The 113,443-nt window shown below is 70.9% G+C and carries 104 protein-coding genes, 2 tRNA genes and 1 pseudogene (1 of these 107 cut by a window edge); 56 read left to right on the forward strand and 51 right to left on the reverse strand.

Annotated features, from left to right (window positions below; genetic code table 11):
* On the forward strand, nt 1-215 hold a 215-nt coding region (locus ABZT06_RS28275), incomplete at its 5' end, for a shikimate kinase (protein ID WP_355746711.1).
* On the opposite strand, the gene ABZT06_RS28280 is transcribed toward ABZT06_RS28275, so the two are convergent.
* On the reverse strand, nt 193-1,797 hold the full coding sequence (locus ABZT06_RS28280; RefSeq protein WP_355746714.1) for a helix-turn-helix domain-containing protein: 1,605 nt from the start codon (nt 1,795-1,797) through the stop codon (nt 193-195). The genes ABZT06_RS28275 and ABZT06_RS28280 overlap by 23 nt on opposite strands.
* A 113-nt stretch (nt 1,798-1,910) precedes the next feature.
* Nucleotides 1,911-3,188, reverse strand: a complete 1,278-nt coding sequence (locus tag ABZT06_RS28285; protein WP_355746716.1) for a M6 family metalloprotease domain-containing protein — start codon at nt 3,186-3,188, stop codon at nt 1,911-1,913.
* A 246-nt stretch (nt 3,189-3,434) separates the two neighbouring features.
* Between ABZT06_RS28285 and ABZT06_RS28290 the strand changes: the two genes are divergently transcribed.
* Complete coding sequence (locus ABZT06_RS28290) at nt 3,435-4,073, forward strand: TetR/AcrR family transcriptional regulator (RefSeq protein ID WP_355746720.1); 639 nt, start codon at nt 3,435-3,437, stop codon at nt 4,071-4,073.
* 160 nt (nt 4,074-4,233) lie between these two features.
* Complete coding sequence (locus tag ABZT06_RS28295) at nt 4,234-5,775, forward strand: MFS transporter (RefSeq protein ID WP_355746723.1); 1,542 nt, start codon at nt 4,234-4,236, stop codon at nt 5,773-5,775.
* Nucleotides 5,776-5,880: 105 nt separating this feature from the next.
* Here ABZT06_RS28295 and ABZT06_RS28300 read toward each other — a convergent pair whose 3' ends face one another.
* On the reverse strand, nt 5,881-6,390 hold the full coding sequence (locus tag ABZT06_RS28300; RefSeq protein ID WP_355746726.1) for a MarR family transcriptional regulator: 510 nt from the start codon (nt 6,388-6,390) through the stop codon (nt 5,881-5,883).
* 119 nt (nt 6,391-6,509) lie between these two features.
* On the opposite strand from ABZT06_RS28300, the gene ABZT06_RS28305 reads away from it, so the two are divergent.
* On the forward strand, nt 6,510-7,301 hold the full coding sequence (locus tag ABZT06_RS28305; protein WP_355746729.1) for a class III extradiol ring-cleavage dioxygenase: 792 nt from the start codon (nt 6,510-6,512) through the stop codon (nt 7,299-7,301).
* A 32-nt stretch (nt 7,302-7,333) separates the two neighbouring features.
* On the opposite strand, the gene ABZT06_RS28310 is transcribed toward ABZT06_RS28305, so the two are convergent.
* A complete protein-coding gene (locus ABZT06_RS28310) occupies nt 7,334-7,864 on the reverse strand; it encodes an N-acetyltransferase family protein (RefSeq protein ID WP_355746732.1) in 531 nt (176 codons plus the stop codon).
* Between the two features lie 192 nt (nt 7,865-8,056).
* Between ABZT06_RS28310 and ABZT06_RS28315 the strand changes: the two genes are divergently transcribed.
* A complete protein-coding gene (locus ABZT06_RS28315) occupies nt 8,057-9,055 on the forward strand; it encodes a sigma-70 family RNA polymerase sigma factor (protein WP_355746735.1) in 999 nt (332 codons plus the stop codon).
* Nucleotides 9,056-9,476: 421 nt separating this feature from the next.
* Here the strand turns inward: ABZT06_RS28315 and ABZT06_RS28320 are convergent, their stop codons facing one another.
* A complete protein-coding gene (locus ABZT06_RS28320; protein ID WP_355747308.1) occupies nt 9,477-10,448 on the reverse strand; it encodes a YafY family protein in 972 nt (323 codons plus the stop codon).
* A 62-nt stretch (nt 10,449-10,510) separates the two neighbouring features.
* On the opposite strand from ABZT06_RS28320, the gene ABZT06_RS28325 reads away from it, so the two are divergent.
* The 5 genes from ABZT06_RS28325 (at nt 10,511) to ABZT06_RS28345 (ending at nt 16,524) form a co-directional block, all read left to right on the forward strand.
* Nucleotides 10,511-12,040 (forward strand): MFS transporter, encoded by a 1,530-nt coding sequence (locus tag ABZT06_RS28325; protein WP_355746738.1) that lies wholly within the window; start codon nt 10,511-10,513, stop codon nt 12,038-12,040.
* A gap of 200 nt (nt 12,041-12,240) precedes the next feature.
* Complete coding sequence (locus ABZT06_RS28330) at nt 12,241-13,002, forward strand: DeoR/GlpR family DNA-binding transcription regulator (RefSeq protein WP_355746741.1); 762 nt, start codon at nt 12,241-12,243, stop codon at nt 13,000-13,002.
* Nucleotides 12,999-13,946 (forward strand): 1-phosphofructokinase, encoded by a 948-nt coding sequence (gene pfkB / locus ABZT06_RS28335; RefSeq protein WP_355746744.1) that lies wholly within the window; start codon nt 12,999-13,001, stop codon nt 13,944-13,946. Before ABZT06_RS28330 ends, pfkB begins: the two co-directional genes overlap by 4 nt.
* 178 nt (nt 13,947-14,124) lie before the next feature.
* The gene (locus tag ABZT06_RS28340; protein ID WP_355746747.1) at nt 14,125-16,170 is read left to right on the forward strand and encodes a fructose-specific PTS transporter subunit EIIC; all 2,046 of its coding nucleotides are present in this window, start codon (nt 14,125-14,127) and stop codon (nt 16,168-16,170) included.
* A 99-nt stretch (nt 16,171-16,269) separates the two neighbouring features.
* Nucleotides 16,270-16,524 carry a hypothetical protein gene (locus ABZT06_RS28345; protein WP_355746750.1) on the forward strand — a complete coding sequence of 85 codons (255 nt, stop codon included), beginning with the start codon at nt 16,270-16,272 and terminating at the stop codon, nt 16,522-16,524.
* Nucleotides 16,525-16,541: 17 nt separating this feature from the next.
* Here the strand turns inward: ABZT06_RS28345 and ABZT06_RS28350 are convergent, their stop codons facing one another.
* The 4 genes from ABZT06_RS28350 to ABZT06_RS28365 all read right to left on the reverse strand — a co-directional run bounded on the left by ABZT06_RS28350 (nt 16,542) and on the right by ABZT06_RS28365 (nt 21,308).
* On the reverse strand, nt 16,542-17,288 hold the full coding sequence (locus ABZT06_RS28350) for a DUF6227 family protein (protein WP_355746753.1): 747 nt from the start codon (nt 17,286-17,288) through the stop codon (nt 16,542-16,544).
* Nucleotides 17,289-17,465: 177 nt separating this feature from the next.
* Nucleotides 17,466-18,692, reverse strand: a complete 1,227-nt coding sequence (locus tag ABZT06_RS28355; protein ID WP_355746755.1) for an Ig-like domain-containing protein — start codon at nt 18,690-18,692, stop codon at nt 17,466-17,468.
* A gap of 344 nt (nt 18,693-19,036) precedes the next feature.
* Entirely contained in the window at nt 19,037-20,068 is a 1,032-nt protein-coding gene (locus ABZT06_RS28360) for a P1 family peptidase (protein ID WP_355746758.1), read from the reverse strand.
* A gap of 40 nt (nt 20,069-20,108) precedes the next feature.
* Nucleotides 20,109-21,308 carry a low temperature requirement protein A gene (locus ABZT06_RS28365; protein WP_355746761.1) on the reverse strand — a complete coding sequence of 400 codons (1,200 nt, stop codon included), beginning with the start codon at nt 21,306-21,308 and terminating at the stop codon, nt 20,109-20,111.
* Between the two features lie 140 nt (nt 21,309-21,448).
* Here ABZT06_RS28365 and ABZT06_RS28370 point away from each other — a divergent pair, with 140 nt between their 5' ends.
* Nucleotides 21,449-21,631 carry a hypothetical protein gene (locus tag ABZT06_RS28370; protein ID WP_355746764.1) on the forward strand — a complete coding sequence of 61 codons (183 nt, stop codon included), beginning with the start codon at nt 21,449-21,451 and terminating at the stop codon, nt 21,629-21,631.
* A gap of 22 nt (nt 21,632-21,653) precedes the next feature.
* On the opposite strand, the gene mscL is transcribed toward ABZT06_RS28370, so the two are convergent.
* The 6 genes from mscL to ABZT06_RS28400 form a co-directional block, all read right to left on the reverse strand.
* Nucleotides 21,654-22,133 (reverse strand): large conductance mechanosensitive channel protein MscL, encoded by a 480-nt coding sequence (gene mscL, locus ABZT06_RS28375; RefSeq protein WP_355746767.1) that lies wholly within the window; start codon nt 22,131-22,133, stop codon nt 21,654-21,656.
* Between the two features lie 138 nt (nt 22,134-22,271).
* Nucleotides 22,272-22,835 carry a hypothetical protein gene (locus ABZT06_RS28380; protein ID WP_355747311.1) on the reverse strand — a complete coding sequence of 188 codons (564 nt, stop codon included), beginning with the start codon at nt 22,833-22,835 and terminating at the stop codon, nt 22,272-22,274.
* 133 nt (nt 22,836-22,968) lie between these two features.
* Nucleotides 22,969-23,802, reverse strand: a complete 834-nt coding sequence (locus tag ABZT06_RS28385) for an S-methyl-5'-thioadenosine phosphorylase (RefSeq protein WP_355746770.1) — start codon at nt 23,800-23,802, stop codon at nt 22,969-22,971.
* A gap of 99 nt (nt 23,803-23,901) precedes the next feature.
* The gene (locus tag ABZT06_RS28390; RefSeq protein ID WP_355746773.1) at nt 23,902-24,231 is read right to left on the reverse strand and encodes an FmdB family zinc ribbon protein; all 330 of its coding nucleotides are present in this window, start codon (nt 24,229-24,231) and stop codon (nt 23,902-23,904) included.
* Between the two features lie 67 nt (nt 24,232-24,298).
* Complete coding sequence (locus tag ABZT06_RS28395; protein ID WP_355746776.1) at nt 24,299-25,567, reverse strand: MFS transporter; 1,269 nt, start codon at nt 25,565-25,567, stop codon at nt 24,299-24,301.
* A 208-nt stretch (nt 25,568-25,775) separates the two neighbouring features.
* The gene (locus tag ABZT06_RS28400) at nt 25,776-27,335 is read right to left on the reverse strand and encodes a potassium/proton antiporter (RefSeq protein ID WP_355746779.1); all 1,560 of its coding nucleotides are present in this window, start codon (nt 27,333-27,335) and stop codon (nt 25,776-25,778) included.
* A 217-nt stretch (nt 27,336-27,552) separates the two neighbouring features.
* On the opposite strand from ABZT06_RS28400, the gene ABZT06_RS28405 reads away from it, so the two are divergent.
* On the forward strand, nt 27,553-30,381 hold the full coding sequence (locus ABZT06_RS28405; RefSeq protein ID WP_355746782.1) for a penicillin acylase family protein: 2,829 nt from the start codon (nt 27,553-27,555) through the stop codon (nt 30,379-30,381).
* Nucleotides 30,382-30,427: 46 nt separating this feature from the next.
* Here ABZT06_RS28405 and ABZT06_RS28410 read toward each other — a convergent pair whose 3' ends face one another.
* The gene (locus ABZT06_RS28410) at nt 30,428-31,051 is read right to left on the reverse strand and encodes a 5-formyltetrahydrofolate cyclo-ligase (RefSeq protein ID WP_355746785.1); all 624 of its coding nucleotides are present in this window, start codon (nt 31,049-31,051) and stop codon (nt 30,428-30,430) included.
* Between the two features lie 93 nt (nt 31,052-31,144).
* Between ABZT06_RS28410 and galU the strand changes: the two genes are divergently transcribed.
* The 7 genes from galU (at nt 31,145) to ABZT06_RS28445 (ending at nt 36,655) form a co-directional block, all read left to right on the forward strand.
* Nucleotides 31,145-32,047 (forward strand): UTP--glucose-1-phosphate uridylyltransferase GalU, encoded by a 903-nt coding sequence (galU, locus tag ABZT06_RS28415; RefSeq protein ID WP_355746788.1) that lies wholly within the window; start codon nt 31,145-31,147, stop codon nt 32,045-32,047.
* A 4-nt stretch (nt 32,048-32,051) separates the two neighbouring features.
* Nucleotides 32,052-33,374 (forward strand): gephyrin-like molybdotransferase Glp, encoded by a 1,323-nt coding sequence (glp, locus tag ABZT06_RS28420; RefSeq protein ID WP_355746791.1) that lies wholly within the window; start codon nt 32,052-32,054, stop codon nt 33,372-33,374.
* 62 nt (nt 33,375-33,436) lie between these two features.
* Nucleotides 33,437-33,916, forward strand: coding sequence for a cyclic pyranopterin monophosphate synthase MoaC (gene moaC / locus ABZT06_RS28425; protein ID WP_266518136.1), 480 nt, complete (start codon nt 33,437-33,439; stop codon nt 33,914-33,916).
* The gene (locus tag ABZT06_RS28430; RefSeq protein ID WP_355746795.1) at nt 33,913-34,419 is read left to right on the forward strand and encodes a MogA/MoaB family molybdenum cofactor biosynthesis protein; all 507 of its coding nucleotides are present in this window, start codon (nt 33,913-33,915) and stop codon (nt 34,417-34,419) included. The genes moaC and ABZT06_RS28430 overlap by 4 nt, the downstream gene beginning before the upstream one ends.
* Entirely contained in the window at nt 34,416-35,057 is a 642-nt protein-coding gene (locus ABZT06_RS28435) for a GNAT family protein (protein ID WP_355747314.1), read from the forward strand. Before ABZT06_RS28430 ends, ABZT06_RS28435 begins: the two co-directional genes overlap by 4 nt.
* A 172-nt stretch (nt 35,058-35,229) precedes the next feature.
* Nucleotides 35,230-36,492: a gephyrin-like molybdotransferase receptor GlpR gene (gene glpR, locus ABZT06_RS28440; RefSeq protein ID WP_355746798.1), complete on the forward strand. Its 1,263-nt coding sequence runs from the start codon at nt 35,230-35,232 to the stop codon at nt 36,490-36,492.
* An 89-nt stretch (nt 36,493-36,581) separates the two neighbouring features.
* Nucleotides 36,582-36,655: transfer RNA gene (locus ABZT06_RS28445), tRNA-Ala, on the forward strand.
* Nucleotides 36,656-36,715: 60 nt separating this feature from the next.
* Here ABZT06_RS28445 and ABZT06_RS28450 read toward each other — a convergent pair.
* The gene (locus ABZT06_RS28450) at nt 36,716-37,192 is read right to left on the reverse strand and encodes a GNAT family N-acetyltransferase (RefSeq protein WP_355746802.1); all 477 of its coding nucleotides are present in this window, start codon (nt 37,190-37,192) and stop codon (nt 36,716-36,718) included.
* Between the two features lie 29 nt (nt 37,193-37,221).
* On the opposite strand from ABZT06_RS28450, the gene ABZT06_RS28455 reads away from it, so the two are divergent.
* Nucleotides 37,222-38,025, forward strand: a complete 804-nt coding sequence (locus ABZT06_RS28455) for an exodeoxyribonuclease III (protein WP_355746805.1) — start codon at nt 37,222-37,224, stop codon at nt 38,023-38,025.
* A 215-nt stretch (nt 38,026-38,240) separates the two neighbouring features.
* Here ABZT06_RS28455 and ABZT06_RS28460 read toward each other — a convergent pair whose 3' ends face one another.
* Nucleotides 38,241-38,858, reverse strand: coding sequence for a MerR family transcriptional regulator (locus ABZT06_RS28460; protein ID WP_355747317.1), 618 nt, complete (start codon nt 38,856-38,858; stop codon nt 38,241-38,243).
* A 159-nt stretch (nt 38,859-39,017) separates the two neighbouring features.
* On the opposite strand from ABZT06_RS28460, the gene ABZT06_RS28465 reads away from it, so the two are divergent.
* The 4 genes from ABZT06_RS28465 (at nt 39,018) to ABZT06_RS28480 (ending at nt 42,706) form a co-directional block, all read left to right on the forward strand.
* A complete protein-coding gene (locus tag ABZT06_RS28465; protein ID WP_355746809.1) occupies nt 39,018-40,544 on the forward strand; it encodes an NAD(P)/FAD-dependent oxidoreductase in 1,527 nt (508 codons plus the stop codon).
* On the forward strand, nt 40,541-41,458 hold the full coding sequence (locus ABZT06_RS28470; protein WP_355746811.1) for an alpha/beta hydrolase: 918 nt from the start codon (nt 40,541-40,543) through the stop codon (nt 41,456-41,458). Before ABZT06_RS28465 ends, ABZT06_RS28470 begins: the two co-directional genes overlap by 4 nt.
* A complete protein-coding gene (locus ABZT06_RS28475) occupies nt 41,455-42,351 on the forward strand; it encodes an SDR family oxidoreductase (protein WP_355746814.1) in 897 nt (298 codons plus the stop codon). The genes ABZT06_RS28470 and ABZT06_RS28475 overlap by 4 nt, the downstream gene beginning before the upstream one ends.
* An 88-nt stretch (nt 42,352-42,439) precedes the next feature.
* The gene (locus ABZT06_RS28480) at nt 42,440-42,706 is read left to right on the forward strand and encodes a hypothetical protein (protein ID WP_355746817.1); all 267 of its coding nucleotides are present in this window, start codon (nt 42,440-42,442) and stop codon (nt 42,704-42,706) included.
* A 136-nt stretch (nt 42,707-42,842) separates the two neighbouring features.
* On the opposite strand, the gene ABZT06_RS28485 is transcribed toward ABZT06_RS28480, so the two are convergent.
* Entirely contained in the window at nt 42,843-46,121 is a 3,279-nt protein-coding gene (locus ABZT06_RS28485; protein WP_355746820.1) for a S41 family peptidase, read from the reverse strand.
* 184 nt (nt 46,122-46,305) lie between these two features.
* On the opposite strand from ABZT06_RS28485, the gene ABZT06_RS28490 reads away from it, so the two are divergent.
* Together ABZT06_RS28490 and ABZT06_RS28495 are read left to right on the forward strand one after the other, a co-directional pair.
* Complete coding sequence (locus ABZT06_RS28490; protein WP_355746824.1) at nt 46,306-46,911, forward strand: TetR/AcrR family transcriptional regulator; 606 nt, start codon at nt 46,306-46,308, stop codon at nt 46,909-46,911.
* Between the two features lie 118 nt (nt 46,912-47,029).
* Entirely contained in the window at nt 47,030-49,228 is a 2,199-nt protein-coding gene (locus tag ABZT06_RS28495) for an MMPL family transporter (protein WP_355746827.1), read from the forward strand.
* 40 nt (nt 49,229-49,268) lie between these two features.
* Here the strand turns inward: ABZT06_RS28495 and ABZT06_RS28500 are convergent, their stop codons facing one another.
* Nucleotides 49,269-49,898, reverse strand: coding sequence for a GNAT family N-acetyltransferase (locus tag ABZT06_RS28500; protein ID WP_355746830.1), 630 nt, complete (start codon nt 49,896-49,898; stop codon nt 49,269-49,271).
* 84 nt (nt 49,899-49,982) lie between these two features.
* Between ABZT06_RS28500 and ABZT06_RS28505 the strand changes: the two genes are divergently transcribed.
* Nucleotides 49,983-50,492, forward strand: coding sequence for a YbaK/EbsC family protein (locus ABZT06_RS28505; protein ID WP_355746833.1), 510 nt, complete (start codon nt 49,983-49,985; stop codon nt 50,490-50,492).
* The gene (locus ABZT06_RS28510) at nt 50,489-51,334 is read left to right on the forward strand and encodes an EamA family transporter (protein WP_355746836.1); all 846 of its coding nucleotides are present in this window, start codon (nt 50,489-50,491) and stop codon (nt 51,332-51,334) included. The genes ABZT06_RS28505 and ABZT06_RS28510 overlap by 4 nt, the downstream gene beginning before the upstream one ends.
* A 15-nt stretch (nt 51,335-51,349) precedes the next feature.
* On the opposite strand, the gene ABZT06_RS28515 is transcribed toward ABZT06_RS28510, so the two are convergent.
* Entirely contained in the window at nt 51,350-51,619 is a 270-nt protein-coding gene (locus ABZT06_RS28515; RefSeq protein ID WP_355746838.1) for a hypothetical protein, read from the reverse strand.
* A gap of 437 nt (nt 51,620-52,056) precedes the next feature.
* On the opposite strand from ABZT06_RS28515, the gene ABZT06_RS28520 reads away from it, so the two are divergent.
* The 4 genes from ABZT06_RS28520 to ABZT06_RS28535 all read left to right on the forward strand — a co-directional run bounded on the left by ABZT06_RS28520 (nt 52,057) and on the right by ABZT06_RS28535 (nt 57,441).
* Nucleotides 52,057-53,007: an ABC transporter ATP-binding protein gene (locus ABZT06_RS28520; RefSeq protein WP_355746841.1), complete on the forward strand. Its 951-nt coding sequence runs from the start codon at nt 52,057-52,059 to the stop codon at nt 53,005-53,007.
* Nucleotides 53,004-54,359, forward strand: a complete 1,356-nt coding sequence (locus ABZT06_RS28525; RefSeq protein ID WP_355746844.1) for an ABC transporter permease — start codon at nt 53,004-53,006, stop codon at nt 54,357-54,359. The genes ABZT06_RS28520 and ABZT06_RS28525 overlap by 4 nt, the downstream gene beginning before the upstream one ends.
* 4 nt (nt 54,360-54,363) lie before the next feature.
* Entirely contained in the window at nt 54,364-57,102 is a 2,739-nt protein-coding gene (locus ABZT06_RS28530) for a bifunctional YncE family protein/alkaline phosphatase family protein (RefSeq protein ID WP_355746848.1), read from the forward strand.
* Nucleotides 57,103-57,165: 63 nt separating this feature from the next.
* Nucleotides 57,166-57,441, forward strand: a complete 276-nt coding sequence (locus ABZT06_RS28535; RefSeq protein WP_355746851.1) for a DUF1876 domain-containing protein — start codon at nt 57,166-57,168, stop codon at nt 57,439-57,441.
* Nucleotides 57,442-57,454: 13 nt separating this feature from the next.
* On the opposite strand, the gene ABZT06_RS28540 is transcribed toward ABZT06_RS28535, so the two are convergent.
* The 6 genes from ABZT06_RS28540 to ABZT06_RS28565 form a co-directional block, all read right to left on the reverse strand.
* Nucleotides 57,455-58,615: a serine hydrolase domain-containing protein gene (locus ABZT06_RS28540; RefSeq protein ID WP_355746854.1), complete on the reverse strand. Its 1,161-nt coding sequence runs from the start codon at nt 58,613-58,615 to the stop codon at nt 57,455-57,457.
* Between the two features lie 34 nt (nt 58,616-58,649).
* Nucleotides 58,650-59,096, reverse strand: a complete 447-nt coding sequence (locus ABZT06_RS28545) for an organic hydroperoxide resistance protein (protein ID WP_355746857.1) — start codon at nt 59,094-59,096, stop codon at nt 58,650-58,652.
* A gap of 107 nt (nt 59,097-59,203) precedes the next feature.
* Nucleotides 59,204-59,665, reverse strand: a complete 462-nt coding sequence (locus tag ABZT06_RS28550; protein WP_355746859.1) for a MarR family transcriptional regulator — start codon at nt 59,663-59,665, stop codon at nt 59,204-59,206.
* On the reverse strand, nt 59,662-60,423 hold the full coding sequence (locus ABZT06_RS28555; protein ID WP_355746861.1) for an ABC transporter ATP-binding protein: 762 nt from the start codon (nt 60,421-60,423) through the stop codon (nt 59,662-59,664). The genes ABZT06_RS28550 and ABZT06_RS28555 overlap by 4 nt, the downstream gene beginning before the upstream one ends.
* Entirely contained in the window at nt 60,411-61,172 is a 762-nt protein-coding gene (cbiQ, locus tag ABZT06_RS28560) for a cobalt ECF transporter T component CbiQ (RefSeq protein ID WP_355746865.1), read from the reverse strand. The genes ABZT06_RS28555 and cbiQ overlap by 13 nt, the downstream gene beginning before the upstream one ends.
* A 1-nt stretch (nt 61,173) precedes the next feature.
* On the reverse strand, nt 61,174-62,220 hold the full coding sequence (locus tag ABZT06_RS28565) for an energy-coupling factor ABC transporter permease (RefSeq protein WP_355746868.1): 1,047 nt from the start codon (nt 62,218-62,220) through the stop codon (nt 61,174-61,176).
* A 168-nt stretch (nt 62,221-62,388) separates the two neighbouring features.
* On the opposite strand from ABZT06_RS28565, the gene ABZT06_RS28570 reads away from it, so the two are divergent.
* Nucleotides 62,389-62,739: an SsgA family sporulation/cell division regulator gene (locus tag ABZT06_RS28570; protein WP_355746871.1), complete on the forward strand. Its 351-nt coding sequence runs from the start codon at nt 62,389-62,391 to the stop codon at nt 62,737-62,739.
* Here ABZT06_RS28570 and ABZT06_RS28575 read toward each other — a convergent pair.
* The 3 genes from ABZT06_RS28575 to ABZT06_RS28585 form a co-directional block, all read right to left on the reverse strand.
* Nucleotides 62,736-64,406 carry a penicillin-binding transpeptidase domain-containing protein gene (locus tag ABZT06_RS28575; protein WP_355746874.1) on the reverse strand — a complete coding sequence of 557 codons (1,671 nt, stop codon included), beginning with the start codon at nt 64,404-64,406 and terminating at the stop codon, nt 62,736-62,738. The genes ABZT06_RS28570 and ABZT06_RS28575 overlap by 4 nt on opposite strands.
* Before the next feature lie 95 nt (nt 64,407-64,501).
* Complete coding sequence (locus ABZT06_RS28580; RefSeq protein WP_355746877.1) at nt 64,502-66,124, reverse strand: penicillin-binding transpeptidase domain-containing protein; 1,623 nt, start codon at nt 66,122-66,124, stop codon at nt 64,502-64,504.
* Between the two features lie 124 nt (nt 66,125-66,248).
* Nucleotides 66,249-67,988 carry a phospholipid carrier-dependent glycosyltransferase gene (locus tag ABZT06_RS28585; RefSeq protein ID WP_355746880.1) on the reverse strand — a complete coding sequence of 580 codons (1,740 nt, stop codon included), beginning with the start codon at nt 67,986-67,988 and terminating at the stop codon, nt 66,249-66,251.
* A gap of 85 nt (nt 67,989-68,073) precedes the next feature.
* Here ABZT06_RS28585 and rsmI point away from each other — a divergent pair, with 85 nt between their 5' ends.
* From rsmI to ABZT06_RS28625, 8 genes are all read left to right on the forward strand, one after another.
* A complete protein-coding gene (rsmI, locus tag ABZT06_RS28590) occupies nt 68,074-68,922 on the forward strand; it encodes a 16S rRNA (cytidine(1402)-2'-O)-methyltransferase (protein ID WP_355746883.1) in 849 nt (282 codons plus the stop codon).
* 247 nt (nt 68,923-69,169) lie between these two features.
* Nucleotides 69,170-69,568 (forward strand): hypothetical protein, encoded by a 399-nt coding sequence (locus tag ABZT06_RS28595; protein ID WP_355746886.1) that lies wholly within the window; start codon nt 69,170-69,172, stop codon nt 69,566-69,568.
* 46 nt (nt 69,569-69,614) lie between these two features.
* Nucleotides 69,615-70,499, forward strand: coding sequence for a TatD family hydrolase (locus ABZT06_RS28600; protein WP_355746889.1), 885 nt, complete (start codon nt 69,615-69,617; stop codon nt 70,497-70,499).
* Nucleotides 70,500-70,610: 111 nt separating this feature from the next.
* Nucleotides 70,611-71,987 (forward strand): ubiquitin-like domain-containing protein, encoded by a 1,377-nt coding sequence (locus tag ABZT06_RS28605; RefSeq protein WP_355746892.1) that lies wholly within the window; start codon nt 70,611-70,613, stop codon nt 71,985-71,987.
* Between the two features lie 101 nt (nt 71,988-72,088).
* On the forward strand, nt 72,089-72,961 hold the full coding sequence (gene rsmA, locus ABZT06_RS28610) for a 16S rRNA (adenine(1518)-N(6)/adenine(1519)-N(6))-dimethyltransferase RsmA (RefSeq protein WP_355746894.1): 873 nt from the start codon (nt 72,089-72,091) through the stop codon (nt 72,959-72,961).
* Nucleotides 72,958-73,857 carry a 4-(cytidine 5'-diphospho)-2-C-methyl-D-erythritol kinase gene (locus tag ABZT06_RS28615; protein WP_355746897.1) on the forward strand — a complete coding sequence of 300 codons (900 nt, stop codon included), beginning with the start codon at nt 72,958-72,960 and terminating at the stop codon, nt 73,855-73,857. The genes rsmA and ABZT06_RS28615 overlap by 4 nt, the downstream gene beginning before the upstream one ends.
* Nucleotides 73,858-73,906: 49 nt before the next feature.
* Entirely contained in the window at nt 73,907-75,709 is a 1,803-nt protein-coding gene (locus tag ABZT06_RS28620; protein ID WP_355746900.1) for an ABC-F family ATP-binding cassette domain-containing protein, read from the forward strand.
* 146 nt (nt 75,710-75,855) lie between these two features.
* Nucleotides 75,856-76,551: a response regulator transcription factor gene (locus tag ABZT06_RS28625; RefSeq protein WP_355746903.1), complete on the forward strand. Its 696-nt coding sequence runs from the start codon at nt 75,856-75,858 to the stop codon at nt 76,549-76,551.
* A 362-nt stretch (nt 76,552-76,913) separates the two neighbouring features.
* On the opposite strand, the gene ABZT06_RS28630 is transcribed toward ABZT06_RS28625, so the two are convergent.
* Entirely contained in the window at nt 76,914-77,201 is a 288-nt protein-coding gene (locus ABZT06_RS28630; RefSeq protein ID WP_355746906.1) for a hypothetical protein, read from the reverse strand.
* Nucleotides 77,202-77,221: 20 nt separating this feature from the next.
* Nucleotides 77,222-78,910, reverse strand: coding sequence for a sodium:solute symporter family protein (locus tag ABZT06_RS28635; RefSeq protein WP_355747320.1), 1,689 nt, complete (start codon nt 78,908-78,910; stop codon nt 77,222-77,224).
* 112 nt (nt 78,911-79,022) lie between these two features.
* On the opposite strand from ABZT06_RS28635, the gene galT reads away from it, so the two are divergent.
* From galT to ABZT06_RS28655, 4 genes are all read left to right on the forward strand, one after another.
* On the forward strand, nt 79,023-80,108 hold the full coding sequence (gene galT / locus ABZT06_RS28640) for a galactose-1-phosphate uridylyltransferase (protein ID WP_355746909.1): 1,086 nt from the start codon (nt 79,023-79,025) through the stop codon (nt 80,106-80,108).
* Complete coding sequence (galE, locus tag ABZT06_RS28645; protein WP_355746912.1) at nt 80,105-81,073, forward strand: UDP-glucose 4-epimerase GalE; 969 nt, start codon at nt 80,105-80,107, stop codon at nt 81,071-81,073. Before galT ends, galE begins: the two co-directional genes overlap by 4 nt.
* Nucleotides 81,073-82,230 (forward strand): galactokinase, encoded by a 1,158-nt coding sequence (gene galK / locus ABZT06_RS28650; RefSeq protein ID WP_355746915.1) that lies wholly within the window; start codon nt 81,073-81,075, stop codon nt 82,228-82,230. The genes galE and galK overlap by 1 nt, the downstream gene beginning before the upstream one ends.
* A gap of 88 nt (nt 82,231-82,318) precedes the next feature.
* Nucleotides 82,319-83,107 carry a hypothetical protein gene (locus ABZT06_RS28655; protein ID WP_355746918.1) on the forward strand — a complete coding sequence of 263 codons (789 nt, stop codon included), beginning with the start codon at nt 82,319-82,321 and terminating at the stop codon, nt 83,105-83,107.
* Here the strand turns inward: ABZT06_RS28655 and ABZT06_RS28660 are convergent.
* The gene (locus ABZT06_RS28660; RefSeq protein WP_355746921.1) at nt 83,097-83,555 is read right to left on the reverse strand and encodes an N-acetyltransferase; all 459 of its coding nucleotides are present in this window, start codon (nt 83,553-83,555) and stop codon (nt 83,097-83,099) included. The two genes, ABZT06_RS28655 and ABZT06_RS28660, sit on opposite strands and share 11 nt — an antisense overlap.
* A 273-nt stretch (nt 83,556-83,828) precedes the next feature.
* Here ABZT06_RS28660 and ABZT06_RS28665 point away from each other — a divergent pair, with 273 nt between their 5' ends.
* A complete protein-coding gene (locus ABZT06_RS28665; protein WP_355746924.1) occupies nt 83,829-84,596 on the forward strand; it encodes a response regulator transcription factor in 768 nt (255 codons plus the stop codon).
* Here the strand turns inward: ABZT06_RS28665 and ABZT06_RS28670 are convergent.
* A complete protein-coding gene (locus ABZT06_RS28670; RefSeq protein ID WP_355746927.1) occupies nt 84,555-85,052 on the reverse strand; it encodes a MarR family transcriptional regulator in 498 nt (165 codons plus the stop codon). The genes ABZT06_RS28665 and ABZT06_RS28670 overlap by 42 nt on opposite strands.
* An 89-nt stretch (nt 85,053-85,141) precedes the next feature.
* On the opposite strand from ABZT06_RS28670, the gene ABZT06_RS28675 reads away from it, so the two are divergent.
* The 3 genes from ABZT06_RS28675 to ABZT06_RS28685 all read left to right on the forward strand — a co-directional run bounded on the left by ABZT06_RS28675 (nt 85,142) and on the right by ABZT06_RS28685 (nt 86,527).
* On the forward strand, nt 85,142-85,936 hold the full coding sequence (locus ABZT06_RS28675; RefSeq protein WP_355746930.1) for a trans-aconitate 2-methyltransferase: 795 nt from the start codon (nt 85,142-85,144) through the stop codon (nt 85,934-85,936).
* Nucleotides 85,936-86,289 (forward strand): glyoxalase, encoded by a 354-nt coding sequence (locus tag ABZT06_RS28680; protein ID WP_355746933.1) that lies wholly within the window; start codon nt 85,936-85,938, stop codon nt 86,287-86,289. Before ABZT06_RS28675 ends, ABZT06_RS28680 begins: the two co-directional genes overlap by 1 nt.
* 64 nt (nt 86,290-86,353) lie before the next feature.
* Nucleotides 86,354-86,527, forward strand: coding sequence for a CsbD family protein (locus tag ABZT06_RS28685; protein WP_355746936.1), 174 nt, complete (start codon nt 86,354-86,356; stop codon nt 86,525-86,527).
* A 71-nt stretch (nt 86,528-86,598) separates the two neighbouring features.
* Here ABZT06_RS28685 and ABZT06_RS28690 read toward each other — a convergent pair whose 3' ends face one another.
* The 4 genes from ABZT06_RS28690 to ABZT06_RS28705 are packed head-to-tail and all read right to left on the reverse strand — an operon-like array spanning nt 86,599 to nt 88,884.
* Entirely contained in the window at nt 86,599-86,895 is a 297-nt protein-coding gene (locus ABZT06_RS28690; RefSeq protein ID WP_355746939.1) for a hypothetical protein, read from the reverse strand.
* A 29-nt stretch (nt 86,896-86,924) separates the two neighbouring features.
* Nucleotides 86,925-87,179 carry a hypothetical protein gene (locus ABZT06_RS28695; RefSeq protein WP_355746942.1) on the reverse strand — a complete coding sequence of 85 codons (255 nt, stop codon included), beginning with the start codon at nt 87,177-87,179 and terminating at the stop codon, nt 86,925-86,927.
* A gap of 17 nt (nt 87,180-87,196) precedes the next feature.
* Nucleotides 87,197-87,877 (reverse strand): TetR/AcrR family transcriptional regulator, encoded by a 681-nt coding sequence (locus ABZT06_RS28700; protein ID WP_355746945.1) that lies wholly within the window; start codon nt 87,875-87,877, stop codon nt 87,197-87,199.
* A complete protein-coding gene (locus ABZT06_RS28705) occupies nt 87,874-88,884 on the reverse strand; it encodes a fatty acid desaturase (RefSeq protein ID WP_355746948.1) in 1,011 nt (336 codons plus the stop codon). The genes ABZT06_RS28700 and ABZT06_RS28705 overlap by 4 nt, the downstream gene beginning before the upstream one ends.
* Nucleotides 88,885-89,194: 310 nt before the next feature.
* Here ABZT06_RS28705 and ppc point away from each other — a divergent pair, with 310 nt between their 5' ends.
* Nucleotides 89,195-91,936: a phosphoenolpyruvate carboxylase gene (ppc, locus tag ABZT06_RS28710; protein WP_355746952.1), complete on the forward strand. Its 2,742-nt coding sequence runs from the start codon at nt 89,195-89,197 to the stop codon at nt 91,934-91,936.
* 63 nt (nt 91,937-91,999) lie between these two features.
* Here ppc and ABZT06_RS28715 read toward each other — a convergent pair whose 3' ends face one another.
* From ABZT06_RS28715 to ABZT06_RS28750, 8 genes and pseudogenes are all read right to left on the reverse strand, one after another.
* Nucleotides 92,000-92,701 carry an LPXTG cell wall anchor domain-containing protein gene (locus ABZT06_RS28715; RefSeq protein WP_355746955.1) on the reverse strand — a complete coding sequence of 234 codons (702 nt, stop codon included), beginning with the start codon at nt 92,699-92,701 and terminating at the stop codon, nt 92,000-92,002.
* Nucleotides 92,702-92,839: 138 nt separating this feature from the next.
* Entirely contained in the window at nt 92,840-93,355 is a 516-nt protein-coding gene (locus ABZT06_RS28720) for a hypothetical protein (RefSeq protein ID WP_355746958.1), read from the reverse strand.
* Between the two features lie 52 nt (nt 93,356-93,407).
* Nucleotides 93,408-94,010, reverse strand: a complete 603-nt coding sequence (gene pth / locus ABZT06_RS28725; protein ID WP_355746961.1) for an aminoacyl-tRNA hydrolase — start codon at nt 94,008-94,010, stop codon at nt 93,408-93,410.
* A gap of 124 nt (nt 94,011-94,134) precedes the next feature.
* Nucleotides 94,135-94,728: a 50S ribosomal protein L25/general stress protein Ctc gene (locus ABZT06_RS28730; RefSeq protein WP_355746964.1), complete on the reverse strand. Its 594-nt coding sequence runs from the start codon at nt 94,726-94,728 to the stop codon at nt 94,135-94,137.
* A 208-nt stretch (nt 94,729-94,936) separates the two neighbouring features.
* Entirely contained in the window at nt 94,937-95,917 is a 981-nt protein-coding gene (locus tag ABZT06_RS28735) for a ribose-phosphate diphosphokinase (protein WP_355746967.1), read from the reverse strand.
* A gap of 133 nt (nt 95,918-96,050) precedes the next feature.
* Complete coding sequence (gene glmU / locus ABZT06_RS28740; protein ID WP_355746970.1) at nt 96,051-97,499, reverse strand: bifunctional UDP-N-acetylglucosamine diphosphorylase/glucosamine-1-phosphate N-acetyltransferase GlmU; 1,449 nt, start codon at nt 97,497-97,499, stop codon at nt 96,051-96,053.
* A gap of 112 nt (nt 97,500-97,611) precedes the next feature.
* Nucleotides 97,612-97,686 (reverse strand) — tRNA-Gln (locus ABZT06_RS28745).
* A gap of 23 nt (nt 97,687-97,709) precedes the next feature.
* Nucleotides 97,710-98,568: pseudogene (locus ABZT06_RS28750) on the reverse strand (hypothetical protein).
* Nucleotides 98,569-98,676: 108 nt separating this feature from the next.
* On the opposite strand from ABZT06_RS28750, the gene ABZT06_RS28755 reads away from it, so the two are divergent.
* The gene (locus ABZT06_RS28755; RefSeq protein ID WP_355746973.1) at nt 98,677-99,984 is read left to right on the forward strand and encodes a histidine kinase; all 1,308 of its coding nucleotides are present in this window, start codon (nt 98,677-98,679) and stop codon (nt 99,982-99,984) included.
* Between the two features lie 10 nt (nt 99,985-99,994).
* Here the strand turns inward: ABZT06_RS28755 and ABZT06_RS28760 are convergent, their stop codons facing one another.
* Both ABZT06_RS28760 and ABZT06_RS28765 read right to left on the reverse strand, forming a co-directional pair.
* Nucleotides 99,995-100,489 (reverse strand): SUKH-3 domain-containing protein, encoded by a 495-nt coding sequence (locus ABZT06_RS28760; protein ID WP_355746976.1) that lies wholly within the window; start codon nt 100,487-100,489, stop codon nt 99,995-99,997.
* Nucleotides 100,490-100,581: 92 nt separating this feature from the next.
* Nucleotides 100,582-101,166: a YwqJ-related putative deaminase gene (locus ABZT06_RS28765; RefSeq protein WP_355746979.1), complete on the reverse strand. Its 585-nt coding sequence runs from the start codon at nt 101,164-101,166 to the stop codon at nt 100,582-100,584.
* 325 nt (nt 101,167-101,491) lie between these two features.
* Here ABZT06_RS28765 and ABZT06_RS28770 point away from each other — a divergent pair, with 325 nt between their 5' ends.
* From ABZT06_RS28770 to ABZT06_RS28780, 3 genes are all read left to right on the forward strand, one after another.
* A complete protein-coding gene (locus tag ABZT06_RS28770; protein ID WP_355746982.1) occupies nt 101,492-102,487 on the forward strand; it encodes an SMI1/KNR4 family protein in 996 nt (331 codons plus the stop codon).
* Nucleotides 102,488-102,496: 9 nt separating this feature from the next.
* The gene (locus ABZT06_RS28775; RefSeq protein ID WP_355746985.1) at nt 102,497-105,628 is read left to right on the forward strand and encodes an SUKH-4 family immunity protein; all 3,132 of its coding nucleotides are present in this window, start codon (nt 102,497-102,499) and stop codon (nt 105,626-105,628) included.
* 231 nt (nt 105,629-105,859) lie between these two features.
* On the forward strand, nt 105,860-106,747 hold the full coding sequence (locus ABZT06_RS28780) for a cellulose-binding protein (RefSeq protein WP_355746988.1): 888 nt from the start codon (nt 105,860-105,862) through the stop codon (nt 106,745-106,747).
* Nucleotides 106,748-107,000: 253 nt separating this feature from the next.
* Here ABZT06_RS28780 and ABZT06_RS28785 read toward each other — a convergent pair whose 3' ends face one another.
* The 3 genes from ABZT06_RS28785 to ABZT06_RS28795 form a co-directional block, all read right to left on the reverse strand.
* Nucleotides 107,001-108,608 (reverse strand): cation acetate symporter, encoded by a 1,608-nt coding sequence (locus tag ABZT06_RS28785; RefSeq protein ID WP_355746991.1) that lies wholly within the window; start codon nt 108,606-108,608, stop codon nt 107,001-107,003.
* Complete coding sequence (locus ABZT06_RS28790; protein ID WP_355746994.1) at nt 108,605-109,012, reverse strand: DUF485 domain-containing protein; 408 nt, start codon at nt 109,010-109,012, stop codon at nt 108,605-108,607. Before ABZT06_RS28790 ends, ABZT06_RS28785 begins: the two co-directional genes overlap by 4 nt.
* 666 nt (nt 109,013-109,678) lie before the next feature.
* On the reverse strand, nt 109,679-111,199 hold the full coding sequence (locus ABZT06_RS28795; protein WP_355747323.1) for an MFS transporter: 1,521 nt from the start codon (nt 111,197-111,199) through the stop codon (nt 109,679-109,681).
* Between the two features lie 404 nt (nt 111,200-111,603).
* On the opposite strand from ABZT06_RS28795, the gene ABZT06_RS28800 reads away from it, so the two are divergent.
* Together ABZT06_RS28800 and ABZT06_RS28805 are read left to right on the forward strand one after the other, a co-directional pair.
* Nucleotides 111,604-112,392 (forward strand): ABC transporter ATP-binding protein, encoded by a 789-nt coding sequence (locus ABZT06_RS28800; RefSeq protein WP_355746996.1) that lies wholly within the window; start codon nt 111,604-111,606, stop codon nt 112,390-112,392.
* Nucleotides 112,389-113,443, forward strand: the start of a protein-coding gene (locus tag ABZT06_RS28805; protein ID WP_355746999.1) for an FtsX-like permease family protein. Its footprint extends 1,525 nt past the window's final position; 1,055 of the gene's 2,580 nt are visible here — the first part of the coding sequence; the start codon lies at nt 112,389-112,391; its stop codon lies off the right edge, out of view. The genes ABZT06_RS28800 and ABZT06_RS28805 overlap by 4 nt, the downstream gene beginning before the upstream one ends.

The raw sequence follows: 113,443 nt of genomic DNA on the forward strand, positions 1-113,443 counted from the left end.
AGGCGGTCAAGCGCACCGGCCTGAACGCCGCGCGCCCGCTGCTCGCGGTCAACCCGCGCAAGCAGTGGCGCGAGCTGATGGAGGCGCGCCGCCACTTGTACGAGTCGATCGCCACGGCGGTCGTGGCCACCGACGGCCGTACCCCTGAAGAAGTCACCGAGATCGCGCTGGACGCACTGGAGTTGAAGGAAGTCAGAGCAGCGGGACCCGGGTGAAGTGGCCGGCCGCGTGGAGTTCCCGTTCGATGCGGGTCGCCGTGAGGTGGAGTTCGGGGAGGATCTCCGTCACGCATTCCTCGGCCGTGCGGCCCGCCGCGTGCAGGGCCACGTTCACGGCGGCGACCGCCCGGCCCGTACGGTCGCGCAGGGGGACGGCGATGGTGCGGAGGCCGTCCTCCCAGTCCTCGTCCAGCAGGGCGTAGCCCGAGCCCGCCGTGTCCGCCAGCAGGACCCGGCCCAGGGAGGTCGCCGCGGCTGGCAGCCGGGTGCCCACTCTGATGTCCACGCCCATGATCCGCGGGGACACGGCCCTCGCCGTGTACTGGATCTCCGGGCGGGAGTCCGGCCCCGAGGACACCAGGACCGCCAGCGCCGTCGACTCGCCGACCCGCTCCGCCAGATCCGCCAGGTGCGGTGTCGCGATGCGCGGCAGGGACGTACGGGACAGGGGCGGGAAGCCCAGGGACAGCACCCTCGGGGTGAGGCTGAAGGTGCGGGACTCCGGCTGCCCCCGGACCAGGCCCAGGTGTTCGTAGGTGATCAGGGCCCGGCGGGCCGTCGCCCTCGCCAGGCCCGTCGCCCGTGCCACGTCCGTCAGGGTCAGCGCTGCCCTGCCCTCGCCGAACGCCGTCAGGACCGTCAGTCCGCGCGCGAGGGACTCCACGAACTCCCGGCCCAGTTCGCTCTTGGACGCGCCGATCCAGGCGGCCGATCCCGAGGGCGGTGGGCCCGGGGCCGGGTCCGGGGCGGCGGCCAGTTCGCGCTCCATCGCGGTCACCGTCGCCCGCAGCCGCGGCAGCAGGGTGTCGCGCAGGCCCGTCGCCGTGTGGCGGCTGGTGTGGCTCACGACGTTCGCCACGCAGGCGATCCGGGCGGTGCGCGGGTCCCGTACGGGGACGGAGACCGCCACCAGCCCCGGTTCGATCAACTGGTCGTCCAGCGCCCAGCCGTGCCGGCCCGCCTGTGCCGCCGTCGCCTCGAACTCGCTCTCCAGCAGCGGGAGTTCCCGAGGGGGTACGGCCGGGAAGCCCCGGTTCTCCGGATCCGCCGCCCGGCGTTCGCGCCAGACCCGCCAGTCGGCGTCCGTCCACTCGGACGCGAACAGGGGGCCCGGCGCGGTGCGTTCGGCCGGGAGCAGGTCGCCGATGCGGAAGCTGAGGGACATCGCGCGGCGGCGGGTGGCCTGGTGGATGAAGCGGATGCCGTCGCGGTCGGCGACTGCCAGCGACACCGACTCGTCCAGTTCGTCGGCGAGGGCGTCGGCCCGCGGGGAGAGCAGGGCGGGCAGGCGCAGGGCGGCGAGATAGGCGTTGCCGAGTTCCATGAGGCGGGGGGTCGTCACCGCGTCCCGGCCGTCCAGGCGGACGTATTCCATGCGGGCCAGCGTCGACGTGATGCGGTCGACCGTGGAACGCGCCAGGCCCGTCGCCCGCTCCAGGCCGCTCAGGCTCAGCGTCCCGCCCGCCTCGGTCAGCTCCCGCAGCACCCTGACCCCCCGGATCAGCGGCGCGACCGCCTCGGCCGGCACGGCCGACTCGGGCACCGGCACCGGCGGGGGAGTGGTGGTCTCAGCGGGCATCGGCTCTCCGGTACGGCGGTCGCGGCAGCCCTACGGTAATCCGAACGGCGCTCGCGGCACGCCCACGGTCACCCGACTCGGCACCTCCGCCTCTACCCCGACGTGCCCCACCCCTACCCCCGCGTCACCGACACCCGATAGTCACCGTCCCCCTCCACCGCCAGCACCCGCACCCGGATCCCCTTGGCCGGGTCCTGGAACTCCTCGCCGGACGCGAACGGCGCGTCGGAGAGTTCCGCGTGGACGTTGGGGCTGCGGGTGCAGCCCCCGCTGTTCGGCCGAGAGTCGTACACGCGCACCGGGCCCCTCCCGGTGTCCACGTCCGCTTCGACCTTGTAGACGAGGACGCCGGGCCGGCACACCGTCTCGTCGTTGCCCTCGTGGGTGCGCAGCTCGACCGCGTAGCCGGTGCGGCGGCCGACGGGGACGAAGAGGAGTTTGGTGCCGGTGCCGGACCGGGCCAGCGGGGTCAGTGTGTACTCCGAACTCCCGGGCGCGGTGACGCAGTTGACCTGCGTGGCGTCAAGCCAGCCGAGTTTCCACTTGTGCCAGCCGAGGAGGTCGTCGTTGGCGCCCCAGTCCTCGCTCATGATGTCCCAGTGGCCGACCGCGCCCGCGCCGTTCTGGGTGTAGAGGTCGGGCAGGCCGAAGACGTGGCCGTTCTCGTGGGCCAGGACCCGGTATCCGGTCTGCGGGTAGGAGCCGGAGCCGTCGTCCTGGCGGGAGTACACGAAGGAGGCGTTGGCGACGGGGACGCCGTCGGCGATCGGGGCGTCGGGGTTGCCGGCGAAGGTCACCGACAGGACCGTGTCCAGGGCGGAGGGGCCGGCGTTCGGGGTCACCAGGACGTTCAGGAAGTCGTACGACCGGAAGTCCACCCTGGGATCGGCGGCGGCCACGATGTCCTGGACGAGTCGGCGGTAGCCGGGGTCGAAGGGGGCGCCGCGCTCTATGCCGTAGGCCCGGAAGGACTTCGGCATGCGCAGCCAGTCGGTGATCGGGGCCTCGGGGCGGTAGTCGAGACGGCCGTAGGAACTGGTGCGGAACCAGTTCTGGGTCTGCGGGAAGAACTCGCGGAAGCGGTCGAGGGCGGGGCCGGAGCCGGGCGCGTCGGAGAAGTCGATCATCAGGGTGAGGGCGCGGACGGTGCCGGTGGAGCGGGAGTAGCCGCCGGGCGTGGGCAGGCCCTCGGACATCTGGACGGCCGGGCCGCCTCTGATCAGGCAGGCGCCGTGGCTGTCGGAGCGGGCCAGGGCGACCGGGCCGGCGGTCGTGGCCCCGGGGACGAGGCGTTCGGTGCCGGCCGAGGTGCTGACCGCGAAAGTCAGCGCGGTCACGGACGCGAGCACGGCGACGCGGCGCGGGCGTATGCGACGTCTGGTCCACGGCATGCGAGCACCCTCCGGAGTGCGGCAGCCGCTGGTCGGAAGGCTGCTCCTCTTCGATCACCCTGTGCCGGGGCAGGGGTGCACGCGCGCTGGGGAGACCGAACGTGGGTATCGCAGAACCTGTGACTCAGGTCACAACATGATTTCTCCTCAACCTGAAATAACCGGGGAGCGTCTCCCCGTTTAGACCTGTGTCCGAGCGAAACGGGGACCAAGTCCCCGGATCACCCGTCAACAGAGGAGCACACCGTGCAGACCGCTCTCACCGTGCAGCGCAAAGCGCCCCGCGCCGACGCCCTGCGCAACCGCGAGCGGATCGTCACCGCCGCCAGCGAGATGTTCACCGAGTTCGGCCCCGACGTGCCGCTCGACGAGATCGCCCGCCGGGCCGGCGTCGGCAACGCCACGGTGTACCGCAACTTCCCCGACCGCGACGCGCTCGTCCGTGAGGTCGTCTGCTCCGTCATGGACCGGACGTCCGAGGCGGCCGAGCTCGCGCTCGCGCAGACCGGGGACGCGTTCGGTGCTCTGGAGCGCTTCGTGCACGCCTCCGCCGACGAGCGGATCACGGCACTGTGCCCGATGATCCAGGGCGCCTTCGACCAGTACCACCCCGACCTGGTGGCCGCACGCGAACGCATCGAGCAGCTCGTCGAGCAGCTCATGGACCGGGCCAGGGCGGCCGGTCAGCTCCGCGGCGACGTGAGCGTCGGTGACCTGATGGTCGCCGTGTCCCAGCTCTCCCGGCCCCCGGCCGGTACGGGCTGCCTCACCCTCGACGGGTTCGTGCACCGCACCCTTCAGCTGTTCCTGGACGGACTGCGGGCCCCGGCCCGCTCCGAGCTGCCGGGCGCGGCGCTGACGATGGAGGACCTCCGCCAGACCTGATCCGACGACGACCTGATCCGACGACCTGATCCGACGACGCACCGATTAGTTCACAGCGCGAGAACAGTCTCCAAAGACGACTTTCGACCGGCCGTCACCGACGACGGACCGTCCCCTTACACATCTTTTTCCGTTCCGAAGTCCCGAAGTGGGTATCCCCATGTCTGAAACAGCCGCAAAGGCTCCCGGCGCACCGGCCGTGTCCGGTGACGCCAACCGCTGGAAAGCGCTCGTCTTCATCGCGCTCGCCCAGCTGATGGTCGTGCTGGACGCGACCATCGTGAACATCGCCCTGCCCTCCGCCCAGGCCGACCTGGGCATAACCGACGGCAACCGCCAATGGGTCGTCACGGCCTACGCCCTCGCCTTCGGTGGACTCCTGCTCTTCGGCGGCCGGATCGCCGACCTGTGGGGCCGCAAGCGCGCCTTCGTCGTCGGCCTGATCGGCTTCGCCGCGGCCTCCGCGCTCGGCGGTGCCGCGACCTCCGGCGGCATGATGTTCGGCGCCCGTGCCCTGCAGGGTGCCTTCGGCGCACTGCTCGCGCCCGCCGCGCTCTCCCTGCTCGCCGTGATGTTCACGGACGCCAAGGAGCGCGCCAAGGCCTTCGGCATCTACGGCGCGATCGCCGGTGGCGGCGGCGCCGTGGGCTTCATCCTGGGCGGTGTGCTGACCGAGTACATGGACTGGCGCTGGACCTTCTTCGTGAACATCCCGTTCGCGATCGTCGCCGCGCTCGGCGCGTACTTCGTCATCCGTGAGCCCGAGGGCGGCCGCAACCGCAACCCGCTCGACATCCCCGGCGTGCTGCTGTCCACCCTGGGCCTGGTCGCGCTGGTCTACGGCTTCACCCGCGCCGAGACCGACGGCTGGGGCGACTCCGTGACCGTCGGCATGTTCGTCGCGTCGGCCGCCCTGCTGATCGCCTTCGTCGTCACCGAGGCCAGGACCAAGGCCCCGCTGCTGCCGCTGCGCGTCATCACCGACCGCAACCGCGGCGGGATCTACCTCTCGCTCGGCATCGCGATCATCGCGATGTTCGGCACCTTCCTGTTCCTGACCTACTACCTGCAGATCGTGAAGGGCTTCACGCCGATCAAGACCGGCTTCGCCTTCATGCCGATGATCGTCGGCATGATGGTCGGCTCGACCCAGATCGGCGCCCGCCTGATGACCCGCGTCCCGGCGCGGCTGCTGATGGGCCCCGGCTTCCTGGTCGCCGCGGTCGGCATGCTGCTGATGACGCAGCTGGAGATCGGTTCGTCGTACGCCTCGACGATCCTGCCGGCCATGCTGCTGCTCGGCCTCGGCATGGGTACGGCGTTCATGCCCGCCATGTCCCTGGCCACCCTGGGCGTCGAGCCCCGGGACGCCGGTGTCGCCTCCGCGATGGTCAACACCTCGCAGCAGGTCGGCGGTGCGATCGGTACGGCCCTGCTGAACACGATCGCCGCCTCCGCCACGACCTCCTACATCGCCGACCACATCGGCTCCGCGACCTCCAAGTCGCAGGCGCAGCTGGTGGCGCTGGAGGGCCAGGTGCACGGCTACACCAACGCGATCTGGTTCGCCGTCGGCATGCTGGTGCTCGCCGCGGTGATCGTCGTGACCCTCGTCAACGCCGGCCGCACGGACACCGCTGCGGTGGCCGGGTCCGGAGAGGGCGCCGAGGAGGAGCTGGCGATCCCGGTCGTCGCCCACTGACGGCGACCGCCCCGCGGTACCCCTTCGAGAACCACGTACGTACGGGGAAGGGGACGCCCCGTACGTACGACCCCAGGAACTGCCCTGGCCCCCTGAGCGAGCGGCTCAGCGGAGCCAGGGCAGATCCGCGCCCGCCTCGTTCGGCTGGAGTCCCTCGGCGACGATCTGCATGATCTCGCCGAGGGACTTCTGCTGTTCCGGGGTGAGCCGGTCGAACAGGGCGGCGCGTACGGCCCGCACATGGCCCGGCGCGGCGCCCCGCAGCATCTCCAGGCCCGGGTCGGTGAGCACCGCGAACTGGCCGCGCTTGTCGTCCGGGCAGTCTTCCCGGCGCACCCAGCCGTTGCGCTCCAGACGGGCGATCGCGTGCGAGAGGCGGGACCGGGTGATCTTCGCCTTCATGGCCAGCTCGGTCATCCGCAGCCGCCGCTGGGGGGCCTCGGCGAGGCCGACGAGCAGCCCGTAGTAGATGTGCGGCATGCCGGCGTCCCGCTGGAGCTGGCGGTCGAGGTGATCTTCGAGCAGGGTCGTGGCGTGCACGTACGAGCGCCAGATGCGCTGCTCTTCGTCGTCGAGCCACTGGGGCTCCTCGTCGGGGGCGGGTGCCGTGTTCATGTCTCCCACTCTACGAGCTCTCTCCTTGAAGCTTAAACAAATGAGGCGTACAGTCATGTCGTAAGAAGCTTTAAATTTGAAGCACTCAGTGCATCGGAAGTACCGGAGGAGTCCCCACCATGTCCGCCGACACGCTGGAGCGCATGCCCGCCCTCTACCTGAGTCACGGTGCGCCGCCGCTCGCCGACGACCCGGTCTGGCCCGGCGAGCTCGCCGCCTGGTCCGCGGACCTGCCCCGGCCCAAGGCGATCCTCATGGTCTCCGCCCACTGGGAGGAGGCCCCCCTCGCCCTCGGAGCGGTGCAGCCCGTCCCGCTCGTCTACGACTTCTGGGGCTTCCCCGAGCACTACTACAAGGTGACGTACGACGCCCCCGGCGCCCCCGAACTCGCCGAGTCCGTACGCAAGTTGCTGCGCGCCCCCGGCATCCCCGTGCAGGACATCCCGGACCGCGGACTGGACCACGGGGCCTACGTCCCGCTCGTCGAGATGTTCCCCCAGGCCGACATCCCCGTCCTGCAGATCTCGATGCCGACCCTCGACCCGGTCAAGCTCATGGAGATCGGCCGCAAGCTGGCCCCCCTGCGCGACGAGGGCGTCCTGATCGTCGGCTCCGGCTTCTTCACCCACAACCTCGCCGCCCTGCGCCACACCGGCTCCGGAGTGCCCACCTGGTCCTCGGAGTTCGACGACTGGGGCCGGCGGGCCCTCGAGGCGCGGGACGTGGACTCCCTGCTGGACTTCCTCAACAAGGCCCCGGCCGGGCGCTACGCCCACCCCCGCACCGAGCACTTCGCGCCCCTCTTCGTCACCATGGGCGCGGCGGACGTGAGCGGTGAGCTGGACGCGCAGAAGTCCGTCATCGACGGGTTCTGGCTGGGGATGGCCAAGCGGTCCGTGCAGTTCGGCTGAGCCTTTCCCGTCAGGGCCTTTCCCGTCGGGGCCTACAGGTCCTTCTCGTACCAGGCCACGTCCCAGTAGCGGCCGAACTTCCGGCCCACCTCCCGGTACGTGCCGACGTGCCGGAACCCGAAGCGTTCATGCAGCCGCGTGGACGCTTCGTTGGGTTGGGCGATGCCCGCGTAGGCGCGATGCAGGTCCTCGCCGGCCAGAGCCTCGAAGAGGGCCTTGTAGAGGAGGGTGCCGACGCCCCGGCCGCCCGCGTCCGGGGCGAGGTAGACGGTGACCTCCACGGAGGTCGCGTACGCGGGCTTCGCGCGAAAGGGGCTGGATGTGGCGTACCCGAGGATCCGCTGTGAGGTTCCTGTCGGGTCCGTGTCGCTGGCAACCATCAGACGGTACGGGCCGTCTTCAGGGTGGGAGAGCAGCCAAGGGCGGCGCTCTTCCGGGGCGAAGACAGCGGTGTCGAATGTGATCGGCGTCTCGCGAACGTAGTGGTTGTAGAGGTCGGTGAGGGCCCCGAGGTCGCTTTCGGCTCCCGGCCTGACCTGCACCTCTGTGCGTTCTGACGGCATCACGCCTCCCCATGTGGCCGGACAGGGTACTGCAAGATCAGAAAAATAGCGGCACCGCCTGGGAATTCTGTCCGGTTTCCAGTCGTTGTTTCCATCGGATGCAGGGCACCCGAGGAGAGTCCGGAAAGCACCGGAGCCGGGACCCCGCGTCCGAAGGACCACCCGCTGACCCAACATCGCAAGGGAGCACGCATGGCAACCCGTGCCGTCGCCCGTCGTAAGTCCGCCTCCAGCGGGTCTACCGACGCGGCACGCAGTGTTCGCGTCCATGGCGGCGAGATCGCCGACCGCGACCTGGTCGGCATGTACCTCGACGAGATCGCGCGTACGCCGCTGCTCGACGCCGCCAAGGAAGTCGAGCTGTCCCAGATCATCGAGGCGGGTGTGTTCGCCCGACAGGTCCTCGACGGGTTCGAGGAAGCCAAGGCGGACGCCACCCGTGAGGAGCTGGAGGCGTTGGTGGAGGAGAGCGAGCGCGCCAAGGACGTGTTCATCCGCTCCAACCTCCGCCTGGTCGTCGCCGTGGCCCGCCGCTACCCCCGCAGCGGCCTGCCCCTGCTCGACCTGATCCAGGAGGGCAACGCCGGCCTGGTGCGCGCGGTCGAGAAGTTCGACTACCGCAAGGGCTTCAAGTTCTCGACGTACGCGACCTGGTGGATCCGTCAGGCCATCACCCGCTCCATCGCCGACCAGTCCCGCACCATCCGGCTGCCCGTCCACCTCGTGGAGGAGCTGGGCCGCATCCGCCGTGTGCAGCGCGAGTTCAACCGCGAGCACGGCCGCGACCCGGAGCCCGCGGAGATCGCCGCCGAGCTCGGCTCCAACCCGGAGCGCGTGATCGACGTCCTGGACTGGGCCCGCGACCCGGTCTCGCTGAACATGTCGGTGGACGACGACGGCGACACCCAGTTCGGCGACCTCCTGGAGGACACGTCGGCGGTCTCGCCGGAGCAGTCGGTGCTGACGCTGCTGCGCAGCGAGGAACTGGACGACCTCATCGGCCGCCTCGACCAGCGCACCGCGTCCATCATCAAGATGCGGTACGGCATCGAGGACGGGCGCGAGCGCACGCTGACCGAGGTCGGCAAGGAGCACGGGCTCACCCGCGAGCGGATCCGGCAGATCGAGAAGCACGCCCTGCTGGAGCTGAAGAAGCTGGCGCGGTCCACCGGGTTCGACGCGGCGGCGTAGGCGGGGTGTGCCCGCGTGCGCCGTGGCGAAAGACCGCGCAAACATGGCTGTACTAGGTCGCTTAACCTGCCGGACCCTGGGCACAAGACTTCAGGGTCCACATGTTCGAGTCCCGGAGGTCATGCTTTCGGACCCGCCGGACCCTCCTGAACCAAGTCCCGACGCGATCCCCCCCGGCGCCGGGACTCTCCCCGAGCCGGACTTCGGCGCCCTCCCCCCCCCTGGGCGCCGGGGTCCGGCTCTTTTTGCGCCCCGCACGACGCGAGGCGGGTCACCCCGTACCTGAACCACGGGGTGACCCACCGAAGGCCAGATTCTGTCACATCGGGACAGCTCGCCGGATTCGGCTCGAGCCCGGCGCCCGCCGCCCACGGGAAACCCGCGCGACCAGCCACGACGCGCCCGCACCGGCCCGTACCCCTCAGGCGGCTCCCCCCGCCGCCCGAACCAGCCGCCCACCCAATTCCCGTACCGCCTCCACCAGTTCCACGGGCTCCTGCACCTGGAACTCCACCCCCGTCATCGCCAGCCGTACCGCCATCCAGTCCACCGCGTCCCCGACGGTCCCCCGCAACCGGCACCGACCCTCGCCCAGCGGCTCTGGTACGCCCATCCACGCCGGCACCCGGGCCCCCACCACCGACGCCTCGCCCTCGAACGTCACGACCAGCTCGTACGTCTCCTGGCGGCGGTACATCGACTGCCGCAGGTATTCGGCCGCGCCCCCCGTCGGCAGCTCCCGCGGAGCGAACCGCGCCCCCGTGGCGAAGGGGTCGTTCACCCGGTCGACCCGGAAGGTCCGCCAGTCGCCGCGGTCGAGGTCGTAGGCGACGAGGTACCAGCGCCGCCCGGTGGAGACCAGGCGGTACGGCTCCACGACCCGTCGGGACTCGGCTCCGTCCTTCGCGCGGTAGCCGAACCGGAGCTTTTCGTGCCCGGCCACCGTGGACGCCATCACCGTCAGGGTCTCGGTCGGGATGCTCGCCCCGTCCCCGCTGGTGAGCGGCGTCGTCGCGGCCTGGAAGGTGGACACGCGATGCCGTAGGCGGGAGGGCAGGACCTGTTCCAGTTTCGCCAGCGCTCGCACGGACGCCTCGTCCATCCCCTCGACCGCGTGCCCGGCCCCGGCCCGCAGTCCGACCGCGATGGCCACCGCCTCCTCGTCGTCGAGGACGAGCGGGGGCATGGCCTTGCCCGCGACGAGCCGGTAGCCGCCGTCGGAGCCCTTGGTCGCCTGGACCGGGTAGCCCAGTTCGCGGAGGCGGTCGATGTCCCGCCGGACCGTGCGCCGGGAGACCCCGAGGCGGTCGGAGAGCTCGCCGCCGGGCCATTCGCGGGGCGTCTGGAGGAGGGAGAGGAGCGTCAGGAGCCGTGCCGGGGTGTCCGTCGTCATGAGGTCGAGAATGCCGTAGAAGTAGGACACGACCTGACCTAATGGGGTCGTAGCTTCTAGGCATGACCTCCACCGAGACCACCCTTCCGGGCCCCCTCGACGCACCGCCCGCCGCGGGCGACCGGCGTCGCTGGTTCGCTCTCGCCATCGTGATGACCGCGGCCTTCATGGACCTCGTCGACGTCACGATCGTCAACATCGCCATTCCGTCCATCCGGCAGGACGCCGGCGCCTCCGTCAGCCAGATCCAGTGGATCACCGCCGGTTACGCCCTGGCCTTCGCCGCGGGGCTGATCACCGGAGGGCGGCTCGGAGACATCCACGGGCGCAAGCGGCTGTTCCTCGTCGGCATCGGCGGGTTCACCCTGGCGTCGGCGCTGTGCGGCTTCGCCGCGAACCCGGAGATGCTGGTCGCGTCCCGGATCCTGCAGGGCGGCATGGCCGCGATGATGATTCCGCAGGTGCTGTCGATCGTGCACGCGACCTTCCCGGCGCACGAACGGGGCAAGGTGTTCGGGCTCTTCGGGGCGGTCGTCGGGCTCGGGGCGGTCTCCGGTCCGCTGCTCGGGGCGCTGCTGACCGAGTGGAACCTCTTCGGGCTCGAATGGCGGCCGATCTTCCTCATCAACCTGCCGGTCGGGATCATGGGGCTGGTTCTCGGAAGCCGTTTCATCACCGAGTCCAAGGCCCCGCGGGCCCTGAAGCTGGACCTGGTGGGCGTGGCCATGGTCGTGCTCGGACTGCTGATGCTGCTCTACCCGCTGACCCGCGGCGAGGAGCTGGACTGGCCGCTGTGGGGATACGTGTCGATGGCCGGCGCGCCCCTCGTGTTCGCGGCGCTGGTGGCGTACGAGAAGCGCAAGGGGGAGCGGGACGGGTCGCCGCTGGTCGAGCTGTCGCTGTTCAAGGTGAAGAGCTTCGCGGCCGGGATCGCGGTGCAGACCGTGTTCGGGGTCGGGCTTGGCATCTTCTTCCTGGTGTGGACGCTGTACATGCAGACCGGGCTGGGCTGGAGCCCGCTGCGGGCGGGGCTGACCGGGGTGCCGTTCTCGATCGCCGTCTCCGTGGCCGCCGGGCTCTCGGTGCAGAAGCTCGTGCCGCGGTTCGGCCGCGGGGTGCTCCAGGCCGGTGCGCTGCTGATGGTGGTGGGTGTGCTGCTCTACCTCTGGGAGGCCGGGCGGTACGGCATGTCGATCAGCTCGTGGCAGATGGCGTTGCCGCTGGTCGTGATGGGCGTGGGCATGGGCCTGATCGTCGCGCCGCTCACGGACGCGGTGCTGTCGGAGGTGCCGCGTGAGCACGCCGGCTCGGCCTCGGGGCTGATCAACACCGTGCAGCAGATGGGCAACGCGCTCGGACTCGGGCTGGTGTCGGTGGTGTTCTTCGGGGTCATGGGCGACGACCTGGGACCGGCGCAGGTGGGGCCGGCCTTCGTGGACGCCTTCCAGCACGCGCTCGGGTGGGTCGCCGCGGTGATGGGCGTCATCTTCCTGCTGATGTTCGCGCTGCCGAAGCGGCCCGCGCAGCATGTGGAGGGGGCCGCGGAGCTTCCTCTGGCGGAGGAGGAGAAGGAGCCCGAGCTGGTCTCCTGAAAACCGAGGTGAGGGGCCCGGTACCTGGTGAGGTACCGGGCCTTCTTGTCGTATTCGGACTCGCACGCGGACTCGTACTCGGACACCCCCGGAAGTCCGTTCATGCCCGGATGGCGTCCGAACCTGTTTACTTTCCGGAAATCCGGGCGTAGCCTCCCACTGAAACCACACGTTCGGGCATCAGTCGGAGGCGAGCGGACATGTACGCACCGGAGCGGCAGCAGGAGATCCTCCGGCTCGCCCGTGACGGCGGGCGGGTGGACGTCGTCTCGCTGGCCGAGGAGTTCCAGGTCACCGCCGAGACCATCCGGCGCGACCTGAAGGCCCTCGACCGCGCCGGGCTGCTGCGCCGGGTGCACGGCGGGGCCATCCCGGCCGGGCGCCTCGACTTCGAGCCGGATCTCGCCGAGCGCGAGACGACCGCGGCCGACGAGAAGGACCACATCGCCAAGGCGGCCCTCGCCGAACTGCCGACCGAGGGCACCCTGATCCTCGACGCCGGTACGACCGTGGCCCGCCTGGCGGCAGCCGTCCCGCTGGAGGCCTCGCTCACCGTCGTCACGCACAGCCTGCCGATCGCGGCCCGCCTCGCCGACCACCCCGGCATCCAGCTCCACCTCGTCGGGGGGCGCGTACGGCACCGTACGCGCGCCGCCGTGGACGCCTGGGCGCTGCGGGCGTACGGCGAGATCCGGGCCGACGTCCTCTTCGTGGCGGCCAACGGCTTCTCCGCCGAGCACGGCCTCACCACCCCCGACCTCGCCGAGGCCGCGGTCAAGCGCGCGGCGATCGCCGCCGCCCGTCGCGTGGTGCTGCTCGCCGACTCCGCCAAGCACGGCCAGGAGCACTTCGCCCGCTTCGGTGACCTGAGCGATGTGGACCTGCTGATCACCGACAGCGGGCTGAGCCCCGAAGACGTCGCCGCGATCGAGCGCGGCGGGACGGAAGTAGTTCTCGCATGATCCTCACCGTCACCCCGAACCCGTCCCTGGACCGTACGTACGAGGTCCCGTCCCTGGAGCGCGGCGAAGTCATCCGCGCCACCGGTGAACGCATGGACCCCGGCGGCAAGGGCGTCAACGTCTCGCGTGCCGTCGCGGCCGCCGGGCGGCGCACGGTCGCGGTCCTGCCCCTGGGCGGGGCGCCGGGAGCGCTCGTCGCCGACCTGCTCGACGCGCAGGGCATCGAGGTCGCGCCGGTGCCGGTCGCGGGCGCCACCCGGTCGAACATCGCGCTCGCCGAGTCGGACGGGGTGCTCACGAAGATCAACGCGCCGGGTCCCGAGCTCTCTCCCGAGGAGCAGGAACTCCTCCTGGAGACCGTGCGCGAGCAGTCGCGCGACGCCTCGTGGATCGCGTGCTGCGGAAGCCTGCCCCGGGGGCTCGCGCCCTCCTGGTACGCCGAGGTGGTCGCGCGGGCGCACGCCGGTGGTGCGCGGATCGCGCTGGACACCTCGGGGCGCGCTCTGCTGGAGGCGCTGCGCGAACGGCCCGACGTCGTCAAGCCGAACGCCGAGGAGCTCGCGGAGGCCGTCGGGCGCCCCCTGTCCACGGTGGGCGACGCGGTGAAGGCGGCCGAGGAGCTGCGGGAGATGGGTGCGCGGGCGGTCCTCGCGAGCCTGGGCGCCGACGGACAGCTGCTCGTGGACGGCTCGGGCGCCTGGTTCGGCAGCGCCCGCGTGGCCGCCGTACGCAGCAATGTCGGCGCCGGCGACTCCTCGCTGGCCGGCTTCCTGATCGCCGGCGGCAGCGGCCCCGGAGCCCTCGCCTCCGCGGTCGCCCACGGCGCGGCGGCCGTCCAGCTGCCCGGCAGCGTGATGCCGACCCCGGACGACCTGGACCCGGCCGCGGTGACGGTCACGGCCGAGGTGCCGGTGGACCGGGTGCTGAAGGAGCCGGTGTCATGAGCGCCCCGGCCGCGGCGGCGTCCGCTATGACGGTCCCTCGCGCTGTCGATACGGCCGTGCCGGCGCTGTTACTCCGCGCCGCCGCCCTCCTCCCCCTGAACCCCCACCGCACCACCCCCGTCCCCACCCCTGACGCCCACTCCACCCCCCGGGCGATACGCGTGCGAAGGAGCCCGCGATGAGCGACATGATCACCGCGGACCTGGTCGACCTCGACCTGTCCGCCGATACCAAGGAAGCGGCGGCCCGTGCCCTCGCCGAGCGCATGGTCGCCCTGGGCCGGGTGACCGACCTGGAGGGCTTCCTCGCCGACGTGGCCGCCCGCGAGGCCCAGATGCCGACCGGCCTCGACGGCGGCATCGGCATCCCGCACTGCCGAAGCGTTCACGTCACCGAGCCGACGCTCGCCTTCGGGCGCAGCGCCGCCGGGATCGACTTCGGTGCGCCGGACGGACCCGCCGACCTGATCTTCCTGATCGCGGCACCGGCCGGTGCGGACGACGCCCACCTGACGATCCTGTCCTCCCTCGCACGGCAGCTGATGAACGCCGAGTTCACCGACGCGCTGCGGTCCGCGGGCGACGCGGGGAGCGCGGCGGCGCTGATCCGCGGGGACGAGCCGCCGACGGCCGCCGAGGCCGCTCCGGGCGCCACCGAAGACTCCGTTGCGGTATCGGCGGCGGCCTCCGCCGATACCGCAACGGCCCCCACTCCCGATGCTCCGGCGGCCCCCTTCCGGATCGTCGCCGTCACCTCCTGCCCGACCGGTATCGCCCACACCTACATGGCCGCCGAGTCGCTGGAGAACGCGGGCCGCGAGGCGGGCGTCGAACTCGTCGTCGAGACACAGGGCTCGGCCGGCTTCACCCGTCTCGACCCGGCCGTCATCGCGGCGGCGGACGGCGTGATCTTCGCGCACGACGTCCCCGTACGCGACAAGGACCGCTTCGCCGGCAAGCCCACCGTCGACGTCGGTGTGAAGGCGGGCATCAACCGGCCCGCCGAACTCATCACCGAGGTGCGCGGGAAGGCCGCGCGTGGTGAGGTGACCGCGGGCGCCGGAGGGGGCGCGGGGACGCCGGTCGAGCGGGCCGGCGAGTCCGGCGACAGCTACGGCACCAAGCTCCGCAAGTGGCTGATGACCGGCGTGAGTTACATGGTCCCGTTCGTCGCCGCGGGCGGTCTGCTGCTCGCCCTCGGGTTCGCGATCGGCGGCTGGCAGATCGCGAGCGCGCCCTCGGTCATGAAGCACTTCTCCTGGACCGAGATCGACAGCTGGGGCGCCCTGCTGTTCCAGATCGGCCAGGTCGCCTTCGGCTTCCTCATCCCGGTGCTCGCCGGATACATCGCCTACGGCATGGCGGACCGCCCCGGTCTCGTCCCCGGCTTCGTCGGCGGAATGATCGCCTCCAACATCGCCGCCGGGTTCCTCGGCGGCCTGGTCGCCGGTCTGCTCGCGGGTGGAGTGGTCCTCGCGATCCAGCGGATCAAGATCCCACCGGTGCTGCGCGGCATCATGCCGGTGGTGGTGATCCCGCTGATCTCCTCACTGATCGTCGGCTTCCTGATGTTCGTCGTGATCGGCAAGCCCATCGCCGAGGCCCAGAAGGGCATGACGGACTGGCTCAACGGCCTCTCCGGCGCCAACGCCGTCCTGCTCGGCGTCCTCCTCGGCCTGATGATGTGCTTCGACCTCGGCGGCCCGGTCAACAAGGTCGCGTACGCCTTCGCCACCGCCGGAATCGCCGTGCAGGCCCCGAGCGACTCCGCGATGAAGGTCATGGCCGCCGTGATGGCCGCGGGCATGGTCCCGCCGCTGGGCATGGCCCTCGCGACCACCGTCCGCAAGAAGCTCTTCACCGAGACCGAGCGCGAGAACGGCAAGGCCGCCTGGGTCCTCGGCGCCTCCTTCATCTCCGAGGGCGCGATCCCGTTCGCGGCGGCCGACCCGCTGCGGGTCATCCCGGCCTCGATGGCGGGCGGCGCGGTCACCGGCGCCCTGTCGATGGCCTTCGGCGCCACCCTGCGCGCCCCGCACGGCGGCATCTTCGTGGTCCCGCTGATCGGCAGCCCGTTCCTCTACCTGATCGCCATCGCGGCGGGCGTGTGCGTCACGACCTCGCTGGTGGTGGTCCTGAAGAGCATGCGCAAGCCGGCGCCGGGAGCGGCGGCCACCGAGGCGCCCGCCGCCAAGGCGGAGGCCAAGCAGCCGGTCGCCGCATAGAACCTGCCCCTTTGGGGCGGCTGTGAGGTGTTCACGGCACCTGCGAGATACGTCACGGTCCGGGGCCAAAGTCCCGGACCGTGGTGTCTACTGGACCGCATGCCTGAGCACGTCTCCGTCTACCAGTTGCTTGGTGTGACCCTGCTCGTCCTGGTGGTCGTCGCCTGGACGGCGGGGTTGGCCTACATGCTGCGCCACGGCCGCCATGAGGCCGTCGTGTGGCGCGTCACCCACGGTCTGCCCGCCCTGCCGCGCCCGCGCCAGGCCGCCCCCGGCCATGAGAGCGTCGAACTGACGCCGGCTGAGAAGGACGCGTTCGCGGGTCTGGTACGACAGCTCAGCGGCGGCCGCTGACCCGGACGCGGGCCGGTTCAGGACAGTTGCGCCGCGCGCCGCTCCATGGCGTCGCGGGCCGCTTCCTCGGAGACGTACACCTCGCACATGTGCCGCCCGTCGGGCGTCGCCGTGTGCTCGACCTCCCACAGGGAGATCTCCGCTCCGTCGCGCAGCAGGAACGCGTGCTCGTACAGCGAGAAACCCAGCCCGGCGCGGCCCGCCCGGCACGGCCGCCCGAACGCCTGCGTGATCTGGTGGGCGAACGCCTCCGCCAGCAGCGCGGCCGTCTCCGCACCCGGCCGGTCCGCGTTCTCCGCGCGGCGCAGGAGCCGGCGCGCGTGATCCGCCGAGTCGTCCGGCGCGTAGGCGTGCCGCGGCGGCTGCACGGGCGAGAGCTGCACCGTCACCGGCAGCTCGAAGTCCGGGGTGTCCTGCGGCAACGGCAGCCGCGCGGTCGCCGCCCGCAGCTCCTCCTCGTCGACGTACACCTCGTGCTGCGGGACGCTGTCCCGCGCGGTGTTGTGGACGAGCTCCCACAGAGTGAGCGCCGAGCCGTCGGCGAGCAGCCACGTGTGCCGGTACGTCTCCCGGTGCAGCCCCGCGCTGTGGTGCGCGGAGTGCAGCGAACTGTCGTACGCCAGCGCGCAGTCCAGTCGCCGGATCGTCTCGTCGGGCAGCTCGAAGGAGTTCAGGGCACGACCGAGAAGCCGCGCGAGGTGCTCCTCCGGAGACTCGGGCGACTCGGGTGGTTCGTACGCTGCCGTCTCGTACGGAACGCTCAAGGTTTCTCCCGGCGTTGCTGCATGTCACCTAGTGGGTGCATACCGTAGCCCCTCGGTCGGACATCATGTCCGGGAACCGAGAAAACGTACGTCTGTAAAACGTCCGGGCCGCGCGGGAAATTCCCACACGGTCCGACGATCCGTCAAAAGGCCCCGGTCGGAGGGGCCTTGCGGTGATCAGGAGGAGCCTGCGGCGCTTCCCGCGACCCACTCGTTCCATGACATGTTCCAGCCGTTCAGCCCGTTGTCGGGCGCCACCGTCTTGTCGGGGGAGTTCTTCACGATCACCACGTCCCCGAGCAGCGAGTTGTCGTAGAACCACTTGGCCGGGGTGTCCGCCTGCCCGCCCTTGACGTCCCGCAAACCGACGCATCCGTGGCTGGTGCCGGTACGCCCGAAGGGCGGATTCCCCTTGTTGTACCAGTAGTTGCCGTGGATGAAGGTCCCCGACTGCGTCAGCCGCATCGCGTCCGGGACGTCGGGGATGTCGTACGCGTTGGCGAGGGCGACCGTCCGGCTGTCCATGCGGATCTTCTTGGCCTTCTCGGAGATCACCATCTGCCCGTTGTACGTGGTGAACTTCGGGCTGCCCGTCGAGATCGGCACCGACTTGAGGGTGCGGCCGTCCCGTACGACCTTCATGGTCTGCGTGTCGGCGTCCACGGTGGACACCTGCGAGCGCCCGACCGTGAAGCTGACGGTCTTCTCCTGCACGCCGGTGACGCCGTCGGCGCCCTCGACCCCGTCCAGGTCGATCCTCATCGTGACCTTGGAGCCGGCCTTCCAGTACTCCTCGGGCCGGAAGTCGAGCCGCTGCGCCCCGAACCAGTGCCCGACCACCTGCTGCCCGCTGCTGGAGCTGACGGTGATGTGCGACTGCACGGCCTTCTTGTCACTGATCGCCTTGTCGAATCCGAACGACACCGGCATCCCCACACCGACCGTCGTCCCGTCGTCCGGCGTGTACGTCCCGATGAAGCTGTTCGCCTTGGAGACGGTCGTGAAGACGGACTTCGCGGTCACGGCCCTGCCGTCCGAGTCCTTCGCCGTCGCGGCTATCTCGTACTTCGTCCCCCGCTCCAGCTGCTCCCGGGGCTTCCAGCTCCCGCCGCCCGCGGCCAACGACCCCGGGATCTCCTGCCCCGTGCCCGCCTCCGTCATCTTCACGCCGGTCAGCGTGCCGTCGCTGACCTTCACGCCGGTCGAGTTGATCGACGCGCGCGTCGAACCGTTCTTGGCGGAGAACGCGATCTGCGCCGCGGAGGTCTTCGCGGGGTCCTTGCCGCCCTTGCCTTCACTCTTGGCGTCGGAGTCGCCTCCGCACGCGGTGAGGGTGAGGGCGCCGACCATCAGGACGGCACAGGCCCCCAGTGCGCGCCGCGCTGCTATGTCCGGCGTTGTCACGGGCTGCTCCAGATTCGTGTGATGTGCGCGGTCCACCCCACTCCGTGAAGGGGGAGGTACCCGGTCCCCGACCGGGTTCCCTCAGAGCGCGACGAATGCCATCGTGTGACGGAACCGGGGGCGCCGGTGAGGGTGCCGGTGGGGTTGTCGGGCGGGTGCGGGTCCGATGTGGCTGGTCGTCGCGCAGTTCCCCGCGCCCCCTGGGGGGTGCAGTCGCGGCGACGTTTTGCCGCTACCGAACCCGCACGCGCCGCAGGCATCAGGGGCGCGGGGAACTGCGCACAACGCCCGCCCCCACCGAACCCGCACCCACCCGACCAAGCCGCGGCATGCACCAACAGGTGTCACGCCCCAGACCCGTACAACTCCCGGTACGCAGGCCATGCCCCGCCCGCCCCCTGCACCGACTCCGCCGCCCGCACCGCCCGGACGATCGCGCGCGTCACCACGTCCGCACCGGCGGCGAGCACGGGGTTGAGCGCGAGCGGATCCCCGGCGTCGAGCGGCCGCGCCCCCGTGGCCAGGGCGAACACCGTGTCGCCGTCGTGCAGCAGGTGCACCGGCCGTACGGCCCGCGCGATGCCGTCGTGGGCGGTCCCCGCCACCTTCTGGGCCTGCGCCTTCGACAGTTCCGCGTCCGTGGCCACCACCGCAAGCGTGGTGTTCAGCGGGGGCGGCGCGTTCTTCGCCGCGCTCTCGGCGAGCCGCCGACGCGCGGCCTCATGCACCCGCTCCTCCGGATACCGCACCCGCCCGTCGAACAACTCCCCGTACAGAACCCCCGTCTCCGGATCCGACACCGCCCCCACCGCGTTGGCCACCACCAGAGCCGCCACGGTGATCCCCGACGGGAGAACGACACTCGCCGTCCCCACCCCGCCCTTCATCGCCCCGACCGCGGCCCCCGTCCCCGCCCCCACACACCCCTCCGGCACCTCCGCACCGAAGGCACTCGCTGCGGCGGCCTCGACGGCGGCCCGGCCGATCGCCGCGTCCGGCCGGGCCCGGAAGTCGCCACCCCGCCCGAGATCGAAGACACAGGCGGCAGGCACGACCGGCACCACATGGGAGGGGTCCGGTCCGACCCGCACCCCCCGACCCCGCTCCTCCAGCCAGGCCATCACTCCGGACGCCGCGTCGAGCCCGTACGCGCTGCCCCCGGTCAGCACGATCGCCTCGACCTTCTGCACCAGGTTGCGCGGATCGAGCGCGTCGGTCTCCTTGGTGCCGGGCCCTCCGCCGCGCACGTCCACCGCGGCGACGGCCCCGCCCTCCGGGGCGAGCACGACGGTGGTGCCGGTGAGCCAACCGCCGCCGGTACGCGTCGCGTGCCCCACGCGCACCCCGGCGACATCCGTCAGAGCGTCAACTGTCATGGGACCAGTCTCGTCCAGCCACCACCCCGGCCGGCCGAGGTCAGGCCACCCGGGCCGGCTCCTGGCTCTCCCGCACCGCCATGCGCGCGGTCAGCGTCGTCCCCGTCACCACGGCCAGCCCCGCCACGATGCCCGCCGCGAGCACCGCCCGGTCGCCCAGGAAGGTGCAGCAGATCACCAGCAACGCCGTGACCGGCAGCACCAGTTGCTGCGCCATGCCCACCTTGAAGTGCCGGGAGTGCAGGAGCCAGACGGTGAGCAGATAGAGCGAGGTCGGCAGGGTCACCGCGGCCGACGCGGCGAGTGTCGAGATGTGCGCCTTGCCGACGGCCTGTTCCACGGACACCTCCAGACCCGCACCGATCGCGGCGGCCGAGGCGAACACCAGGTAGTGGCCGTAACCCCACAGGAACGCCTGCCCGCTGGAGCGCAGATGACCGTGGATGGGCACCACGAAGTAGATCCACCAGGCGGCGAAGACGATCAGCAGTCCGCCGGCGGCGATCGGCAGCAGCTCGCCCAGCGCGTCCTGCTCGTCGATGCCGGACTTCACGGCGACCGTGGCGGCGGCGATCGTCTCGCCGAGCACGATGATCGTGAACAGCCCGTAGCGTTCCGCGATGTGGTGCGGATGCCACGACGTCGGATGGTCCCTCTCGGCGAAGAGCGGCACGCACATCTCCAGCACCGCCATCACCAGGAACACCCAGGCCCGGCCGCCCTCCGGCAGCACCAGCAGTCCCAGCCAGCCGACCTGGCACAGCAGCACGCCGAACACGTACCGCAGGGCCGTCGTCCGCTCCGCACCCTCGCTCGCCCGCGCCACCCGCAGCCACTGCGTGATCAGTGCGAGCCGCATGATCACATAACCCAGCCACACGGCCAGGAACTCGTGGTCCTCGAACGCCCTGGACACCCCGGCCGCCAATACCAGGACACCCGCGATCTGTATCAGGGTGACCACCCGGTAGAGGGCGTCGTCGTTGTCGTAAGCCGAGGCGAACCACGTGAAGTTCATCCACGCCCACCAGATGGCGAAGAACACCATCGCGTAGTTGAGGATCCCCTCGCCGGCGTGCCCCTCGGCGATCGCGTGCACCAGGGCCACGCCCGCCTGGGCGATGGCCACGACGAAGCACAGGTCGAAGAAGAGCTCCAGCGGCGAGGCGACCCGATGCGCCTCGTCCCGGCCGCGGGCGGTGATTCTGCGCAGTGGACTGCGCGTCGGACTGGATGTCATGGAGCCAAGCACAGCAGATGGCGTCGGGAAACGCTTGTGGGCTCTTCACCTGGGTCGGCCGGCCGGAAGACCGGGCCGGGGCCTGGGCGGGTGGTGGCCGCTCCCACGGTGTGCGTCCGGCAGGGCCGTACCCTGGATCCATGAGTAGCGCCCCCCGCCCCGAGCCCCGCGAGCCGAAGCCCGCGCTGGTCTTCGACGATCCGCTGGACCAGCAGTCCTCGGACGACACCGACGGAGGCTGGGGCGACCGGCCGCGCGGCGACGGCGACAGCGCGGCCGACCTGAAGCGCTTCCTCGACGAGAAGCCGCCCCACCACCTCTGAGCCAGGCGCGCGGCCCAGCTCGCTAGCGCCAGCGCCCGTCGTGGCCCGAGCCCCGCTGGGCGACCAGGGCGTCGCGGATCTCCTTGAGGACCTCCAGCTCGGTCACCTCGATGACCTCGTGCGTGCCCTCCTTCGCCTTCCGGCGGGCTTCCATCCGAGCCAGGTACTTCGACATCGGCAGGACCATCAGGAAGTAGACGACGGCCGCGGTGATCACGAAGGTCAGTGTGGCCCCGAGGACCGAGCCCCACCTGATCGGGATACCGCTCACCACCGTGCCGTCCGCCGTGACCTTGCACGGGTCCCGGAGACACGAGCTGTAGCTGTCGAGGTTCTTGGTGCCGATGGCCCCGACCAGCGGGTTGATGATCCCCTTCACCACCGAGTTGACGATGTTGGTGAAGGCGGCGCCGATGACCACCGCGACTGCCAGATCGACGACGTTCCCGCGCATCAGGAAGGCCTTGAAGCCCTCCCAGACGCTCGGCTTCTTCTCGCTCACCTAGAGGCCTCTTCTCGCACGCACAGGTTGTGGAACAAACAGCTCCGCAACCTACGTCAACGCTAGGTGACCCTGTCCCACCGGGTAGCTCGACGAGGGGACTTGACAGCAGATACCGCAACAGACGGACCACCCGGTTCACCACAGCGTCACCGCCAGCCGTGCCGTCGCGCTCGCGCCCGCGAGGCGGGCCGCCGTCGACCGCGGCACCGAGAGCACGACCAGCGCCCCGCCCTCGGACATCCCGTCCAGCGGCTCCGGGACCTTCGTCACCCGTGCTCCGCGCGCGACCATCCGGGCGTCCCCGCCCAGCGCCGACTCCTCGGCGGCGATGACGTCGACCCGGTCGCCGGGCCGCAGCAGCCGGACCGTCGCCCCGTCGGCAATCCGCACCGGCGCCGACACCGTCTCCACGGCACGGTGCTCCCGTACCGGCCCGAGCGCGGTCGCCGGATGATGCCTGCGCGCTCCGTCGTCGCCTCGCATCCCGTCCCCGCCCCGCGGGCCCGCCGCCACCAGCGCCGCCGCGGTGACGGCCAGGCCGAGGGCGACGGCACGCCTCCGGCTCCGCAGAAACCGCCGTAGCCGATGCCGGCCGCCGCGCACCCGCACCGGGGCGAAGTGCGCGACCTCGCAGGTCGGGGGAGCGTCGGTGCCGGGCGGGCACGGGACGAGGGGAGAGGGGGACGGAGCGAAGGACATGGGGACCACCACCAGCGACGAGACGACGGCTTGCGCTGCCACGATGCGGCTTCGCGCCGAATCCCGCCGAGGCCGGTGCACTACCGGCCGGTTGTGGAGAACTCCCTCACCCGAACGAGGACTTCCGCCCCCGCTACGGCAGTTCGAACCCCGGGTCCATCCCGCCCAGCGCGTTCACGCACAGGCAGTCCCGCTCGCCGTTCGAAGGCAGCGCGGCCACCGCGTCGAACAGCACGCCCCGCAGCCGGTCCACGTTCGCCGCGAACACCCGCAGCACCTCGTCGTGCGAGACGCCCTCACCGGTCTCGGCGCCCGCGTCGAGGTCGGTGACCAGGGTCAACGACGTGTAGCAGAGCTCCAGTTCACGGGCGAGGGAGGCTTCGGGGTGGCCGGTCATGCCCACCACCGACCAGCCCTGCGCCTGGTGCCACAACGACTCGGCGCGGGTCGAGAAGCGCGGCCCCTCGACCACGACCAGCGTGCCGCCGTCCACCGCTTCCCAGTCCCGGCCGCGGGCCGCCTTCAGCGCGGCCGCCCGCCCGACGGGGCAGTACGGGTCGGCCAGGGACACGTGCACCACGTTCGGCAGGCCGCCGTCCGGCAGCGGCAGCCCGTCGAAGTACGTTCCGGCCCGGGACTTCGTACGGTCGACCAGCTGGTCCGGCACGAGCAGCGTGCCCGGCCCGTACTCGCCACGTAGCCCGCCCACCGCGCACGGTCCGAGGATCTGCCGTGCCCCCACCGACCTGAGCGCCCACAGATTGGCCCGGTAGTTGATCCGGTGGGGCGGCAGATGGTGGCCGCGTCCGTGCCGGGGCAGGAAGGCGACCCGGCGGCCGGCGACCTCGCCGAGGAAGAGGGAGTCGCTGGGCGGACCGTAGGGGGTGTCCACCTGGACCTCGGTCACGTCCTCGAGGAACGAGTAGAAGCCCGAGCCGCCGATTACGCCGATCTCTGCGTTCGCCATGACCAGCACAGTATCCGGCCCCGAAAACCCGCGACGGCCGGGCTCGGGAAACACCGAAGACCCTGTCGTCGTGCGACGGCAGGGTCCCGGATGTGCGAGCTATGCGGCCGAGCTGCTGCTGGACGTGGTGCCCGAGCTCGACGACTTCGAGTCCGAGGAGGACGACGAAGAGGACGAGGACGACTCGGACGACGACGAGGTGGACGTCGACGGCTTCGAGGACGACGACGCCGGCGAGCTGCTCGACGAGGAGCCGCGGCTGTCGTTGCGGTAGAAGCCGGAGCCCTTGAAGACGATGCCCACCGCGGAGAACACCTTCTTGAGGCGACCCTGGCAGTTGGGGCACTCGGTCAGAGCGTCGTCGGTGAACTTCTGCACCGCCTCGAGGCCCTCGCCGCACTCGGTGCACTGGTACTGATAGGTGGGCACTGTCTTCCTCCTGGCACTCTCACTCAATGAGTGCTAACGAGGGTCCATAGTGACGTATTCCCGGGGATCAGTCCACTGCCACCGGCACTCGGTGACCGATGCCACGTGCGACGGTCCGGCCGCGGGGCCGTGCCGCGAGGCGGGAACGCAGCGCCACGAGGGTCGCCAGGGCGAGCAGAGTGCCGCCCATCGGCACCAGGAACCCGGCGCCGCCCCAGAAACGGTCCTCCAGCTGACCGGCGAGGGTGACGGCGGCCGCCTGGCCGAGTGCCACGGCTCCGGTCAGCCAGGTGAAGGCCTCGGTGCGGGCGCCGGCCGGGACCAGGTCCTCGACCAGGGTGTAGCCGGTGATCAGGGTGGGCGCGATGCACATGCCGACCAGGAGGCCGAGGCCGGCCAGGACGAGCACAGAGTGCGCGGCCCACAGGCCGGAGGCCGTCAGGGCGAGGGCGCCGTAGCCGACGACCAGGCGCCGCTGGGGGGCCACCTTCCAGGCGATGGCACCGCAGACCAGGCCGGAGAGCATGTTGCCCGCCGCGAAGACGCCGTACAGGACGCCGTTCAGGCCGGGCTCGCCGATCGACTCGCTGAACGCGGCGAGCGAGACCTGCATGCCGCCGAAGACGGAACCGATGCCCAGGAAGGTCACGATCAGGACGCGCACGCCGGGGACGCGCAGCGCCGAGGTGTGCTCCACGCGTGCGTGCCCCTCGACCGCGGTGACAGCCGGCTGCGTGCTCTTCTGCGCGGCGAACAGCAGTCCGCCCAGCAGCGTCAGCGACGCCTCCGTCAGCAGGCCGGCGGCGGGGTGGACGGCGGTGCACAGGGCGGTGGCCAGCAGGGGGCCGAAGACGAAGGTCAGCTCGTCCGTGACGGACTCGAAGGCCGCCGCCGTGGTCATCAGCGGGGAGTCCTGGAGCTTGACGCCCCAGCGGGCGCGCACCATGGGCCCGATCTGCGGCACCGAGGCACCGGTGGGCACGGCCGCGACGAACAACGCCCACAAGGGCGCGTGTGCGAGGGCGAGAGCCGTCAGGGACAGGCCCGACAGGGTGTGCGCCAGGACGCCGGGGATCAGCACGGCGCGCTGCCCGTGGCGGTCCGCGAGACGGCCGCTGTAGGGCGCGAACAGGGCCATGGAGACGCCGGTGACGGCCGCGACGGCGCCCGCCGCGCCGTACGAGCCGGTGGTGTGCTGCACGAGCAGCACGAGGGAGAGGGTGAGCATCGCGAACGGCTGGCGTGCCGCGAAGCCGGGGAGCAGGAACGTCCAGGCGCCGCGGGTGCGCAGCAGCTGCCCGTATCCCGGGCGGGAGGAGGTGACCGTGGATGCCACGGCCCGTGCCTTTCTGCCGCCTGGTAGCGCGGCCCCCTTCGAGGGAAGGGGTGGCGCCGAGAGCTGTCCTCTTGCGCGGACTGCGGTAGATGCCGATACCGACTGCTCAGGGACGTCTCGGCCGCCATACGGTCGCGCCAGCTCTGCGTCAGGCAGAGTTGGTTCGATCAGGGGTGCCACCATCGTACAGGGGGCGCGTAACACGCCCTTAACGTGTGCCGCGGGCGCCGTCCGTGCCCAGCCAGTCGGCCAGTTTGCCGCCGTGGCCCACCGCGCGCAGCCGCCGTTCGGCCGCGTCACGGACCGGGTCGGTGGCGACGACGAGCAGTTCGTCCCCGCGTCGCAGCACGGTCGTGGGCAGCGGAACGAACGATTTTTCATCGCGGACGACCAGGGTGACCGCGGCCCCGGCCGGCAGCCGCAGCTCGTTGACCTCGACGCCGTGCATCCGGGACCCCTCGGGAATCGCCACCGACAGCAGGTGCCCGCGCAGCCGTTCCAGAGGCGCCGACTCGATGCCGAGGTCGGCGGCGTCGGAGTCGCCGCCCAGGCGTAGCTTGCGGGCCAGCCAGGGCAGTGTCGGGCCCTGCACGAGGGTGTAGACGACGACCAGGACGAAGACGATGTTGAAGACGCGACGGCTGCCCTCGATGCCGCTCACCATGGGGATCGTCGCCAAAATGATCGGCACGGCGCCGCGCAGGCCGGCCCAGGACATGAGCGTCTGCTCCTGCCAGGGCACCCGGAACGGCGTCAGGCACAGGAAGACGCTCAGCGGCCGCGCCACCATGGTGAGCACCAGCCCTATGACGAGCCCGGGCAGGACGTCGTCGCCCAGCTCGTGCGGGGTGACCAGCAGGCCGAGCAGGACGAACATGCCGATCTGGGCGATCCAGCCGAGCCCGTCGGCGAAGCCGCGGGTGGCGGGCCAGTGCGGCAGCTTGGCGTTGCCCATCGCCATGGCGGCGAGATAGACGGCGAGGAACCCGCTGCCGTGCGCCAGCGCGCCCGCCGCGTACGCGGTGACGGCGATCGCCATGACCGCGATCGGATAGAGGCCGGACGCGGGCAGCGCGACGTGCCTGAGGCCCCAGGAGCCCAGCCAGCCCACCGCGATGCCGAGGGCGGCGCCGATGGCCAGCTCCAGTGTTATCTCGGCGATCAGCGTGTACCAGTGCTCGACCGGACCGGTCTGGGAGAAGGCGACGACCAGGATGACCACCGGGGCGTCGTTGAAGCCGGACTCGGCCTCCAGCGTGCCCGTCACGCGCGCGGGCAAGGGGATTCTGCGCAGCACCGAGAAGACCGCCGCCGCGTCCGTCGAGGAGACGACCGCCCCGATGATGAGCGCCTGGCGCCACTCGAGACCGATCAGGTAGTGCGCGGCCGTCGCTGTGACCCCGACGCTCACCGCGACGCCGCCCAGTGCCAGCGCGGTGGCGGCCGGCAGGGCGGGCTTGATCTCCTTCCACTTCGTGCCGAGGCCGCCCTCGGCCAGGATCACGACCAGGGCCGCGTACCCGATGACCTGGGTCAGTTCGGCGTTGTCGAAGTGGATGTCGCCGATGCCGTCCTGGCCCATGGCGATGCCGATCCCCAGGTACACGAGCAGGCTGGGGAGCCCGCTGCGCGAGGAGATCCGGACCGCTGCCACGGCGACGAGCAGGACGAGCGAGCAGACGAGCAGGAGCTGGTTGAGGTGGTGGACAGTCAGCGGCCGTTCCCTTCCCTGGCTCACCGCATCACGCGCGCGTGAGCTCACGTACATAGGACACGAAGCGGAGGGGCTGCGCATCCAAGTACTTCGTTACCTTACCTAACTCTTGACGATTTCTTGACACTCCGCGAGGCGAGATCGAACGCTAGTGCTTGTTTGATCCCTACTCCGCGTCAAGTCGGCCTGGGCCCTGCGCCTATGGTTGCTCCAGCGCTCATTGGAAAGCACAGCCCGCCCTGCCGCTCGCGTTAGGACAGCAAGGACAGCGATGCCCCCCACCACCACCGCCTCATCGGGTCAGCAGCCCGGCAAGTCCGGCAGGAAGAAGGGGCGCAGAGCCCGTCTGATCGTTCTCGTCCTCGTACTGGCCGTCATCGGCGGCGTCGCCTTCGGCGGGTACTGGTCGGTGAGCACCGTCCGCGCGTCCTTCCCGCAGACCAAGGGCTCGATCGAGCTCGAGGGACTGTCGGGCCCGGTCGACGTCAAGCGCGACAGTTACGGCATCCCGCAGATCTACGCCTCCTCCGACGCGGACCTGTTCATGGCGCAGGGCTACGTCCAGGCGCAGGACCGGTTCTACGAGATGGACGTGCGCCGCCACATGACCTCCGGGCGTCTGTCGGAGATGTTCGGCAAGGGCCAGGTCAAGGACGACGAGTTCCTGCGCACGCTGGGCTGGGACCGGGTCGCGAAGAAGGAGTACGACACCAAGCTGTCGGCCTCCACCAAGAAGTACCTCCAGGCGTACGCCAAGGGAGTCAACGCCTACCTCCAGGGCAAGAGCGGCAAGGAGATCTCCCTGGAGTACGCGGCGCTCGGTTTCGAGAACGACTACCACCCCGAGAAGTGGACCCCGGTCGACTCGGTGGCGTGGCTGAAGGCGATGGCCTGGGACCTGCGCGGCAACATGCAGGACGAGATCGACCGCGCCCTGATGACCAGCCGCCTCGGCCCGAAGCAGATCTCCGACCTGTACCCCGACTACCCGTACAGCCGGAACCAGGCGATCGTCCAGGAGGGCCAGTACAGCGAGCTGACCGGGACCTTCGAGCAGAACGGCAGCTCGCAGGAGAACGGCCTGTCCGGCAGCGGAACGTCCACGAGCGGCTCCGGAACGTCGACGAGCGGCTCCGGGACGTCCACCGGCGGCACAGCGACGGGCACGTCGGCCTCGACCTCCTCCTCGACCGCCTCGGCCCTCCAGAGCCAGCTCTCGGGCCTCTACAAGGTCCTGGACGACGTCCCCACGGCCGTCGGGGTCAACGGCCAGGGCATCGGCTCCAACTCCTGGGTCGTCGCGGGCTCGCACACCATCACCGGCAAGCCCCTGCTCGCCAACGACCCGCACCTGTCCGCCTCGCTGCCGTCCGTCTGGTACCAGATGGGCCTGCACTGCCGGACCGTCTCCAGCAAGTGCCAGTACGACGTCTCCGGCTACACCTTCGCGGGCATGCCCGGCGTGGTCATCGGCCACAACGCGAAGATCGCCTGGGGCATGACGAACTCCGGGGTCGACGTCACCGACCTCTACCTGGAGAAGCTCTCCGGCGACGGCTACCTGTACGACGGCACGACCAAGCCCTTCACCACGCGCGAGGAGACCATCAAGGTCGCCGGCGGCGCGTCCCAGAAGATCGTCGTCCGTGAGACGAACAACGGCCCCCTGCTGTCCGACCGCTACGACGAACTCGTGAAGGTCGGCAAGAAGGCCACCGTCGACAACGCGGCCCCCGACCGCGGTGACGGCTACGGCGTCGCCCTGCGCTGGACCGCGCTCGACCCCGGCACCTCGATGGACGCCGTGTTCGCGATGGACAGGGCGTCGAACTGGAGCGACTTCCGCGAGGCGGCGGCCCTGTTCGACGTGCCCTCGCAGAACCTGGTCTACGCCGACTCCGAGAACATCGGCTACACGCTGCCGGGCCGCATCCCGATCCGCGCGAAGGGCGACACCGGCGCCATCCCGGCCCCGGGCTGGGACTCCAAGTACGCCTGGACCGGCAAGTACATCGCGCAGGACGAGCTGCCCTACGAGTACAACCCCGAGCGCGGCTACATCGTGACCGCCAACCAGGCCGTGGTCGACAAGGACAAGTACCCCTACACGCTCACCACGGACTGGGGCTACGGCACCCGCAGCCAGCGCATCACCGACCTGATCGAGCAGAAGATCAAGGGCGGGGGCAAGATCTCCACCGACGACATGCGCCAGATGCAGGTCGACAACAGCAGCGAGATCGCCAAACTGCTCGTACCGAAGCTGCTGAAGATCGACCTCGATGACAAGGACGTCCGTCAGGCCCAGGAGCTACTGGAGGGCTGGGACTACACCCAGGACGCCGACTCGGCCGCGGCCGCCTACTTCAACGCCGTCTGGCGCAACATCCTCAAGCTCGCCTTCGGCAACAAGCTGCCCAAGGAGCTGCGGGTCAAGGGCCAGTGCCTGTGGGTGGACCCGGTCAACACCATCGGGCCCGCCGACGAGGCGGACAAGGTCCGCGAGTGCGGTCAGCGCGACGCCGACCAGGCGCAGCCCGACGGCGGCGACCGCTGGTTCGAGGTCGTGCGCAACCTCATGGACGACGAGAACAGCGACTGGTGGAAGACCCCCAAGGGCGTCGGCGACCGCCCCGCGGCCACCAACCGCGACGAGCTGTTCAAGCGCGCCATGATCGACGCCCGCTGGGAGCTGACCGCCAAGCTCGGCAAGGACATCGACACCTGGAGCTGGGGCCGGCTGCACCGCCTGTTCCTGAAGAACCAGACCCTGGGCACCGAAGGCCCCGGCTTCCTGAAGTACATGCTCAACCGCGGCCCGTGGAAGCTCAGCGGCGGCGAGGCGACGGTCAACGCGACCGGCTGGAACGCGGCCGGCGGGTACGGCGTCGTCTGGGTGCCGTCGATGCGGATGGTGGTCAACCTCGGCGACCTCGACAAGTCGAAGTGGATCAACCTCACCGGCGCCTCCGGGCACGCCTACAGCGCGCACTACACCGACCAGACCGGCAAGTGGGTCAAGGGCGAGCTGCTGGACTGGTCCTTCTCGGACGGCGCTGTCGACAAGAGCACGACCGACAGCCTGGTGCTGAAGCCGTGAGGCCGGGGAAGGGCCCCTCACACGCACGCGTGTGAGGGGCCCTTCCTCATTCCGGGTCCTGGAACCGGCGCACGCCCGACGGCGTCACCACCGCGTGCACCGGGCGGTCGTGTGCCTCCTCCGGGACATGCGCGATGACCTCGGCGTCGTACAGGAGCACCACCAGCGCCGGTCGTGCGCCCGCGCGCTCCAGGCGCGCGAGCACCCGGTCGTACGACCCCCCGCCGCGCCCCAGGCGCATCCCGCGCCCGTCCACGGCGAGGCCGGGCAGCAGCACGACGTCGGCGCCGGTCACCGCGTCCGGGCCCAGACGCTCGCCGGTGGGCTCGAAGAGGGCCATTTTTCCGCCGTGTTGGACCCGCGCGAGAGAGCCCTCGCCGGTGTAGGCGCCCCAGTCCAGATCGTTGTCCGGCAGAAGAGCCGGGAGCAGGACGCGTACGCCCCGCTCGTGCAGCGCGTCGAGGAGGGTGAGCGTGCCGGGCTCGCTCCCCACGGAGACGTACGCCGCCACCGTGCGCGCACGCTCCAGTTCGGGCAGCCCGAGGGCCTGGCCGGCCAGCGCGGAAGCCGCTTCCCGCACGTCATCGGCCGTCAATCTGTTCCTTACCGCCAGGTACTCTCCTCGCAACGTTCTCTTGTCAGGCTCGCTGGGACGTCCGACATGACTCAAAGTCTGCACCCGTACCCTTTCAATACGCTCATATAAGAGCTTATTAACCGGAGCCTCAGATTCCAGGCAAAGGCACCGGATAGGGTTGCGGACATGACTCAGTCGCACCCTCGGATCAGCAAGGCTGTCATTCCGGCAGCAGGGCTCGGCACCCGCTTCCTGCCGGCGACCAAGGCCACTCCCAAGGAGATGCTGCCGGTGGTCGACAAGCCGGCGATCCAGTACGTGGTCGAGGAGGCCGTCTCGGCGGGCCTCGATGACGTCCTCATGATCACGGGACGCAACAAGCGCCCCCTCGAGGACCACTTCGACCGCAACTACGAGCTTGAGTCCGCCCTCCAGAAGAAGGGCGACGCCAGCCGGCTCGCCAAGGTGCAGGAGTCCAGCGACCTCGCCACGATGCACTACGTGCGTCAGGGCGACCCCCGCGGCCTCGGCCACGCGGTCCTGTGCGCGGCCCCCCACGTGGGCCACGAACCCTTCGCCGTCCTCCTCGGCGACGACCTGATCGACGCCCGCGACCCGCTGCTCCAGCGGATGATCGAGGTGCAGGAGCAGCACGGCGGCAGTGTCATCGCGCTGATGGAGGTCGCGCCCGAGCAGATCCACCTCTACGGCTGCGCCGTCGTCGACGAGACCGAGGACAGCGACGTCGTCAGGGTGAGCGGCCTCGTCGAGAAGCCGGAGGCGGCCGACGCCCCGTCGAACTACGCGGTCATCGGCCGCTACGTCCTCGACCCGCACATCTTCGACATACTCCGCAAGACCGAGCCGGGCCGGGGCAACGAGATCCAGCTCACCGACGCCCTCCAGCAGCTCGCGCAGGACGAGAAGGTCGGCGGCCCGGTGCACGGCGTCGTCTTCAAGGGCCGCCGCTATGACACCGGCGACCGCGGCGACTATCTGCGTGCCATTGTCAGACTCGCATGCGAACGTGAAGACCTGGGCCCCGACTTCAGGGCCTGGCTTCGCAGTTACGTAGCCGAGGAGATGTAGGCATTTGAGCAGCGCCGCACCCCGCCCCGCCGACCAGGACCACCTCTGGTCGGTGGACGAACACCTGGAGGACATCCTCGCGACCGTCCGCCCCCTCGAACCCATCGAGCTGCAACTGCTCGACGCCCAGGGCTGCGTCCTGGTCGAGGACGTCACGGTCCCGGTGTCCCTTCCCCCGTTCGACAACAGCTCCATGGACGGGTACGCGGTGCGGGTCGCGGACGTGGCGGGCGTGAGCGAGGAGTTCCCGGCCGTCCTGGACGTGGTCGGGGACGTCGCGGCGGGCCAGGCCGAGCCGCTCCATGTCGGTCCCGGGCAGGCCGCCCGCATCATGACCGGCGCCCCGCTGCCACCGGGCGCCGAGACCGTCGTACCCGTCGAATGGACCGACGGAGGCCTCGGCGAGGGCCCGGTCAGCGGGATGCGTGCCCGCAGCCTCGCCCCCGAGGGTGCCGAAGGGTACGTACACGTGTACCGGCCCGCCGAGGCCCGCGCGCACGTGCGCGCCGAGGGCAGCGACGTCCGGGCCGGCGACCGCGCCCTGGACGCCGGCACCGTCCTCGGCCCGCCGCAGATCGCCCTCCTCGCCGCCATCGGCCGCGGCACCGTACGCGTACGCCCGCGTCCGCGCGTGGTCGTCATGTCCACCGGCAGCGAACTCGTCCAGCCCGACGAGAGTCTCGGCACCGGCCAGATCTACGACTCCAACAGCTTCGCCCTCACCGCGGCCGCCCGGGACGCCGGCGCCATCGCCTACCGCGTGGGCGCCGTCGCCGACGACGCCGAGACCCTGCGCTCCACCATCGAGGACCAGCTCGTCCGCGCCGACCTCATGGTCACCACGGGCGGCGTGAGCGTCGGGGCGTACGACGTTGTCAAGGAGGCGCTGTCCTCCGTGGGCGACGAGGACGAGCCGGGCAGCGGCGTCGACTTCCGCAAGCTCGCCATGCAGCCCGGCAAGCCCCAGGGCTTCGGCACCATCGGCCCCGACCACATCCCGCTGCTTGCCCTGCCGGGCAACCCGGTGTCGTCGTACGTCTCCTTCGAACTCTTCGTCCGCCCCGCGATCCGCACCCTCATGGGCCTCGACGACGTCCACCGGCCGCGGACCCGGGCCACCCTGACCGCTGACAAGGCGCTGACCTCGCCCAAGGGCCGCCGGCAGTTCCTGCGCGGTGCCTACGCCGACGGCGCGGTCGCCCCGGTCGGCGGTGCCGGCTCCCATCTGGTGGCCGCCCTCGCGCAGGCGGACGCGCTGATCGTCGTACCGGAGGACGTGGAGTCCGTCGAGCCCGGGACCGAGGTCGACGTGGTCCTGCTCGGCTGACCACTCCTGGTTGGCGGTACCGTGTCGCGCACAACAGGTCCGACCGGGAGCGCCGCACAACCATGAGTACGCAGGACCGACTGACGCACATCGACGAGGCGGGAGCCGCCCGCATGGTCGATGTCTCCGGCAAGGACGTCACGGCACGCACCGCGCGCGCGAGTGGACGTGTCCTCGTGTCGCCCCGGGTGATCGAGCTGCTGCGCGGCGAGGGCGTGCCCAAGGGTGACGCCCTGGCCACCGCGCGGATCGCGGGCATCATGGGCGCCAAACGCACCCCGGACCTCATCCCGCTGTGCCATCCGCTGTCGGTGTCCGGTGTGAAACTGGACCTGTCGGTCGCGGACGACGCCGTGGAGATCCGGGCCACCGTGAAGACGACGGACCGCACCGGCGTCGAGATGGAGGCCCTCACCGCGGTCTCCGTCGCCGCGCTCACCGTGATCGACATGGTCAAGGCGGTCGACAAGGGAGCGGTCATCACGGACGTACGGGTCGAGGAGAAGACGGGCGGCAAGTCGGGCGACTGGAGCCGGGCATGACATACCGCGCTCTGGTGGTCACCGCCTCCAACCGGGCCGCCGCCGGTGTCTACGAGGACAAGGGCGGCCCGCTGATCGCCGACGGCCTGAAGGGGTTCGGCTTCACCGTCGAGGGCCCCCAGGTCGTCCCCGACGGTGATCCCGTGGAGGCCGCCCTGCGCGCAGGCGTGGAAGCCGGATACGACGTCATCGTCACCACCGGCGGCACCGGCATCTCACCCACCGACCGCACCCCCGAGGCGACCCGGGAAGTGATCGACCACGAGGTGCCGGGCATCGCGGAGGCCATCAGGGCGTTCGGCCGGGACAAGGTGCCGACCGCCGCGCTCTCCCGGGGCCTGGCCGGGGTGGCGGGACACACGCTGATCGTCAACCTGCCGGGTTCCGGTGGCGGGGTGAAGGACGGACTGGCCGTCCTCGAGCCCCTGTTGATCCACGCCGTCGACCAGATCCGCGGCGGCGACCACCCGAGATCCGGCGCCGGCACTGGGGGTGCGAGCTGAACAGCTTGTCCTGGCCCGTCGTACTGGCGGACGGCGATGTCGTCCTGAGGCCGATAAAGATGCGTGACCAGCGGGTGTGGCGCGAGGTGAACCGGCGCAACCGGGACTGGCTGCGCCCCTGGGAGGCGACCATTCCGCCGCCCACTCCGAGCGGCCCGATCGCGCACCGGCCGACCTACCGTCAGATGGTCCGGCACCTGCGGTCCGAGGCGCACGCGGGGCGGATGCTGCCGTTCGTCATCGAGTACCGGGGCCAGCTGGTCGGCCAGTTGACGGTCGCCGGGATCACCTGGGGCTCGATGTGTTCGGGACACGTCGGCTACTGGGTGGACCAGTCGGTGGCCGGGCGCGGTGTGATGCCGACCGCCGTGGCACTTGTCGTGGACCACTGTTTCCGCGCGGTCGGTCTGCACCGCATCGAGGTCTGCATTCGCCCCGAGAACGTGCCCAGCCGACGGGTCGTGGAGAAACTCGGATTCCGCGAGGAGGGACTGCGGCCGCGCTATCTCCACATCGACGGGGCCTGGAGGGACCATCTCGTGTTCGCGCTCACCGCGGAAGAGGTACCCGACGGGTTGCTCAGGCGCTGGCAGCGGGCACGCTCCCCACAGGGACGGCAAGCAGGACCCGGGAATTGAATAAGTGTTCGAAAATGATCGGTGCATGACCGTCTCGGGGCATTGAATTCACGACTCAGGCGGTCTGCTGATCGGATCGGTCACAAAAAAAGCTCGAAATATCAGCCAGATCGTGCGACACACCGGCGCAATTGGCAGATGGCCTCACGCAAACCCCTCTACCGTGTGAGGCGTGAGCAGCAGCGGCCTCATCTACGCAGTCATCGTCGGGGCCTGGGCCGCCTACTTGGTGCCTATGTGGCTCCGTAGGCAGGACGAGCTGAACGAGGCCCGTCCGACGGAACGCTTCAGCACCGCCATCCGGTTGCTTTCCGGACGGGCGGGCATGGAGCGTCGGTACGCCAAGGACCTGCGCGCGCGCTCCACCGACGAGGGGGAGTACGGCGCCGACGAACCGGATGCCGTCACCGACTCGGTGGACGTCCGGGCCTTCGCCATGCCTCCGACCCGTCCGCAGGCCCAGGCGACGGTTCAGCCGCCGGCTTCGGAGCGCCGGGAGGCGACGCGTGAGCCCGCGCGGGAAGCCGAGCGGGAAACGGGGCACGGCGACCCGGCGCGCGCGAAGACGAACGCGCCCGCGCCCGAACACGCCGGCGCCCCGACGCGGAAGCAGACACCCGCATCCGCCGCCCGGCGCACGGCCGCCGCGGAGGCGGCCGCGGCGCGCGCCCGCCGGACGAAGGTACTCGCACGCCGACGGCGTACGACGGTGATGCTCTTCCTCGCCTTCACGCTCGGCGCGATCGTCGCCGCCGTCGGTGGACTCGCCTTCCTGTGGGCGCCCGGCGTACCCGCGGTGATGCTCAGCGCGTACATCGCGTACCTGCGCTCCCAGGAACGCCGCCGCTTCGCCTACCAGATGGACCGGCGCCGGGCCGAGCTCGCCGCCCAGCACCTGCGGGAGCGAGCCCGTCAGCCGCGCCGGCGCGCGTCCGTGACCACGGGCGTGGAAGCCGACGAACCGGACGAGGGACCAGGGGCGGAGACCGATCCCGGGCTCTCGGCACTCGCCGCCGACCGGCGCGCCCTCGTCGAGCAGACCGACCACGCCGAGTGGGTCGACCAGCAGCGCGAACGGCAGCGCAGGCCGGGGCACGGGGACAGCTGGGACCCGGTCCCGGTGCCGTTGCCCACGTACGTGACCGCGCCGGTCGCTCCGCGGGCCACCGCGGACGTGGACCTCGGTGCGCCGGACGCGTGGAGTTCGGCCCGGTCCAGTGCCGTGGCCCCCGAGCACTCCGCTCAAGAGGCGGCACCCGTCGCGGAGGACGGGGGATCGGAGGACCTGTCCGCCGACGCGGAGGACACGTCCTCGGCGGACGGCCGCACCGACGCCCGTCGCGCCGCCTCCGCACGCCGGGCACGCGAGCGTGGCCGTACGCCGCTCTTCGACCAGTACGAGGAAGGTGAGCGGCCGCGCGCCGCCAACGAGTGACGGACGGCGCAGGATTCGCCGCGCTCTGACCAGCCCGGAACGGATTTCCAAGCACCCGGACGGGGATGCTAGAGTTTCACTCGTTGCAAGGGCCTGTGGCGCAGTCCGGTAGCGCACCTCGTTCGCATCGAGGGGGCCAGGGGTTCGAATCCCCTCAGGTCCACGCATCATGAAGACCCGCTCCTGATCCAGGAGCGGGTCTTCTGTCATGTGTACGGCGTTCTCACAGCGCCTTCGCGTAGCAGCGGCTCTCCTCGTGGAAGCGGTAGTAGCCGAACTTCACGCAGGCTTCGTAGCCGCTGGACGTGTAGAGGGCGATGGCCTCCGGCTGCTTGGTGCCGGTCTCCAGGACCATGCGCATGCGTCCGGCCGCGCGGGCGTGGTCCTCCAGAGCGGCGAGGACGCGGCGGGCGAGACCGCGGCCGCGCATCTCCTCGATGACGTACATGCGCTTGAGCTCGGCGTCGCCGTCCAGGTTACCCTCGCCGTTGGCGTCCTGGGCACGCCAGCCGCCCGTGGCGACGGGGCTGTCCCTTTCGTCGTACGCGATCAGATACACGCCGTTCGGGTGCTCGAAGTCCGTCGGGGCCAGCTCGGTGGCGTCGCCGCCGTCGCCGTAGCGGACGTGGTACTCGGCCTGGACCTGGTCGTTGAGCTTCACGGCGTCGGGGTGGTCGAAGGGGACACGGCGGATCATCATGCCCTCCAGTGTGCCGGTATCGTTCCCGGGTGCTCACTGTGACCTCCGCCAATGTGAACGGGCTGCGTGCCGCCGCGAAGAAGGGCTTCGTGGAGTGGCTCGCGACCACCTCCGCCGACGTGCTCTGCCTGCAGGAGGTGCGCGCCGAGCCGCAGCAGCTGCCCGAGAGCGTCCGCGCTCCCGAGGGCTGGCACGTCGTGCACGCGCCCGCCGCCGCCAAGGGGCGTGCCGGTGTCTCCCTCTACACCCGCCGCGAGCCCGACCGGGTCCGGATCGGGTTCGGGTCGGCGGAGTTCGACACCAGCGGGCGGTACGTCGAGGCCGACCTGCCCGGTGTCACCGTCGCGTCCCTGTACCTGCCCTCCGGCGAGGTCGGCACCGAGCGGCAGGACGAGAAGATCCGCTTCATGGACGAGTTCCTCGTGTACCTGAAGGGACTGCGTGAGCGCGCCGCCGCCGAGGGCCGCGAAGTCGTCGTCTGCGGCGACTGGAACATCGCCCACCAGCAGGCCGACCTCAAGAACTGGCGCGCCAACCAGAAGAGCTCCGGGTTCCTGCCGGAGGAGCGGGCGTGGTTGAGCCGGGTGCTCGACACGGCCGACGGGGGGTACGTCGACGTCGTACGGTCGCTGCATCCGGACATGGAGGGGCCGTACTCGTGGTGGTCGTACCGGGGGCGGGCGTTCGACAACGATTCCGGATGGCGTATCGACCTTGCCGTCGCGACTCCCGGGCTTGCTCGGCGGGCGGTGAAGGGATTTGTGGAGCGGGCCGCCAGCCATGACGAGCGGTGGTCGGATCATGCTCCCGTGACGGTCGTCTTCGATAGGTGACTCGCGGCCCGGGTCACGTCGGCGGACCGTACCCAGGCCGCTGATCAGCGGTCAGTTGGTCTGTCGCGTGGCCTTCTGCTGTCGTCTTGCGCGGAGTGGTTCTTGGCCGGCGGCGGCATCGATCGCCTGCCGCCGCACCGCGGGGCGGCCGGTGGAAGCCGCCCGTCGGCCTTGCGGGAGCGCGAGCAGGCTCCGGGTGGCCTCGAAGATGGGATCTAGTCCCGCTTCCGCAGCCGCCGGTCCAGTGCCAGGGACAGTTCTGCCTCCACCACGCTCCGCGCCAGGGGGCGCAGGCGCTGGAGGTCGTCCTCGCCCGCGTGGCGCAGGACCAGTTCGGCGAACATCTCCGCCAGGTCGTCCACGTGCTCGCGGACCCGTTTGCCGGCCGCGAGGACCTCTCCCAGGGGGATGCCCTCGCGGACCAGTTCGGACGAGACGTCCAGGAGGCGGCGGCTGATGTGGACGATCTCGTCGCCGTCGGTGCCGAGGTAGCCGAGGTCGAGGGCGGCCGCGAGGTTCTCCGGGGTCACCTCGCCCTCGAAGCGGGCGGCGAGTTCCTCGGGGGTCAGGCGGACCGGTTCCTCCTCCGTCGGCGTGACCCCCAGGACGTCGGCGACGTCACGGCCGTGGTCCAGGGCCTCGGCGAGTTCCGCGATGCCGGTGAGGGTGTGGCCGCGTTCCAGGAGGGTCGCGATCGTGCGCAGACGGGCCAGGTGGTGGTCGTCGTACCAGGCGATGCGGCCCTCGCGGCGAGGGGGCGGGATGAGTTTGCGTTCGCGGTAGAAGCGCAGGGTGCGCACGGTGATCCCGGCTTCCCTGGCCAGTTCCTCCATGCGGTACTCGCGTCGTCCTCCGTCTTCTGCCACGCCCGCACCCTATGTCGTACCCGGGGTAACTTTCCTTCTCCCGCCCCCTACCCATCGGTACGGAGCTGCTCTACCCTCCCATTGCGCCAGTGTTCACTGGCAGAGTCGGGCAGGGAAGGCGTCGGCATGGCCGAACACGAGCATGTGCGGGTGGCGGTGATCGGGTCCGGGTTCGGTGGGCTGGGGGCCGCCGTACGGCTGCGGCGGGAGGGTGTCACCGACTTCGTCGTGCTGGAGCGGGCCGACAGCGTGGGTGGCACGTGGCGGGACAACAGCTATCCGGGGTGCGCCTGTGACGTGCCGTCCCACCTGTACTCGTTCTCCTTCGCGCCGCATCCCGACTGGCCGCGCACCTTCTCCGGGCAGGAGCACATCCGCGCCTATCTGGAGCATGTGACGGACGTCTTCCGGCTCCGCCCGCACCTGCGCCTCAACTCCGAGGTGCAGCGGATGACCTGGAACGGCGAGAAGCTGCGGTGGGACATCGAGACCGCGAGCGGCTCGCTCTCCGCCGACCTCGTCGTCTCCGCCACCGGGCCGCTGTCCGACCCCAGGATCCCCGACATCCCGGGCCTGGACTCCTTCCCTGGCACGGTCTTCCACTCCGCCCGCTGGGACCACGACTACGACCTGCGCGGCAAGCGGGTCGCCATGGTGGGGACCGGCGCCTCGGCCATCCAGATCGTCCCGGCCGTCCAGCCGCTCGCCCGGAGCGTCACGCTGTTCCAGCGCACTCCCCCCTGGGTGATGCCCCGCATGGACCGGCCGATCAGCGGCGCCGAGCGCTGGCTGCACCGGCAGCTGCCCTTCACCACCCAGGTCCGGCGCGGACTGTCGTGGGGCATCAGGGAGTTGCAGGTCCAGGCCTTCACCAAACGGCCGGGCGAGCTGGGTGCCGTCGAGCAGCTGGCCAAGCGGAACATGGCGCGCGCCATCAAGGACCCGGCGCTGCGCGCCAAGCTCACCCCCGACTACCGCATCGGCTGCAAGCGGATCCTGCTGAGCAGCACGTACTACCCGGCGCTGGCCCAGCCCAACGTGGACGTGGTCGCGAGCGGGCTCAGCCGCGTCGAGGGGTCGACACTCGTCGCCGCCGACGGCACCGAGGCCGAGGCCGACGCGATCGTCTTCGGTACGGGCTTCCACGTCACCGACATGCCGATCGCCGACCGGGTCGTCGGCGCGGACGGGCGGACGCTCGCCGAGGCGTGGAAGGGCGGGATGGAGGCGCTGCGGGGTGCCTCCGCGGCCGGTTTCCCCAACTGGATGAGCATCATCGGCCCCAACACCGGCCTCGGGAACTCCTCGATGATCCTCATGATCGAGTCCCAGCTGAACTACCTGGCCGACTTCGTGCGCCAACTCGACGTCCTGGGGGTCCCCCCAGGCCCTCAAGGCACTGGGGGAGGCCGCGTGGCCCTCGACGCCCGCCCCTCTGCCGTACGGGACTGGAACCACCGGGTGCAGGAGCGCATGAAGCGCACCGTGTGGAGCACCGGTGGCTGCACCAGTTGGTACCTGGACGCGAACGGCCGCAACAGCACGATCTGGCCCGGTACGACGACCGAGTTCCGGCGGGCGACCCGACGGGTGGATCTCGCCGAGTACGAGGTGCTGCGGGTGCCGGCCCACGCGGAGGTGAGCGCCGTATGAGCCGCCCGGCGCATGTGATCTCCGGTCCCTACGCCCCACCCGCACCGGTGCGTGAACTCACCGCCCTCTCCGCGGACGGCGCGCGCCTGCACGTGGAGGTGCACGGCCCCGACGGAGCGCCTGCAGTCGTCCTCGCCCATGGCTGGACCTGCTCCACCGCCTTCTGGGCCGCCCAGATCCGCGAACTCGCCGTGGACCACCGGGTCATCGCCTACGACCAGCGCGGCCACGGACGCAGTCCGGCGAGCCCCGCCTGCAGTGCGGATCTGCTCGCTGACGATCTGGAAGCCGTACTGGAGGCGGCCCTCGGGGCGGGCGAGAAGGCGGTGATCGCAGGTCACTCCATGGGCGGGATGACGGTGATGGCCGCGGCCGGGCGCCCGGGGTTCGAAAAGCGTGCGGCGGCCGTCCTGCTGTGCAGCACCGGTTCGTCGCGGCTGGTCGCCGAGTCGACCCTCGTACCGATCAGGGCCGGGCGGCTGCGGACCTGGCTGACCCGCCAGGTCCTCGGGGCGCGGGCGCCGCTCGGGCCCATCACGCCGCTCGCTCTGCGGATCCTCAAGTACGGGACGATGGGCCCCGGTTCGGCCCCGCACATGGTGGAGGCGTGCGCGCGGATCGTGCACGCCTGCCCGCGCAAGGTGCGGTACGCCTGGTCGCAGGTGCTGGATCTGCTCGATCTGGATCACGGCGTACGCCGGCTCACCGCGCCGGTGGCCGTCGTCGTCGGTACGGCCGACCGGCTCACCCCGCCCGTGCACGCACGCCGGTTGGCCGCCGCGCTGCCCCACTGCCTCGGGGTCACCGAACTGCCCGGCGTCGGCCACATGACGCCGGTGGAGGCGCCCGAGCTGGTCAGCGCGCGAATCCGGGAACTCGTCACCACGTACGTCCAGGTCAAGGAGGGCGCATGAGCAGGGTCGGACTCGAAGGACAGGTCGCGGTCGTCACGGGGGCCGCGCGGGGCGTGGGTGAACTGCTCGCCCGCAAGCTGTCGGCGCGCGGGGCGAAGGTCGCTCTGGTCGGCCTCGAACCGGACGCGCTCAAGCAGCTCTCCGGGCGGCTGCACGGCGACAGCGACCACTGGTACGCCGACGTCACCGACCATGTGGCGATGGCCCAGGTCGCGCAGGAGGTCAAGGCGCGGTTCGGCAAGGTCGACATCGTGGTCGCCAACGCCGGGGTCGCCACCGGCGGGCCGTTCGTGGACTCCGACCCGGAGGCATGGCGGCGGGTGATCGAGGTCAACCTCATCGGGTCGGCCATGACCGCGCGGGCGTTCCTGCCGGTGTTGATGGAGAGCCGCGGGTATCTGCTCCAGATCGCCTCCCTCGCGGCGATCACCCCGGCGCCGATGATGACCGCGTACTGCGCGTCCAAGTCCGGTGTGGAGGCGTTCGCGCACAGCCTGCGGGCCGAGGTCGGCCACAAGGGCGTGCGGGTCGGAGTCGGTTATCTGTCGTGGACCGACACCGACATGGTGCGCGGGGCCGACCAGGACGACGTCATGCGGGAGCTCAGGCAGCGGCTGCCGTGGCCGGCCAACAAGACGTATCCGCTGGGGCCGGCCGTCGAGCGGATCGTGGCCGGGATCGAGCGGCGGTCGAGCCATGTGTACGGGCAGGGGTGGCTGCGCGGGATGCAGGGGATGCGCGGGTATCTGCCGGGGCTCATCGGGACCGTCGGGCAGCGGGAGATGCGGCGGTTCGGGCAGCGGTTGGAGGGCATGCGGGTGGGACTCGTCGGTGCAGGTGGGGCGGCGGATGAGGAGGCTCGCGCAGGGGCTCGCGCTACGCACCGTGACTGATCGAAATGCGTTCTTTGTCCGGGCGTGTGAATCTGGTCGAGGCCCCGGCCAGGGGCTCTTCCCCTCACCCCCACGGGAGTGAACCCACATGGGTATGAAGGACCAGTTCCAGGACAAGTCCGAGCAGTGGCAGCAGCAGGCCAAGCAGAAGGCCCAGGAGGGCCGGGAGCAGGCCCAGCGCGGTCGCCAGGGTCAGGGCCAGGGCCCGGACCGCAAGGGTCAGGGCCAGGGCCCGGACCGCAAGGGTCAGGGCCAGGGCCCGGACCGCGACCGCGACCGCATGCGGGACGAGGAGTCCTCCGAGCGGCTCCGGCGCGAGGAGCAGGAGCAGCTGGAGCCCGACTACGACATGTAGTCACTGCTTGAAGTGCAGGGTGTTCTCTCGTTCTGGGAGGGCACCCTGCGCGTTTGTGTCTGGCTGCCGGCCGGTGGGTGCTTGTCGCGCAGTTCCCCGCGCCCCTAAAAGCAAAGACCGTCCCCCGCGCGCCTTCTCAGGCCCTGGGCGGCAACTTCGGCCTCGACCTGTCCGGTACGTCACGGTAGTTCGGCGGTGTCGCCGGCGGTGTCGTCTCCAGCAGGTCCAGCGCGAGCCGCACCGCGTCGTCCAGTTGGGCGTGTCTGCCCTCCGCCCAGTCCAGGGGGGTACGGAGGATCTCCAGGTCCGGGGTGACGCCCTGGTTCTCGATCGACCAGCCGTACGCGTCGAACCAGGCCGCGTTCATCGGGACCGTGATCACCGTGCCGTCGCCGAGCTGGTGGCGGCCGGTCATGCCGACCACTCCGCCCCAGGTGCGCTGGCCCACCACCGGGCCGAGCTTCAGCAGTTTGAAGGCAGCCGTGATCATGTCGCCGTCCGAGGAGGTCGCCTCGTCGGCCAGGGCCACCACCGGGCCGCGCGGGGCGTTCGAGGCGTAGGACACCGGCTGGGCGTTTCTCGTCAGGTCCCAGCCGAGGATCGTGCGGCTCAGCTTCTCCACCACCAGTTCGCTGATGTGGCCGCCCGCGTTGCCGCGTACGTCGACGATGAGGGCGGGGCGGGAGACCTCCATGCGCAGGTCCCGGTTGAACTGGGCCCAGCCCGAGCCGCCCATGTCGGGGATGTGCAGATAGCCGCAGCGGCCGCCGCTCAACTCCCGTACGACGGCCCGGCGTTTGGCCACCCAGTCCTGGTAGCGCAGGGGGCGTTCGTCGAGGAGCGGGACCACCGCCACCCGGCGGGCCCTTCCTTCGCCCTCCGCCGGGGTGAACGTCAGCTCCACCGTCGTACCGCCCGCCGCCGCGAGCAGCGGATACGGGCCCGTGACCGCGTCGACCGGGCGGCCGTCGACGTGGGTGAGGACCGCGCCCTCGCGGATGCCCGTGCCGGCCAGCGGGGAGCGGGCCTTGGAGTCCGAGGAGTCGCCGGGCAGGATCCGCCGGACCGTCCAACCGCCGTCCCTGAGGACGAAGTTGGCGCCCAGCAGGCCCTGGCGGCGCTGGTAGTGGGGTGGGCCCTCGTTGCGGCGGGCGGCGGTGACGTAGGCGTGGGAGGTGCCCAGTTCGCCGAGGACCTCGCGCAGGAGGTCGGCGAACTCGTCGGGTGAGGCGATCCGTTCGAGCAGCGGGCGGTACTGGTCGAGCACCGCGTCCCAGTCGATGCCGCACATCCCCGGCTCCCAGAAGTACGCCCGGATCAGACGGCCCGCCTCCTCGTAGGCCTGGCGCCACTCGGCGGCCGGGTCGACCTCGTGGAGGATGCGGCGCAGGTCGATCCAGACGGTCGAGTCGCTGTCGCCGGACTCGGTGGCGGGGGTGGCGCGCAGGTCGCCCTCGTCCACGAGGACCAGCCGGGAGCCGTCGCCGCTGACCGCGAACCAGTCCAGGTGCTCGACGAGTTCGGTCTTCTTCGCCTTGCTGATGGAGAAGTGTTCGAGGGTGGGGCGCTCGGAGGTGTCATCCGGGTTGACGAAGGTCTCGCCGAGCGCGCCCGAGATGGGCCAGCGCAACCAGACCAGGCCGCCGCCCGCGACCGGGTACAGCGCCGAGTACTTGGAGGCGGGGACCGGGAAGGGGGTGACCCGGCTCTCCAGGCCCTCGATCTCGACCGTGACGGCACTGTGGTCGGCGCCTTCGCCGCCCTCGCCGTCGGAGGCCGGGTCCAGGCCCCCGGCGGCGGGCCGGCCCTCCGGGGTCAGGGCGAAGGGGGAGGGGGTCGCCGAGGACAGCGGGACCAGGTAGGGGCGGCAGCCCAGCGGGAAGGACAGGTCGCCGGTGTGGACGTCGTACACCGGGTCGAAGCCCCGCCAGGAGAGGAAGGCGAGGTAGCGGCCGTCCCGGGTGAAGACCGGGTTCTCGTCCTCGAAGCGGCCGTTGGTCACGTCCACGATCAACCGGTCCTTGATGCGGGCCATCTTGATCTGGCGCAGGGAGCGCCCGATGCCCGGGTGCGACCAGGTCAGCCAGGTGCCGTCCGGGGAGAAGGCGAGGTCGCGGACCGGGCCGTTGACCGAGCGGATGAGCTCGGTGACCTCGCCTCCCCCAGACTCCGTCCGGGAGGTGCCCCCAGAGTCCTCCGTCCCCGCGGCGTCAGCCGCATCATCGGACACAGTCAGGAGCAGCAGACGCCCGTCGTGCGAGGCGATGGCCAGGCGCTCGCCGCTCGGGTCCGAGACCAGCTCCAGGACCCGGCCCAGCCCTCCCGAGGTCGGCCGCCGCGGTGCGCGGTCACCGGTCGCCCGGGGCAGATACGCGATCTCCACGGCGTCCTCGCCCTCCGCGTCCGTCACATACGCGACCTGGCCGACGGAACCGAGCATCTCCGGGAGCCGGACCCGTACCCCCGGGGTGTCCGTGATCGTGCGGGCCGGGCCGTCCCGGTGGGTCAGCCAGTACAGGCTGCCGCGGACGACGACGGCGCTCGCGCGGCCCGTCTCGTCGACCGAGATGCCGTCCACGTGCTGGGCGGCAGGCACCTGGTACGTGCGGCGGCCCGCGCGCGGCCCGCTCAGCCGTACGTCGAGCTTGCGCGGCTCGGCGGAGGCGAGGTCGTCGACGATCCACAGGTCGCCCGCGCACTGGTACACCACCCGGGTGCCGTCGCTGGAGGCGTGCCGGGCGTAGAAGGCGTCGTGGTCGGTGTGGCGGCGCAGGCCGGAGCCGTCGTGGGCGCACGAGTAGAGGTTGCCGACGCCCTCGTGGTCGGAGAGGAAGGCGATCCGGTCGCCGACGAACATCGGGGAGTGGAGGTGGCCGCCGAGGTCGGGCAGCAGGCGTTCGCCGTGCAGCCAGAGGCGGCCCGTGGCGCCGCCCCGGTAGCGCTTCCAGGCGGCCGGTTCGTGCGGCGGGGTGCCGGTGAGCAGGAGGGTCCTGCGGTCGGCGACCTGGATGTCCGAGACCGGGCCCCAGGGGAGCCGGTGGCCGGGCGAGCCGTCGGTGGGGACCTTGTACGCCCAGGTGAAGTAGGAGAAGGGCTCGCCGTGCGAGGCGACCGCGAGGATCGTCCCCTGGGGGGTCCAGCCGCACACCTGCGTGTCCGTCGAGCCCCAGTAGGTGAGCCGGCGGCCCGGTCCGCCGTCCACGTCGGTCAGGTGGATCTCGGGCACGAGACTGCGCCAGCTCGTGTACGCGAGGTGGCGGCCGTCGGGCGAGAAGCGCGGATGGCCGACCTTGGTGCGGTCGACGGTCAGGCGCCAGGCGCGGCCCGGGCCGTCGAGAGGGGCCAGCCAGAGGTCGTCCTCGGCCACGAAGCACAACAGATCGCCGCTCAGGTGCGGAAGGCGCAGATAGCTCACCTCCCCATGCTTTTCCCGGGGATGGACCGGAGCAACTTGTGAAAAATCGACCAGATGCGGGCTGGGGCGGCCTGCGGTGACCCACAACACGAACGAAACCGTTTCGTTTCGCTGGCGGATGCGCTACATTCGTGTCGTACGAAACAGTGTCGTTCCAAGTCCCGGAGCGGAAAGGGTGAGTGACATGACCGAGGTCTCGACCGCGCGTCGCAGCCGTATCACCCCCGAGCGCGAGGCCGAGCTGTACGAGGCCGTGCTCGAACTGCTCCGGGAGGTCGGCTACGACGCCCTCACCATGGACGCCGTCGCCGCCCGCACCCGTTCCAGCAAGGCCACGCTCTACCGCCAGTGGGGCGGCAAGGCCGAGCTGGTGGCGAAGGCGGTCCGGCACACCAAGCCGGGCGGTATGGGTCTCGAGGAGATCGACACCGGGTCGCTCAAGGGCGACCTGCACGCGCTCACCATGCGCTCGGACGACTGCACGATGGAGCAGAACTCCGCGCTCATGCGGGGTCTGGCCATGGCGGTCCACGGCAACCCGGATCTCCTGAAGGCGTTCCGCGCGCACCTCATCGAACCCGAGATGGCGCAGTTCCGCCGACTGGTGCAGCGGGCGATCGAGCGGGGCGAGGTGCGCCCCGACAACCCGGCGATCGACTTCATGATGCACATGATGATCGGCGGGTTCGCGGCCCGCACGATGATCGACGAGCTGCCGCCGACGCAGGCCTTCCTGCTTTCGTACATCGACGCCGTGGTCCTCCCCGCCCTCGGCGTGTCGAACGACTGACCCCCAGTCTCCCCAGCAAGCCCTCCACCTGACGTAACCGCTCACGTCGTCGGGCTGATCATCCCTGCCCTGGGCCGTGTCGCCCTGGACCCCACGACCTGACCGGGAGTACGCCTTCGTGGCCACTTTCCTCTACCAACTCGGCCGGCTCGCCTTTCGGCGACGGCACTTCGTCGCCCTGCTGTGGGTGGCCCTGCTGACACTCGCGGGCGTCGGCGCGTTCAGTGCGCCCGCCGCCGGATCGACCTCCTTCTCCATTCCGGGTACGGAGGCGCAGAAGGCCTTCGACCTGCTGGAACAGCGATTCCCGGGGGCCAGCGCCGACGGCGCGACCGGGCGCGTGGTCTTCAAGGCGCCCGCGGGCGAGAAGATGACGGACGCCGCGAACAGGGCGACCGTCGCCAAGACCGTCAAGGAACTGGGCGACGGCTCCGAGGTCGTCTCCGTCACCGACCCGTTCACGACGAACGCGGTGAGCAAGGACGGCACGGTCGCCTACACGTCGGTGCGCTACGACGCTCCCGGCATGGAGCTCAAGGACGCGACCGTGAACGCCCTGGAGAAGGCCGCGGACGAGGCCCGGGGCACCGGGCTGACCGTCGACGTCGGCGGCGACGCGCTCCAGGCCCAGCCGGAGGCGGGAGCGATCGGTGAGGCCGTCGGTCTCGCCATCGCCGCGGTCGTCCTGGTCATGACCCTGGGCTCGCTGGTCGCGGCGGGGCTGCCGCTGCTGACGGCGATCATCGGCGTCGGGATCGGCGTCTCCACCATCGCCGTCCTCGCCAAGGCGCTCGACCTCGGCAGCACCACCTCCACGCTCGCGGGGATGATCGGTCTGGCGGTCGGCATCGACTACGCCCTGTTCATCGTCTCCCGCTACCGCGCCGAGCTGGCCGAGGGCCGCGACCGGGAGGAGGCGGTGGGCCGGGCCACCGGCACCGCGGGTTCCGCGGTGGTCTTCGCGGGCCTCACCGTCGTGATCGCGCTCGCCGGTCTCTCGGTCGTCAACGTGCCGATGCTGACCAAGATGGGTCTCGCCGCGGCGGGCACGGTGGTCATCGCCGTCCTCATCGCGCTGACCATGATCCCGGCGCTGCTCGGGTACGCGGGCCGCAGGATCCGACCGGCGGGCGAGAAGCGCAGGAAGCCCTCCGGGGCAGCGGTCGCGAAGCCCAACCTGGGCACCCGCTGGGCCAGCTTCGTCATCCGCCGTCCGGCCGCCGTGCTGCTGCTCGGCGTGGTCGGCCTCGGCGCCGTCGCGCTGCCGGTCAGCCAGTTGGAGCTGGGCCTGCCCGACGACGGTTCGCAGCCGACGTCCACGACCCAGCGCCGCGCCTACGACCTCCTCTCGGAGGGCTTCGGGCCCGGCTTCAACGGACCGCTGATGATCGTGGTCGACGCCAAGAACAGCGACGACCCGAAGGCCGCGGCCGCCACGGTGACCGACGGGATCAAGGGCCTCGAGGACGTCGTCACGGTCACCCCGCCGGCCTTCAACAAGGCCGGCGACACCGCGACCATCACGGTGATCCCCGGCTCCAAGCCGTCCTCGCCCCAGACCCAGGACCTGGTGCACGCCATCCGTGACGGTGTCGCGTCCAAGGCGGACGCGGACGTCCTGGTCACCGGCGCCACCGCGATGAACATCGACTTCTCGCAGAAGCTCTCGGACGCCCTGATCCCCTACCTGGGCCTGGTGGTCGGCCTCGCCTTCCTCCTCCTGATCGTGGTCTTCCGCTCGATCCTCGTCCCGCTGAAGGCGGCCCTCGGCTTCCTGCTCTCGGTGCTCGCCGCGCTCGGCGCCGTGGTCGCGGTCTTCCAGTGGGGCTGGCTGGGCGGGGTGCTCGGTGTCGAGGAGACCGGCCCGATCATGTCGATGATGCCGATCTTCATGGTCGGCGTGGTCTTCGGACTCGCGATGGACTACGAGGTCTTCCTCGTGACCCGCATGCGCGAGGCGTACGTCCACGGCGAGTCCCCGAGCCAGGCCATCGTGACCGGGTTCAAGCACAGCGCCCGGGTGGTGGTCGCCGCCGCGGTCATCATGATGGCCGTCTTCGGAGGCTTCATCAGCTCCGGCGAGTCGATGATCAAGATGATCGGCTTCGGCCTCGCGATCGCCGTCCTCTTCGACGCGTTCGTGGTCCGCATGGCGATCGTCCCCGCGGTCCTCGCCCTGCTCGGCCGCCGCGCCTGGTGGCTGCCGAAGTGGCTGGACCGCGCGCTGCCCAACGTCGACGTGGAGGGCGAGGGGCTGCGCACCCAGGCCGAGAAGGACGCGGATCCGGACGAGGACCGGGAACTGGTACGCGTCTGACGTACACGGTGTGAGACGAGTTGGCCGGTGGGGGGTGCCCTCACCGGCCTTCTTCTGCCGTGGGCCGGCCGAGAAAGGTGACGGGCCCGGGATCCGGTACGGCGATCTCGTGGAAGCCGAGACGGTCGTAGAAGGCACGGGCGGGCGTGTTGGCGCTCACCATCGTGAGGTGTACGGCGGCCACGCCCCGCTCGTGCAGCGCGCGCAGGAAGGTCTTCATGAGCGCCCGCCCGTACCCGCGCCCCTGCCACCCCGGGAGCAGGTCGATGTGCAAGTGGGCGGGGTAGGCGGCGACTTCGGGCACGAGCATGCGCTCGGGGCGGTGCAGGAGCGCGACGATCTCCTCGTCGGGCGTACGCGGCTCGTGGCGGGGCTCCGGGTAGCGGCCGGCCACCAGGGGCAGCCATTTCGCCCGGTACTCCTTGACGAACCGGGGCGTGTCGGCGGTCCCGAGGACGTACCCGACGGCCCGCCCCTCCCCGTCGTCCAGCACGAAGGCCAGCTCCGGTTCGAGATGGACGTACGGCGCCGCGAAGGCCGCGGGGAAGACGCCGGGGTCCTTGTAGTGCGGGCGGCTGTCCTGGCCCACGTGGGCGGTGCGCACGCAGATGTCGTCGACGGCGTCGCGGTCGCGGGGGCGGTAGGGGCGTATGGCGGGTGACGGGGTCATGGCGGCATCCTGCACGACGGGAGGAGCGACAGGCCTGCCAAACAGGGTCGCATGCCCCATACACCCAACGCTACGGTGCCCTGCATGACGACCACCGACACCGACGGCTCCGGGGCCGCACACCCCCGTTTCGCCGAAGCCCTCCGCGAGCTGGGCCTCGACGAGCTCACCGCGCAGGTCCGCCGCTTCCCGGACGCCACCCGTACCGCCGCCGAGGCCGCCGCGGCGATCGGGTGCGAGCTCAGTCAGATCTGCAAGTCGCTGATCTTCGCGGCGGACGGGGTGCCGGTGCTGGTGCTCATGGACGGGGCCTCACGCGTCGACCTCGAACGGGTTCGGGAAGAGCTGGGCGCTGAGAAGGTCACGCGGGCCAGGGCCGACGTCGTGCGGGAGACGACCGGGTACGCCATCGGGGGCGTGCCGCCCTTCGGGCACCGGACGAAGACGCGGGTGCTGGCCGACCGTTCACTGCTCGACCATGACGTCGTGTGGGCCGCCGCGGGCAATCCGCACGCCGTGTTCCCCATCGCGCCCAAGGACCTGATCGCCCACGCGGGCGCCGGCCTCGTGGACGTGCGCGAGCACACCCCGTGACGCCGCTCGTCACCGCGGCCGTACTCCTCGCCGCGGTCACGCACGCGGGCTGGAACGCCATCGCGCACCAGATCACCGACAAGCTGGTCGGGTTCACGCTGATCTCGGGTGGGGGGATGCTCATCGGGCTGGCGATCATCCCGTTCGCGGCGGTTCCGGCCGCGGGCGCGTGGCCGTATCTGCTCGTCTCGTGCTGCATCCACATCGCCTACTACGCGCTGCTGATGAAGTCCTTCCGGCTCGGGGACTTCGGGCAGGCCTATCCGATCGCGCGCGGCACCGCTCCGCTGGTCGTGACCGTGCTGGCCGCCCTCTTCGCGCACGAGGTGCCGGACAGGTGGGCCGCCGCCGGAATCGCCCTGTCCTGCGCGGGACTCACCGGCGTCGCGCTGTGGGGGCTGCGCGGCCGCCGGCCCGACTGGGCGGCGATCGGCGCCGCGTTGGCGACCGGGCTGACCATCGCCGCGTACACCGTCGTCGACGGGCTCGGCGTACGCGCCTCCGGTTCCTCGCTCGGGTACATCGCCTGGCTGATGGCGGTGCAGGGGGTCGTGATCCCGGCCTACGCCCTCACACGGTGGCGCGGCCGAACCGTCGGCGTGCTGCGGCCGTTCGCAGCGGTCGGGCTCCTCGGCGCCGCCCTTTCCGTGGCCGCGTACGGGTTCGTCCTGTGGGCCCAGACCAAGGCCGAACTCGCCCCCGTGGCCGCCCTGCGCGAATCCTCGATCATCGTCGGCGCGGCCATCGGCGCCGTGTTCTTCAAGGAACGGTTCGGCGCGCCGAGAATCGTCGCGGCGGGGCTGCTGGTCGCGGGCATCGGACTGATGCTGCACGCCGGGTGAGGCCGGTCTCGCCGACTACTGACCGACGGTGAGTGCCCACCGAGTGTGGGATGGAGCCGCGACCTTCACCGTGCCGTATGCGTGAGGGCTCGTCAGATCCAGTTGGTTGAAAATGCTGCTGACCTCACCGTTCACGCATTCGAGGGGGAAGCTCAGCCCGACGGGCCGCACGGAGACGGTCAGCGTTCCCTCTCCCTGACAGTTCACGAGGATCGCGAGGTGTCCGGCCTTCAACCCGCCCGGAATCTCGAGTTCTTCACTTCCCTGGACGTTCGCCTTCTGCACTACGGCCTTCCCGTCCGGGAAAGCTGGAGCCGTGGTCACGGTTTCGCCCGGTATGTGCTCAACACTGTCATGCGTGGATGACTTTGCCGGTGACGATACGGAAGGTGGCGGAGGTGTCCGGGGAAGCGTCCTGGCATCGTCTTGGGCGCTGGTGCAGCCTGCGAGTGAAAACGCCACTGCCAGGCCCCACACTGCCGTGCGTGTTCTCCTGATCGAAGTCTCCGGTTCGTAGAGACCGTCCTGTCGGGCAGTCGGACTCATTGTCGGTCGAGCCGGTCAAGTCCTGCCCAAGTCCCGCCCGACCCCGACCATTCGTTTGCCTACTTGCCGATGCCTTGACGGTTCGTTCCCTGGGCGTTCAGTCAGCCGTCCGTGTCCGGGGTGTGTGGCGTCCCTAAGGTCCCAGCGGACCGCGAAAGAAGGGACGCAGGGGACTCATGGACGCACTCCACGCAGTCCGGGCCCGCGGGATCACCAAGTGCTTCGGTGACGTCGTGGCGCTCGACGGCGTCGACCTCGATGTGACGCAAGGTCAGATCCACGGCCTGGTCGGGTCGAACGGGGCCGGGAAGACGACCCTGCTCGGGCTCCTGCTGGGCCTCGCCGTCGCCGACGGCGGGCAACTGGAGATCCTGGGCATACCGGTCGGGCGGGCGTTCGACGCTCCTGACGGGGTCGCCGGGTTCGTGGACGGGCCGGGTCTCTACCCCTCGCTCACCGCCCGGCAGAACCTCGCCGCGCTGGCCGAACTCCGCGGCCGGGACGGTCGTACGGCGGACATCGATGTCGTGCTCGACCAGGTGGGGCTCACCGACGTGGCCGACGACAAGGCCCGCGGCTTCTCCCTCGGCATGCGCCAGCGGCTCGGGCTCGCCGCCGCGCTGCTGACCCGGCCGCGGCTGCTGGTGCTCGACGAACCCTCCAACGGCCTGGATCCGTCCGGGAAGCGGCATGTGCACGGAGTCCTCACCCGGCTCGCCGAGGACGGCACCGCCATCGTGCTCTCCAGCCACCGCATGGACGACCTGGAGGCCCTGTGCTCCGAGGTCACCCTCCTCGCCACCGGCCGGGTCGTGTTCTCCGGCCCGCTCGCCAAGCTGGCCGCCGAGAACCGTGAACTCGACTACCGGGTAAGGACGTCCGACCCGGAGGCCGCGCGGCGGCTGGCCGACGTCACCGACGGGATCCGGATCGTCGACGACACCGGACGGCAGACCCGGGACGCCGACGTGCTCGTCGTACGGGCGATGGTGCCCGCTCTCGACGAACTGGTCGCGGCACTGGTGACCTCGGGCGTCGCGGTACGCGAACTCGCCCCGGTGGTCTCGCCCTTGGAGGCCGCGTTCCTCGCCCTCACCGAGGACCGGGAGACAGGGGCGAGCAGATGACCACCACCGCCCCCGCCACCGCGCCCCCCGCCCCCGTCCGGCCCGTCTCGGTCGCGCGCGGCTACCGCTTCGAACTCGTCAAGCTCGTCTCCCAGTGGCGCATCCGCCTCCTCGTCCTCGTCTGCTGGATCGCCCCGGGGCTCTTCGTCGCCGGGGTGAGCGAGCAGAGCACGCTGCCCTCGGACACCCTCTTCGGCCGCTGGATGCACGCCACCGGGTGGGCCGGACCGCTGGTGATGCTCGGCTTCGCGGGCACCTGGGCCCTTCCGCTGCTGACCTCGGTGGTCGCCGGTGACGTGTTCGCCGTGGAGGACAGGCTCGGCACCTGGCGGCACCTGCTGGTCGCGGTCCGCTCACCGCGGCGGATCTTCGTGGCGAAGCTGCTGGCCGGCCTCACCGTCATCCTGTTGCTGGTCGCCGGGCTGGCCTGCTCCAGCACCGTTGGCGGGCTCGCCTCCGTCGGCAACCAGCCGCTCGTCGGCCTCGACGGCCACCTGCTGTCCGCCGGGGATGCCGCGCAGAACGTGCTGCTCGCCTGGGTCGCCGCCCTCGCCCCCACCCTGGCCCTCGCCGCGATCGGCCTGCTCGGATCGGTCGCCCTCGGGCGGTCCCCGATGGGACTCCTGCTGCCCCCGCTGGTCGCGCTCGGCATGCAGGTCGTCCAGATGCTGCCGCTGCCCGTCGCCGTACGCCTCGCCCTGCCCGGCTACGCCTTCCTCTCCTGGAACGGCCTGTTCACCGCCCCGGCCCAGCTCGCCCCGCTCCTGATCGGCGTCACGGTCAGCCTGGCGTGGGCGGTGCTCGCGACCCTACTGGCCCATCTGCTGTTCCTCCGGCGGGACTTCACCAACCTCGCCTACGACGGTGCCGGGCGCCGCGCGTTCACCGTGGGCGTGCTGCCGCTGGCCGCGCTGACCGCCCTCAGCGTCGCGGTGATCGCCGTGTCGGCCGACTCGACCGGCATCACGCAGGCCAAGGTCCAGCGCTCCGTCGCCACGGCCTTCGCCCACCTCTACCGCATCCAGACCGAACAACTCCACCGCCCCGCCGTCACCGAGGCCCAGCTCAGGGCCTCGGCGGCGTGCACCAAGAGCGACGGCCAGGCCGCGCAGCAGGGGGCGGGCAATGACTGGCGGTGTGTCGTGACCTGGCACCTGCCCGGCGTACCGGTGGCGGGGACGGCTGTCTATCAGCTGGACGTCGGATCGGACGGGCGGTTCGTCGCCGACGGCGACGGGCCGAAGGAAGTGAACGGCTACTTCCTGGTGCGGACCTCCACCGGGGACGCGCCCAACCCGCTGTGGCAGTTCGACGGCAACGTCGAGCTGCTGGACACCACCTCGAAGGGATAGTCCCATGCAGGTAACCCGGCAGCGCCGGAACAGCCAGAAGGTCAGACGCCTCAGCCGCCGGACCACGCTGGTGACGGCCGGCATCGCCGTCGCCCTCGGTGTCACCGGCACCGCGGTCGCCTCGACCTACCAGTTCGGCACCCAGCAGGTCGCGCAGGACACCGCCAAGGGCGAGGTCATCTCCAGCGACCAGTACCTCAAGCCGTACGGCACGCGGACCGTCATCAACGACGGCAAGATCATGTCGTCCACGGTCAGCCCGGACCACACCCACCTCGCGGCCGCGGTCGCCGACGGCGACGCCGCCCTCGTCATCATGGACCTCGCCACCGGGCAGGTGAAGCAGAAGATCGGCGCCAACGCGGCGGACGACCTGCGCATCAGCGCCGGCTCGGTCGGCCAGGAGGGGCCCACCTACTCGCCCGACGGCAAGCAGCTGTGGCTCGGACAGGCGAACGGCTACACCAAGTTCACCGTCAACGAGGACGGCACCCTCGCCGACCCGGTGGCCGTCGACATCCCGGCCGTCGGCTCCCAGCAGGCGCTGGTGGGCGCCGCGGTGTTCTCCGCCGACGGCTCCACCGTGTACTCGGCGGTCAACGGCCAGAACAAGGTGGTCGCCATCGACGCGGCGACCGGAACCATCCAGCAGAGCTGGGCCGTCGGCAACGCGCCCCGCGGACTCGCCCTGGTCGGCGGCACGTTGTACGTCAGCAACGAGGGCGGCCGTCCGGCCAAGGCCGGCGACACCACCATGAACTCCTACGGCACCCAGGTGCCGGCCAACCCCGAGACCGGTGCCTCGACATCCGGCACGGTCAGTGTCATCGACACCGCGAACCCGTCCGCCGCCGTCGGCAGCATCACCGTCGGTCTGCACCCGACCGCCGTGTACGCGAAGAAGGGCGCGGTGTTCGTCACCAACACCGCCGACAACAGCGTGTCCGTCATCGACACGCGCAAGGACAAGGTCGTCCAGACCATCGCCACCCAGCCCTGGCCCGAGGCGAAGGTCGGCTACGAGCCCGACGCGGTCACCCTCACCGACGACGGGCACCTCCTGGTGACGCTGGGCCGGGCCAACGCGGTCGCCGTCTATCGGTACAAGTCGGCGCAGGAGCCCGCCAGTTACGTCGGCCTGCTCCCCACCGACTACTTCCCCGCCGAGATCACCACCGTCGGCAAGAAGGTCGTCGTCTCCAACACCCGTGGCATAGACGCCCGCCGCCCCACCACCGCCTCCGGACACGGCACCCACGACACCACGTCGAGCCTCACCGAGTTCACGCTGCCGAGCGATTTCGTCGTCAAGGCGCAGACCGCCAAGGTCTTCCAGCAGAACGGCTGGACGCCCGACTCGGTCACCACCGCCAAGGGCACGAGCCACGCCAAGCCCGTCCCGGTCCCGGCTCGCCTCGGCGACCCCTCGACGATCAAGCACGTCTTCCTGCTCGTCAAGGAGAACCGCACCTACGACCAGGTCTACGGCGACCTCCCGCAGGGCGACGGCGACCCGGCGCTCACGACCTTCGGCGCGAACGTCACGCCCAACCAGCACGCCCTGGCCCAGCAGTTCGGCCTCTACGACAACTTCTACGACATCGGCACCAACTCCGCCGAGGGCCACAACTGGCTGATGCAGTCGGACAACCCGGAGTACACCGAGTCCTCCGCCGGTGAGTACACGCGCAGCTACGACACCGAGAACGACGTCCTCGGCCACCAGAAGTCCGGGTTCATCTGGAGCGGCGCGCAGGCGGTCGGCAAGTCGGTCAAGGACTTCGGCGAGTTCCAGTCGACGGAGACCAAGCCGGCCGGTGCCACCTGGCAGAACCTGTACTGCGACACCAAGAACATGGCCGCGACAGGGGCGCAGACCCAGTACCCCATCCAGACGGGTTCGGCGATCCCCTCGCTCAACGACGTGTCGGTGCAGGGCTTCCCGATGTTCGACCTCAGCGTCCCGGACATCTACAAGGAACAGATCTGGCAGCAGGACTTCGAGAAGAACGGCCCGGCGAACCTGAACATGTTCTGGTTCTCCAACGACCACACCGGCGGCCCGGCCAACGCCTCCGCCGAGGTCGCCGACAACGACCTCGCGGTCGGCCGCATGGTCGACGAGATCTCCCACAGCAAGTACTGGAAGGACTCCGCGATCTTCGTCGTCGAGGACGACTCCCAGAACGGCCTCGACCACGTCGACGGCCACCGGGCCCCGGTCCAGGTCATCAGCCCCTACGCCCAGCACGGCACCGTCGACAGCCACTACTACACGCAGATCACGATGATCCGCACCGTCGAGCAGATCCTCGGGATCCACCCGATGAACCAGAAGGACAGCGCGGCGACCCCGATGTACGGGGCGTTCACGGGCAAGCCGGACACCACCCCGTTCACCGCGGTCCCCAACCGCACCTCGCTGACCCTCGGCGTCAGCCCCACGCCCTCCTGCGGCCCGGACACCCCGGCCGCCCAGGACGCCGACGCGGCCCCCGCGCCGACCTCCGCGGCGGTACCGGCGGCCAAGCGGGACCTCGCCGCGCAGTGGAAGACGTGGGCCTCGCACCAGCGCCTGACCGGCGCGCACGCCGTGCCGGACTACGCCAACGCCGAGCAGATGAACCGCTACACCTGGTACCAGACGCACGACTGGACCAAGCCGTACCCCGGCGACAAGAAGGTCTACGCCCCGAACGACGTGCCCGGCGCCTACCTGCCGTCGCCGGAGTCCGACGGCTGACACCCGGTGCGCCGCCGCCCGCCGAGGAGCACCCTGGAAGCACACGCTTCGGAGGTGATCGTCATGACGCACACCGCTGTGGGATGGCACATCGAGCTGGAGTTCCAGGAGGACGACCAGCACACGCGGGCGGCGGCGATGGTCCGGTTGCCGGACGGCACCGAGGTACGCACGCACGGGCATGCCACCCGGCACCAGAGCGACAGCAACCAGCCGAGGGTAGGAGAGGAGGTCGCGGGCGCGCGCGCCCTGAACGAACTCGCGATGCAGCTGCTGACCAAGGCGCACGACGAGATCGACGAGGTGTCCGGGCGGACGTCCCACACCATCAACGTGTGAGCCTCACCAGCCGCTACAGGGCCGCCCGCACCGCCCTGACCAGCGCCTGCGCCCTCGGGTCCGCCGTGACCGTCTTGCGGAAGCCGTTGGTGACGTAGCCGAAGGCGACGCCGGTCTCCGGGTCGGCGAAGCCGAGGGAGCCGCCGCGGCCGGGGTGCCCGAAGGAGCCCGCGCCGAGGAACGGTGACGCGCTGCCGTGCAGCATGTAGCCAAGCCCGAACCGGGTGTTCACGACGAGCACCCGGTCCGGGCCCGCCGACTCCTCGGTGCGGGCGAGTTCGACCGTGGCCGGGTCGAAGAGCCGCACCCCGTCGACCTCACCGACCAGCGCCGCGTAGATCCGCGCCAGCCCGTCGGCCGTCGCGATGCCGTTGGTCGCGGGCAGGGCGCTCGCCCGGTACTCCGGTGCGTTCTGGTCGGGGAAGGGGGTGATCGCGGCGAAGGCGCGGCGGGTGAGGGAGCCGGGATCCTCGTAAGCCTCGGTGACGGACCGCTTGGGACGGGCGCGCAGAGCACCGGTGGGCTCCGGCGCCTGGATACGGCCCACCCGTCCCGCCCGCCCGGCGGCTTCCTCCGGCTCCGGCAGCCCGAGCCAGAACTCCGCACCGAGCGGCCCGGCGATCTCCCGCGCGATCCACTCGCCGGCCCCGAGCCCGGTCACCCGGCGCACCAGCTCGTCCAGCATCCAGCCATACGTCAGCGCGTGGTACCCGTGGTCCGTGCCGGGCTCCCAGACGGGCGCCTGCGCGGCGACCGCCTCGGGGCCCTTCAGCGGGTCCAGGGCCTGTTCGGGGGTGAGCGGCCGGTCGATCACCGGCAGCCCGGCCCGGTGGTTCAGCACCTGCCGGACCGGCACCCGCTCCTTGCCGCGCGCCTTGAACTCCGGCCAGTACTCGGCCACCGGCGCGTCCAGGTCCAGCTCCCCCCGCTGGTGCAGCAGCAGGGGTACGGCGGCGGCGACGCCCTTGGTCGCCGAGCGCACGACCTGCGCGGTGCCGCGCTCCCAGGGCTCGGTGCCGTCGATGTCCCTGGTGCCGGCCCACAGGTCGACGACCTTGCGCCCGTCCCGGTACACGGCGACTGCCGCGCCCCGGTCCCCGAGCGCCTCGAAGTTCCGCGCGAACACGTCCCTGACCGGCTCGAAGCCCTCGGCGACTGTGCCGTTCACGTCCACGTCCGTGCTCCTCCTGCTGCGCTCGCTGTCTGTCTCAGCCAAGCAGAATCGTCACGTCGATGTTCCCGCGGGTCGCGTTCGAGTACGGGCAGACCTCGTGGGCCGCGTCCACGAGCTTCGCCGCGAGGCCGGCGTCGAGGATCGGGAGGGAGACGCTCAGGGCGACCGCGAGGCCGTAGCCCTGCGTCCTGTTCGGGCCGATGCCGACCTTCGCGGCGACCGTCGAGCCGGTGAGGTCGTAACCGGCGCGGTTGCCGACGAGGATCAGCGCGTTGTGGAAGCAGGCGCTGTACCCGGCGGCGAACAGCTGCTCGGGGTTGGTGCCGTTGCCGTCCCCGCCGAGCGCCGGCGGCATCGCGACCTTCAGCTCGATCTGGCCGTCCTGGCTGGTGACATAGCCGTCCCGGCCGCCGTGCGCGGTGGCCTCGGCGACGTACATGATCTTCGTCGGCCGGGTGTCGACGACGGTTTCCTCAGGCATGGCTGGTCTCCCCCCGGAGAAGTGCGCGCAAGTACATCGTGCACAAGGTACCGGCCGGTAGGTCGGGGTCGGGCCACCAGGGGGTGGCAACCCCGGGTAACAGAAGGTCAGTGGGGGCGTTCGGCTGCCGCGTCCGCCCGTCGCGCGAGCCGCCGCAGGTCCTCGCGCAGCCGTGCGGCCTCGGTGCCGTCGAGAGCCGTCGCCTCGAGAAGAGCGCCCGGGAGACAGACCGCGCGCTCCCTGAGTTCCTCCGCGCGTCCCGTGCAGGCGACGAGCACCGAGCGCTCGTCGGCCGCCGCGCGCTCCCGGCGCACGAGCCCCGCCGTCTCCAGCCGCTTGAGCAACGGCGAGACCGTGCCGTAGTCGAGGCGCAGGGCGGTCGCCAGCTCCTTCACCGTCGTCTCGCCGCGCTCCCACAGCACCAGCAGCACGAGGTACTGCGGGTAGGTGAGCCCGAGCTCGTCGAGGAGCGGTCGGTACGCGGCCGTCACCGCGCGCTGGGCGGCGTACAGCGCGAAGCACAACTGGTCGTCAAGGAGCAGTGATCCGGCGTCCTCTTCGTTCGTCACGCGCCCATTGTCACGGACCGCGGATCGAATCCGAAGGGCAGCTCCAGCCGGTGGGCGCGCATCAGCTCGTCGTCGGCGAGGAGTTCGGCGGTCTTCCCGTCCGCGGCGATGGTGCCCTCGCTCAGGACCAGCGAGCGCGGGCACAGCTCCAGGGCGTACGGCAGGTCGTGCGTGACCATCAGGACCGTCACGTCCAACGAGCGCAGGATGTCGGCGAGTTCGCGGCGGGAGGCCGGGTCGAGGTTGGAGGAGGGCTCGTCCAGGACGAGGATCTCCGGCTCCATGGCGAGCACGGTCGCCACCGCCACCCGGCGGCGCTGGCCGAAGGAGAGGTGGTGCGGGGGCCGGTCCTTGAACTCCGCCATGCCGACCCTGGTGAGCGCACGGTCCACGCGCTCCTCCAGCTCGGGACCCCGAAGCCCGGCCGCCGCCGGTCCGAACGCCACGTCCTCACGCACGGTCGGCATGAAGAGCTGGTCGTCGGGGTCCTGGAAGACGATGCCGACCCGGCGCCGGACCTCCGCCATGTGCTTCTTGTCCACGGGCAGCCCGGCGACCTTCACCGTGCCCACCCCGCCGCTCAGGATGCCGTTGAGGTGCAGCACCAGGGTCGTCTTGCCGGCGCCGTTCGGGCCGAGCAGCGCGACCCGCTCGCCGCGCGCGATCGAGAAGTCCACGCCGAACAGGGCCTGGTGCCCGTCGGGGTAGGCGAAGGCGAGGCCGGAGACCTCCAGGGAAGCAGTGTTCACAGGGCCCATCCCAACACGCAGACGACAAGGGCGGCGACGGGGAGCGCGAGGGCGTACGACCACTGCGCCCGGGACGCGGTCACCTCGTCGATGACCGGCATCGAACCGGCGTACCCCCGGCTGACCATGGCCAGGTGCACGCGCTCGCCGCGTTCGTAGGAGCGGATGAACAGCGCACCGGCCGACTTCGCGAGGACGCCCCAGTGTTTGACGCCGCTCGCCTCGAACCCCCGCGACTCCCGCGCGATCCGCATCCGCCGCATCTCGTCGGTGATGACATCGCCGTAGCGGATCATGAAGGACGCGATCTGGACGAGGAGCGGCGGCAGCTTGAGCCGTTGCAGGCCGAGGAGCAGTTCGCGCAGCTCGGTGGTGGAGGCGAGGAGTACCGACGCGGCGACGCCGAGCGTGCCCTTGGCGAGCACGTTCCACGCGCCCCACAGACCGCTCACGCTCAGGGACACCCCGAGCACCTCGACCCGCTCGCCTTCCGCGACGAACGGCATGAGCACCGCGAACGCCACGAACGGCACCTCGATCAGCAGCCGCTTCAGCAGGAAGCCGGCCGGCACGCGCGCCGCGTACGCGACCGCGCCCAGGAGGACGGCGTAGAGGCCGAACGCCCACATCGCCTCGCGCGGGGTCGACACGACGACCACCACGAAGGCGAAGACCGCCGCTAGCTTGGTGTGCGGCGGCAGGGCGTGCACGGGCGAGTGCCCGTGCCGGTAGAGCCTGTGCGCGTGCCCGGCGCCCATCTCAGACGCTGCTCGTGCTGACGGGGGTGGTGTCGGCGCTGCGACGCCTGCGCACCGCCCAGAACACCGTGCTGCCCGCGACCACGGTCACGCCGACGCCGATCACGCCCGCCAGCCCCCCGGACAGGCGGGCGTTCTCGACGTCCTTCACGCCGTAGTCGGCGAGCGGCGAGTCCGCCGTGGCGTGCTTCTCGGTCCTGGCGTCGATGCCCTTGTCTGCGGCGACCTTCTCCAGCCCGTCGGGGTCGGCGGAGGCGTAGAAGCTGACGAACCCGGCGAGGACCAGGGAGGCGACGAGACCCGTGATCCAGACCTTGCGGTGGGAGCGGGCGGCGACCGGGGCCTTCTCCGCGGCGGGCACGTCGACGAGCTGTCCGTCCACCCGCAGCTTCAGCCTCTGCTGGAGGCCGCGTGCGCCGTACACCAGGTCGGGGCGTACGGCGACGACGGCGCCGACGGTCAGTGCGGTGATGACCGCCTCGCCGATGCCGATGAGGACGTGGACGCCGATCATCGCGGTGGCGACCTTGCCGAGGGAGACGTCGGTGGTGCCGCCGATCGCGTAGATCAGGGTGAAGGCGACGGCCGCGGCGGGCACCGAGAGCACGGCGGCCACGAAGGAGGCCGCGGTGATCGAACTCCGCCTGCGCGGAAGCACCTTCACCAGCCCGCGGAACACCGCGTACGCCACGACCGTGGTCACGACGGCCATGTCGGTGATGTTCACGCCGAGCGCGGTCAGGCCGCCGTCCGCGAAGAGGATGCCCTGCATGAGCAGGACGACCGAGACGCAGAGGACGCCGGTGTAGGGGCCCACGAGGATCGCGGCCAGTGCCCCGCCGAGCAGATGTCCGCTGGTCCCCGCGGCGACGGGGAAGTTCAGCATCTGCACGGCGAAGATGAACGCCGCGACCAGGCCCGCCAGGGGTGCGGTGCGTTCGTCCAGTTCGCGGCGGGCACCGCGCAGGCTCACCGCGACGGCGGCGGCGGCGACCACGCCGGTCGCCGCCGAGATGGGGGCGTCTATGAATCCGTCAGGCACATGCACCGTTCGATGATAGTGGCTTGTTGCGAACTCTTTGCAAGAGGGCAGTGCCACGAACAGCAAGTCGAAGGCTTTCGGCTCCGGGGGCGGAACACGGGAAATGTGCGACGCTGGGGAGGGAATGGATGCACAGATTCCGCACAGGTTACGCAGCGTGAGAGGGCCGTCACGATGTCTGTAGTCGAACAGTACGCGCGAGCCCACATCGTCTCGGACGTGGACATCGCGGAGGACGAGGCGGTCCCGGTGGTCCTGCGCTACGACCCGGAAACCGACCCGCGCTCGGTACGGATCGGGCTGCCGGGCACACCCGAGTGGACGTTCTCCCGGGCGCTCCTCGAACAGGGACTCCGGGCTCCGGTCGGCACCGGTGAGGTACGGGTGTGGCCGTGCGGGCGGGTGCAGGCCGTGGTGGAGTTCCACTCGCCGCAGGGGGTGTCGGTGGTGCAGTTCGAGCAGAAGACCCTGCTCAGGTTCCTGCGGCGGACGTACATGGCGGCGGCCACTCCGGTTCGGGGCTAGCCGCCCATCTTCAGCAGGGCCGCCACGATCGGGCCCGCCGTGTCGCCGCCGTGGCCGCCCGCCTGGACGACGCCCGCGGCCGCGAGGTCGCCCCGGTACGCGGTGAACCAGCCGTTCGGCTTCTTCTGGCCGTCGACCTCCGCCGAGCCGGTCTTCGCGCCGACGTTGCCGTAGACCCCGGACATCGCCTCGGCCGCCGTACCGTAGCCCGCCGTGTACGCCATCAGCTCCCGCAGCTGCGACAGCGTGCCCGAGGACATCGTGCGCGAGGCGGTGGCCAGCGTGCGGTGGTCGACCGAGGGGGAGACCAGGTAGGGCTGCTTGAAGGTGCCCGACTCGACGGTGGCGGAGACCGACGCCATGTTCAGCGGGTTCATCCGGACCGCGCCCTGGCCGATGAGTGAGGCCGCCTTCTGGGCCGCGCTCTGCACCGGAACCGAGCCGTCGAAGGACGGGACGCCGATCGCCCAGTTGTCCATGGACAGGCCGAAGACCTGCTGGGCCTGCTTGGTGAGGCTGTCGTTGTCCAGCTTGCCCGCCTGGCTGATGAAGGCGGTGTTGCAGGAGCGGGCGAAGCTCGCCTTGAAGGTGCCGCCCTTGATCTCGAACTTGTCGTCGTTCTGGAACTTCCAGCCGCCGTACGTGGAGTACTTGGGGCACGGGTGCGGCTTGTCCGCCGACGCGAGGTCCTTCTCGATGAGCAGCGAGGAGGTGATGACCTTCATCGTGGAGCCCGGGGCGAGGGAGCCCTGGAAGGCGGTGTTGAAGCCGTGGCCGGCGTTGGCCACCGCGAGGATCTCCCCGGTCGAGGGGCGCAGGACCACGACCGAGGACTTCGCCTGCTTGGCGACCTGCGCCTCGGCCGCCGCCTGGAGCGTCGGGTTCAGGGTCGTCTTCACCGTCCCCGGGGTGCCCTTGCTGAGCTCCACCAGGGTCTTGTCGGAGGACTTGGAGCCCTTTCCGCGGATCACCCGCAGCTCGATGCCGGCCTTGCCGCCGGCCTCCTTGCCGTACTTCTCGCGCAGGCCGTCCAGCACCGTGCCCAGCGACGGGTACTTGGCCGCGGTGATCTCGCCGCCGTCCCGGTCGACCGCCTTGATCGGCGGGGTCCCGGACTCGCCGGTGACCAGGGTGTCACCGTCCTTCAGGTCGGGGTGGACGACCGAGGCGGTCCAGGCGACCTGCGGCTTCCCGGTGGCGGTGTTGCGGACGACGGTCAGTGAACCGGCGTAGGTGAGCGGCTTGGTGAGGCCCTTGTACGTCACCGTGCCCTTCACGGAGAAGGGCACCTTGGCACCGGTGCGGGTGCCCGGGGTGAGGGTGACGCCGGTGATGTGGGCGTCCTTGGTGTAGCCGGTGAGCAGGGTGGTGGCGGCCTTGGTGTCGCTCGTCGCGGCGGCGGCCGTGCTCACCCTGCCCTGCTGCCAGGAGGTCAGGAAGGTGGTCGCGGTGGTGGTGACCTCCGTCGCGGACAGCGGGCCGGTCTTGACCTTCGGCTTGTGGTCGGCGGACGCGGACGTGTTCTGCGTCCGGTCGTCGGCCGCGGCCCCGGCGCCGTACAGCGCGTAGACGCCGATGCCGGCGCCGGCGACGACCACGGCGATCATCCCGCCGACCACGGCGGGCTTGGTCTTCCGTCGCTCGGCGACGCGCCTTCTGTTACCCACGACTTACGCTTCCTCCGCGCTGTTCAGGGTCCCCGTTGCCCTCATCAGTCCCAACGACGGCAACAGCCTAGAGTCCCCGTCCCGCCCGGGTGACTTCAGCCGGCCGCTCGTAGCACAGCTGCGACAATCGGGCCGGCCGCGTCGCCGCCGTGGCCGCCCTCCTCGGTCATGGCCGCCGCCGCCATGTCGTCGCGGAAGCCGGTGAACCAGCTGTTGGACACCTGCTGTCCGTCGACCTCTGCGGAACCGGTCTTCGCGCCGATGTCGCCGCCGAGCCCCGACATCGCCTTGACCGCCGTGCCCTGGGTCGCGGTGAGCCGCATCATCTGCTTCAGCTGGGAGGCGGTGTTGTACGGCAGCCCCTTGGCGGTGGCCAGCTCGCGGTCGTCGAGCTTCGGTGAGACCAGGTAGGGCTGGCGGAAGGCGCCGGTGATCGCGGTGGCCGTCACCGAGGCCATGTTCAGCGGGTTCATCTGGACCTGGCCCTGGCCTATCGCGTTCGCCGCGCGGTCCGGGCCGCTGACCGCGGGCACCTTCCCGTCGAAGGAGACGATGCCGGTCTTCCAGTCCTCGCCGATCCCGAACCGGTTCTGGGCCTCCAGCGTCAGCGACTCGTCGGTGAGCGGCTTCTCGTCGATCAGCTTGATGAAGGCGGTGTTGCAGGACCGCATGAAGCTGTTGGCGAGCGAGGCGCTCTCGTTGGGCTGCATGCCGGTGAGGTTCTTGAAGGTCTGCCCCTGCCATACGGCGTCGGGCGGACAGGGAGCCGGGCCGTTCATCGAGGTCACGCCGTTGTCGATGAGCATCGCGGCGGTGATGATCTTCATCGTGGAGCCGGGGGCCTTGGTGCCCTCGAAGGCCGCGTTGAAGGCGTCCGTACGGTTGTTGGCCACGGCCAGCACCTCGCCGGTGCTGGGCTTCACGGCGACGACCGAGGACTGCTTGTACAGCTTCACGGCTTTCTCGGCGGCCGCCTGCGCGCTCGCGCTGATGGTGGTCTGCAGCTTGCCCGCCTTGCCCTCGGCGAGGGTCAGCAGGGAGGTGTCGGGGGCCTGGTCCGGGTGCTTGATGACCAGCTCGATCCCGGGGGTGCCGCCGGCCTTGTCCCCGTACTTGTCGCGCAGGGCGTCCAGGACCGGGCCCAGCGACGGGTACTTCTCCTTGGTGAGCACCTTGCCGCTGCGGTCCACCGCCTCGATGGCCGGGTTCTCGGACTCGCCGGTGACGAGCCGGTCGTCCCGCTGGAGCTTCGGATACACCAGGGAGGGCCGCCAGTCGACGAGCGCTTTCCCGGTGGTCACCCCGCGCACGACCGTCAGCTTGCTCTCGTACGCCAGCGGCTTCGACTTCCCGTCGTACGACACCGTCGCCTTCACGCTGTACGGCACGGTCGCGCCGGTGGCCTTGCCGGGCGTGATGTGCACGTCACCGATGTGCGCGTCCGTCCCGTAGGCCGTCAGCAGCACCTCGGCCGCGGTGCTGTTGTTGGTCAACGCCGCCGCGCTCGCGGCGTTGCCCTTCTCCCAGGCGGCGAAGAAGTCCTTGGAGGTCTCCGCGATCTCGTCGGCACCGGGCGGCCCGCTCCGCTTGGCGTCCCCGACCCCGCCGCTGCCGTCGTCGCTCAGCGCCGACACGAAGTTGTACGCCCCGTATCCGGCCCCGCCGACCATCACGGCGAACACCGTGCTGACGACAGCGACCTTCACCCCCTTGGCCATGGTGTGGCCCCCTCCCCGATTCCCCGTTGTTGTGGGCAGCCTAAGCGGGAGGTGTGACAGCAGGGGTGAGAGTTTCCTGATTCGTTGAAGCGGGTGCTCAATCACACATGTGAACGCAGGGCCGCTAGACCCACGTGTCCAGCCACATCCGCGACCGCCAGTTGTCGATCGGGATCGCCGTTCCCGTGTACAGCGGCCAGAAGTAGATGAAGTTCCAGGTGATCAGGAGGACCAGGACACCGGCTGCCGTGGCGCCTGCCACGCGGCGGGTCTCACTGGCGCGTGGGGGGCCCAGGAGGGCGCCGATGAGCATGGCCACGGCCAGGCAGAGGAAGGGCAGGAAGACGATCGTGTAGAAGAAGAAGATCGTGCGCTCCTGGTAGTTGAACCAGGGGAGGTAGCCGGCCGCGACACCGCAGGCGATGGCACCGGCACGCCAGTCGCGGCGGAAGAACCAGCGCCACAGGACGTACAGGATCGCGAAGCAGGCGGCCCACCAGAGCAGGGGCGTGCCGATGGCCAGGACCTCCCGCGCGCACTTCTCGCCCGCGTCGGCCGGGCAGCCGTCGGTGCCGGGCGAGGGGGACTCGTAGAAGTACGAGACCGGGCGGGCGTCGACGATCCAGCTCCACGGGTTGGACATGTACGTGTGCGGCGAGGACAGGCCGACGTTGAACTTGTAGACCTCGTGCTCGTAGTGGATCAGGCTGCGCCACCAGTCGGGCAGGAAGGTCCAGCTGCCGCCCTTGCCGTCGGTCGCGGCCCAGTTGCGGTAGTAGCCGCCGGTGCCGTCCGACGGGGAGAGGATCCAGCCGATCCAGGAGGTGAGGTAGGTGACGACCGCGACCGGCACCATGGCCAGGAACGCGATGCCGAGGTCGTACTTGAGGACCGCCTCATAGGGGCGGGCGGCGCCCGCGACCTTGCGGGAGCCGACGTCCCACAGGACCGTCATGATGCCGAAGGCGGCCAGGAAGAACAGGCCGTTCCACTTGGTGCCCATGGCGAGGCCCAGGAGCAGGCCCGCCAGCCAGCGGTAGGGGCGCCATCCCAGGCGCAGGGTGTCCGCGATGTGCGCGTCGGGGCGCACTAGGCCGTACGAGTCCACCGGCAGCGCGGCCGCGAGTTTCTCCCGGGCCCGGTCGCGGTCGATGACCAGACAGGCGAACGCGGCCAGCACGAAGAACATCAGCACACCGTCGAGCAGCGCGGTCCGTGCCATCACGAAGGCGAGGCCGTCCACGGTCATCAGCGCGCCCGCCAGGCAGCCGAGGAACGTGGAGCGGAAGATGCGACGGCCCACCCGGCACACGATCAGCACCGACAGCGTCCCGAGCAGCGCCGTCATGAAGCGCCAGCCGAACGGGTCGAACCCGAACATCAGCTCGCCGAGCCCGATGACGTACTTGCCGACCGGCGGATGCACCACATAGGCGGCGTCCGTCGGCAGCGCGACATGCCCGTTCGAGGACAGGATCTGGCTGTCGACGTTCTTGCCCCAGCTGAGCTCGAAGCCGCGGTGGACGAGTGCCCACGCGTCCTTGGCGTAGTACGTCTCGTCGAATATGACCTTCCTCGGGCTGCCCAGGTTCCAGAACCGCATCAGCCCCGCCACCAGCGTCACCAGCAGCGGCCCGAGCCAGCCCGACCAGCGCGCGATCCGCTCGGCGAGCACCCCGGGCACGCCCAGGACCTGCCACAGCCGCGGACTGGGTGCGACGAACGGCGGCACCAGGCGCTCCCGCACGTCGCTTCTGGCCTCGGGCGTGTAGCCGAAACGGCGCAGCCTCTGCTGCCACGACGGCCGCCGGTCCTGGGGGGCCTGGTCCTGCCGGGTGTCCGTGGAGGACGCGGTACTGGTCACCGCGCCATCGTAAGGAACAGCGCTGTGTGAGTCCCGTGCATGGGCGGATGCGTCCTCTTCGGGGCGCTGCTGGAAGGATGGGGACGTGACTGGAACCCTTGTCCTGGCAGGCACCCCCATCGGCGACATCGCGGACGCTCCTCCCCGGCTCGCGGCCGAACTGGCCGGGGCCGACGTGGTCGCGGCCGAGGACACCCGGCGGCTGCGGCGGCTGACCCAGGGTCTCGGCGTGACGCCCAAGGGGCGGATCGTGTCGTACTTCGAGGGCAACGAGGCCGCCCGTACGCCCGAACTGGTCGACGAACTCCTCGGCGGCGCGCGCGTGTTGCTCGTCACCGACGCCGGGATGCCCTCGGTGTCCGACCCCGGGTACCGGCTGGTCGCCGCGGCCGTGGAGAAGGACATCCGGGTCACCGCCGTACCGGGACCGTCCGCGGTGCTCACCGCGCTGGCGCTGTCCGGGCTGCCCGTGGACCGGTTCTGCTTCGAGGGGTTCCTGCCGCGCAAGGGCGGCGAGCGGCTGTCGCGGCTGCGGGAGGTCGCCGAGGAGCGGCGCACCCTGGTGTACTTCGAGGCCCCCCACCGGCTCGACGACACGCTGGCGGCCATGGCCGAGGTGTTCGGGGCGGAGCGGCGAGCAGCGGTGTGCCGGGAGCTGACCAAGACGTACGAGGAGGTCAAGCGGGGGACGCTGGGCGAGCTCGCCGAGTGGGCCGCCGAAGGGGTCCGGGGCGAGATCACCGTCGTCGTCGAGGGGGCGCCCGAGAAGGGGGCCGGGGAGCTCGACGACGTGGAGCTGGTGCGCAGGGTGCGGGTGCGTGAGGAGGCGGGGGAGCGGCGCAAGGAGGCGATCGCCGCGGTGGCCGTCGAGGCGGGAGTGCCCAAGCGGGTCGTTTTCGATGCGGTCGTCGCGGCGAAGAACGCCCCTGCCTGACGGCGCTCCATGAGGTGGGTCACACCCCCTCTGAGCAGGGCGCATGACTTCTGAGCATGCGCCCCATGTGCGAGCAAAGCGGTGTCTCGGAATGCAAAGCTCCGCGCCGCCCGGCGGGCCGTTTTGGCAAGGAAGGTCCAAATCGGCTCCAACAGTCGACAGGCCTGTCGCCATCGTGGCCCGGGAGGCGTCCACTGGGGTGAGGGACGTACCCGTCCTTCGAACCAGCGGACACACAGGAGCTGGCATGAGCGAGATCGCAGGGCACCCCGGTGCGACAGCTGTCGTCAACGAGTCCTACTCCTTCGCCTGCATGCGCTGCGGGCACGGGTGGGAGCAGTCGTACGAGATAGAGCACCACATCGACGGCGACGGCCGGGAGTTCGTGCAGTACATGGTGGACGGACGGGTCGTGCCCTCTCCGCTCTCCAAGCCCGCGTGTGCGAACTGCGACCACCACGTCGTACGGATCATGCGGCCCGGCCGGGTCGCGTCCGCTCGTGACGCGGCGCACCGTCAGCACCCCACGCCCCCCGCCGGGCCCGTGGAGGCGACGACGACCGGGGACGGCGCCCAGGTGGCGGCCGGGGACCACCACTGGCACCTGGCCGACCTGCTGCACGTCTTCCAGCGCAAGGCGAGCTGACCGCTCCCCCGTCCGGCCGAGCATGCCCCTTTCGTAGGATCGGGGCATGCCTTCGAACAGCCCCCGCGAGAAGAACGCGGCCCCGCCGCTCCCGGAGCCCCTGCGGGTGACCGTCGCCGACTCCCACACCCACCTGGACATGCAGGACGGGACCGTGGAGGAGGGGCTCGCGAAAGCCGCGTCGGTCGGGGTGACCACGGTCGTCCAGGTCGGCTGCGACGTCCGCGGCTCGCGGTGGGCGGCCGAGACGGCGGCCCGGTACGACGCCGTCCACGCCACCGTCGCCCTGCACCCCAACGAGGCGCCCCGGATCGTCCACGGCGACCCCGACGGCTGGTCGAGGCAGGGCGCGCGCCAGGCGGGGGGCACGTCGGCGCTCGACGAGGCGCTCGCGGAGATCGACCGTCTGGCCGCACTCCCGCAGGTCAAGGGCGTCGGCGAGACCGGCCTCGACCACTTCCGCACCGGGCCCGAGGGCAAGGAGGCGCAGGAGGCGTCCTTCCGCGCCCACATCGAGATGGCCAAGCGGCACGGCAAGGCGCTCGTCATCCACGACCGTGACGCCCACGCGGACGTCCTGCGCGTGCTGAAGGAGGAGGGCGCCCCCGAGCGCACCGTCTTCCACTGCTACTCCGGTGACGCCGAGATGGCGCAGATCTGCGCCGGGGCCGGATACTTCATGTCCTTCGCCGGCAACGTCACCTTCAAGAACGCCCAGAACCTGCGGGACGCGGTGGCCGTCGCCCCCCTCGAACTCCTCCTCGTGGAGACCGACGCGCCCTTCCTGACGCCGGCGCCGTACCGCGGACGGCCCAACGCCCCCTATCTCATTCCGGTCACGGTGCGCGCCATGGCCGCCGTGCGTGGCATCGACGAGGACGCCTTGGCCACGGCACTCGCCGCCAACACCGCACGCGCCTTCGGGTACTGACGGGGTAGCGACCCCCTCGAACGTAACTCCGGGTAGCCGCGTCGCTTTGGAGAGTGACGATCGCTCCGCTAGGTTCTGTGGGCCCGATCCGGACCCCTGGAGCGTGTCGTCGTGAGCAACTCGCAGTACGAGACGTACGAGGCCTACGAGGCGTACGGCCCGACCCCACCGTACGATCCCTCGGCGTACGGCGGTCCAGACGCGCCGCCCACCGGCCCGGACACCGCGCAGACGCTCGACTACGGGCTGTACGGGGCGCCGGACATGGCACACACCCAGCCCTACGAGGACACCTACCGGCCCGCGTACGAGATGCCGGAGTCACCGCTCCCGCGCCAGGCCGCGGTGGGCGGCCGGGCCGCCCACCGGCGCAGGACCCGGTATGCGGAGCGGCCGGACAGCGCGATGCGGCGACTGCTTCCGCAGGCGCTGGTCGTCGCCTTCCTCGCCGGAGGCACCACCGCGTTCGTCGCCAAGGACAAGGCGATCGAGCTCACCGTCGACGGCAGGCCGCGCACCCTGCACACCTTCGCGGACGACGTGGGCGAACTGCTCGCCGAGGAGGGTGTCGCGGTCGGGGCGCACGACGTGGTCGCACCCGCACCCGGCGAGCAGCTCGCCAGCGGGGACGAGGTCGCGGTGCGTTACGGGCGTCCCCTGCGCCTCACGCTCGACGGGCACCCGCGCGAGGTGTGGACCACGGCACGGACGGTGGACGGGGCGCTCGAACAGCTCGGGGTGCGTGCGGAGGGCGCGTACCTGTCCACCTCGCGCTCCCGGCGGATCGGGCGGGAGGGGCTCGAACTGGCCGTGCGGACCGAGCGGACCGTGACGATCATGGCCGACGGCCGGGCACGGACGATCCGGACGAACGCGGCGACCGTGGCGGAGGCCGTCGAGGAGGCCGGGGTCACGCTGAGCGGGATGGACACCACCTCGGTGGCTCCGGGGAGCTTTCCCCGCGAGGGGCAGACCGTCACGGTGCTGCGGATCACCGCGAGCAGGGAAGTGCGCGAGGAGCAGATCCCCTTCCGGGAGGAGCGGAGCGCGGACGCCTCCCTCTTCAAGGGCACGGAGGTCGTGGAGCGGGCGGGGGTACCGGGGGTACGGCGGATCACGTACTCCCTGCGGACCGTCAACGGCGTGAAGCAGAAGCCGCGGCGGATCAGGGTCGAGGAGGTGCGGGACCCCCGGGCGCAGGTGGTCAGGGTGGGCACGAAGCCGAAGCCGACGTCCGTGCAGGGCGCGGACCACCTGAACTGGCAGGGCCTGGCGCACTGCGAGTCGGGTGGCCGCCCCGACGCGGTGGACCCGTCAGGGACCTACGGCGGCCTCTACCAGTTCGACACGAGGACCTGGCAGGCGCTCGGAGGCTCCGGCCGCCCCCAGGACGCGCCCGCGGCCGAGCAGACGCTCCGCGCGAAGAAGCTGTACGTACGACGGGGGGCGAGTCCCTGGCCGCATTGCGGGGGCCGCCTGCACGGATGAGGGTGTCTGGACCCACCTCTCAGGGGCGCGGGGCTGATCAATGTGTGGCTCCGCCACACGGGCGCGACCAGCCCCCACCGGCCCGCAGATAGGCTGTGTGCGTGAGCAGCCCCTCCCCAGACGCCCTCCTCGGGCCCGCCGACATCCGCGAACTCGCGGCCGCCCTAGGCGTACGCCCCACCAAGCAGCGCGGCCAGAACTTCGTGATCGACGCGAACACGGTCCGCAGGATCGTGCGGACCGCCGACGTCCGCGACGACGACGTGGTCGTGGAGGTCGGCCCAGGGCTCGGCTCGCTCACCCTCGCGCTCCTGGAAGCCGCCGCGCACGTGACCGCCGTCGAGATCGACGACGTGCTCGCGTCGGCGCTCCCCGCCACCGTCGCCGCCCGCATGCCGGACCGGGCAGCGCACTTCGCCCTCGTGCACTCCGACGCCATGCACGTCACCGAGTTGCCGGGCCCCGCGCCCACCGCGCTCGTCGCCAACCTCCCCTACAACGTCGCCGTCCCCGTGCTGCTCCACATGCTCGACACCTTCCCGAGCATCGAGCGCACCCTCGTCATGGTCCAGGCGGAGGTCGCCGACCGGCTCGCCGCACCGCCCGGTTCGAAGGTGTACGGCGTCCCGTCCGTGAAGGCCAACTGGTACGCCGAGGTCAAGCGGGCCGGGTCGATCGGCCGCACCGTGTTCTGGCCCGCGCCGAACGTCGACAGCGGGCTCGTCGCGCTGACCCGCAGGACCGAGCCGATCAAGACCACCGCGTCGAAGCGCGAGGTGTTCGCCGTCGTCGACGCCGCCTTCGCCCAGCGCCGCAAGACGCTGCGCGCCGCCCTCGCCGGATGGGCGGGTTCGGCCGCGGCCGCCGAGACGGCCCTCGTGGCGGCGGGGGTCTCACCCCAGGCCCGCGGGGAGTCGCTCACCGTCGAGGAGTTCGCGCGCATCGCAGAGAGCAAGGAGCCGGTCGAGCAGTGAGCGTCACCGTCCGCGTCCCCGCCAAGGTCAACGTCCAGCTCGCCGTCGGCGCCGCCCGCCCCGATGGCTTCCACGACCTGGCCAACGTCTTCCTCGCGGTCGGCCTCCACGACGAGGTGACCGTGACCCCCGCCGACGAGCTCCGCGTCACCTGCGAGGGCCCCGACGCCGCCCAGGTCCCCCTCGACCGTTCGAACCTCGCGGCCCGCGCGGCGATCGCCCTCGCGGAGCGCCACGGTCTGGATCCCGCCGTCCACCTCCACATCGCCAAGGACATCCCCGTCGCCGGCGGCATGGCGGGCGGCAGCGCGGACGGCGCGGGTGCGCTGCTGGCCTGCGACGCACTGTGGGGGACCGGCTCCTCCCGCGCGGAACTGCTCGACATCTGCGCCGAGTTGGGCAGTGACGTGCCGTTCAGCCTGGTGGGCGGGGCCGCGCTCGGGACGGGACGAGGGGAGAAGCTCAGGACGCTGGAGGTCGGCGGCAGCTTCTCCTGGGTCTTCGCGATGGCGGAGCGCGGGCTGTCGACCCCGGCCGTCTTCCGGGAGTTCGACCGGCTCACCGAGGGCCTCGACGTCCCCGCGCCCGTCGCCTCCGAGCAACTGCTCGACGCGCTGGCCGACGGCGACCCGGACGCGCTCGCCGCCGCCGTCTCCAACGACCTCCAGCCCGCCGCCCTCTCGCTCTTCCCGGAACTCTCCGGCACCCTCGCGGCCGGCAGCGCCGCGGGCGCCCTCGCCGGGCTCGTCTCGGGGTCGGGCCCGACCACGGCGTTCCTCGCCCGCGACGCGGGGTCCGCGGCGAAGATCGCGGACGCACTGCGCGCCTCCGGCACCTGCCGGACGGTGCGTACGGCGTCGGGGCCGGTGCCGGGTGCGACGGTGATGGGGCCCTAGCGGTCGGACTACCCTGGAAGGTCGATCGATCCCCCTGGGCAGGAGAGAAATGGCCGTCAATCTGGTCAATGTCGAGAACGTCAGCAAGGTGTACGGCACCCGTGCCCTGCTGGACGGTGTCTCGCTCGGCGTCTCCGAGGGCGATCGCATCGGCGTCGTGGGCCGCAACGGCGACGGCAAGACCACCCTGATCCGCATGCTCGCCAAGCTGGAGGACGCCGACACCGGACGCGTCACGCACTCCGGCGGACTGCGCCTCGGCGTCCTCACCCAGCACGACTCCCTCGACCCGGCCGCCACCGTCCGGCACGAGGTCATCCGGGACATGGCCGACCACGAGTGGGCCGGCAACGCCAAGATCCGCGACGTGCTGACCGGGCTGTTCGGCGGGCTCGACCTGCCCGGCTTCCCGCAGGGCCTCGACACCGTCATCGCACCGCTCTCCGGTGGCGAGCGCCGCCGTATCGCCCTCGCCAAGCTGCTCATCGAGGAACAGGACCTGGTCGTCCTCGACGAGCCCACCAACCACCTCGACGTCGAGGGCATCTCCTGGCTGGCCAAGCACCTGCGCGAGCGGCGCTCGGCGCTCGTGTGCGTCACCCACGACCGGTGGTTCCTCGACCAGGTCTGCACCCGCATGTGGGACGTGCAGAAGGGCGACGTCTTCGAGTACGAGGGCGGCTACTCCGACTACGTCTTCGCGCGTGCCGAGCGCGAGCGGATCGCCGCCACCGAGGAGACCAAGCGGCAGAACCTCGTCCGCAAGGAGCTGGCCTGGCTCAGGCGCGGCGCCCCCGCCCGTACGTCCAAGCCGCGCTTCCGTGTCGAGGCCGCCAACGAGCTCATCGCCGACGTGCCGCCGCCGCGGGACAGCAGCGAGCTGATGAAGTTCGCCTCCTCGCGGCTGGGCAAGACCGTCTTCGAGCTGGAGGACGTGACCGTCCAGGCCGGGCCCAAGGTGCTGCTCAAGCATGTGACGTGGCAGCTCGGCCCCGGGGACCGGATCGGTCTCGTCGGGGTCAACGGCGCCGGCAAGACGTCCCTGCTGCGCGCCATGGCCGAGGCCGCGCGGACCGAGGGCGAGACACAGCCCGCGGGCGGACGGGTCGTGGTCGGCAGGACCGTCAAGCTCGCCTATCTGTCGCAGGAGGTCGCCGAACTCGACCCGGCGCTGCGGGTACTGGAGGCCGTGCAGCAGGTGCGGGAGCGCGTCGACCTCGGCAAGGGGCGCGAGATGACCGCCGGGCAACTCTGCGAGACCTTCGGTTTCAACAAGGAGAAGCAGTGGACGCCGGTCGGGGATCTCTCGGGTGGTGAGCGGCGGCGGCTGCAGCTGCTGCGGCTGCTGATGGACGAGCCGAACGTGCTGTTCCTGGACGAGCCCACGAACGACCTCGACATCGAGACGCTGACCCAGCTGGAAGACGTCCTCGACGGGTGGCCCGGCTCGATGGTCGTCATCTCCCACGACCGGTTCTTCGTCGAGCGGACGACCGACCGGGTCTTCGCGCTGCTCGGGGACGCCACCCTGCGGATGCTGCCGCGCGGTATCGACGAGTACCTGGAGCGGCGACAGCGGATGGAGGAGGCGGCCGCCGCCTCGGCGCCCGTGGTGGAGAAGCCCGCCGTCGAGCGGAGCTCCGCCGATCAGCGGGCCGCCAAGAAGGAACTCCAGAAGATCGAGCGGCAGCTCGACAAGATCTCCGAGAAGGAGACCAAGCTGCACGCCCTGATCGCCGACAACGCCACCGACTTCGCCAAGGTGGCCTCCCTCGACGCCGAACTGCGGGACCTCGCCGGGGAGCGGGAGGAGCTGGAGATGCGGTGGCTGGAGCTCGCCGAGGACGCGTGAGGTCTTTCAACCGCGAATGAGGCGAAATCCAGAAATTACATCGATCCGGGGCACTTCTCACCAGTAGGGGAAGCGCAACGTCGAACAAGCGTGTAGCTTCCGGGGGCATTCACGCGGATCCATTGGGGGGACTGGGGGGTTGCTCGATGGGAGTTCGGCTCATGGTGGTCGACGACCACCGATTGCTCGCCGAGGCGCTGGCCTCGGCGCTGAAACTGCGCGGGCACCGGGTGCTCGCGGCGGCGGCGCCTGCCGCGGGGGCGGCGGAGCTGGTGATCAGCCGGGCGCCCGAGGTGTGCCTGCTGGGGACGGCCACGCCGGCCGAGCCGGGGATGTTCGATCCGGTCGTGAAGATAAAGCGGGAGCGGCCGCAGGTGGCGGTGCTGGTGCTGGGACCGGTCCCCAGCCCTCGGGGGATCGCCGCCGCCTTCGCCGCGGGGGCCTCCGGCTATGTGCGGCACGACGAGCGGATAGAGGGCGTCGAGCGGGCGATCATGAAGGCCCGGGCGGGGGAGGCGGCCGTTGCCCCGCAGTTGCTCCAGGGGGCGTTCAGTGAGCTGCTGAATCCCGCGGCCCAGCCGGATGACGAGGGGCAGCGGTTGCTCCAGATGCTGACGCCTCGGGAGGTGGAGGTGCTGGTGCGGGTGGCCGACGGGGAGGACACGCGGCTGATCGCGGCGGGGATGGGGATAGCGCCGTCCACCGCCCGTACCCATGTGCAGCGGGTCCTGATGAAACTGGGCGTGGGCTCCCGCTTGGAGGCGGCGGCGTTGGCTGCGCGGACGGGGTTGCTGGATCGGGCGGGTCCTGTACCGCAGTCTCCGGTGGTGGGGCCGGGGTAGGCGGTCGGGGGCCTGGGGTCGTCGGGTGTCTGCGGGCCGGTGGGGGCGGGCGTTGTGCGCAGTTCCCCGCGCCCCTGAATGCCTGCGGCGGCCTGTGCGGGTTCGGTGGGGGCTGGTCGCGCAGTTCCCCGCGCTCCTGATGCCTGCGGCGCAGCTGCGGCCCGGTGGGGCGGGGGGTGACTGCAACCCCCCAGGGGCGCAGCTGCCCGCGCGACCAGCCACAACGGACCCGCACCCGCCGACGACCCGACCCGGGCACGCCTCTAGGCGACCCGCTCAAGCCCAGCGCAGCTGCCCGCGCGACCAGCCACAACCCACCCGCACCCGCCCGACGACCCGACCCGGCACCCCCCGGCGCCGCCCTACTCCTCAGGTGTCTCCAGCTGTGGCGGCACCACCGGCTTCAGTTTCTGCCAGACCAGGAAGAAGATGCCGAGGAGCAGCATCCCCAACCCGGTCCAGAGGTTGATGTTGACGCCCTCGGCCTTGTCGAGGGTGGCGTCGGAGGGGTTGATTCCGGCGATCGTGACGATGATGCCGTAGAGGACGAACAGGCCGCCGATGATGCGGCGCAGGTCGAAGATGCGGGCAGCCGTCGCCGACTTCGCCTGGAGTTCGGAGACTTCCCGCTGGACGTCGTGTTCGGACATGGTTTCTCAATCCTCCGAGATCAGAACGAGAACGGGATGTAGCAGGCGGCCGCCAGTACCACCGCACCCCAGCCCAGCAGGGCCGGCCTGCGGTACCAGGCGTCGTCGCCGACGGCGGGCGGCTCGCTCATGCCGGGGGACGTCGTGCCGTAGACGAGGCCCTGGAGTTCCTCGGCGGGCTTGGGCGCCGTGAAGAGGGACACGGCGACCATGACCACCGCACCGGCCACGAAGCCCACGATCGCGGAGACGAAGTTGGCACCCTGGTCGGTGGGGATGTCGATGATGCCCTGCTTGTAGATCCAGAAGTAGTTCACCATCGCCGCGACCGTGCCGGCCAGCAGACCCCAGAAGCCGGACTTCACGGACGCGCGCTTCCAGAACATGCCGACGATGAAGACGACGAACATCGGCACGTTGAAGAAGGAGAACAGCGTCTGGAGGTAGCTCATGATGTTCGAGAAGGAGGACGCCAGGAACGCTGTTCCCACCGACGCGCAGACGCCGATCACCGTGATCAGACGGCCGAAGCGGACGTAGTAGCCGTCCTCCCGCCCCCGCATCACGTACCGCCCCCAGATGTCGTTCGTGAACACCGTGTTGAAGGACGAGACGTTCGCCGCCATGCCCGCCATGAAGGCGGCCAGGAGGCCGGTGACCGCGATGCCAAGGACGCCGTTGGGCAGGAGCTGTTCCATCAGGTACGGGATGGCGTCGTTGTACTGGTAGCCGGACTTGGTGGTGCCGAAGCCGGGGATCAGGGCCGCCGCCACCAGGCCCGGGATCATGACCAGGAAGACGATGAAGATCTTCGGGTACGCGGCGATCAGCGGGGTGCGCTGGGCCGCGCTCAGGTTCTTCGCCGACAGCGCTCGCTGGACCTCCGCGAAGTTCGTCGTCCAGTAGCCGAACGACAGCACGAAGCCGAGGCCCAGCACGATCGTCAGCCAGTTCGCGCCCAGCGGGTTCGCGCTGCCGATGCCCGTGCCGCCCCAGGCCGTCGTGAAGTTCGCCCCGTGCTCCGCCGTCAGCTTGTCGGTCAGGCCGTCCCAGCCGCCGACCTTCTTCAGGCCCAGGAAGACCAGGGGGATCAGGGCCGCCAGGATCACGAAGAACTGGAGGACCTCGTTGTAGATCGCGGAGGAGAGGCCGCCGAGGGTGATGTAGGCGAGGACGAAGGCGCCGGCCACGATGATGGCCACCCACTGCGGCCAGCCCAGCAGTGCCTCGACCACGATCGCGAGGGCGTAGAGGTTCACGCCGGCGATCAGGATGGCCGCGAAGGCGAACAGGGCCGAGCTGAGCAGGTGCGCCCACTTGTCGAAGCGCAGGAGCAGCATCTCGGGGACCGAGCGCACCTTGCTGCCGTAGTAGAAGGGCATCATCACCAGGCCGAGGAAGACCATGGCCGGGATGGCGCCGATCCAGTACCAGTGGACCGTGTAGGCGCCGTACTGTGCGCTGTTGGCGGCCATCCCCAGGATCTCCGTGGCGGCCAGGTTGGCGGAGATGAAGGCGAGACCCGTGATCCAGGCGGGCAGTGAGCGGCCGGAGAGGAAGAAGTCCAGGCTCGTCTTCACCGAGCGGCGGGCCGCGAAGCCGATGCCGAGGACGACGACGAAGTAGATGCCGAGGATCGTGTAGTCGAGCCAGTTGGTGGGGAGCCGGAGCTCGGCGGCCAGGTATGCGCCTTTTGTGGGGGTCTGCATAGTCAGCAAGTGAACACCTCGACTGGTGCGCTTTGTTTGATTCCGATGTTGACGTGGGTGGGTGGTTATGGTTACTTGTGTTTAGTTATGTTTGAGTGAAGGAGTCCCAGCGGTGAAGAAGACCTCGACCCGGCTGGCCGACGGTCGCGAGCTCATCTACTACGACCTGCGCGACGACACCGTCCGCGACGCCGTGGACCGGCGTCCGCTGGAGCGGACTGTCACCACGTCCGAGGTTCGTCGGGATCCGCTGCTCGGCGACTCCGTGGCCATCGCCTCCCACCGACAGGGGCGCATCTACCACCCGCCCAAGGACGAGTGCCCGCTGTGCCCCTCGCAGGGTGACCGGCTGAGCGAGATCCCGGACTCGTCGTACGACGCCGTGGTCTTCGAGAACCGTTTCCCCTCGCTGGCCGGCGACTCGGGGCGGTGTGAGGTCGTCTGCTTCACCTCGGACCACAACGCGTCCTTCGCCGACCTCACGGAGGAGCAGGCGCGGCTCGTCCTGGACGCGTGGACCGACCGGACGTCGGAGCTGTCGCATCTGCCCTCCGTGGAGCAGGTCTTCTGTTTCGAGAACAGGGGTGCGGAGATCGGTGTGACCCTGGGTCACCCGCATGGCCAGATCTACGCCTACCCGTTCACCACCCCTCGCACCGCCCTGATGTTGCGTTCCCTCGCGGCCCACAAGGAGGCGACCGGAGGGCAGAACCTCTTCGACGCCGTCCTGGAGAGCGAGCTCGCCGGCGAGCGGGTCGTCCTGGAGAGCGAGCACTGGGTCGCCTTCGTGCCCTTCGCGGCGCACTGGCCGTACGAGGTGCACCTGTACCCCAGGCGCCGGGTGCCGGACCTGCTCGGCCTCGACGAGGACGCCCGCACAGAGTTCCCCAAGGTCTATCTGGAACTCTTGAGGCGCTTCGACCGGATCTTCGATGGGCCGGGTGGAGGGAAGGAAGGTGCGGGCGAGCCTCCTACGCCGTACATCGCCGGCTGGCACCAGGCGCCGTTCGGGCAGTTGGAGGAGTTCGAGGGCGTGAGCCGTGACGACTTCGCGCTGCACCTCGAGCTTTTCACCATCCGCCGTACGTCCGGCAAGCTGAAGTTCCTCGCGGGCTCCGAGTCGGGCATGAACGTCTTCATCAACGACATCCGACCGGAAGCCGCGGCTCAGCGACTGCGAGAGGTAGCGAGTTCATGAAGTACCTGGTGACAGGTGGCGCGGGTTATGTCGGCGGTGTCGTGGCCCAGCACCTGCTGGAGGCCGGGCACGAGGTCGTCGTCCTCGACAACCTCTCCACCGGCTTCCGCGAGGGCGTCCCGGCCGGGGCCGCCTTCATCGAGGGCGACATCCGCGACGCCGCCAAGTGGCTGGACTCCTCCTTCGAGGGCGTGCTCCACTTCGCCGCGTTCTCGCAGGTCGGCGAGTCGGTCGTGAAGCCGGAGAAGTACTGGGAGAACAACGTCGGCGGGACGATGGCGCTGCTCGGCGCCATGCGCGAGGCCGGCGTCAAGAAGCTCGTCTTCTCCTCCACGGCCGCCACGTACGGGGAGCCCGAGGAGGTGCCGATCGTCGAGTCGGCGCCGACCCGGCCCACCAACCCGTACGGCGCCTCCAAGCTCGCCGTCGACTTCATGATCACCAGCGAGGCGAACGCGCACGGCCTCGGTGCCGTGTCCCTGCGGTACTTCAACGTGGCCGGCGCCTACGGCAGGCAGGGCGAGCGGCACGACCCCGAGTCGCACCTCATCCCGCTGATCCTCCAGGTCGCCCAGGGCAAGCGGGAGGCGATCAACGTCTTCGGCGAGGACTACCCGACCCCGGACGGCACCTGTGTGCGCGACTACATCCACGTCGCCGACCTGGCCGACGCCCACCTCCTCGCCCTGAAGGCGGCCCAGCCGGGCGAGCACCTCATCTGCAACCTCGGCAACGGCGAGGGCTTCTCCGTCCGCCAGGTCATCGAGACCGTCCGCCAGGTCACCGGCCACCCGGTCCCCGAGGTCGTGGCCCCACGCCGGGCCGGCGACCCGGCCACCCTGGTCGCCTCCGCCGCCACCGCCCGCGAGAAGCTGGGCTGGAACCCGACCCGCGCGGATCTCGCGGGGATCGTCGCGGACGCGTGGGAGTTCGCTCAGACCATCAGCGCAGCAAGGGAGCAGTAGTGGCGGCACAGCAGGTCCGGGACGGTTTCGTCGAGCTCTACGGGACCGAGCCCGAGGGTGTCTGGTCGGCGCCGGGCCGCGTCAACCTCATCGGTGAGCACACCGACTACAACGACGGCTTCGTGATGCCCTTCGCGCTGCCGCACACCGCGGTCGCGGCCGTCTCCAAGCGCGAGGACGGCGTCCTGCGCCTGCACTCGGCCGACGTCGAGGGCGGTGTCGTCGAGCTGCGCCTGGACGAGCTCGCCCCCGAGAGCGACCGCGACTGGACCGCCTACCCGGCCGGTGTGGTCTGGGCGCTGCGCGAGGCAGGACATCCGGTCACCGGCGCGGACGTCCACCTCGCCTCGACGGTCCCGGCGGGCGCGGGCCTGTCCTCCTCGGCGGCCCTGGAGGTCGTCATCGCGCTCGCGCTGAACGACCTGTACGACCTCGGCCTCCAGCCCTGGCAGCTGGCCCGCCTGTGCCAGCGCGCCGAGAACGTCTACGTCGGCGCCCCCACCGGGATCATGGACCAGACCGCGTCCGCCTGCTGCCAGGCCGGTCACGCCCTGTTCCTCGACACCCGGGACCTCTCCCAGAAACAGATCCCCTTCGACCTCGCCGCCGAGGGCATGGTCCTGCTCGTCGTCGACACCCGCGTCAAGCACTCCCACAGCGAGGGCGAGTACGGCAAGCGCCGCGCGGGCTGCGAGCGGGGAGCGGCCCTGCTGGGCGTGGACGCGCTGCGGGACATCCCCTACGGCGAGCTCGACGCGGCCCTCGAGAGGCTCGGCGACGACGAGGAGGCCGTACGCCTGGTCCGCCATGTCGTCACCGAGGACGAGCGGGTCGAGAAGGTCGTCGCCCTGCTGGAGTCGGGCGGTGACACCCGCGCGATCGGCCCGGTGCTGGTGGCCGGCCACGCCTCCCTCCGGGACGACTTCCGGATCTCCTGCCCCGAGCTGGACCTGGTCGTCGACACCGCCCTCGCCTCCGGTGCCCTCGGGGCCCGGATGACCGGCGGCGGCTTCGGCGGCTCGGCGATCGTGCTGGCGGAGGCGGCCGACGTGGAGCCCCTCACCAAGGCGGTCCAAGAGGCCTTCGCCGCAGCGGAGTTCACCGCTCCGCGGGTCTTCGAGGCGGTGCCGTCGGCGGGAGCGCGGCGCCTGGTCTGAGACCGGCTGACCGCTGTTTTGCCCGGCTTGATCCGAACTTGGCGAAAGCCGGGCCTCTCCCTGACATACGCCCCAGTAACGTCGGAGCGTGAGTCGAGGGCACCTTCGCATCCTGTCGGCGGTCGGCATCGGCTGCTATGCGCTCGCCGCGATCGCCTGCTTCTTCCTGCTGGCGGACCACCACGGCTTTCAGCTCCTGGTGCCCCTGTGGATCGCGCACGGCGTGCTCCTCGTCGTGCTGCTGACGAAGCTGTGCGCGGACGAGACGGGCCTGTCGGGGGCGCTTTTGGTGGTCGGGGCTTCCCTGGTGGCCGTGTACATCGCCGACCTGGCCCGCGACGACCTCACCCTGGAGCGGCGCGGCGAACGCGTCACCGCCACCGTCCTGCGGGACTGGCCCGCCCCGGACCAGGGACACAGGTCGGACACCTACGACTACGCCCTCGCCCGCCGCGACGGCACCAGGCTCCCGGGCCCCGCCCTCCAGGCCAGGTCCGGCAGTCTGGCCGTGGGCCAGAGCGTCACCGTGCTCGCGGACCCCGAGGGCGTCCTGCGTCCCCGGCTCCCGGGCGACGCGGACGCGACCGGCGACGTCCTGGGCGTGGGGGCGTTCGCGCTGATCGCGCTCGGCATCGTCGCCGCCACGGGCCGCCGGGGTGCGGCCGTCGCCCGTCGGCGGGAGGAGCGGGCCAGGGTCGAGGAACAGGAACACACGCTCCGCGAGGCGCTGCGCACGGCCTCGGCCGACGACCACGGCTTCGTCGAGGTCCACCCCGCCCACTACCCCGACGTCCCCCATCGCCGCGCCGCCGGCATCGCCGGAGAGCTGGGTCTGGAACCGGCGGACGAGCCGGGCTCCTGGCGCTTCAGACGGTGAGCCGCTTGGTGAGCGTGTACTCCGTGACCCCCGGCGGATAGTCCGGGATCACGCACACCACCTCGTATCCCTGCTTCTTGTAGAACTCCGGCGCCTGGAAGTCCCAGGTCTCCAGCCGTGCGGCGGTGCAGCCCCGGCCGCGCCGGGCCAGGCGCTCCGCCCGTGAGAGCAACTGCGAACCCAGACCCGCCCCGCGGTGCCGTCCGTCGACCCACAGGTAGGTCACATGCAGCCAGCTGGTCCAGGTGTGGCCGACCAGTCCGCCCGCGAGGGCGCCGGAGTCGTCCAACGCCCAGACGTGGAGCGGGAGTTCCCTTTCACCTGGGGTTCCGCGCAGGGCGCGCAGGACGGGGGAGGCGGCCGTGTTGGTGTCCCGCAGCCGTTTGCGGAGCAGATCTTGCCGGGCTTTGTCGACTTCTGTCTCCAGACGAAACATGCGGCTCACCATAAACGCACCGGACAGCCAGTTCTGCAAATAACCTTCCGCTCCTGGCCCTCGGCCGTACCCTGATGAACAGCACCGGTGGGGGCCGGTGCTGATCAGGGGGCGAGACAGTCGGGTACGGCGCCCGAAGTGGGGGTAACAGTTCTTGCACGGCGGCGGCCGTGCGGCCATCGTGCTTCGGGCGCCGTACCGGCGGCGGTGTCGTCTCCCGAGTCGTCCTCAGACGAAGACGATGGGGTATCCCCTGCTCTTCGAGAGCTTGGGGAAGGGGGTTTCGTGGTTCGTATCCGAGTCCTGGTCGTCGACGACCATCGCATCTTCGCCGAGTCGCTCGCCGCAGCGCTGGCGGCCGAGCCCGACGTGGAGGTCTCCGCGGCCGGCAGCGGTCCCGCCGCGCTGCGCTCCATGGAGCGCGCGGCCGGCGAGGGCCGCCGTTTCGACGTGCTGCTCGTCGACGCGGATCTGGGCGGCAACGTCCAGGGCATCAGGCCCGCCCTGTCCGTGCAGGAGGGCAACGAGGACGGTCTCGTCGACGGCATATCGCTGGTCGTCGGGGTCCGTACCGCGCAGCCGGCGGTCCGGATCGTCGTGCTCGCCGAGAAGGACGATCCGCGGCGGGCCGCGCTCGCCCTGCAGGCCGGCGCCTCGGGCTGGGTCGCCAAGGACTGCTCGCTGTCCCGGCTGCTCACCGTCATCCGGGGGGTGCTGCGCGACGAGACCCATCTGCCGCCCGCCCTGCTCACCGGGGTGCTGCGGGAGCTCACCGCCGCCCGCAAGCACCGCACCGAGAGCGAGCGGCTGGTGGAGTCCCTCACCCCGCGCGAGCGGGAGGTGCTGCGCTGCATGGTGGCCGGGCTCGGCCGCAAGGCGGTCGCGGAGAGACTGTTCCTCTCCCCGCACACCGTGCGCACCCACATGCAGAACGTCCTCGGCAAGCTGGGCGTCCACTCCACCCTGGCCGCCGTCGCCCTGGCGCGGCGCGCGGGCGTGGGGCCGGTCGACCTAGCCGGGGATGTTGTCGAACGGGGCGGTCAACTGGCGTAGCAGCCCGGCCAGTTCCCCCCGCTGGGCGCGGGAGAGCTCGGCGAGGATCGCGCGTTCCTGTTCCAGCAGACCGGCGAGGGCCTGGTCCGCGCGGTCCTTGCCGTCCTCCGTGAGCCGGACCAGCACCCCGCGCCGGTCGCTCGGGTCGGGCAGCCGCTCCACCAGGTTCTTCTTGGCCAGCCGGTCGATGCGGTTGGTCATCGTGCCCGAGGTGACCAGGGTCTGGGTCAGCAGCTGTCCGGGGGAGAGCTGATACGGCGTCCCCGCGCGCCTGAGCGCGGTCAGCACGTCGAACTCCCAGGGCTCCAGACTGTGCTCGGCGAAGGCCAGCCGGCGTGCCCGGTCCAGGTGCCGGGCCAGTCTGCTCACCCGGCTGAGCACCTCGAGCGGTTCCACGTCGAGGTCAGGGCGCTCCCGGCGCCACGCAGCGACCAGCCGATCGACCTCGTCCTCCATGACGATCAGTGTAGTGGTTGTGTCGACATGAAGTCTCTTGATGTGAAGTCTCTTGACATCAAGATAAATCTGCGGGGACAGTGAGTCCCATGACGACTTGGGACCCCGCTCAGTACCTCCGCCACGCCGACCACCGCGCCCGCCCCTTCACCGACCTCCTCGCCCGCGTCCCGGACCTGCCCGGCGAACGGCCCCTGATCGCCGACCTGGGCTGCGGCCCCGGCAACGTGACGGCACTGCTCGCCGCACGCTGGCCCACGGCCCGCATCACCGGCTACGACAACTCCGCCGAGATGCTCGACAAGGCACAGGTCGAGTACGCCGGTCCCACCTCCGGCGGCGGCCGGCTCGACTTCGCCCACGCCGACGTCCGCACGTGGACGCCCTCACAGCCGTACGACCTCATCGTCAGCAACGCGACGCTGCAGTGGGTGCCGGGGCACGTGGAGCGGTTCGCCGACTGGATCGCCGGGCTCGCCCCCGGCGGCACCCTCGCCTTCCAGGTGCCCGGCAACTTCGACTCCCCGAGCCACCGGCTGATGCGCGAGCTGGCCGGGTCCATGGGCCTCGCTCAGACCCTGCGCCACGACGACGCGGTCCTCGGGCCCGAGGCCTATCTGGCGAAGCTGGCCGACCTGGGCTGCGAGGTGGACGCGTGGGAGACGACGTACGTGCACCTGTTGCAGGGCGAGGACCCGGTCCTGGACTGGGTGAAGGGCACCGGTCTACGGCCCGTCCTGGCCGCGCTCGCCGACGACCCGGAGGCCCGCGCGGAGTTCCTGGCCGCCTACCGGGCGGCCCTGCGCGAGGCGTACCCACCGGGAGCGCACGGCACGCCGTTCCCGTTCCGCCGTATCTTCACGGTGGCCCGGAGGACGGACTGATGCTCACGGCTGTCGACCATGTGCAGCTGGCCGCGCCCCCCGGCTCGGAGGACCTGCTGCGGTCGTACTACGTCGGCGTCCTCGGCATGACCGAGATCCCCAAGCCGCCGGCGCTCGCGGCGCGGGGCGGGTGCTGGTTCCGGGCGGCGGACGTGGAGCTGCACCTGGGGATCGAGGCGGGCTTCAGGCCGGCGGAGAAGGCCCACCCGGGGCTCCGGGTCACGGACATCTCGGCGTACGCCGACCGGCTGGCAGCGAACGGCGTGACGGTCCTGTGGGACGAGGGACTGCCGGGGCGGCGGCGGTTCCACTCGTACGACTTCGTGGGCAACCGGCTGGAGTTCCTGGTTTGAGCGGCGCGGGCCGGGTCACCCGCAGCGATGACAGCGGAGTCCGCAATCACTGGGAGTGAGAACGGTGGCTGGAGACCAGAAGGCCAAGGGCAAGAAGGAACAGGCCAAGGGCAAGGCCAAGGAGACCGTGGGGCGCGCGGTCGGCAATGAGCGCCTGGAGGCCGAGGGCCGCATGGAGCAGTCCAAGGGCGACGCACGTCAGGCCAAGGAAAAGGCGAAGGACACCTTTAAACACTGACGGCACGACAACACAGCGGCCCGTGCACCCCTGGGGGTGCACGGGCCGTCGTCGTGCGCGCCGGGGACGGGTCAGCGCCACTCGGCCGGGATGTGCTCCACCTGCTGCAGGATGTCCCAGTCCTTCGGACGGAAACTCGGCGAATCCCAGGGAGCACCCTGCCCGAGCCAGTGACCGCGCTTCTCCCGCAGAGCCGGCACGCTGACGTCGTTCACGCTGGGCTCATTGCCGCAGCAGGGGCAGATGGCGCCCTCGTTGGGCCAGCCGCTCTCCCAGAAGGGTTCCGGATCGTCGTCGTGCCCGCAGATCCGGCAGACGGTCTCCCACTCCGGGCCGGGCGGCGGCGGGAGTTCTTGTCCGGATGGCACGGGGCCGATCTCCTTCCGTGCGGGAGGGCTCAGCGCCATTCCACCGGGACCGCGGACAGTTGCCGCAGGACATCCCAGCCCGCGGGGCGGTGCTTCGGTACGTCCCAGGGGGCGCCCCGGGCCACCCAGTGGCCCCGGTTCGCACGGACCTTGGACAGCTCGTCGTCGCCGAGACCCGACTCGATGCCGCGGCAGTCGCAGATCACGTACTGCGGCACGCCGTGGCGGTCCCACAGGAGCGAGCCGTCGTCGCGCCCGCACACCCGGCAGACCGTCTCCGACATGGCCTCCGTTCCGCGCCCTAGCTCTTCCGGCGTCCTATCAGGCGCGGCTTGGCCTCCAGGCCGTCCAGGCCGTGCCAGGCCAGGTTCACCAGGTGGGCCGCCACCTCCGCCTTCTTCGGGCGGCGCACGTCCAGCCACCACTGCCCGGTCAGGGCGACCATGCCGACCAGGGCCTGGGCGTAGAGGGGGGCCAGCTTGGGGTCGAAGCCGCGGCGCTTGAACTCGCGGCCCAGGATGTCCTCCACCTGGGTCGCGATGTCCGAGATGAGCGAGGCGAAGGACCCGGTGGACTGGGGGATGGGGGAGTCCCGGACCAGGATGCGGAAGCCGTCCGTGTGCTCCTCGATGTAGTCGAGGAGGGCGAAGGCCGCCTGTTCGCACAGTTCGCGGGGGTGACCGGCGGTGAGAGAACTCGTCACCATGTCCAGCAGGCGCCGCATCTCACGGTCCACCACCACCGCGTACAGGCCCTCCTTGCCGCCGAAGTGCTCGTACACCACCGGCTTGGAGACGCCCGCCTTCGCCGCGATCTCCTCCACCGACGTGGCCTCGAAGCCCTTCGAGGCGAAGAGCGTGCGACCGATCTCCAGAAGCTGCGCGCGGCGCTCGGCCCCCGTCATCCGGGTGCGCCGGACACGCCGCGGCTTCGCTTCGTCGCTCGGGGTACTGCTGGAGTCGGTCGCCACGGCGTCCATCATGCCGCCTCGGCGGTCTCCTCCCTGCGCCGGGAGCCGTCCCCGCCCGTGTTCCGGCGTGAATCGATACGTGAGCGTGACGGCCAGCGCACGTCGTACGCCCAGCCGAGCATCTCGAACCAGCGGATGAACCGCGCCGAGGAGTCCACCTGGCCCCGCATCACCCCGTGCCGCGCCGAAGTCGGGTCGGCGTGGTGCAGGTTGTGCCAGGACTCACCGCAGGACAGCACGGCCAGCCACCACACGTTCCCCGAGCGGTCCCGGGACTTGAAGGGCCGCTTGCCGACCGCGTGGCAGATCGAGTTGATCGACCAGGTCACGTGGTGGAGCAGGCAGACGCGGACCAGGGAGCCCCAGAAGAAGCCGGTGAACGCGCCCCACCAGGACATCGTCACCAGACCGCCGATCACGGCCGGCAGGGCCAGGGAGAGCATGGCCCAGAAGATGAACTGGCGCGAGATCGCCCGCATCGCCGGGTCCTTCACCAGGTCCGGCGCGTACTTCTCCTGCGGGGTCTGCTCCTCGTCGAACATCCAGGCGATGTGGGCCCACCACAGGCCCTTGATCAGTGCCGGGACCGTCTCCCCGAACCGCCACGGCGAGTGGGGGTCGCCCTCGGCGTCGGAGAACTTGTGGTGTCTGCGGTGGTCGGCCACCCACCGCACCAGCGGCCCCTCGACCGCCATCGAGCCCATGATCGCCAGCGCGATTCTCAGGGGCCGTTTGGCCTTGAAGGAGCCGTGCGTGAAGTAGCGGTGGAAGCCGATCGTGATGCCGTGACAGCCGAGGTAGTAGAAGAAGACGAGAAGACCCAGATCGAGCCAGCTCACACCCCAGCCCCAGGCCAGCGGCACCGCCGCGAGCACTGCCAGGAACGGGACGATGATGAACAGGAGCAGCGTGATCTGTTCGAGCGAGCGTTTCTGCTCACCACCCAGCGTCGCGGAGGGCGGTGTCGAGCCGTCGGTCGTCTTCGGGGCGTCTGCGATCACATCGGAGCGCGTGGTCATGGGCGTCCCCTGTGGGGTTTCGAGGGTGTGAGACGAGGTGCCGGGCTGCGGGAATCCTTCCCGGGTTCCGTTACGACGGTACCTACGGTTCCGTAACCTACGGCGTCGTAAGTATGGCAGTGCGGCGCCCGGCGGCAAGAGCCCGAGAGTCTGCGCGTCCGCATGGACACCTATCCTTGGAGTCGGTCGGACAGCGCGGTCCGCTCTGATTTTGTTTCCCGGATGGCCCGGCCGTATGCGGCGGCTGCCGCACGACCGCCGTCCGGGTTCCCCTGCCGGACGAGCTTCAACACTGCAAGGAGCCGCACCTGTGAGCAGTGCCGACGACCTCACTACGAGCGCCACATCGACCAGTACCGAGCTGCGCGCCGACATCCGTCGGCTGGGCGACCTCCTGGGCGAGACCCTCGTCCGCCAGGAGGGCCCCGAGCTGCTGGAACTCGTCGAGAAGGTGCGCCGCCTCACCCGCGAGGACGGCGAGGCCGCCGCCGAACTGCTGCGCGGCACCGAACTGGAGACCGCCGCCAAGCTGGTGCGCGCCTTCTCCACCTACTTCCACCTGGCCAACGTCACCGAGCAGGTGCACCGCGGCCGTGAGCTGCGGGCCCGGCGCGCCGCCGAGGGCGGTCTGCTCGCCCGTACGGCCGACCGCCTCAAGGACGCCGACCCCGAGCACCTGCGCCAGACCGTCGCCAACCTCAACGTCCGCCCGGTCTTCACCGCCCACCCGACCGAGGCCGCCCGCCGCTCCGTGCTGAACAAGCTCCGCCGGATCGCGGCCCTCCTGGAGACCCCGGTCATCGAGACCGACCGGCGCCGCCACGACACCCGTCTGGCCGAGAACATCGACCTCGTCTGGCAGACCGACGAACTCCGGGTGGTACGCCCCGAGCCCGCCGACGAGGCCCGCAACGCCATCTACTACCTCGACGAGCTGCACGCCGGCGCGGTCGGCGACGTCCTGGAGGACCTGACGGCCGAACTGGAGCGCGTCGGCGTCAGGATCCCCGACGCCACCCGCCCCCTCACCTTCGGCACCTGGATCGGCGGCGACCGCGACGGCAACCCCAACGTCACCCCCCAGGTCACCTGGGACGTCCTGATCCTCCAGCACGAGCACGGCATCAACGACGCCCTGGAGCTCATCGACGAGCTGCGCGGCTTCCTGTCAAACTCCATCCGCTACACCGGCGCCACCGAGGAACTCCTGGAGTCCCTGAAGGCCGACCTGGAGCGCCTGCCGGAGATCAGCCCCCGCTACAAGCGCCTCAACGCCGAGGAGCCGTACCGCCTCAAGGCGACCTGCATCCGGCAGAAGCTGGAGAACACCAAGACCCGGCTGGCCAGGGGCATCCCGCACGAGGACGGCCGCGACTACCTCGGCACCGGCGAACTGCTGCACGACCTGACCCTGATCCAGAGCTCGCTCAGGGAACACCGCGGTGGCCTCTTCGCCGACGGCCGGATGGACCGCACCATCCGCACGCTGTCCGCCTTCGGCCTCCAGCTCGCCACCATGGACGTCCGCGAGCACGCCGACGCCCACCACCACGCCCTCGGGCAGCTCTTCGACCGCCTCGGCGAGGAGTCCTGGCGGTACGCGGACATGCCCCGCGAGTACCGGTCCAAGCTGCTCGCCAAGGAGCTGCGCTCCCGCAGGCCCCTCGCGCCCACCCCGGCTCCGGTCGACGCGGCAGGCGAGAAGACCCTCGGTGTCTTCCAGACCGTGAAGCGCGCCCTGGAGGTCTTCGGGCCCGAGGTCATCGAGTCGTACATCATCTCGATGTGCCAGGGTGCCGACGACGTCTTCGCGGCGGCGGTGCTGGCCCGCGAGGCGGGTCTTCTCGACCTGCACGCCGGGTGGGCGAAGATCGGCATCGTGCCGCTCCTGGAGACCACCGACGAGCTCAAGGCCGCCGACACCATCCTGGAGGACATGCTCTCCGACCCCTCCTACCGGCGCCTGGTCGCGCTGCGCGGGGACGTCCAGGAGGTCATGCTCGGCTACTCCGACTCCTCCAAGTTCGGCGGCATCACCACCAGCCAGTGGGAGATCCACCGGGCGCAGCGGCGGCTGCGTGACGTCGCCCACCGGTACGGCGTACGCCTGCGCCTCTTCCACGGCCGCGGCGGCACCGTCGGCCGCGGTGGCGGCCCCTCCCACGACGCGATCCTCGCCCAGCCCTGGGGCACCCTGGAGGGCGAGATCAAGGTCACCGAGCAGGGCGAGGTCATCTCCGACAAGTACCTCGTGCCGTCCCTGGCCCGGGAGAACCTGGAACTCACGGTCGCGGCCACCCTCCAGGCGTCCGCCCTGCACACCGCCCCCCGCCAGTCCGACGAGGCCCTGGCCCGCTGGGACGCGGCGATGGACGTCGTGTCGGACGCCGCGCACGCCGCGTACCGCAGGCTCGTCGAGGACCCGGACCTGCCGACGTACTTCCTCGCGTCGACACCGGTGGACCAGCTCGCCGACCTGCACCTCGGCTCACGGCCCTCCCGCCGCCCCGGCTCGGGCGTCTCCCTCGACGGCCTGCGCGCCATCCCGTGGGTGTTCGGCTGGACCCAGTCCCGGCAGATCGTCCCCGGCTGGTTCGGCGTCGGCTCCGGCCTCAAGGCGCTGCGCGAGGCCGGCCTCGACACCGTGCTCGACGAGATGCACGAGCAGTGGCACTTCTTCCGGAACTTCATCTCCAACGTCGAGATGACGCTCGCGAAGACCGACCTGCGCATCGCCCGGCACTACGTCGAGACCCTCGTCCCCGCCGAGCTCCAGCACGTCTTCGCCGACATCGAGGCCGAGCACGAGCTCACCGTCCGCGAGGTCCTGAAGATCACCGGCGAGGACGAACTCCTCGACGCCACCCCGGTCCTCAAGCAGACCTTCTCCATCCGCGACGCCTACCTGGACCCGATCTCCTACCTCCAGGTGACCCTGCTCAAGCGCCAGCGCGACGCGGCCGCCGCCGGCGAGCCCGCCGACCCGCTGCTCGCCCGCGCCCTGCTCCTGACGGTCAACGGCGTCGCCGCGGGCCTGCGCAACACCGGCTGACCCTCCTTGACAGAAAGAAGCGGTGCCCCCGAGAGATCAGGGGCACCGCTTCTCGGTTCTGCGTCAGGCCCGGCGCCGCCTGACCACGAGGTAACCGCCCGCAGCCGTCAGGGCGGCGGCGACACCCGCGAGCAGGCCGACCGGAGCGCTGTTGCCGGTCTCGGCGAGGTCACCGGTGGAGCCCTGCGCGGAAGCGGAGGAGGAGGCCGACGGGGAATCCCCGGCCTCGGCGGATTCGCTGGGCTCGGCGCTCGTCCCGGTGCTGGGCTCGGCGCTGGGGGAGGCGGACTCGCCCGAACCGGGGGTGCCGGAGGGCGACGCCGTCGGCGTGGCCGTCGTACCGCCGCCGCCCTCTTCGTCCGCGCAGTCCGTCCAGAACACCTTGTGCTTGGCGGCGCCCTTCTCCCCGTCGAAGTTCCAGAACAGCTTGTAGTGCCCGTCGGGCAGCGACAGGTCGTCCGTACGGCCGTGGCCGTCGTTGTCCAGCGTGATCTCGCCGGACTTCACGGTCTCGCCCTTGACATCGGCCGTCGGGGCCCAGGCCTCGATGTGCCAGTCGACCTCCTGGACGGCGTCGAAGCCGAAGGCGTCGAGGTAGAAGGTGCAGACGTGCGGCTCGTTCTTGCGGAGCTCTTCGCCGGTGGTGGCGTCGTGGATCTTCACGGTGCCGTTGTCACCCGGAGGGGTGGCGTGGGCGACCGGGGCGACCAGGAAGGCTGCCGAGGCCGCGGCGGACAGGACGCCGAAGCGGGTGAGGATACGCATGGGGCAGTAATCCATCTTCGAGAGTGGAACGGGAAGATGTGGAGGGGGCGGCTCAGCATCCAGCCGTGGCTGACCTCTGGTCAATCACGAACAGACAACACTCACGTTCTCCACAGAAGCGGAGAACGGCGAAAGCTGTCAGATGGCCACGAAAGCCGCCGTGAGCAGCCCGACCCCCGACCCCGCCAGCACCCACGCGAGCCCGGACTTGCGCAGGCCGCCCGCCACGACCACCGAGGCGAGCAGCAGCGCCCCGCCCATCGGCACCCAGGAATAGAGCACACCGGCGGGCCCGGACCGTACGACGTCATCGCTGCCGGGCTTCACGACCACCGAGTAGGCCCGGCCCTTCTCCACCGCCACCGACCTCTCGATGTCGACCTGGTCCCGCGCCACGGACCCGTGCGACAACGGCGTGTACGGACCGCTGCACACGTCCTGCCCGCACCGCGCCACCTCGATCGTGCCGCGCTCCCGCCCCTTGGTCAGCATCACGTACTGCGCGCTGCCCCAGGACGCCCACACGCCCGCGATCAGGATCAGCACCGCCACCACGCCCATCGACGCGAGCCGGCCGAACCGCAGCGCGGCGGCCGGGGCCCGGCGGGAAGCTCGACGGGACGGGACGGCTGTGGCAGGCATGGCCGGGATCATTGGCCATGGTCCTGCACGGGGTCAACTCCGGCCCGGCGGGCCGACGGACAAGTCAGGAGTTGTACGTGCTTTGCGCCCGCTCCAGCCCCTCGATCACCAGAGCCTCCACCGCGTCGGCCGCACGATCCACGAAGTAGTCGAGCTCCTTGCGCTCGCTCGACGAGAAGTCCTTCAGCACGAAGTCCGCGACCTGCATACGGCCCGGAGGACGCCCGATCCCGAACCGCACCCGGTGGTACTCCGCCCCGAACGCCTTCGTCATCGACTTCAGCCCGTTGTGACCGTTGTCCCCGCCGCCCAGCTTCAGCCGCAGGACGCCGTAGTCGATGTCCAGCTCGTCATGGATCGCCACGATGTTGGCGACCGGCACCTTGTAGAAGTCCTTGAGCGCGTTCACCGGACCGCCGGACAGGTTCATGAACGACATCGGCTTCGCCAGGACCACCCGCCGGTTCGCGGGGCCGGCCGGTCCGATCCGCCCCTCCACGACCTGCGCCTGCGCCTTGCCGGCCCGCTTGAACCGGCCCCCGACCCGCTCGGCCAGCAGATCGGCCACCATGAAGCCCACGTTGTGCCGGTTGCGTTCGTACCCGGGCCCGGGATTTCCGAGGCCGACGATCAGCCAGGGGGCGTTGGTGGGGGTGGTCACGTCCATCTCTCCTCTGCACATGCCGCAGCCGCCGCCCCCTGAAACGGGGGGCGGCGGCTGGAGCGTATATCGCTACCGCGGTGCCGGGCGCCGGGAAGCGGCGACGCGACAGCTACGGCCGAACCGTCGGTCAGGCCTCGGCGGCCGCGTCACCCTCGCCGGCCTCGCCCTCGGACTCCTCGGCCTGCGCGGCCAGGACCTGCAGGACGACCGTGTCCTCCTCGACAGCCAGCTTGGTGCCCTTGGGCAGCGGGATGTCCTTGGCGAGCACGGAGTCGCCGGCCGACAGACCCTCGATGGAGACGGTGACGGACTCGGGGATGTGCGTGGCCTCGGCCTCGACCGGAAGCGCGTTCAGGACGTGCTCCAGCAGGAAGGCACCCGGGGCCAGCTCACCCTCGGTGTGGACGTAGATCTCGACGTTGACCTGCTCGCCGCGCTTGACCAGCTGGAGGTCGACGTGCTCCAGGTAGCCCTTGATCGGGTCACGCTGCACGGACTTCGGGATGGCCAGCTCGTTGGTCTTGCCGTCGATGTCCAGGGAGATCAGGACGTTCGACGTACGCAGCGCGAGCAGCAGCTCGTGGCCCGGGAGGGTCAGGTGGATCGGGTCGGAACCGCGACCGTACAGAACACCGGGAACCTTGTTGTCACGGCGGATACGGCGGGCGGCGCCCTTGCCGAACTCGCTGCGGGTCTCGGCGGTGAGCTTGACCTCGGACATACGGATCACTCCTCGTAGAAAGAGAACGGACGTGGTCACCCGGCCACGAACGGCCTGCTACGAAGAGCGCGTCGATAACGGATCGCCGTATCCATGGATACGGCCTCCCTCGCCGAGCAACTCGCACAGTCTACTCAGCCAGGGAGGCCACAGAAAAATCGATCATGCAGAAGCGTTTTTCGGCTTACCGCACGGCTTACCGCACGTCTTACTGCTCGTCGAAGAGGCTGGTCACGGACCCGTCCTCGAACACCTCACGCACCGCGCTCGCGATCGTCGGCGCGATCGACAGAACCGTGATCTTGTCCAGGTCCTGGCCCAGCTCACCCGGCGTCGGCAGCGTGTTCGTGAACACGAACTCGCTCACCCGGGAGTTCTTCAGCCGGTCCGCGGCCGGACCGGACAGCACACCGTGCGTCGCCGTCACGATGACGTCCTCCGCACCGTGCGCGAACAACGCGTCCGCCGCGGCGCAGATGGTGCCACCCGTGTCGATCATGTCGTCGACCAGGACACACACCCGGCCCTTGACCTCACCCACGACCTCGTGGACGGTCACCTGGTTCGCCACGTCCTTGTCACGCCGCTTGTGCACGATCGCCAGCGGCGCACCCAGCCGGTCGCACCAGCGGTCCGCGACCCGCACCCGGCCCGCGTCCGGAGAGACCACCGTCAGCTTGTTCCGGTCCAGCTTCCTGCCCACGTAGTCCGCCAGCAGCGGCAGCGCGAACAGGTGGTCCACCGGACCGTCGAAGAAGCCCTGGATCTGGTCGGTGTGCAGATCGACGGTCAGGAGGCGGTCCGCGCCCGCCGTCTTCATCAGATCCGCGATCAGCCGCGCGGAGATCGGCTCACGACCACGGTGCTTCTTGTCCTGCCGCGCATAGCCGTAGAACGGCACGATGACCGTGATGGAGCGCGCCGAAGCCCTCTTCAGGGCGTCGATCATGATCAACTGCTCCATGATCCACTGGTTGATCGGAGCCGTGTGGCTCTGGATCACGAAGCAGTCCGCGCCACGCGCCGACTCCTGGTAGCGGACGTAGATCTCGCCGTTCGCGAAGTCGAAGGCCTTGGTCGGGACAACCCCGACACCCAGCTGCTGGGCGACCTCCTCGGCAAGCTCGGGGTGGGCGCGGCCGGAGAAGAACATCATCTTCTTCTCGCCGGTCGTCTTGATCCCGGTCACAGCACTGTCTCCTCAGAGGTGTCACAGCTGGGTGCCGACAGACCGCGCCGCTGGGCGCGACGGGCCGTCTCAGCTGGTGGGGTGCGGGTGTGCAGTTATCACGGTACGACGACTTCGGCGCACCTGTTTCCGGTCAGCCCTCGCTCGTGTCCTCCCGGGAAGCCGCCTCGGCAGCCTTCGCCGCCGCGCTTCCCGGACGCTTCCGGGCCACCCAGCCCTCGATATTCCGCTGCTGGCCACGGGCCACGGCCAGCGAACCGGGCGGCACATCCTTCGTGATCACCGACCCTGCGGCGGTGTACGCACCGTCCCCGACCGTGACAGGCGCCACAAACATGTTGTCCGAACCCGTACGGCAATGCGACCCGACCGTCGTGTGGTGCTTGTCCTGACCGTCGTAGTTCACGAACACGCTCGCGGCGCCGATGTTCGAGTACTCACCGATCGTCGCGTCGCCCACATAGGAGAGATGCGGGATCTTCGTCCCCTCCCCGATCGAGGCGTTCTTCGTCTCCACGTACGTCCCGATCTTGCCCTTCGCGCCCAGACGGGTGCCGGGACGCAGATAGGCGAACGGCCCCACGCTCGCGCCGGCGCCGATGTGGGAGCTGTAGGAGACGGTGTTGTCGACCCGGGCGCCCGCATCGACGACGGTGTCGGTCAGCCGGCTGTTGGGACCCACCTCGGCGCCCTCGCCGATGTGCGTCGAGCCGTGCAACTGCGTACCCGGGTGCACTACGGCGTCCTGACCGAAGGTCACGGTCACATCCACCCACGTGGTCGCCGGATCGATCACCGTCACCCCGGAGAGCATGGCGGCGGTCAGCAACCGGTCGTTGAGGATCCGCCGCGCCTCCGAGAGCTGCACGCGGTTGTTGATCCCGGCGATCTCACGGTGGTCGGCAGTGACACAGGCACCGACGCGGTGCCCGGCCTCGCGGAGAATCCCGAGAACGTCGGTGAGGTACTCCTCACCCTGCGAGTTGTCCGTCCGCACCTTGCCCAGCGCGTCCGCCAGCAACTGCCCGTCGAACGCGAACACCCCCGAGTTGATCTCCCGGATCGCCCGCTGCGCCTCGGAGGCGTCCTTGTGCTCGACGATCTCGGTCACGGCACCGGACGTCTCGTCCCGCACGATCCGCCCGTACCCCGTCGCGTCCGGCACCTCGGCGCTGAGCACGGTGACCGCGTTGCCGTCCGCGGAGTGCGTGGCGGCGAGGGCGTTGAGGGTCTCGCCGGTCAGCAGGGGGGTGTCCCCGCAGACCACCACGACGGTCCCCTCGACCCGGCCACCCAGCTCCTCCAGCGCCATCCGCACCGCGTGCCCGGTGCCGTTCTGCTGCGCCTGCACGGCCGTTCGTACGTCGGCGTCGGTGGCGGCGAGGTGGGCGGTGACCTTCTCCCGGGCGTGCCCCACGACCACGACGAGGTTCTCCGGGTCCAACTCACGGGCGGCGGCGAGCACATGGCCCACGAGGCTGCGACCGCACAGCTCGTGCAGGACCTTGGGTGTGGCCGACTTCATACGGGTGCCCTCACCCGCTGCGAGAACGACGACGGCTGCCGGGCGAATGGCGCTCACGGGATGCCCTTCGGCTGTGGAGGGGGTGGGGTGACATCCGCAGGATACCGGGGCGTTTCCCGGGGGACATGGGAGCGGGCCCTGACAGTGCTGTCAGGGCCCGAACGGTGCATGGCTCCCCCGCCAGGACTCGAACCCGGACAGATGGCACCAAAAGCCACAGTGCTGCCAATTACACCACGGGGGAACAAATTCGGCCGAACCGGACATTTAGTCAGGCTGCCGAGTGGCGGCTCCTACTATGCCGTACCAGGCGCCCTCCATGCGACGGTACAGATCGGCGCTCTGCCGGACGTACATCACGAGACAGCCCTGATAGGTGTCTCCGGTGTTCTTGCGAACCGTCCGGGGGTTGTGCCGTTTCAGGGTCGCTCTGCTGAATGCTGACGTGTCGACACCGGCGACGCCGGCCCAGAACCTCTCGGCGGCCTCCACGTCTGCGGTCTCGTGGATGCTGACGCGCAGGGTCAGGCGCTCCCGTTGTAGCCGAGGAACTCGAGCCAGCGCAGGAAGGGCCTGATCACGTTGGGATCGCTGTTGATGAACTGCAGGACCTCGGTCCGGCGGTACGGCTTGTCCTTGGCGCCCTCGGCCCAGTAGAGAGGGCCACGCCCGCGAAGAAAAGCTCGCGGTCCGACAGCTCTCTGACGGTCGCTGCCGCAGCAGCCTTGGTCGCTCGACGCTCTTGGTCCTGGTCGTCCTGGAGGCGTGCCAGTCCGGCGTGCATGCGTGCGCGCTGTTCTTCCGTTGTGCACGTGGGCTCCGGGTGCGGCAGGTCCCGCACCCATAGCGACACCGAACTCTTCGAGCACCCCAGCTCCGCCTGGATCTGGCTGTACGTCCGGCCCAGCGCCCGCAGTTCTCGCGCCCTCTTGCGTAGATCGTCCTTCGCGCGCGGCCGCTTCGTCCATGCCGGTGGCGGCCCACCCTCGACGAGGCGCTGAAGAGTCTCCTTGTTGTGGACCTGAAGTTCATCCCGGATCTGCCGAAGGCTGTAGCCCTGTCGCCGCAACGCGACCGTCCGGGCGGAATGCGATCTTCCGGGATCGAACGGTGAGCGATTCAGCAGTTCGAGGGATATCGGGTGGATTCGTGGTCGATCGGTCACTCAATGTGGTGTAGGCCAGTCGTCGAAATGCACCGGAAAACCTGCGGGCGCCGAACGTAGGCTGGAGCCATGACCACGACGGGGGAAGACACCACCGCGGCTCAGACGGGGCCGTGGTGGTGGGCAAGGTGGCGTAGTGCGGTGCTGGACGTGGGCCTGGCGTCGGCGTCCGCGGTGGAGTGCGCGTTCGAGGGGATCCGGTTCGCGGAGGACGCGGGGATCCCCATGGCCGCGGGGATCGTGTTCGGTGTGCTGACGGGGTCGGTGCTGGTCGTCCGGCGCAAGTGGCCGATCGCCGTCGTGCTCGTGAGCATCGCGATCACACCGGCCCAGATGGGTTACCTCATGGGCATCGTCGGCCTGTACACGCTCGCCGCGTCCGAGCTGCCGCGCCGCATCATCGGCTCGCTGGCGGGGATGTCGCTGGTCGGCATGCTGATCGTGATGTTCGTGCGGGTGCGGCAGGACATGGCGCACGGCGAACTGGACCTGGGCGACTGGTTCGTACCCTTCGCGTCGATCACGACCGCGATCGGGATGACCGCGCCGCCGCTGCTGCTCGGGCTGTACGTGGGGGCTCGGCGCCGGCTCATGGAGAGCCTGCGGGAGCGGGCCGACGATCTGGAGCGGGAGCTTCAGCTGCTCGCCGAGCGGGCCGAGGAGCGCGCGGAGTGGGCGCGGGGCGAGGAGCGGACCCGTATCGCTCGCGAGATGCATGACGTCGTGGCACATCGGGTGAGCCTGATGGTGGTGCACGCGGCCGCGCTTCAGGCCGTGGCCCGGAAGGATCCCGAGAAGGCCGTGAAGAACGCGGCCCTGGTGGGGGACATGGGTCGGCAGGCGCTGACCGAGCTGCGCGAGATGCTCGGGGTGCTGCGCAGTGGGGACGGTTCCGGGCGGCAGGAGCGGGCGGCGGTTCCGCTGGTCGCGGTGGGGGTGGCGGCGGCCGCGGCCGCCACGCGGGTCGTGGCGGAGGCCGACGGGCCGTGTCTGGACGATCTGGAGACGTTGATCGGGCAGTCGGCCGCGGCGGGGATGGCCGTGGACCTGTCGGTGGAGGGTGATGTGCGGTCGTACGCCGCGCAGATCGAGCAGACGGCGTTCCGGGTGGTGCAGGAGGCGTTGACGAACGTCCACAAGCACGCGGCGGGTGCGAAGACGCACGTACGGCTGGCGCACCGGGTGTCGGAGATCGCGATGCAGGTGGAGAACGAACCGCCGCCGGAGGTGTCGTCGCTCACGTCGGCGCGGTTGCCGTCGGGGGGCAACGGCCTGGTGGGGATGAAGGAGCGGGTCTCCGCGCTGGGCGGGGTGTTCGTGTCGGGGCCGACGGAGGCGGGGGGTTTCCGGGTGTCGGCGGTGATTCCGGCGGTGTAGGGCCGGGCGGTCAGCCCGCGGTGAGACGGGCCGGCTCGATGCCGGAGACGAGGCCGGTGAGGGCCTGGTCGATGTCGGGGCCGAGGTACCAGTCGCCGGTGTGGTCGAGGGCGTAGACGCGGCCGTCGGTGTCGATGGCGAGGAGTGCCTGGGTGTCGGTCTCCGCGCCGAGGGGGCAGACCTCGGCGCCGAGGGCACGGCCGAGGTCGACGAGGGTGCGGGCCATGTGGAGGCCGTGCAGGGGGTCGAGGTGGAGGCGGGCCGGGGCGACCTGGCGGCCGGGGCCGGCCGGGGTCAGGTGCAGTCCGCCGAACTCGGCCCAGGCCTCGACGGCGGCCGGGAACACGGCGTGCCGGTGTCCGGCGGGCGAGGTGTGTTCGCGCAGCGCGTCGGCCCAGATCTCGGCCTGTTTTATGTCCCAGCGTCCGGGCTGCCAGCCGGCGGCGCGCAGGGCGGCGTCGACGGGGACGGGGAAGCGGGTGGTGCCGGTGCGGTCGGGGTGCATCTGCCCTTCGCGTTCGTCGAGGTCATGGGCGGGCGCCGGGCGCGTGGGGCGCCGTCGTGCGGGTCGTACGACAGGGGTGTGGGGTGGGGGTGTCAGCCGCCGTTCGCCGTCGGGTCGACGATGCGTACGCCGAAGTGGGCGCTGAGGGCGGTGCAGGCGCGGCAGGGTGCGGCGAAGCTGCCGTGCAGCGGGTCGCCGTCCTCGCGGATGCGGCGGGCGGTGAGTTTGGCCTGCTTGAGGGCGCGGCGGGCCTCGCCGTTGGTCATCGGCTTGCGGGCGGCGCGCTTGCTGCGGGCCTCGTCGGCGGCCGCGATGTGCCGGGATATGAGCAGGGTCTCGGCGCAGCGGCCGGTGAAGCGGTCGCGTCGGTCGCTGCCGAGGGTGTCGAGGAAATCCTGGACGAGCGGGTGCAGCGGCGGGGCCTGGTCGCCGCGGGCGGCGGTGGAGGTGAGGGTGGCGCCGCGGACGGAGAGGGCGGCGGCGACCGTGGGCAGTATGCCGTCGCGGCGGTGGCGGAGGGTGGGCGCGTGGGGTCTCTCGGCGCTGCTCCAGCCGATGCGGGGATCGCCGTTGAGGCCGGCGTGCGGGCTGGCGTGCGGCCCGGCGTTCGTGCCGGTCGTGGTGCCCGTGTGCGGCCCTGTGTGCGGTCCCGTCTGCGTCGTGTTCATGATCGTCATTCCCTCCCGAGCATCCCCCCGGAGGTCACAGACTGCCAAATGGCGTGGCTGGTGCGGAAGCTGGGGCGCTGCGACACGCCCGGGTTCGGGCGGGCTGTCACCGTGGGGTGATGACCGGTCACGCAAGCGGAGTGGGGCTGGCCGGTGGCCGGTGACCGGTGTCGTCGTACCGCATAGGCTGTCGGCATCGCGATCCAAGTGGTCGCCGCGATGCGCGCGGTTGACGCGTGGAGACGGACGAGACAGTCGATACGGCGCGTGGCGGCCCTGCTTTGCCCAAGGGGTCGCCGCGGGTCGTACCAGAGCGCCGCAGGGGGCTTTCGCCATGACGACAGGTCGGCTCGGGCAACAAGCCGCGCCGCCGAACGCGGCCTATGCCGGGCAGGTCGTGCATTTCCCGGATCCGGTCCGGGCCGCGCGTCATCCCAGAGGGGTGCGGGTGGACGAGCGTGGCTACCCCGACTTCTCGCCCTACGCGCGTGCCGCCGCGGAGATCGCCGAGCCGCCGGAGGGTTTCGGGGTCGACGAACTGCGGCTGACGGACTACGTGTCGGCGAACGCGGCCCTGTCGGCGACCGGTCACGAGCTGTGGGACACGGTGCCCGCGGTGGCGACGCCGCACGGCTGGACGTGGCATCACGTGGTGGGTTCGCGGCGGCTGGAGCTGATCCCGGTCGAGGTGAAGGCGCTGCTGCGGCATCACGGCGGGATCGCGACGACACGTGTCGACCAGAACAAGCGGGGGACGCGGCCGTTGCAGGAGACGCGGCCGGCGCATTTCGGGCTGCCGAAGTCGTCGGTGGCGGTGACGGAGTCGCAGGTGCAGGGGGTCGAGGAGGATCTCGGCTACCGGCTGCCGGGCGCGTACCGGTCCTTCCTGAAGGCGGCGGGCGGGTCGGCGCCGGTGGGGGCCGCGCTCGACGCGGAGCTGGGACTCCTGGTCGACCAGCCGTTCTTCACGGTGCGCGACGAGGCGGCGGTCAACGACCTCGTGTACGTCAACAAGTGCCTGCGGGACCATCTGACGAAGGACTACCTCGGTGTCGGCTTCGTCCAGGGCGGTCTGCTGGCCGTGAAGGTGAAGGGCGAGGGGATCGGTTCGGTCTGGTTCTGCGCCTACGACGACGCGCGCGACGTCGATCCGTCGGTTCCGCCGGCGGAGCGGGTGCGGCGGCTGTTGCTGCCGTGCGGTGACGACTTCGACGTCTTCCTGTCCCGACTGGCCGGTAATCCGCCGGAGTTGGAGACGGTGGCGAACCTGATGGTGGACGGTGGGTTCGCCCGTTCCGTTCCCGTGTCTTCTTCCGTGTCGGGGGAGTGAGCTTCAGCGATGGTGACGTTCGCGCAGGCGCAGGAGCGCGCGGAAGAGTGGATCAACGGGGATGTGCCGTCGTACCAGCATCGTGAGGTGCGGGTGCGGGAGTTCGGCCTCGGGTTCGTGGTGTGGGCCGAGGACCGTGCGGAGGGGCCGCGTTCGGACGGGGGCGCGCAGCGGCTGGTGATCGCCCGGGACAGCGGGGAGGCCACGCTGTGGCCCTCGTTGCCGGTGGGTGAGGTGATCCGCCGGTACGAGGAGGAGTACGGGCGGGAGGACGGGGGCGAGGAGGCGGGAGGTTCGTCCGCCGCGTCCCGGGTCGACCTGAACCAGACGTCGTTTCTTCTGTCGCCGCCGGAGTGGTTGCAGGATGCGGCGGACAAGTTGGGGATCTCGGGGGCCGACGGGGACGGGTCTTCTGGAGCGGGGGACGGTCGGTCGGGTTCGGATTCCGGTTCCGGTTCGGGTGCCCCGGCCGGGGCGAGGCCGTGGACGGGGGCCGACACCAACGGGGGTGAGGACCTCTCCGTGGCGTTGCCGGACACGGTGTTCTCGGCGCCGGTGAGCGACGGCGGTGCTGGTGCGGAGGACGGGGCGGAGGCTTTGCCGGCTTCTGAGGTCGCGGAGGTCGCGGACGCCTCGGAGATCGTGGAGGTCTCTGAGATCCCGGACTCCAGCACTGCGCGGATCTCGGGGGGCGGACGGTCGTCTTCGTACGGGTATCCGCAGGGTCCGGGTGGGGCGGCTGAGCCGACTCCGTCCGCGCCGGGAGCTTCCTCGTACGGCTATCCGCAGGCTGCCTCGGGTGGTGCGGGCGCCGGTGCCGTGCCTCCGACTGCGCCGGGTGCGTCTTCGTACGGGTATCCGCAAGGGCCCGTCGGTGGTCCTGAGGCCGGTGTGCCGGGGGCCCCGGGTGCTCCCAGGCCCGCGCCCAGCGCAGGGGACATCGCTGATGTGGCCACCAGCAAGCTGGCGCCACCGTCGCGGGGAGCGGCCGGTGGGTCGGCTCCGCCGCCTCCGCCGGGCGCCCCTGGGGTGCCGGGTGCGCAGCAGGGGGGCGTGACTCCGCCGCCTGCTCCTGGTGCCGGGTATGTGCCGACCCAGTTCGTGTCGGCACCGGGTGGGGAGGGGGCCTCGGGTTCGGGGGCACCGCAGCCTCCGGGCCCGCCGTCGGCCCCTGCCGCGCCCACTCCGCCTCCGCCGGGCGCCCCGGGATTCCCGGGGCTTCCGGGTGCGCCAAGTGGCTCTGGTGCCCCGCAGCCGCCTGGTGCCCCGGGCACGCCTCGGCCTTCTGACGTCCAGGGCGCCTCACAGTTCCCGAATGCGGCCGGTGCGCCGCAGTCTCCGGGTGCCCAGGGTGCAGCACGGTTTCCGAGTGCCCCGGGTGCGTCGGGAGGGTCTGGCGCTTCGGAGTTCCCGGGTGCCCCGGGTGCGTCGGGAGGGTCTGGCGCTTCGGAGTTCCCGGGTGCCCCGGGTGCCCCGGGTGGGCCCGGCGCTTCCCGGCCGGCCGGCGCTCCCGGCGCTCCCGGCGCGCCACAAGCTCCTGGTGCCCCTGGTGCCCCTGGTGCCCCCGGTACTCCCGGCGCCCCGCACCTTCCCGGCGCCCCCGGGGTTCCGCGGACCGGTCCCGGAGCCGTGCATCACGCGGAGACCGTGTTGTCGGCACCGCCGGTGGGCGGCCCGGGTGTGCCTCCACCGCCGCAGGCTCCCGGTGCTCCCGGGGCCGCGGGCTCTTCCGGTGCCTCTGGTTCTTCCGGCGCCTCTGGTGGTGCGGGTTATCCGGGTGCTCCGGGTTCTTCCGGCGCCCCCGGTGCCCCCGGCTATCCCGGTGGTCCAAGCTCTCCCGATGCCCCCGGAGCCCCGAGCGTCCCCCAGTTCCCCGGCGCCCCCGGAGCCGCTTCCGGCGGCCCGCCGTCGATGCCGCCCGGCACGATGCCGCCCCCGCCTCCGGGTGCCGTACCGTCCCCGGGCCCGGTACCTCCCCCGGGACAGCCGATGCCGGGACAGCCGGCGTCCGGGCAGCCGATGCCGGGGCAACCCGCGCAGGGGCACCCCGCTCCCGGCCATCCGGCCCCGGGGCAGCCCGTACCGGGACACCCCGGCCCCGGACACCCCGCACCACCGCACTCCGCCGCCGCCCCGCCCCCGGCCTACGGCTACCCCCAGCAGTCGCAACCCACCGTCGGGCCCGGCTACCAGGCAGTCCTCAGGTACCGCGCGCAGGACGGGTCGGAGCAGCAGTTGATCCGGCGGTCGGCGCCGGGGACACCGCACCCGGAGTGGCAGATCTTCCACGAGCTGCGCGGCATGAACGTACCCCCGGACCAAGTGCTGGAGCTCCACACCGAGTTGGAGTCCTGCGAGCTGCCCGGGGCGTACTGCGCGCGGATGATCCGGGAGCAGTGGCCGCAGGCGCGGATCGCGAGCATCGCGCCGTACGGCACGGATCACGCGAGCCGGCAGCAGGGTATGCAGCAACTGCTGGCGCACCAGGGCGAGTTGCACCAGGTGGCGGATGGCCCTGCCCGCCCGGCACCGGTGCGCGCGCCGCTGCCGCCCGTGCAGGCAGTGCCGCCGATCCCGCCGGAGGGTGTGGCGCAGGAGCTGGCGGGGGCTTTCGGGCCGGGGATCTTCCGGTTCGAGCAGGTCGCGGTGGACCGCCAGGGCGTGCCGCCGGTCGTCGCGCACTCGCTGGTCGTGGCGGGACTGCCGTTCGACATGGGCCCGTTCTTCTGGGCGCAGGCCCAGCCGGGGCGGCCGGTGCCGACGCTGGCCGAGCTGGCGGCCGAGCGCGGGGTGCAGCCTGCCTCCGACGCGGGCTCGTACCTCGTCATGGGCAGCGACTTCGGCAAGGCGATCTGTGTGCAGTACGGCACCGCGAACATCGTCGCCGTACCCGTGGAGGCCGGGCCGGGCGGTGCGCCCGTGCCGCCGCAGTTCGTGAACACGGGGCTGCCCGAGTTCCAGCGCTGTCTGGCACTGCTGGGCCGGATGTGGCGGCTTCGCTTCGGCCTGAACCAGGAGCAGGCAGGCCGCTGGACCGTCGACTTCCAGGCTCAGCTGGCCTCGCTCGACCCGGCGGCGCTGGGTTCGCCGGAGAGCTGGTGGTCGGTGCTGCTCGAACAGATGTGGGACGGGCTGCTGTGAGGCCCGCATGACCCCTCGTCACCGCTGATCCACGCGCGCGTGGAGGGCCGGACCTGGTCAAGCGGCCAGGTCCGGCCCTTTTCTGTGCGCACGCGGCGATGTGACGATCCGTGACGACGACGTCTCACGCACGGAGTGTCGCGTTATAGACATTTCCGTCCGATACATCAAGATGTGCGCGAAATCATCATTTCGCGCCCGTTCGGGTCGTCGGCGGAGAGGGGTTCCAGGATGAGCAGCGCACCGGTGTCGCCCCCGGGGTTCGTGGCCGTACGGGGGCGCGGCTACCGCCCCGAACAGGTCGAGGCGTACGCCGCCGCCCTGTCCTGGGACCGTGACGCCGCCTGGGAACGGGCCGCCCGGCTCACCGTGCTCGCCAGGGAGATGGAGGCGGACGCGGTGCGGCTGCGGGAGGTCGTGGCGGAGCTGGCCCCGCAGTCGTACGAGAGCCTCGGCGAGGGCGCGCGACGGCTCTTCGAGTTGGGGCAGGAGGAGGCCGAGGCCGTCCGGGAGAGGGCGCGGCAGGAGGCGCAGAACATCGCGGACGAGGCGCGGGCGCACGCCGACGGCGTACGTAACGCCGCACAGGCGCATGCGGACAGCGTGCGCGCCGAGGCCGACGAACGCGCCCGTCAGCGGCTGCTGGCCGCGCGCGCCGAGGCCGACGAGATCCGGGTCACCGCCCGGCGTGAGGTGAAACAGGGGCGCGGAGAGGCGCTCGCCGCGTTGCGCGACGTACGCCAGCGCACCATCGCGATGCTCGCCGAGCAGGCCGGGGAGCAGGCGGAGGGGTGGGCCGAGGTGGAGCGGGCCGAGGAGAAGCGGGCGGCCGAGGCCGAGGCGCGGTGCGCCGAACGGGTGGCGCGGGCGGAGGAGGCGCTGTCGGAGGCGAAGCGGGGGTTCGCGGAGGCGGAGGCGTCGGTGGGGCAGCACGAGGAGGACGCACGCGCGCGTGCGGCGGAGATCCTCGCGGAGGCGCGGGGCGAGGAGGAGCGGATCGCCCGGGAGACGGAGCGGGTGCTGCGCGAGCACGCCGAGCGCTGGGACGCGGTCCAGGCCCAGATGGACCACGTACGCAGCAGTCTGACGGCCCTTACGGGCAAGGCAGCGACGGAGTGACGGCCAGGGCCCCCAGCGCGACTGACCGACACCGCAGCCCAGGCACCGGCCTCGTCACCCACCCAGGGCCGCGGGGACCTGCGCGACGAGCCCCCACAGACCCGCGCCCGACACACAACCCCGGCCCAGGCGTCCCCCACGGGCCCGCGCCCGACACACAACCCCGGCCCAGGCGTCCCCCACGGGCCCGCGCCTGGCACACGGCCCAGCCCCGACCCCTCGCCGACCCGCGCCCGACACGCGACCCCGGCCCTCACCCCCTCCGCACGGCCCCCGCCAGAATCCACCCCTCCATTGCCTCGTACTGCTTCCGCTGTTCCTCCGCCTTCCGCCGCCCCGAGACCACCGTCCCCAGCCAGCCGAACAGGAAGCCCGCCGGGATGGACACCAGGCCGGTCGTCGTGAACGGCAGCCAGTTGAAGTCGGCCTCGGGGAAGGCGGACACGGGTGACCCGGAGACGAGATTCGTGCCCGGCATCAGCGCCAGCACCGTGACCGTGCCGCCGATCAGCGTGCAGAGCAGCCCCGTCCGCGTGTAGCGCCGCCAGAAGAGGGTGTAGACGAGCGCGGGGGCCAGCGCGGACGCGCCGACGCAGAAGGACAGGATCACCAGCGGCTGGAGACTGCGGTGCTGGATCAGCGTCGCGAGGAGGATCGTGGGGATGCCGACCGCCAGCGCGGACACCCGGGCCAGCAGGATCTCGCGGTGCGGCGGCATCGACGGCGCCCGGGCGGCGAACACGTCGTGGGCGAGGGAGTTGGCGCAGGCGAGGATCATGCCGGCGACGGAGGCGAGCAGGGTGAGGAAGAGCGCCGTGGTGACCGTGGTGAAGAGAAACGTCTCTCCGGTCGACACGTCGGGCCCGAACACCGCCCGGGAGCCCAGCAGATACGCCGTGTTGCCCTGCGGATCCGCCTCCGCGATCACCGCCCGCCCGATCATCGCCGTCGCCCCGACCCCGACGACCGTGATGACCAGGACGAACACGGCCACCGCGGACACCGCCCAGGACATCGAACGCCGTACCTGACGGGCGCTGGAGGCCGTGTACATGCGCATGGTGACGTGCGGCAGACACGCCCCGCCGATGACGACCGCGAGCTGCGAGGTGATCATGTCGAGGCGCGGATACGGCCCGCCGGCGAACTCCAGCCCGGACCGCAGGAAGCCCGGCCCCACCCCGCTCTGCCGGGCCGCCGTGTCGAACAGCGCACCCGGGTCCCAGGAGAACCGGTTCATCACCAGTACGGCGATCACGGCGCCCGACCCGAGCAGCATGACGATCTTCAGGATCTGGATGAGGGCGGTGCCCTTCATGCCGCCGATAGCCGCGTAGCTGATCATCAGGAGGCCCAGGCCGATGATGAAGCCCGTCTTCAGCGAGTCGCCGGAGAACCCCAGGATGAACGCCAGCAGTTGGCCGGCGCCGGCGAGCTGCACCAGCATCAGCGGCAGCAGCGCGGCGAGGGTGACCAGGCAGGCGGCGACGCGTACCGCACGTCCCGGCATCCGGCGCGCGAGGGCGTCGCCCATGGTGAACCGGCCCGCGTTGCGCAGGGGTTCGGCCAGCAGGAACATCAGCAGCATCAGCGACAGGACCGTGCTGAGTGCGAGGACGATGCCGTCGTAGCCGCACAGGGCGATGACCCCGCCCGTCCCGAGCACGGTCGCCGCGGAGATGTAGTCGCCCGCGATGGCGAGGCCGTTGCGCATGGCGGACAGGGAGCTGTAGCCGGTGTAGAACTCGTCGAGGTCGTCGCCGTCCGGGCCGGTCATCACGCACAGCAGGAGGGTGACGGTGGCGACGGCGGAGAACGCCACCAGGCTCATGGCCTGCGCGGAGTCGCTGAAGCCGGTCATCGCGCCGCCGCCCCTCGCCTGGCGTCCACCTCGGACTGCTTGCGGATGCGGTCCGCGAGCGGGTCGACGTAGCGGCGCGCGGTGTGCTCGTACACGGCGATCGCCAGCCAGGTGACGGGCAGTTGGAGCAGGGCGAGGAGCAGCCCGGTGGGCAGTCCGCGGGTGACGCTGCTCGCCATGAAGGACGGCGCGTAGGCGGACAGGACGAGGAAGAGCGTGAAGTAGCCGAGCGCGGTGAGCGTGGCGGTGCGCCGCTGCCAGCGGTAGGCGCCGCGCAGGATCCGCAGGTCGCTGTGGTGGCCCAGCGGGGAGCGGTCCCGCGAGCGGTGTGGGGCGGGTCGGGGCGGCGGTTCGGGTGGCTGCCAGGGGTAGGTGGGATACGGCTGTGACGGGTTGTGGGACATCCCGTGCTCCTTGCGTGGCTCGGGCCCGGCGCGGCGGACCGCAGGGAGTTGGGGGGTGGGTGGGGGAGCGGAGCCCCGCACGTTACTCGTCGGTTCGACGTTGCACAGCCCTTTTGACAAACTGATCGGTCGGTATGCGCTTACTTCTCTGACCTGGGGTGTTACCCGCGTTAACTCGGACTTTTGAGCGCGCCGAAGTGTGTACGGATGCCTACCTGGGGTGCAGGGAAAAATCCGCCGACCCTGTTCTTCGGAGTGGGGGAGGCCGTCGACGTCTGCCGCAAGTTCCGGCTCCGGAGCCGGGGGCGGTGGGCCGAGGCGGAGGTGCTCGGGGCGCGGGAGGACGATGACGGCGAGGGCGGACGGCGAGGGCGGGGCGCGCTTGTGTCCCCTCGTGTCCTTCACCCCGCCCGGTGGGCGCGAGGTCGTCGCCGAGTCGCCCCACTTCAAGACGTACCCGCCCGGTCTGGGGTCCTTCCCGCACGACAAGGTCGACGTGCTCTACGACCCGCTCGATCCCGTACGGATCGAGGTCCGCGGCTTCCGCGGTGACGGCCCCTGCAAGACGGCGATCAGCGCACTCCTGCTGTCGGTTGCGCCGTGTTCGTGCTCAGCCAGATGGTCTTCTGACCGGTTCGCCTCGGGGTTGCCCCGGCGAGCCCGCGCTCACTGCTCCTCGATCACCGGAAACCTCCGCGGCGCCAGCGACAACAGCGCCACGAACGCCAGGGCCGCCGCGCACCCCGCGCCCACGTACACCATGTGCACCGCGTCCGCGATGGCCGCGCGGGTCGCCTCCGGCGCCGTGCCCGCGCCCAACGCGCGCGTGACGGAGTCGAGGTCGGTCGCGCCGCCCAGGCGGCTCGCCAGCACCCCGTTGGCCACCGCGCCGAAGACCGCCGCGCCCACCGTCTGGCCGGTCTGGCGGCAGAAGAGGACGGAGGCCGTCGTCGTGCCGCGTTCCGCCCAGCCGACCGTCGACTGGACCCCGACGATCAGGGGTAGTTGGAACAGGCCCAGCGCGCCGCCCAGGAGCAGCATCAGCAGGGTGGGCTGCCAGGCCGCGCCCGGATAGGGGAGCAGAGGGAAGGCGAACAGGATCAGGGCCGCCGCTCCGATGCCCAGCAACGCCGTGTTGCGAAAGCCGATGCGCCGGTACACGTGCTGGCTCAGTGCCGCCGACACCGGCCAGCTCAACGTCCATACGGACAGCACGAATCCGGCGGCGACCGGGGCGAGACCGAGCACCGACTGGGCGTACGTCGGCAGGAAGACCGTGGGGGCGACCATGAGCAGTCCCAGCGCGCCCAGGGCCAGGTTCACCGCGGCGATCGTGCGGCGGCGCCAGACCCAGCCGGGGATGATCGGTTCGGCCGCCCGGCGTTCGATCAGGACCACGACGGCAACCAGGGCGAGTCCCGTACCGAACAGCGCCAGTGACGGCCACGACAGCCAGGGCCACGCCACCCCGCCCTGCACGAGCGCCGTCAGCAGCACGCCCCCGCACGCGAACACCGCGAGCGCGCCCGCCCAGTCGACACGCGCACGCGTGGAGGGCGCTTCCCGGACCGGCTCGTGCAGATACCGCGCGATCAGCCACAGCGCCGCCGCCCCGATCGGCAGGTTGACCAGGAAGATCCACCGCCAGTCCGCGTACGCCGCCAGGACCCCGCCGACGCCCGGCCCCGCGACCGCCGCCACCGCCCACACCGTGGACAGCTTGGCCTGGATCTTCGGGCGTTCCTCCAGCGGGTAGAGGTCGGCGGCGAGTGTCTGGACCGTGCCCTGAAGGGCCCCGCCGCCGAGCCCCTGGACGATCCGGAAGGCGATCAGCGCCCCCATGTTCCACGCCAGCGCGCACAGCAGCGAGCCGAGCAGGAACACCGCCGCGCCCGCGATCAGTACCGGCTTGCGCCCGAAGGTGTCGGAGAGCTTGCCGTACACCGGCAGCGTCACCGTCACGGCCAGCAGATAGCCGGAGAACAGCCATGAGAAGACGGAGAAGCCGCCCAGGTCGCCGACGATCTGCGGGACCGCCGTGGAGACGATGGTGGAGTCCAGGGCGGCGAGCGCCATCGCGAGCATCAGAGCCGCTACGACGGCCCCGCGCCGGTGGGTGGAAACGTGCCGCGCGGACTCCCGTATCGACGGCTTCGTGTCGTCCACGCGGATTCCTTCCCCCTGCATCCATCTGCCGGCGGCCACTCTCCCACTTGACCCTCACGCGGCGGCAGGGGGCAGTCTCGGAGCACCGGAGGGTGGAGCCGACCCCTAGATCGCCTCCACCCGGCGGTGGACTGCCCCTAGGGGTACCTCCGCACTACGGCTGGGGGAGGGTTCGTACCGCCGGAGGAGGAGAAGGGCCCGGGGCCGTCCTTAACCTGGCTTTACGCCGCTGGGGAGCGGTGGGGGGAGGGGCGACCGGATGGACGGGGGTGGGGTTTTCCCCCGGAGAAGAGGGTGCTGAGCACCAGCGCGCCGGACCGCCCCGCGGCACCAGACTGAACGCCGTACCGAGCAAGACACCAGCACCCGACCGAACGCCGGGCGGTCCCGGCGGCTCACTGACTGACCGATATAGGAGACATACCGTGACATCGGCTGTAACCATCACCAGGCACGGGGGCACTGGAGGGCGTACGGCCGTTGCCGCGCGGGCTCGGCAGGTCGTCAAGGCGTACGGGTCCGGTGAGACCCGTGTCGTCGCCCTCGACCACGTGGACGTGGACATCGCCCGCGGACAGTTCACCGCGATCATGGGCCCCTCGGGGTCCGGCAAGTCCACCCTCATGCACTGCCTCGCCGGGCTCGACACCGTGACGAGCGGTCAGATCCACCTGGACGACACCGAGATCACCGGCCTGAAGGACAAGAAGCTCACGCAGCTGCGCCGGGACCGGATCGGGTTCATCTTCCAGGCGTTCAACCTGCTGCCGACGCTCAACGCGCTCGAGAACATCACGCTGCCCATGGACATCGCCGGGCGCAAGCCCGACAAGGAGTGGCTGGCGCGCGTGGTGGACACAGTCGGCCTTTCCGACCGGCTCAGGCACCGGCCCACCCAGCTCTCCGGCGGACAGCAGCAGCGCGTCGCCGTGGCCCGCGCCCTGGCCGCGCGCCCCGAGATCATCTTCGGTGACGAGCCGACCGGAAACCTCGACTCGCGCGCGGGTGCCGAGGTGCTGGGCTTCCTGCGCCGCTCCGTCGACGAACTCGGGCAGACCATCGTGATGGTCACGCACGACCCCGTCGCCGCCTCGTACGCGGACCGCGTGCTGTACCTCGCCGACGGCCGGATCGTCGACGAGATGCACAAGCCCACCGCCGAGGCCGTCCTGGACCGCATGAAGGACTTCGACGCCCGGGGGCGCACGTCATGACCGTCATGAAGACCTCCATGCGCAACTTCTTCGCGCACAAGGGACGCATGGCCCTGTCGGCCGTCGCCGTCCTGCTGTCGGTCGCCTTCGTCTGCGGGACGCTGGTGTTCACCGACACCATGAACACCACCTTCGACAAGCTCTTCGCGGCCACGTCCTCGGACGTGACGGTGAGCGCCAAGGGCGCCTCCGACAGCGGCGAGACCACCTCCGACAACGGCAAGCCGCCGGTCATGCCGGCCTCGGTGCTGACGAAGGTGCGCGAGGCGCAGGGCGTGAAGTCGGCGGAGGGGACCGTCTTCTCGACCTCGGTGACCGTGGTGGACGCCGACAAGGACAGCCTCTCGCCGTCCGGCGGCGGCCCGACCATCGTCGGCAGCTGGAACGGCAACGACGCCCGCACCATGAAGGTCACCTCCGGTTCGGCGCCGAAGAACGCGGACCAGGTCATGGTCGACAAGGACACCGTCGACAAGCACCACCTGAAGCTCGGCGACGAGATCGGTGTCATCAGCGCGGTCGGCACGCACACCGCGAAGATCTCCGGTGTCGCCGAGTTCCAGGTCACCAACCCCGGCGCGGCGATCTTCTACCTGGACACGAAGACCGCCCAGCGGACGCTCGTCGGCGAGTCGAACGTGTTCACCAACGTCAACGTCACGGCCGCGACCGGCGTCACCGACGCACAGCTCAAGAAGAACGTCGCCGCCGAACTCGGTGGCACCTACAAGGTGCAGACGGCCAAGGAGACCGCCGACGCCAACCAGAAGGACGTCGAGGGCTTCATGAACGTCATGAAGTACGCGATGCTCGGCTTCGCCGGGATCGCCTTCCTCGTCGGCATCTTCCTGATCATCAACACCTTCTCGATGCTGGTCGCCCAGCGCACCCGGGAGATCGGCCTGATGCGGGCGATCGGGTCCTCGCGCAAGCAGGTCAACCGGTCCGTGCTGGTCGAGGCGCTGCTGTTGGGCGTCTTCGGGTCGGTGCTCGGGGTCGGCGCGGGCGTCGGGCTCGCGATCGGGCTGATGAAGCTCATGGGCTCCATGGG

This window comes from Streptomyces sp. NPDC005483, assembly GCF_040606035.1.
GTDB lineage: Bacteria > Actinomycetota > Actinomycetes > Streptomycetales > Streptomycetaceae > Streptomyces.

Coding starts and splice junctions, on each gene's coding strand:
- pth (WP_355746961.1), bottom strand. CDS start 94,010: ATGGACGTGACCACCCCCACCAACGCCCCCTGGCTGATCGTCGGCCTC.
- ABZT06_RS28720 (WP_355746958.1), bottom strand. CDS start 93,355: ATGATCCCGGCCATGCCTGCCACAGCCGTCCCGTCCCGTCGAGCTTCC.
- ABZT06_RS28675 (WP_355746930.1), top strand. CDS start 85,142: ATGACGACTTGGGACCCCGCTCAGTACCTCCGCCACGCCGACCACCGC.
- ABZT06_RS28580 (WP_355746877.1), bottom strand. CDS start 66,124: ATGGCCAAGGGGGTGAAGGTCGCTGTCGTCAGCACGGTGTTCGCCGTG.
- ABZT06_RS28295 (WP_355746723.1), top strand. CDS start 4,234: ATGTCTGAAACAGCCGCAAAGGCTCCCGGCGCACCGGCCGTGTCCGGT.
- ABZT06_RS28305 (WP_355746729.1), top strand. CDS start 6,510: ATGTCCGCCGACACGCTGGAGCGCATGCCCGCCCTCTACCTGAGTCAC.
- ABZT06_RS28600 (WP_355746889.1), top strand. CDS start 69,615: ATGCCTTCGAACAGCCCCCGCGAGAAGAACGCGGCCCCGCCGCTCCCG.
- ABZT06_RS28365 (WP_355746761.1), bottom strand. CDS start 21,308: ATGACATCCAGTCCGACGCGCAGTCCACTGCGCAGAATCACCGCCCGC.
- ABZT06_RS28630 (WP_355746906.1), bottom strand. CDS start 77,201: ATGTCCGAACACGACGTCCAGCGGGAAGTCTCCGAACTCCAGGCGAAG.
- ABZT06_RS28535 (WP_355746851.1), top strand. CDS start 57,166: ATGACGCACACCGCTGTGGGATGGCACATCGAGCTGGAGTTCCAGGAG.
- ABZT06_RS28385 (WP_355746770.1), bottom strand. CDS start 23,802: ATGGCGAACGCAGAGATCGGCGTAATCGGCGGCTCGGGCTTCTACTCG.
- ABZT06_RS28625 (WP_355746903.1), top strand. CDS start 75,856: ATGGGAGTTCGGCTCATGGTGGTCGACGACCACCGATTGCTCGCCGAG.
- ABZT06_RS28450 (WP_355746802.1), bottom strand. CDS start 37,192: ATGATGATCCGCCGTGTCCCCTTCGACCACCCCGACGCCGTGAAGCTC.
- ABZT06_RS28360 (WP_355746758.1), bottom strand. CDS start 20,068: ATGACAGTTGACGCTCTGACGGATGTCGCCGGGGTGCGCGTGGGGCAC.
- ABZT06_RS28530 (WP_355746848.1), top strand. CDS start 54,364: ATGCAGGTAACCCGGCAGCGCCGGAACAGCCAGAAGGTCAGACGCCTC.
- ABZT06_RS28695 (WP_355746942.1), bottom strand. CDS start 87,179: ATGTCGGAGACGGTCTGCCGGGTGTGCGGGCGCGACGACGGCTCGCTC.
- ABZT06_RS28400 (WP_355746779.1), bottom strand. CDS start 27,335: ATGTACGTGAGCTCACGCGCGCGTGATGCGGTGAGCCAGGGAAGGGAA.
- ABZT06_RS28525 (WP_355746844.1), top strand. CDS start 53,004: ATGACCACCACCGCCCCCGCCACCGCGCCCCCCGCCCCCGTCCGGCCC.
- ABZT06_RS28620 (WP_355746900.1), top strand. CDS start 73,907: ATGGCCGTCAATCTGGTCAATGTCGAGAACGTCAGCAAGGTGTACGGC.
- ABZT06_RS28755 (WP_355746973.1), top strand. CDS start 98,677: ATGACCACGACGGGGGAAGACACCACCGCGGCTCAGACGGGGCCGTGG.
- ABZT06_RS28315 (WP_355746735.1), top strand. CDS start 8,057: ATGGCAACCCGTGCCGTCGCCCGTCGTAAGTCCGCCTCCAGCGGGTCT.
- ABZT06_RS28430 (WP_355746795.1), top strand. CDS start 33,913: ATGACATACCGCGCTCTGGTGGTCACCGCCTCCAACCGGGCCGCCGCC.
- ABZT06_RS28370 (WP_355746764.1), top strand. CDS start 21,449: ATGAGTAGCGCCCCCCGCCCCGAGCCCCGCGAGCCGAAGCCCGCGCTG.
- ABZT06_RS28500 (WP_355746830.1), bottom strand. CDS start 49,898: ATGACCCCGTCACCCGCCATACGCCCCTACCGCCCCCGCGACCGCGAC.
- ABZT06_RS28760 (WP_355746976.1), bottom strand. CDS start 100,489: ATGCACCCCGACCGCACCGGCACCACCCGCTTCCCCGTCCCCGTCGAC.
- ABZT06_RS28325 (WP_355746738.1), top strand. CDS start 10,511: ATGACCTCCACCGAGACCACCCTTCCGGGCCCCCTCGACGCACCGCCC.
- ABZT06_RS28300 (WP_355746726.1), bottom strand. CDS start 6,390: ATGAACACGGCACCCGCCCCCGACGAGGAGCCCCAGTGGCTCGACGAC.
- ABZT06_RS28340 (WP_355746747.1), top strand. CDS start 14,125: ATGAGCGACATGATCACCGCGGACCTGGTCGACCTCGACCTGTCCGCC.
- cbiQ (WP_355746865.1), bottom strand. CDS start 61,172: ATGGGCGCCGGGCACGCGCACAGGCTCTACCGGCACGGGCACTCGCCC.
- ABZT06_RS28285 (WP_355746716.1), bottom strand. CDS start 3,188: ATGCCGTGGACCAGACGTCGCATACGCCCGCGCCGCGTCGCCGTGCTC.
- ABZT06_RS28770 (WP_355746982.1), top strand. CDS start 101,492: ATGACGACAGGTCGGCTCGGGCAACAAGCCGCGCCGCCGAACGCGGCC.
- ABZT06_RS28405 (WP_355746782.1), top strand. CDS start 27,553: ATGCCCCCCACCACCACCGCCTCATCGGGTCAGCAGCCCGGCAAGTCC.
- ABZT06_RS28280 (WP_355746714.1), bottom strand. CDS start 1,797: ATGCCCGCTGAGACCACCACTCCCCCGCCGGTGCCGGTGCCCGAGTCG.
- ABZT06_RS28700 (WP_355746945.1), bottom strand. CDS start 87,877: ATGATGGACGCCGTGGCGACCGACTCCAGCAGTACCCCGAGCGACGAA.
- ABZT06_RS28460 (WP_355747317.1), bottom strand. CDS start 38,858: ATGGAGGAACTGGCCAGGGAAGCCGGGATCACCGTGCGCACCCTGCGC.
- ABZT06_RS28570 (WP_355746871.1), top strand. CDS start 62,389: ATGTCTGTAGTCGAACAGTACGCGCGAGCCCACATCGTCTCGGACGTG.
- ABZT06_RS28470 (WP_355746811.1), top strand. CDS start 40,541: ATGAGCCGCCCGGCGCATGTGATCTCCGGTCCCTACGCCCCACCCGCA.
- ABZT06_RS28380 (WP_355747311.1), bottom strand. CDS start 22,835: ATGTCCTTCGCTCCGTCCCCCTCTCCCCTCGTCCCGTGCCCGCCCGGC.
- ABZT06_RS28595 (WP_355746886.1), top strand. CDS start 69,170: ATGAGCGAGATCGCAGGGCACCCCGGTGCGACAGCTGTCGTCAACGAG.
- ABZT06_RS28465 (WP_355746809.1), top strand. CDS start 39,018: ATGGCCGAACACGAGCATGTGCGGGTGGCGGTGATCGGGTCCGGGTTC.
- ABZT06_RS28730 (WP_355746964.1), bottom strand. CDS start 94,728: ATGTCCGAGGTCAAGCTCACCGCCGAGACCCGCAGCGAGTTCGGCAAG.
- ABZT06_RS28545 (WP_355746857.1), bottom strand. CDS start 59,096: ATGCCTGAGGAAACCGTCGTCGACACCCGGCCGACGAAGATCATGTAC.
- ABZT06_RS28345 (WP_355746750.1), top strand. CDS start 16,270: ATGCCTGAGCACGTCTCCGTCTACCAGTTGCTTGGTGTGACCCTGCTC.
- ABZT06_RS28795 (WP_355747323.1), bottom strand. CDS start 111,199: ATGCAGGGGGAAGGAATCCGCGTGGACGACACGAAGCCGTCGATACGG.
- ABZT06_RS28505 (WP_355746833.1), top strand. CDS start 49,983: ATGACGACCACCGACACCGACGGCTCCGGGGCCGCACACCCCCGTTTC.
- ABZT06_RS28780 (WP_355746988.1), top strand. CDS start 105,860: ATGAGCAGCGCACCGGTGTCGCCCCCGGGGTTCGTGGCCGTACGGGGG.
- ABZT06_RS28330 (WP_355746741.1), top strand. CDS start 12,241: ATGTACGCACCGGAGCGGCAGCAGGAGATCCTCCGGCTCGCCCGTGAC.
- galE (WP_355746912.1), top strand. CDS start 80,105: ATGAAGTACCTGGTGACAGGTGGCGCGGGTTATGTCGGCGGTGTCGTG.
- ABZT06_RS28520 (WP_355746841.1), top strand. CDS start 52,057: ATGGACGCACTCCACGCAGTCCGGGCCCGCGGGATCACCAAGTGCTTC.
- ABZT06_RS28660 (WP_355746921.1), bottom strand. CDS start 83,555: ATGGTGAGCCGCATGTTTCGTCTGGAGACAGAAGTCGACAAAGCCCGG.
- ABZT06_RS28490 (WP_355746824.1), top strand. CDS start 46,306: ATGACCGAGGTCTCGACCGCGCGTCGCAGCCGTATCACCCCCGAGCGC.
- ABZT06_RS28635 (WP_355747320.1), bottom strand. CDS start 78,910: ATGCAGACCCCCACAAAAGGCGCATACCTGGCCGCCGAGCTCCGGCTC.
- ABZT06_RS28480 (WP_355746817.1), top strand. CDS start 42,440: ATGGGTATGAAGGACCAGTTCCAGGACAAGTCCGAGCAGTGGCAGCAG.
- pfkB (WP_355746744.1), top strand. CDS start 12,999: ATGATCCTCACCGTCACCCCGAACCCGTCCCTGGACCGTACGTACGAG.
- ABZT06_RS28670 (WP_355746927.1), bottom strand. CDS start 85,052: ATGGAGGACGAGGTCGATCGGCTGGTCGCTGCGTGGCGCCGGGAGCGC.
- ABZT06_RS28785 (WP_355746991.1), bottom strand. CDS start 108,608: ATGACCGGCTTCAGCGACTCCGCGCAGGCCATGAGCCTGGTGGCGTTC.
- ABZT06_RS28790 (WP_355746994.1), bottom strand. CDS start 109,012: ATGTCCCACAACCCGTCACAGCCGTATCCCACCTACCCCTGGCAGCCA.
- ABZT06_RS28555 (WP_355746861.1), bottom strand. CDS start 60,423: ATGGGCCCTGTGAACACTGCTTCCCTGGAGGTCTCCGGCCTCGCCTTC.
- moaC (WP_266518136.1), top strand. CDS start 33,437: ATGAGTACGCAGGACCGACTGACGCACATCGACGAGGCGGGAGCCGCC.
- ABZT06_RS28475 (WP_355746814.1), top strand. CDS start 41,455: ATGAGCAGGGTCGGACTCGAAGGACAGGTCGCGGTCGTCACGGGGGCC.
- ABZT06_RS28310 (WP_355746732.1), bottom strand. CDS start 7,864: ATGCCGTCAGAACGCACAGAGGTGCAGGTCAGGCCGGGAGCCGAAAGC.
- ABZT06_RS28680 (WP_355746933.1), top strand. CDS start 85,936: ATGCTCACGGCTGTCGACCATGTGCAGCTGGCCGCGCCCCCCGGCTCG.
- ABZT06_RS28775 (WP_355746985.1), top strand. CDS start 102,497: ATGGTGACGTTCGCGCAGGCGCAGGAGCGCGCGGAAGAGTGGATCAAC.
- galU (WP_355746788.1), top strand. CDS start 31,145: ATGACTCAGTCGCACCCTCGGATCAGCAAGGCTGTCATTCCGGCAGCA.
- ABZT06_RS28320 (WP_355747308.1), bottom strand. CDS start 10,448: ATGACGACGGACACCCCGGCACGGCTCCTGACGCTCCTCTCCCTCCTC.
- ABZT06_RS28705 (WP_355746948.1), bottom strand. CDS start 88,884: ATGACCACGCGCTCCGATGTGATCGCAGACGCCCCGAAGACGACCGAC.
- ABZT06_RS28765 (WP_355746979.1), bottom strand. CDS start 101,166: ATGACGATCATGAACACGACGCAGACGGGACCGCACACAGGGCCGCAC.
- ABZT06_RS28715 (WP_355746955.1), bottom strand. CDS start 92,701: ATGCGTATCCTCACCCGCTTCGGCGTCCTGTCCGCCGCGGCCTCGGCA.